Source organism: Marinoscillum sp. MHG1-6 (genome assembly GCF_024714475.1).
In the GTDB taxonomy this organism is placed as follows: domain Bacteria; phylum Bacteroidota; class Bacteroidia; order Cytophagales; family Cyclobacteriaceae; genus JAMZMI01.
In genome coordinates, this window is record NZ_JAMZMI010000005.1 from 57672 (window position 1) to 173014 (window position 115343).

At 41.8% G+C, this 115343-nt stretch carries 88 protein-coding genes (2 of these 88 cut by a window edge); 33 read left to right on the forward strand and 55 right to left on the reverse strand.

Features of this window, described 5'->3' with window-relative positions; translation table 11 throughout:
* The 3 genes in view from NXR94_RS12490 to prpB are tightly spaced (each overlapping or abutting the next) and all read right to left on the reverse strand, a layout consistent with a single transcriptional unit that may run on beyond the window.
* Window positions 1-1400, reverse strand: the 5' portion of a protein-coding gene (locus NXR94_RS12490; RefSeq protein ID WP_258104982.1) for a bifunctional 2-methylcitrate dehydratase/aconitate hydratase. 37 nt of this gene lie to the left of the window's left edge; 1400 of the gene's 1437 nt are visible here — the first part of the coding sequence; it begins with the start codon at window positions 1398-1400; its stop codon lies beyond the left edge, outside the window.
* Window positions 1397-2539 (reverse strand): citrate/2-methylcitrate synthase, encoded by a 1143-nt coding sequence (locus NXR94_RS12495; RefSeq protein WP_258104983.1) that lies wholly within the window; start codon window positions 2537-2539, stop codon window positions 1397-1399. Before NXR94_RS12495 ends, NXR94_RS12490 begins: the two co-directional genes overlap by 4 nt.
* Window positions 2536-3441: a methylisocitrate lyase gene (prpB, locus tag NXR94_RS12500; protein WP_258104984.1), complete on the reverse strand. Its 906-nt coding sequence runs from the start codon at window positions 3439-3441 to the stop codon at window positions 2536-2538. Before prpB ends, NXR94_RS12495 begins: the two co-directional genes overlap by 4 nt.
* A gap of 294 nt (window positions 3442-3735) precedes the next feature.
* On the opposite strand from prpB, the gene NXR94_RS12505 reads away from it, so the two are divergent.
* Window positions 3736-5406 (forward strand): AMP-binding protein, encoded by a 1671-nt coding sequence (locus NXR94_RS12505; RefSeq protein WP_258104985.1) that lies wholly within the window; start codon window positions 3736-3738, stop codon window positions 5404-5406.
* A 252-nt stretch (window positions 5407-5658) separates the two neighbouring features.
* On the opposite strand, the gene NXR94_RS12510 is transcribed toward NXR94_RS12505, so the two are convergent.
* From NXR94_RS12510 to NXR94_RS12525, 4 genes are all read right to left on the reverse strand, one after another.
* On the reverse strand, window positions 5659-6624 hold the full coding sequence (locus NXR94_RS12510; RefSeq protein ID WP_258104986.1) for a hypothetical protein: 966 nt from the start codon (window positions 6622-6624) through the stop codon (window positions 5659-5661).
* Between the two features lie 1123 nt (window positions 6625-7747).
* Complete coding sequence (locus tag NXR94_RS12515; RefSeq protein ID WP_258104987.1) at window positions 7748-8830, reverse strand: serine protease; 1083 nt, start codon at window positions 8828-8830, stop codon at window positions 7748-7750.
* A gap of 551 nt (window positions 8831-9381) precedes the next feature.
* Window positions 9382-10194: a hypothetical protein gene (locus NXR94_RS12520; RefSeq protein WP_258104988.1), complete on the reverse strand. Its 813-nt coding sequence runs from the start codon at window positions 10192-10194 to the stop codon at window positions 9382-9384.
* Window positions 10195-10403: 209 nt separating this feature from the next.
* The gene (locus NXR94_RS12525) at window positions 10404-11309 is read right to left on the reverse strand and encodes a DUF2807 domain-containing protein (RefSeq protein ID WP_258104989.1); all 906 of its coding nucleotides are present in this window, start codon (window positions 11307-11309) and stop codon (window positions 10404-10406) included.
* Between the two features lie 252 nt (window positions 11310-11561).
* Here NXR94_RS12525 and NXR94_RS12530 point away from each other — a divergent pair, with 252 nt between their 5' ends.
* On the forward strand, window positions 11562-12224 hold the full coding sequence (locus NXR94_RS12530; protein WP_258104990.1) for an HAD family phosphatase: 663 nt from the start codon (window positions 11562-11564) through the stop codon (window positions 12222-12224).
* Window positions 12225-12261: 37 nt separating this feature from the next.
* Here NXR94_RS12530 and NXR94_RS12535 read toward each other — a convergent pair whose 3' ends face one another.
* Complete coding sequence (locus NXR94_RS12535; protein WP_258104991.1) at window positions 12262-14580, reverse strand: acyl-CoA dehydrogenase; 2319 nt, start codon at window positions 14578-14580, stop codon at window positions 12262-12264.
* A gap of 103 nt (window positions 14581-14683) precedes the next feature.
* Window positions 14684-15769, reverse strand: coding sequence for a hypothetical protein (locus tag NXR94_RS12540; protein ID WP_258104992.1), 1086 nt, complete (start codon window positions 15767-15769; stop codon window positions 14684-14686).
* A 431-nt stretch (window positions 15770-16200) separates the two neighbouring features.
* Here NXR94_RS12540 and NXR94_RS12545 point away from each other — a divergent pair, with 431 nt between their 5' ends.
* Window positions 16201-18540 carry a caspase family protein gene (locus NXR94_RS12545; RefSeq protein WP_258104993.1) on the forward strand — a complete coding sequence of 780 codons (2340 nt, stop codon included), beginning with the start codon at window positions 16201-16203 and terminating at the stop codon, window positions 18538-18540.
* A gap of 25 nt (window positions 18541-18565) precedes the next feature.
* On the opposite strand, the gene pflA is transcribed toward NXR94_RS12545, so the two are convergent.
* Together pflA and pflB are read right to left on the reverse strand one after the other, a co-directional pair.
* Complete coding sequence (pflA, locus tag NXR94_RS12550) at window positions 18566-19324, reverse strand: pyruvate formate-lyase-activating protein (protein ID WP_258104994.1); 759 nt, start codon at window positions 19322-19324, stop codon at window positions 18566-18568.
* 92 nt (window positions 19325-19416) lie between these two features.
* Window positions 19417-21657 carry a formate C-acetyltransferase gene (pflB, locus tag NXR94_RS12555; RefSeq protein ID WP_258104995.1) on the reverse strand — a complete coding sequence of 747 codons (2241 nt, stop codon included), beginning with the start codon at window positions 21655-21657 and terminating at the stop codon, window positions 19417-19419.
* Window positions 21658-21876: 219 nt separating this feature from the next.
* Here pflB and NXR94_RS12560 point away from each other — a divergent pair, with 219 nt between their 5' ends.
* Window positions 21877-23154 (forward strand): OFA family MFS transporter, encoded by a 1278-nt coding sequence (locus NXR94_RS12560; RefSeq protein ID WP_258104996.1) that lies wholly within the window; start codon window positions 21877-21879, stop codon window positions 23152-23154.
* Between the two features lie 455 nt (window positions 23155-23609).
* Here NXR94_RS12560 and NXR94_RS12565 read toward each other — a convergent pair whose 3' ends face one another.
* From NXR94_RS12565 to NXR94_RS12620, 12 genes are all read right to left on the reverse strand, one after another.
* Window positions 23610-24026, reverse strand: coding sequence for a SiaC family regulatory phosphoprotein (locus tag NXR94_RS12565; protein ID WP_258104997.1), 417 nt, complete (start codon window positions 24024-24026; stop codon window positions 23610-23612).
* A 63-nt stretch (window positions 24027-24089) separates the two neighbouring features.
* Window positions 24090-24542 carry a hypothetical protein gene (locus NXR94_RS12570; protein ID WP_258104998.1) on the reverse strand — a complete coding sequence of 151 codons (453 nt, stop codon included), beginning with the start codon at window positions 24540-24542 and terminating at the stop codon, window positions 24090-24092.
* 808 nt (window positions 24543-25350) lie between these two features.
* Window positions 25351-25992 carry a response regulator transcription factor gene (locus tag NXR94_RS12575; protein ID WP_258104999.1) on the reverse strand — a complete coding sequence of 214 codons (642 nt, stop codon included), beginning with the start codon at window positions 25990-25992 and terminating at the stop codon, window positions 25351-25353.
* A 141-nt stretch (window positions 25993-26133) separates the two neighbouring features.
* A complete protein-coding gene (locus NXR94_RS12580) occupies window positions 26134-26562 on the reverse strand; it encodes a response regulator (protein WP_258105000.1) in 429 nt (142 codons plus the stop codon).
* Between the two features lie 236 nt (window positions 26563-26798).
* The gene (locus NXR94_RS12585; protein ID WP_258105001.1) at window positions 26799-27239 is read right to left on the reverse strand and encodes a response regulator; all 441 of its coding nucleotides are present in this window, start codon (window positions 27237-27239) and stop codon (window positions 26799-26801) included.
* A 51-nt stretch (window positions 27240-27290) separates the two neighbouring features.
* Window positions 27291-30707 (reverse strand): PAS domain S-box protein, encoded by a 3417-nt coding sequence (locus NXR94_RS12590; RefSeq protein ID WP_258105002.1) that lies wholly within the window; start codon window positions 30705-30707, stop codon window positions 27291-27293.
* Window positions 30707-31345 (reverse strand): response regulator transcription factor, encoded by a 639-nt coding sequence (locus NXR94_RS12595; RefSeq protein WP_258105003.1) that lies wholly within the window; start codon window positions 31343-31345, stop codon window positions 30707-30709. The genes NXR94_RS12590 and NXR94_RS12595 overlap by 1 nt, the downstream gene beginning before the upstream one ends.
* On the reverse strand, window positions 31338-33065 hold the full coding sequence (locus NXR94_RS12600; protein WP_258105004.1) for a response regulator: 1728 nt from the start codon (window positions 33063-33065) through the stop codon (window positions 31338-31340). The genes NXR94_RS12595 and NXR94_RS12600 overlap by 8 nt, the downstream gene beginning before the upstream one ends.
* Before the next feature lie 466 nt (window positions 33066-33531).
* Complete coding sequence (locus NXR94_RS12605; protein ID WP_258105005.1) at window positions 33532-34956, reverse strand: glycosyltransferase; 1425 nt, start codon at window positions 34954-34956, stop codon at window positions 33532-33534.
* Window positions 34957-34966: 10 nt separating this feature from the next.
* Entirely contained in the window at window positions 34967-35683 is a 717-nt protein-coding gene (locus NXR94_RS12610) for a hypothetical protein (RefSeq protein ID WP_258105006.1), read from the reverse strand.
* On the reverse strand, window positions 35680-36051 hold the full coding sequence (locus NXR94_RS12615) for a response regulator transcription factor (protein WP_258105007.1): 372 nt from the start codon (window positions 36049-36051) through the stop codon (window positions 35680-35682). The genes NXR94_RS12610 and NXR94_RS12615 overlap by 4 nt, the downstream gene beginning before the upstream one ends.
* A complete protein-coding gene (locus NXR94_RS12620) occupies window positions 36048-36866 on the reverse strand; it encodes a YaiO family outer membrane beta-barrel protein (protein WP_258105008.1) in 819 nt (272 codons plus the stop codon). The genes NXR94_RS12615 and NXR94_RS12620 overlap by 4 nt, the downstream gene beginning before the upstream one ends.
* 253 nt (window positions 36867-37119) lie before the next feature.
* On the opposite strand from NXR94_RS12620, the gene NXR94_RS12625 reads away from it, so the two are divergent.
* The 3 genes from NXR94_RS12625 (at window position 37120) to NXR94_RS12635 (ending at window position 41955) form a co-directional block, all read left to right on the forward strand.
* Window positions 37120-38925, forward strand: coding sequence for an acyl-CoA dehydrogenase family protein (locus NXR94_RS12625; RefSeq protein ID WP_258105009.1), 1806 nt, complete (start codon window positions 37120-37122; stop codon window positions 38923-38925).
* Between the two features lie 129 nt (window positions 38926-39054).
* Entirely contained in the window at window positions 39055-40485 is a 1431-nt protein-coding gene (locus NXR94_RS12630) for a TonB-dependent receptor (protein WP_258105010.1), read from the forward strand.
* An 81-nt stretch (window positions 40486-40566) separates the two neighbouring features.
* Window positions 40567-41955 (forward strand): sodium-dependent transporter, encoded by a 1389-nt coding sequence (locus NXR94_RS12635; RefSeq protein ID WP_258105011.1) that lies wholly within the window; start codon window positions 40567-40569, stop codon window positions 41953-41955.
* On the opposite strand, the gene NXR94_RS12640 is transcribed toward NXR94_RS12635, so the two are convergent.
* Complete coding sequence (locus NXR94_RS12640; RefSeq protein WP_258105012.1) at window positions 41956-42753, reverse strand: hypothetical protein; 798 nt, start codon at window positions 42751-42753, stop codon at window positions 41956-41958. It abuts the gene before it with no gap.
* Window positions 42754-42963: 210 nt separating this feature from the next.
* On the opposite strand from NXR94_RS12640, the gene NXR94_RS12645 reads away from it, so the two are divergent.
* The 3 genes from NXR94_RS12645 to NXR94_RS12655 are packed head-to-tail and all read left to right on the forward strand — an operon-like array spanning window position 42964 to window position 45153.
* Window positions 42964-43176 carry a hypothetical protein gene (locus tag NXR94_RS12645; RefSeq protein WP_258105013.1) on the forward strand — a complete coding sequence of 71 codons (213 nt, stop codon included), beginning with the start codon at window positions 42964-42966 and terminating at the stop codon, window positions 43174-43176.
* 17 nt (window positions 43177-43193) lie between these two features.
* Window positions 43194-43739 (forward strand): DUF4136 domain-containing protein, encoded by a 546-nt coding sequence (locus tag NXR94_RS12650; protein WP_258105014.1) that lies wholly within the window; start codon window positions 43194-43196, stop codon window positions 43737-43739.
* Entirely contained in the window at window positions 43732-45153 is a 1422-nt protein-coding gene (locus tag NXR94_RS12655; RefSeq protein ID WP_258105015.1) for a Na+/H+ antiporter NhaC family protein, read from the forward strand. Before NXR94_RS12650 ends, NXR94_RS12655 begins: the two co-directional genes overlap by 8 nt.
* On the opposite strand, the gene lysA is transcribed toward NXR94_RS12655, so the two are convergent.
* From lysA to NXR94_RS12670, 3 genes are all read right to left on the reverse strand, one after another.
* The gene (gene lysA / locus NXR94_RS12660; RefSeq protein ID WP_258105016.1) at window positions 45142-46293 is read right to left on the reverse strand and encodes a diaminopimelate decarboxylase; all 1152 of its coding nucleotides are present in this window, start codon (window positions 46291-46293) and stop codon (window positions 45142-45144) included. The two genes, NXR94_RS12655 and lysA, sit on opposite strands and share 12 nt — an antisense overlap.
* A 6-nt stretch (window positions 46294-46299) precedes the next feature.
* Window positions 46300-46902, reverse strand: a complete 603-nt coding sequence (locus NXR94_RS12665; RefSeq protein WP_258105017.1) for a lipopolysaccharide assembly protein LapB — start codon at window positions 46900-46902, stop codon at window positions 46300-46302.
* Between the two features lie 86 nt (window positions 46903-46988).
* Window positions 46989-47801 carry a 2,3,4,5-tetrahydropyridine-2,6-dicarboxylate N-succinyltransferase gene (locus tag NXR94_RS12670; protein WP_258105018.1) on the reverse strand — a complete coding sequence of 271 codons (813 nt, stop codon included), beginning with the start codon at window positions 47799-47801 and terminating at the stop codon, window positions 46989-46991.
* Between the two features lie 31 nt (window positions 47802-47832).
* Between NXR94_RS12670 and NXR94_RS12675 the strand changes: the two genes are divergently transcribed.
* From NXR94_RS12675 to NXR94_RS12695, 5 genes are all read left to right on the forward strand, one after another.
* The gene (locus tag NXR94_RS12675) at window positions 47833-48948 is read left to right on the forward strand and encodes a hypothetical protein (protein WP_258105019.1); all 1116 of its coding nucleotides are present in this window, start codon (window positions 47833-47835) and stop codon (window positions 48946-48948) included.
* A gap of 93 nt (window positions 48949-49041) precedes the next feature.
* Window positions 49042-49704, forward strand: coding sequence for a metal-dependent transcriptional regulator (locus tag NXR94_RS12680; RefSeq protein WP_258105020.1), 663 nt, complete (start codon window positions 49042-49044; stop codon window positions 49702-49704).
* Entirely contained in the window at window positions 49701-50714 is a 1014-nt protein-coding gene (locus NXR94_RS12685) for a metal-dependent transcriptional regulator (protein ID WP_258105021.1), read from the forward strand. The genes NXR94_RS12680 and NXR94_RS12685 overlap by 4 nt, the downstream gene beginning before the upstream one ends.
* The gene (locus NXR94_RS12690; protein WP_258105022.1) at window positions 50711-51487 is read left to right on the forward strand and encodes a FeoB small GTPase domain-containing protein; all 777 of its coding nucleotides are present in this window, start codon (window positions 50711-50713) and stop codon (window positions 51485-51487) included. Before NXR94_RS12685 ends, NXR94_RS12690 begins: the two co-directional genes overlap by 4 nt.
* Before the next feature lie 4 nt (window positions 51488-51491).
* Entirely contained in the window at window positions 51492-52919 is a 1428-nt protein-coding gene (locus tag NXR94_RS12695) for a nucleoside recognition domain-containing protein (protein ID WP_258105023.1), read from the forward strand.
* A gap of 21 nt (window positions 52920-52940) precedes the next feature.
* Here NXR94_RS12695 and NXR94_RS12700 read toward each other — a convergent pair whose 3' ends face one another.
* Window positions 52941-53381, reverse strand: a complete 441-nt coding sequence (locus NXR94_RS12700) for an outer membrane insertion C- signal (RefSeq protein WP_258105024.1) — start codon at window positions 53379-53381, stop codon at window positions 52941-52943.
* A 138-nt stretch (window positions 53382-53519) separates the two neighbouring features.
* Between NXR94_RS12700 and mnmE the strand changes: the two genes are divergently transcribed.
* Window positions 53520-54878, forward strand: a complete 1359-nt coding sequence (gene mnmE / locus NXR94_RS12705; protein WP_258105025.1) for a tRNA uridine-5-carboxymethylaminomethyl(34) synthesis GTPase MnmE — start codon at window positions 53520-53522, stop codon at window positions 54876-54878.
* A gap of 776 nt (window positions 54879-55654) precedes the next feature.
* Here mnmE and NXR94_RS12710 read toward each other — a convergent pair.
* The gene (locus tag NXR94_RS12710; protein ID WP_258105026.1) at window positions 55655-56422 is read right to left on the reverse strand and encodes a hypothetical protein; all 768 of its coding nucleotides are present in this window, start codon (window positions 56420-56422) and stop codon (window positions 55655-55657) included.
* An 82-nt stretch (window positions 56423-56504) separates the two neighbouring features.
* Here NXR94_RS12710 and NXR94_RS12715 point away from each other — a divergent pair, with 82 nt between their 5' ends.
* Entirely contained in the window at window positions 56505-57329 is an 825-nt protein-coding gene (locus NXR94_RS12715) for an SOS response-associated peptidase (RefSeq protein WP_258105027.1), read from the forward strand.
* Between the two features lie 83 nt (window positions 57330-57412).
* Here NXR94_RS12715 and NXR94_RS12720 read toward each other — a convergent pair whose 3' ends face one another.
* The 8 genes from NXR94_RS12720 to NXR94_RS12755 form a co-directional block, all read right to left on the reverse strand.
* The gene (locus tag NXR94_RS12720; RefSeq protein ID WP_308706270.1) at window positions 57413-57799 is read right to left on the reverse strand and encodes a hypothetical protein; all 387 of its coding nucleotides are present in this window, start codon (window positions 57797-57799) and stop codon (window positions 57413-57415) included.
* A gap of 482 nt (window positions 57800-58281) precedes the next feature.
* Window positions 58282-58587: a hypothetical protein gene (locus NXR94_RS12725; protein ID WP_258105028.1), complete on the reverse strand. Its 306-nt coding sequence runs from the start codon at window positions 58585-58587 to the stop codon at window positions 58282-58284.
* An 82-nt stretch (window positions 58588-58669) separates the two neighbouring features.
* Window positions 58670-59614, reverse strand: coding sequence for an RHS repeat-associated core domain-containing protein (locus tag NXR94_RS12730; protein ID WP_258105029.1), 945 nt, complete (start codon window positions 59612-59614; stop codon window positions 58670-58672).
* Between the two features lie 231 nt (window positions 59615-59845).
* A complete protein-coding gene (locus NXR94_RS12735) occupies window positions 59846-60919 on the reverse strand; it encodes a hypothetical protein (protein ID WP_258105030.1) in 1074 nt (357 codons plus the stop codon).
* Between the two features lie 7 nt (window positions 60920-60926).
* Window positions 60927-62312, reverse strand: coding sequence for an RHS repeat domain-containing protein (locus NXR94_RS12740; protein WP_258105031.1), 1386 nt, complete (start codon window positions 62310-62312; stop codon window positions 60927-60929).
* Between the two features lie 609 nt (window positions 62313-62921).
* The gene (locus NXR94_RS12745) at window positions 62922-63542 is read right to left on the reverse strand and encodes a hypothetical protein (protein ID WP_258105032.1); all 621 of its coding nucleotides are present in this window, start codon (window positions 63540-63542) and stop codon (window positions 62922-62924) included.
* On the reverse strand, window positions 63532-73008 hold the full coding sequence (locus NXR94_RS12750) for a SpvB/TcaC N-terminal domain-containing protein (RefSeq protein WP_258105033.1): 9477 nt from the start codon (window positions 73006-73008) through the stop codon (window positions 63532-63534). Before NXR94_RS12750 ends, NXR94_RS12745 begins: the two co-directional genes overlap by 11 nt.
* Before the next feature lie 29 nt (window positions 73009-73037).
* Window positions 73038-74960: a T9SS type A sorting domain-containing protein gene (locus NXR94_RS12755; RefSeq protein ID WP_258105034.1), complete on the reverse strand. Its 1923-nt coding sequence runs from the start codon at window positions 74958-74960 to the stop codon at window positions 73038-73040.
* A 487-nt stretch (window positions 74961-75447) separates the two neighbouring features.
* Between NXR94_RS12755 and NXR94_RS12760 the strand changes: the two genes are divergently transcribed.
* Entirely contained in the window at window positions 75448-75750 is a 303-nt protein-coding gene (locus tag NXR94_RS12760; protein WP_258105035.1) for a GIY-YIG nuclease family protein, read from the forward strand.
* 396 nt (window positions 75751-76146) lie between these two features.
* Here NXR94_RS12760 and manA read toward each other — a convergent pair whose 3' ends face one another.
* The 3 genes from manA to NXR94_RS12775 all read right to left on the reverse strand — a co-directional run bounded on the left by manA (window position 76147) and on the right by NXR94_RS12775 (window position 80419).
* Entirely contained in the window at window positions 76147-77343 is a 1197-nt protein-coding gene (gene manA / locus NXR94_RS12765; RefSeq protein WP_258105036.1) for a mannose-6-phosphate isomerase, class I, read from the reverse strand.
* Window positions 77344-77561: 218 nt separating this feature from the next.
* Window positions 77562-78503 carry a GNAT family N-acetyltransferase gene (locus NXR94_RS12770; RefSeq protein WP_258105037.1) on the reverse strand — a complete coding sequence of 314 codons (942 nt, stop codon included), beginning with the start codon at window positions 78501-78503 and terminating at the stop codon, window positions 77562-77564.
* A 47-nt stretch (window positions 78504-78550) separates the two neighbouring features.
* A complete protein-coding gene (locus NXR94_RS12775) occupies window positions 78551-80419 on the reverse strand; it encodes a DUF4153 domain-containing protein (protein WP_258105038.1) in 1869 nt (622 codons plus the stop codon).
* Window positions 80420-80519: 100 nt separating this feature from the next.
* Between NXR94_RS12775 and NXR94_RS12780 the strand changes: the two genes are divergently transcribed.
* Window positions 80520-80822: a DUF3817 domain-containing protein gene (locus tag NXR94_RS12780; protein WP_258105039.1), complete on the forward strand. Its 303-nt coding sequence runs from the start codon at window positions 80520-80522 to the stop codon at window positions 80820-80822.
* 128 nt (window positions 80823-80950) lie between these two features.
* On the opposite strand, the gene NXR94_RS12785 is transcribed toward NXR94_RS12780, so the two are convergent.
* Window positions 80951-82003, reverse strand: a complete 1053-nt coding sequence (locus NXR94_RS12785; protein ID WP_258105040.1) for an LLM class flavin-dependent oxidoreductase — start codon at window positions 82001-82003, stop codon at window positions 80951-80953.
* A 337-nt stretch (window positions 82004-82340) separates the two neighbouring features.
* On the opposite strand from NXR94_RS12785, the gene NXR94_RS12790 reads away from it, so the two are divergent.
* The 3 genes from NXR94_RS12790 to NXR94_RS12800 are packed head-to-tail and all read left to right on the forward strand — an operon-like array spanning window position 82341 to window position 86210.
* On the forward strand, window positions 82341-83690 hold the full coding sequence (locus tag NXR94_RS12790; RefSeq protein ID WP_258105041.1) for a DUF1080 domain-containing protein: 1350 nt from the start codon (window positions 82341-82343) through the stop codon (window positions 83688-83690).
* A complete protein-coding gene (locus NXR94_RS12795) occupies window positions 83690-85012 on the forward strand; it encodes a Gfo/Idh/MocA family protein (protein WP_258105042.1) in 1323 nt (440 codons plus the stop codon). The genes NXR94_RS12790 and NXR94_RS12795 overlap by 1 nt, the downstream gene beginning before the upstream one ends.
* 4 nt (window positions 85013-85016) lie before the next feature.
* Window positions 85017-86210 carry a Gfo/Idh/MocA family protein gene (locus NXR94_RS12800; RefSeq protein ID WP_258105044.1) on the forward strand — a complete coding sequence of 398 codons (1194 nt, stop codon included), beginning with the start codon at window positions 85017-85019 and terminating at the stop codon, window positions 86208-86210.
* Window positions 86211-86300: 90 nt separating this feature from the next.
* Here NXR94_RS12800 and NXR94_RS12805 read toward each other — a convergent pair whose 3' ends face one another.
* Entirely contained in the window at window positions 86301-86696 is a 396-nt protein-coding gene (locus tag NXR94_RS12805) for an SRPBCC domain-containing protein (RefSeq protein WP_258105046.1), read from the reverse strand.
* Between the two features lie 250 nt (window positions 86697-86946).
* Here NXR94_RS12805 and NXR94_RS12810 point away from each other — a divergent pair, with 250 nt between their 5' ends.
* Both NXR94_RS12810 and NXR94_RS12815 read left to right on the forward strand, forming a co-directional pair.
* Window positions 86947-87345, forward strand: a complete 399-nt coding sequence (locus tag NXR94_RS12810) for a hypothetical protein (RefSeq protein WP_258105047.1) — start codon at window positions 86947-86949, stop codon at window positions 87343-87345.
* A gap of 288 nt (window positions 87346-87633) precedes the next feature.
* A complete protein-coding gene (locus tag NXR94_RS12815; RefSeq protein WP_258105049.1) occupies window positions 87634-88041 on the forward strand; it encodes a hypothetical protein in 408 nt (135 codons plus the stop codon).
* 49 nt (window positions 88042-88090) lie between these two features.
* Here NXR94_RS12815 and msrA read toward each other — a convergent pair whose 3' ends face one another.
* Both msrA and NXR94_RS12825 read right to left on the reverse strand, forming a co-directional pair.
* Window positions 88091-88618 (reverse strand): peptide-methionine (S)-S-oxide reductase MsrA, encoded by a 528-nt coding sequence (gene msrA / locus NXR94_RS12820; protein ID WP_258105050.1) that lies wholly within the window; start codon window positions 88616-88618, stop codon window positions 88091-88093.
* A gap of 55 nt (window positions 88619-88673) precedes the next feature.
* Window positions 88674-90227, reverse strand: a complete 1554-nt coding sequence (locus NXR94_RS12825; protein WP_258105051.1) for a PhoX family phosphatase — start codon at window positions 90225-90227, stop codon at window positions 88674-88676.
* Window positions 90228-90271: 44 nt separating this feature from the next.
* On the opposite strand from NXR94_RS12825, the gene NXR94_RS12830 reads away from it, so the two are divergent.
* Complete coding sequence (locus NXR94_RS12830) at window positions 90272-91546, forward strand: cation:proton antiporter (RefSeq protein WP_258105052.1); 1275 nt, start codon at window positions 90272-90274, stop codon at window positions 91544-91546.
* Here NXR94_RS12830 and NXR94_RS12835 read toward each other — a convergent pair.
* Window positions 91541-93088, reverse strand: coding sequence for a hypothetical protein (locus NXR94_RS12835; RefSeq protein WP_258105053.1), 1548 nt, complete (start codon window positions 93086-93088; stop codon window positions 91541-91543). The genes NXR94_RS12830 and NXR94_RS12835 overlap by 6 nt on opposite strands.
* A 193-nt stretch (window positions 93089-93281) precedes the next feature.
* On the opposite strand from NXR94_RS12835, the gene NXR94_RS12840 reads away from it, so the two are divergent.
* Entirely contained in the window at window positions 93282-93737 is a 456-nt protein-coding gene (locus tag NXR94_RS12840) for an SRPBCC domain-containing protein (protein ID WP_258105054.1), read from the forward strand.
* Between the two features lie 2 nt (window positions 93738-93739).
* Here the strand turns inward: NXR94_RS12840 and NXR94_RS12845 are convergent, their stop codons facing one another.
* Entirely contained in the window at window positions 93740-94438 is a 699-nt protein-coding gene (locus NXR94_RS12845; protein WP_258105055.1) for a tetratricopeptide repeat protein, read from the reverse strand.
* A 40-nt stretch (window positions 94439-94478) separates the two neighbouring features.
* Window positions 94479-95912 carry a CCA tRNA nucleotidyltransferase gene (locus NXR94_RS12850; RefSeq protein WP_258105056.1) on the reverse strand — a complete coding sequence of 478 codons (1434 nt, stop codon included), beginning with the start codon at window positions 95910-95912 and terminating at the stop codon, window positions 94479-94481.
* A gap of 142 nt (window positions 95913-96054) precedes the next feature.
* Between NXR94_RS12850 and ligA the strand changes: the two genes are divergently transcribed.
* Genes ligA through dapA form a run of 3 tightly spaced genes read left to right on the forward strand, consistent with a single transcriptional unit; the run spans window position 96055 to window position 99481 of the window.
* On the forward strand, window positions 96055-98100 hold the full coding sequence (gene ligA, locus NXR94_RS12855) for an NAD-dependent DNA ligase LigA (protein WP_258105057.1): 2046 nt from the start codon (window positions 96055-96057) through the stop codon (window positions 98098-98100).
* Window positions 98101-98103: 3 nt separating this feature from the next.
* A complete protein-coding gene (locus NXR94_RS12860) occupies window positions 98104-98616 on the forward strand; it encodes a DUF6913 domain-containing protein (protein WP_258105058.1) in 513 nt (170 codons plus the stop codon).
* Entirely contained in the window at window positions 98609-99481 is an 873-nt protein-coding gene (gene dapA / locus NXR94_RS12865; protein WP_258105059.1) for a 4-hydroxy-tetrahydrodipicolinate synthase, read from the forward strand. The genes NXR94_RS12860 and dapA overlap by 8 nt, the downstream gene beginning before the upstream one ends.
* A gap of 448 nt (window positions 99482-99929) precedes the next feature.
* Here the strand turns inward: dapA and NXR94_RS12870 are convergent, their stop codons facing one another.
* A complete protein-coding gene (locus NXR94_RS12870; RefSeq protein ID WP_258105060.1) occupies window positions 99930-100106 on the reverse strand; it encodes a histone H1 in 177 nt (58 codons plus the stop codon).
* A gap of 86 nt (window positions 100107-100192) precedes the next feature.
* The gene (locus NXR94_RS12875; RefSeq protein ID WP_258105061.1) at window positions 100193-101449 is read right to left on the reverse strand and encodes a pyridoxal phosphate-dependent aminotransferase family protein; all 1257 of its coding nucleotides are present in this window, start codon (window positions 101447-101449) and stop codon (window positions 100193-100195) included.
* A 238-nt stretch (window positions 101450-101687) separates the two neighbouring features.
* Between NXR94_RS12875 and NXR94_RS12880 the strand changes: the two genes are divergently transcribed.
* Complete coding sequence (locus NXR94_RS12880; RefSeq protein WP_258105062.1) at window positions 101688-102275, forward strand: nucleoside triphosphate pyrophosphatase; 588 nt, start codon at window positions 101688-101690, stop codon at window positions 102273-102275.
* Here NXR94_RS12880 and thyA read toward each other — a convergent pair whose 3' ends face one another.
* A complete protein-coding gene (gene thyA / locus NXR94_RS12885; RefSeq protein ID WP_258105063.1) occupies window positions 102276-103181 on the reverse strand; it encodes a thymidylate synthase in 906 nt (301 codons plus the stop codon).
* 155 nt (window positions 103182-103336) lie between these two features.
* On the opposite strand from thyA, the gene NXR94_RS12890 reads away from it, so the two are divergent.
* From NXR94_RS12890 to leuS, 3 genes are all read left to right on the forward strand, one after another.
* Window positions 103337-105472: an RND family transporter gene (locus NXR94_RS12890; protein ID WP_258105064.1), complete on the forward strand. Its 2136-nt coding sequence runs from the start codon at window positions 103337-103339 to the stop codon at window positions 105470-105472.
* 11 nt (window positions 105473-105483) lie between these two features.
* On the forward strand, window positions 105484-105945 hold the full coding sequence (locus NXR94_RS12895; protein ID WP_258105065.1) for a peroxiredoxin: 462 nt from the start codon (window positions 105484-105486) through the stop codon (window positions 105943-105945).
* A gap of 130 nt (window positions 105946-106075) precedes the next feature.
* Window positions 106076-108847: a leucine--tRNA ligase gene (gene leuS, locus NXR94_RS12900; RefSeq protein ID WP_258105066.1), complete on the forward strand. Its 2772-nt coding sequence runs from the start codon at window positions 106076-106078 to the stop codon at window positions 108845-108847.
* Between the two features lie 983 nt (window positions 108848-109830).
* Here leuS and NXR94_RS12905 read toward each other — a convergent pair.
* The 5 genes from NXR94_RS12905 to NXR94_RS12925 all read right to left on the reverse strand — a co-directional run.
* Window positions 109831-110244 (reverse strand): YeeE/YedE family protein, encoded by a 414-nt coding sequence (locus NXR94_RS12905; RefSeq protein WP_258105067.1) that lies wholly within the window; start codon window positions 110242-110244, stop codon window positions 109831-109833.
* A 10-nt stretch (window positions 110245-110254) separates the two neighbouring features.
* A complete protein-coding gene (locus tag NXR94_RS12910) occupies window positions 110255-110830 on the reverse strand; it encodes a YeeE/YedE family protein (RefSeq protein ID WP_258105068.1) in 576 nt (191 codons plus the stop codon).
* 97 nt (window positions 110831-110927) lie between these two features.
* Window positions 110928-112340 (reverse strand): rhodanese-like domain-containing protein, encoded by a 1413-nt coding sequence (locus NXR94_RS12915; RefSeq protein ID WP_258105069.1) that lies wholly within the window; start codon window positions 112338-112340, stop codon window positions 110928-110930.
* A gap of 62 nt (window positions 112341-112402) precedes the next feature.
* A complete protein-coding gene (locus tag NXR94_RS12920) occupies window positions 112403-114130 on the reverse strand; it encodes a SulP family inorganic anion transporter (protein ID WP_258105070.1) in 1728 nt (575 codons plus the stop codon).
* 710 nt (window positions 114131-114840) lie between these two features.
* A protein-coding gene (locus NXR94_RS12925; RefSeq protein WP_258105071.1) for a Crp/Fnr family transcriptional regulator crosses the window boundary here: on the reverse strand, window positions 114841-115343 show its 3' portion. 127 nt of this gene lie beyond the right edge of the window; only the last 503 of its 630 coding nucleotides appear in the window; its start codon lies off the right edge, out of view — the gene reads right to left on this strand; its stop codon occupies window positions 114841-114843.

Sequence of the window (115343 nt, forward strand, 5' to 3'; positions counted from 1 at the left end):
AAATCCAAAACATTCTTCTTATAAAGCCTTTCAGTATCCATACATAAGGAAAGAATACTATCCGCCTGTTTCTGATCAAATTGAGTTTCAAGATTACGTTTAAACTTCTCAACGAGTACAGGAATTCCCTCTGTCCTTCTTCTCCTGTGACCAATGGGATACTCTACCTCAATCACTTCTGAGGTGCTGCCATCTTCGAATTCCAATTGCAATGCATTGGCAATGGAACGTTTATCCGGATCATGATATTCTTTACTAAAACGTTCATTTTCAGTTATGATCATCTTCTCGCGCAGTTGATCTATTTCAGGGTGAGACTCCGCATAGCTATCCTCATAGTGTTCCGCGATTAATCTACCTTCCAATAAACCAATTGCAACCATGTATTGCAGACAATGATCTCTATCTGCCGGGTTATTTAATGGACCTTTCTTGTCAATGATCCGAATAGCTGATTCGTGAGTTTGAATATGAACATATTTCAACGAACCCAGCTTTTCCTTAAATTCACCATGCAGCCGGATAGCTGCTTCTACCGCAGTCTGTGCATGAAATTCCGCAGGGAAACTGATTTTGAAAAGTATATTCTCCATCACGTAATGGGTATAAGAGCGCTGAAACCTGAATGGCTCTCCTTTGAACTGCACATCGTAAAAGCCCCATTTCGGTGCAGATAACACCGTAGGATAGCCCATCTCCCCTTTCAAAGTAATCAAGGCCAACTTAACAGCTCTGCTCGTAGCATCTCCCGCCGCCCAGGATTTACGTGTACCTGTGTTCGGTTCATGTCGGTAAGTCCTGAGGCTATGCCCATCAACAAAGGCCTGAGAAAGTACCCGCAATATATCAAACTGCCCCCCACCCAATAAATGCGTACCTACAGCGGCCGAGGCTACCTTCACCAATATAACATGATCCAGGCCTACCTTGTTAAAACTGTTCTCCAGCGCCAGTACACCCTGAATTTCATGAGCTTTGACCATGGCCTTTAATACGTCCTCCATGGTCAGCATGGCTTCATTCTTCTGTTTGGCCTGTAAATTTTGGTATTCAGCACAGGCCAGGATTGCACCCAGATTATCAGATGGATGTCCCCATTCTGCTGCGAGCCAGGTGTCATTGTAATCCAGCCATCGGATCATGGTCCCTATATTAAAAGCCGCCTGTACGGGGTCCAGCCGATAATCTGTTCCGGGAACATGTACCCCACCTTTCAGTACAGCCCCCGGGACAATAGGACCTAATAGCTTGGTGCAGGCAGGAAAATTTAAAGCCAGAATCCCACACCCTAAGGTATCCATAAGACAATACCTGGCAATATCCATGGCTTCCTCACTGGGCATGGAATCATTTAACACATATTCAGCTATTTCCTCAAGTTCCTGATCAGGTTTATTCACTTTCTACTTTTTAGGGGGTTAACAGTTCTTTTCGCAGGACCGATATAATTAGCTTCAGGCCTTATGATGCGGTTGTCTTCGTGTTGTTCGATGATATGAGCGGTCCATCCGGTAATTCGTGCAACCACAAATATCGGTGTGTATAATTCGATTGGAATGTCAAGTAGATAATAAGCAGTGGCTGCAGGGAAATCCAGGTTTGGGAAGATGCCTTTTTCCTCCACCATAATCTTTTCAAGGACCGCAGAGATATCATGCCATTTAGTTAAGCCTTTCTTTTCAGCCAATTCTTTACCCATTTCAGTCATGATCCCAACACGGGAATCTCCCTTTCTATAAATACGATGACCAAACCCCATCACTTTCGCTTTGTTGGCTATTTTATCCCTTAGAAAGGCTTCAGCCTTATCGACAGACCCAATTTCCAACAACATGTGCATGACCTGCTCATTGGCTCCGCCATGCAAAGGACCCTTAAGGGCACCAATAGCCGCAGAGATCGCTGAATAATAGTCGGATAAGGTAGAAGCGACGACCCTTGAGGTAAACGTGGAAGCATTAAAACTGTGCTCCGCATAAAGAATCAATGAAGCCTCCAACAACTTAATTTCCAATTCATTTTCAGCTTCCTTCCCTCTCATCATATAAAGGAAATTCTCTGAAAAGGATTTTGAGTGGTCCGGCAATACCAAAGGCATATCGTGAGTGATACGATAACTGTTGGCTACAAGCGTGGGTAACTTGGGGATCAGCCACAATGCCTTTCTTAGATTAATGGCCAAACTGTTTTCTCCCACTTTGTTGTGATCGTCGGCAATACCCAGGTAATCTACGCCCAGTTTAAGGTAATCCATCGGATGACCATATTTAGGCGTTCTTTGCAATATTTCTACAAGTTCTGTGGGTAAGTTTCGGTTATGAGCCTCAACCTGCTGGTAATCTTTGAGTTGCATCCAGTTTGGTAGCTCTCCATGCAACATCAGATAGGTTACTTCCTCAAAAGAGCAATTAGCACACAGATCATTAATATCATATCCGAAATAATGAAGGCGCTTCTCTTCCACCTCTACATGTGAAACATGGGTATCGTCGGCGATGATGCCGTCTAACCCTTTTTTGGCTTTAAATTTCTCACTCATGGGTCGTCATCTTTGGGTTCTGCTGTTTTGGGTCGAAAATGGGCGACTTTCTCATCCAGTCGGGCATAATCATCATAACGTAATAGCTCATAGAGCTCATCCCGGGTTTGCATCCGGTCCAGAAGGGACTTCTGTGTACCTTCCGTTTTGAGGGCTTGATAAAGGCTTTCGGTGCCCTTCATAGCCACTCTCAGCGCGGTGACAGGGAAAATCACCATTTTATAGCCCATATCCATCAATTCGGTAGCGCTGAAATGGGGTGACTTTCCAAACTCAGTCATGTTTGCGAGCAATGGCACCTTCACCTCTCTGGAGAAGGTTTCAAATTCTTCTTTGGTCTTGAGTGCCTCAGGGAAAATCGCATCGGCTCCTGCCTCGATATAGGCATGCGCCCGTCCAATAGCTGCTGACAATCCTTCTACCCCCCGCGCATCCGTTCGGGCGATCAAAAGAAAATTCTCATCCTTGCGGGTCATAGTGGCGATTTTGATTTTCTCATTCATCGCCTCGATAGTTATCAATTCCTTGCCTTCTAAATGTCCGCAGCGCTTTGGTAACACCTGGTCTTCGATATGCACTCCGGCCAAACCCAACTGTTCCATCTCCCGCATCATACGAGCCACATTGACCGGCTCACCAAAACCGGTATCCATATCTGCAATGCAAGGGATACTAACTGCTTCAACAATGTACTTGATGAAAAAAGAAAACTCATTCATAGTCAACAAGCCAATATCCGGAAGACCTGCCCCTGCACTTAGTGCCGCGCCCGAAATGTAGCAACCATCGAAGCCCTGCTTTTGTATCTGTAAGGCAGTGAGTGCGTTAAAGGCACCGGGAAGAACGATGCCATCGGTCTCTAGTTTCTGTCTAAATGTTTTTCTTAAGTTATTGATGGACATAGGGTTGTTTATGTTTTCTTAATTTAAGGTATTTAATTGATAGTTAATAGCTGATCTTGGTCAGCGGTTGTAGGTAATGAACAGTAGACCGTTAACAGTTGACGGTAGGCTGTGGTCAGTTATCAGTGTTCAGTCAATAGTTTATAGTTTTCAGACGGCTAGCACCAGGAGGCAATCCTGAGAGGATCTTTGGGGTTGGTTGGCATCTTATGTGAGATGATTTATCCGGCTCATGATCAGGGATTTGTGACAAATATTCTATATATTTTATATTATTTCCTATTCACCCAAGACATGTCCCAGGGAACGCTACTTGAACACTTTTTTCATTGGGAAAAGCATCACCCCGACCAGGTATTTTTGCGTCAACCCATACAAGGACAATGGCATGAATATACCTGGCGACAGGTTGGTCAATTGGCGCGCGATACGCTTGCATCCTTTCAATCGTTAGGGCTAGAGCGAGGAGATCGTATTGCGATATTATCAGCCAACTGTGCTCAATGGTTTATTTGCGATCTGGCCATTTTAATGGGCGGGTTCATTTCCGTTCCTCTCTATGCCAACGTCAATGCATCGACAATGGTGAAAATTCTCGATCATTCTGAATCAAAAGCGATCTTAATTGGGAAGCTGCTGGATAAGGACTGGTCAGCAGTCAAGCAACATATTCCTAAGAATATCCACACGCTCGAGATGGATGGGTACCCTCGCAATACAGTCAGGCCCTGGAACGAATGGGTTACCACTTCCGGTGAGCCTGAGATGACTGATGTTCATGCTGAGGATGTATGTACAATTATTTACACTTCAGGAACCACAGGAGATCCCAAGGGGGTCGTTCATACTCATCAATCGATCCTCAATGCCATCAAAACTGCCGCGGTAGATGTGAAGCTTGATCGGCCAGGGAACCGGTTTGTCTCTTATTTGCCACTAAGTCATGCAGCGGAGCGTGGGTTGACCGAAGGCGGAAGTATTTATTCCGGTGGTGTGGTATCTTTTATTGAATCGCAGGTTTCCTTTATGAGTAACCTTCAGGACATTCAGCCGACTCATTTTTTTGGTGTTCCTCGCATCTGGGAAAAAATCCAGTCACAAATTCTGATAAAGATGCCGCAAAAGAAACTGGACCGACTGCTTCGTATACCTTTGGTTTCAACAATTGTAAAGTCTCGGATATTACGTGCCCTGGGGCTTAAAAAAGCAGAGGTGATTATATCAGGAGCTGCTCCCCTGTCTGCTGAATTGATCAGGTGGTACCGAAGTATAGGGTTGGTGATTCGAGAGGCGTATGGAATGAGTGAAAATTTCAACGTCTTATCGATGAATCCTTCCAATGATATTCGCCCGGGCACTGTTGGGAAGTTATTCCCTGGTCAGGACATTGTCATTGATCCCGAAACGCATGAGATCCTTCAAAAGTGCAGCTGGTCGATGAAGGAGTATTACAAGGAACCTAAACTGACCGCCGAAGTATTCAAGGATGGCTATTTGCATACTGGAGATATGGGTAGTCTCACTGACGATCAGTTTCTCACCATCACGGGGAGAGTCAAAGATATCTTCAAGACTTCCAAGGGTGAGTACATCACTCCTTCTCCTATCGAATTAGCCTTTCAAAGTCTGGCTTTTGTAGATCAGACCTGTGTGGTGGGTTCTTTGTATTCACAGCCGTTTGTGCTGGTTGGATTGTCAGAAACCGGGAAAAGCATGGATAAAGAAATGGTAAAGAAAGAGCTTACCAATCAGCTGAAATCACTCAACCAACAGTATATGGGCTACCAGCGACTGAAGTTAGTTGTGGTGGTAGAAGATGAGTGGACTTCGGATAATGGACTGCTAACACCATCGCTGAAAATGAAGCGCAACGAAATTTCTAAAAAATACGAAGAAGCTTTGGCGCCTATCTACGATCAGAGCGTACCCGTAGCCTGGGAAAGTGAGATCGAGGTGCTGGTATGATCCGAATGTGGGGGAAAGCTTACAGTTATCAGTTGACAGTGGATAGTGAACAGTTGACCGTGAACATCATTCATGAACGTCATTGTGAAGGCTGTCTGAAAGAAGCCTGAAGCATTCTATTCAAAGTGCAAGATGCTCGTAATGACAGGAGGTGATCGGCTAGAAATCAGTCAGTCCTTAGTCCTCAGTTAGCATCGATTAGCAGTTCATAGTTTCCGATGAAACACTATTCCAACATATGAATTGAAGATTCTAACTGCCAACCTGCAAAGTATCCCCCTGATAAATTTGCTCGTAAAGGTTCACAACAGATGAGCTGCTTACTGAATTCGCCATGTCTATTTCAATTAATATTTTTTCCAACCGACTGAACTCAGGATTGCCATCATAGATAAGGCTATTTAATGTGTCACCATCTATGATAATATTTTGCCATATTTTAATGTTGTAGAATGTATGATCACTAAAATTTAATGTAGGCGAGCCAGCCATATTTCGATGAGTAAACTGATGATAAAAAGTTGTATCATTTTTTATCCTTATGGGTTCATACCACCATTCTGCTTCTAAATCAATGAATACATTGGGATTCGAATTGATTAGGTTTATTTCTGCACCATTTTGCCAACGATAAAGCTCAATTTCGCTGGGGACATTGCTTTTTTGAAAAAAGACTTGCTCGAAGTAGACATCATAATCATAGTATCGCTCAGTGTTCATACTATCCGGATTAACATACAGGTCAATACTGGAATTATAAGTTGCCCAAAAAGATTCTTCCCCATAGACTAATCTATTAGTTATGAATCCATGACCTGAAATCTGTTGCTCTCCATTATAAATCCAGGTACGTATTCCATAATTAGACTCACCTGTTCCAATCTGTTTTACCATTAGGTAGTAAGAATTGGTATCTGTCAGGGCTAACAACAAAGAATCAGGAGTACCATACCACACTCCGCTTGCAATCTGATCATAATAGCCAGCTGGGTTAAACTGAAATAACCATGCCAGTGTATAGTAGTCTTCTGATATAGCTGATATGCGGGCTCCATGGACTGAAACGATTGGGGCTTGTTCTCGATATAATTTAATCGCCACTTGGCTTGTACTTTCTTCGATCTCTGTTTTAGGGGTTACTTCGTCATTCTCGCAGGCTAACAATCCGAGCAAGAAGATCATTAGAAAGAATGCGGTTTTAAGGCTTAAGGTTTTCATAGCGTTAAATGTTTTGATGAAATAAAATTATTTAACAGGTCAGATGAACACCTAAATAAATAATGTTTAAAAAAATCGAATATCGCCTTCTGAGGTTCAGTATTTTCACCAATTGCAAACCCTTAACGATTTTAAATTGTCGTTTTGTGAAATATGCAAATAGATAAACTGATGTATTAAAAAATGCAATTTGGGATTATGCGTATTCCAGATTTAGGTCGTTATTGAAAAGCGTTTGTGTAGGCATTTTTAGTCGCTTCAAATTGCAGGTTCTTAAATGTGATTGTCATGAGAAGATAACATGAAAGAGGCCTGAGGTATCTCTTTCATTTGTAGGATTACTTCGCTGCACGTAATGACGAGAGGTGATCGATTAACAGTCTACGGTCATCAGTTTTCAGTATAAGCATTACACATAAACGTCATTGTGAGCGGAATGGAATGTAGCGCGACAATCTCATTGTTGGATAGCAGTGTACAGTGTTCAGTCGTCGGCTATCAGTAATCTGTTAAATGCCCAAGGCTAATAGCCAATGCTAATTGTAGGATTACTTCGCTGCGCGTAATGACGAGAGGTTATCGGTTAACAGTCTACGGTCATCAGTTTACAGTATAAACATTACTCATAAATGTTACTCTGAATCCTGAGTTCACGATGGATGAAGAGTCTCATTTTCAGTCCGCAGCTATCAGCCTTCAGTTAACCGTTCATAGTTTGATGTCAGGTAGTACCGGATCAATTCGAAAACCTGTGGGGTGTCTTGAAAAAATACAATAAGCCCTTTTTACCACCGAGAACACAAAGGACACAGAGGAACTAATCTTATTGTAAATCTCTAATTCTCCTTTATTTGGACAAAATGCCATTTTTTATTCAAATAATGAAGGCTTTAAATCACCAAAAGACTTTTGACAACTCTGTCTCTGCTTTCTCAGTGATCTCCGGGAGGAGATATGGAGGAAATTCTCACCTCACAATGTGGCTATATGAAAAGAACAATCGACCCACAGAAATATTGCTTGATCCGTAGTACCCCAAAAAACAAATGCTAATAGCGTTCTCTGGACAAAAAAAAAGGCTGATCACATACGACCAGCCTTTTTAAGTGGGTTGAATGAAACTTTAAATCCCCAGCTCGGTTAAGATTGCCGGATTTGAGCTTCCAAATTCATTTCTAAGATCTGCTACGATTTTGTCAATGCGGATTCCTTCATTAGCTGATTCTGCCGGATGCCTTGCATGATGCAATGCCATCAAATCCCATTTGTTGTCAAATACAGGAGATCCGGATGAACCGTAGTCGGTATCAGAGAAGTAATGAATGACGTTGGTGTGCACATCATTCAACTTATTCTGTTGTACAACTACCTCTTTTCTTCTACCCTGCGGATGTTGTATGATGTTCAGCCTCAAACCCACGGGATAGGTAACCTTGTCTCTTAGAGGAACGAAACCATACTTACTTCCTGGAGTGTATCCGAAAATACTGATGATTCTTTGTGGGTCCAGTGCAGTAATGGGTTTTTTCCTAGCGATCACGTCATTCAGGAATTTTAATTCTTCAATTTGATCCTGCTCTGCATACCTCTCCGAATGACCATTTTCAGTACTTACAAGAGTTCGTGAAGGTGTTGCAACGGCTCTTAGGAAATATGGCTTTCTTTTCAATCTGACAATGGTATAATCCAATGTGGCATTCGTATGGAAAAATGAATCTTCATTGGTTTCAAAGAACTCAGAAGGAATGTCAGGCTCTGAATTGTAATTGTCCTGATACATGAACTGCATATTAACCTTATCACAGAAATCCTTATTTGCAATCACATGATTATTGGTCATAAAGAGAGAATTCGATATAAGAAAGCCTGTTCCCCATCCGTTTCCGGCAGGCAACCCGTTGTGGCCTTCCTTTAGTGTGACCATAGCAACAGCCTTCTGAACCTGAGCTCCTTCTGTCAGAAAATGTGCAGGCAACAAATTGAATTCATCCCAGACCGCCTCGAGATTCTCGTTATACTCTTGAACATCAACACAACCATCTTCATGTTTTTTACACTTTTTACCCATCACTTTATCGTCCCAGCCAATACCGTGTGGTAATTTATCCTGAACAAGTTCGCCCAGTGCCGTTTTTACATCTCCCAGATTAAATTCCTCCAGAATCCCTTTAAGCTGCTTTGTTTGCGCTTCTACCAGTGTGCTCATAATAGTAAAATTTATTTGTTGGAAATCATTTCCAGTAGATCCTGAGCCAAATGACGGTTGTGGGTTCGTTCATGATGGAAACGAACTCGCACATAAGTTTTTGTATTGAAATTCAGAATAATTTACATTATATGCAATACCACATTTTGTGTATTTTTCATACAACGATGTGATTATCAAAGGATTATATTGAATGAATAGGTATTGCTGTCCAATTCGTTAGTTGCAAAATGCAAATCGGGGTGAGGTTTAATCTGGAATTGGGTCGTTGGAAAAATGTGTTTGCTACAGCAAGGTTTGTCCTTTCGATCTGCTGGTTATCAAGAGCATTTAATAGGGAAATGGGACCTCCCTGTCAGGCTCAGCTTATGCATTATCTGCCAAAAATCTGCCCTTCGACAACCCATAACTATCGAGACATAGCGACATTTTTATCTTGAATAATTACTTCCATTTCTTTCTCCACTTCAGCCTGCACAAAGTGAATAGTAACAAAAAAGGCTGGTCATTCATGACCAGCCGCTGATATCTACAAAGTTATTTGAATTGCCTCAATCCTCATCATCATCCAATTCATGATCACCATCTTCGTCTTTCCCACAATCACCGGATGATTCAAAATTGGATACAATGGCACTTATCAATGCAGTGTTTTGATCCTTAGATATACGAACAACCCCGTCTGTATCAAACTCTGCAAGAGAAAAGTCAATACCTGCAAGCAGGCTGTCCAGATTGAACTCAACCAAAATAGAGCTAAGCGAATTAGGAGTCACTTCAAATCCATCCTCATTTTCAATCTCAAATTCTAATTCCTGTTCGAATACCAATTCAAAAGGGATTGAATCCGTATCAACAATCACTGCCCCCCTTACGACGACACTCGCAGAATCTCCAATGATCGGTATCAGTTCAGCCTCAAACTCTTTATAAGTTCCAGCCACCACTTCAACCGTTGGAAGTTCCGGGGTACTTTCCCCTGTGATGAGATTTAACACAAATGGACCTTCCCATTCGAATTCATCTTCTTCCTCACTATCGGAACCTTCATTATCAGTTTCTTGCTCAGTGTCACTCTCTTCACCTTCACTCTCTTCTATTTCCTCAGCCTCGTATTCCTCCAGGCTTTCGAGTTCTATCTCATCAATTCCCAAATACGCTTCGGTGATAATTATACTGGTTGCAGCTATCCTCACAGATGATTGGGAGTCTATGCCACCGCTTGAAATAGCTTTAACAGATAAATTAACGGATCCTGTTTCAGGGTTTTTAGATAGATCCTGTTCCTGGCAGGAAATCATCATGAGCATTGCGAAGCCCATTAATAGACATGAAACTAGTGATTTTACATTCTTCTTATTCATGACGAATAACTGTTTTAAAGTTAATGTTTACAATAGAAGACGGTAAAAAACGAAGGATAAATATAACTTATTTAATATATTATATAATTAATTACAGAAACTTAATCCTGAGAACATTTCAGATTTTTATGCATGAAAGCAGCTCATTTCTAAAAAACCAGATCTGAATATCCAGACCCGGCCTTATTTCCATAGCAGCTATATCGTCGTTAATTCCATGCTGTTAATTGTGCATCTCCTAATGTGCTGAAATCAGCCGTATTTAAGCTTTCGAGATCATTATAGTAGAGTACAGATGTCCCCTCTCCATTGCCATTGATAGATTTGGTGGCGTATACACTGGCTTGAGAGGACCCTTCCAGGTTTATATTGACAACCTCAGAAAGTGCCTTGCTTGCATCAATCCGCGTCCGACCCTGAGTCATAAAATCACATTGCTGCATCTTAAAGGATGAATGGGTCACATCGCCGTAGACAATCCAAAACTCTCCATTCTGATCGGCCCCCACACTATCACCCACAAGCATAAATGCATCATCAACGATGAGGGTCGAGTCATTTAGGGCCACTCCCCGCTCAATTTCATAGGACTGCACACCATTAATGTGATTTTGGAAAGTCGCAAGGATAATACTCGAGTTATCCTCAGCCTTGCACACAAGGTGGTCTACCTTCAAGTTGAACAAGCTCAGTTGACTTTTTTCTTCGGCCACTATCTTTAACTCTGACTGATTAAAAAGTCCATTGAATATGGATTGTTGATTACGTTTCAATCGAACTTCATTGATATTGGCCGAAGTGATCTTCACAACCACACTGTCAGCTAGCTGTATATGATTATCAGAAGAGATCCTAAGTATGCCATCAATGCTGTTGATAGTAATGTGATCCCTTTGCTCATGAGAGGAATAGATTTTCACATAGTGCGTGGCTGATACTCTTATGTTTTTTTGAGTATTGGCCTTAACAAACTCCACTTTGAAATTACCCGCTACATGTACATCTGTAAATGGTTCGACAGACATCTCCATCGGTTTGGATGCTTCCTCTTTCTCCTGGCAAGCCGTAAAAGCAAGTGCTGCAAATGCCACCGCCAGCCGAATCAATTTTTTCATAATAATCATTTCTAATAGTCCTGTTTAATTCAAATTATCATAACACAGCCTTCCCTCTGGAAAGGATCATAGTTCCGAACTTGCCACGAACAGTGCCAGACTGGAAAATAAATTGTAACTGAAAGATTATCAACTACTTAAGATTTTATCTAATGCAGAAAAAATACTCACTCTGATAAAACAATTGTCAAATTGGAGAAACGGCGCGCATTTGAAACAGATGAATTCCTATCTTCGCAAACAAAAAAGCTTATGCTCAAGGCTGCAATATTTGACATGGATGGTGTCATCATAGACAGTGAACCTTTACACTACAAAGCCTATCACCAAATGTTCGATGAAGTGGGAATCTCCGTGAGTGCGGAGTTGTATGACTCACTAACCGGAAAGTCTACCATCAATGTCTGTAAACAGCTAAAGGATCATTACAACCTATCACAGTCACCTGAAGAACTAGCGGCCATCAAGCGTCGACATTACGACGTGATCTTTGAGAATGACAAGACTTTTGATTTGATCAAAGGTGTGCGTCAACTCATCGAAAATTACCATGAAAGTGGCCTGACGCTCGTATTGGGCTCATCAGCAACCATGCCGAGCATAGAGCGAATCTTCAAGCGTTTTGAGCTTAACCCCTATTTCAAGGCCAAGCTGAGTGGTGCCGAACTTAAAGCCTCCAAACCTCACCCGGAAATTTTTATTAAGGCTGCTGAGGCTACCGGATACCTTCCTGAAGAATGCATCGTGATCGAAGATGCTACCAATGGCATTCAGGCAGCAAAAGATGCCGGAATATTTTGTGTAGGATTCGACAGCATCCACTCCAAAAATCAGGATTACAGCAAAGCCGACATGGTGATCAGTAACTTTGAAGAAATTCACTTTGACAAGATCAAAGCGATTTTTGAAGGTTAAAACAAAGTGTTTTTAGGGCACTCACGGCAATAACCTACTATGTTGTTTGTTGTACCACTATTGGTGCTGCCAAACATTTTTCGGGAATTCTAAAGGCATTGACCAATGGCACTGCCTCCTGTCGTATCTCCTGACAGAGCTCATTGACCACTCTTCTGATGGCTCGGCTCTTCACTCCTTCTATGTATCCTTGCTCCAGGTACCAGCCCTTATGTTTTTCAATCTGACTTAGACCATATAACTGACATAGTCTGGTCAGCACTACACGACAATTTTCATCCTCAGTTCGCTCTATCTGATCAATGAACTGCTCCAATACCACACGCTCCACAAAGGCGAATCCGATGCCAAGCATGTGATACTGTGTCTCATTAAAGGCATCAAAAGAGTCCATCCCCCCATCCAGATAATGTTTGAATCTTCTGGCAGCGGAGGCGACAATGCTCTTTTCCCGGTATTTGAAAGCATCCATCAAAAACTCAAAGTCTTTGAGGTGTTCAGGGTCTGTATTTCGAACGATGATTGGGTTCTTTTCACTAAAGCTCGTTTTTGCCTGTTCGGCGACATAACTCAGCATCCCAAAAAAGTTGATATCGGCAAATTCCTTTTTAAACTCTGATAGCCGGCTTTTGGCTACGAGCTGCATAAGAACAGTATTATCGCCTTCAAAGGTGGTATAGATGTCTGTATCGTTTTTCAGCCTGTCGATACGGTTTTCAGAAAGGTAGCCCTTCCCTCCCAAGGCTTCGCGGCATTCCTGGAGGGTTGTGGTGGTGTTCCAGGTACAAAAGGCTTTCAACCCGGCGGCCAGCGCCTCGATCTCCTGCATGTCTTCTTCCGTACGATTTAGATAGCGCTCTGTCAGGTATTGCAGGGCGAAGTGATTCGCATAAGCATTAGCCAGCAAAGGCATTAAACGGCGCTGATGGGTCTTGTAGTTCAGTATGGGAATTTCCACTCCATTTTCTGGCCCAAATTGCCTTCGCTGATCTCCATATTTAATGGCGATGGTCAATCCGGATTTTGAAGCACTAAGGCCTGATCTTGGTATCCCAATTCGGCCTCCTACAAGTGTTCCTAGCATGGTAAAGAACCGACGATTGTCACTGGTGATTGGACTTTGAAATTGCCCATTATCATCAACAAAAGCGTAGCGATCCAGCATTTCATCCTTACCTATTTCGACATGATCAAACCAAATGCGGCCATTATCAACCCCATTTAATCCCATTTTACGTCCACAATCCTTGATTTTCACTCCAGACCATAAGTGTCCATTTTCATCCCTTAGTGGCACAATAAAGGCATTTACACCGTAGTCCACCTCATCAATTATCAACTTGGCAAAAACCGTGGCCATCCGTCCATGCAGGGCAGCATTTCCGATATATTCTTTTCCGGCACCTTCATGGGGGGTATTGATCACGAATACTTGCCTGGAGTGGTCGTAGGTAGCAGTGGTTTCTACTCCTTTCACATTAGATCCGTGTCCGGTTTCAGTCATCGCAAAGCAACCCGGAAGCTCCAATGTGCCAATAGACTTCAAATATTTCTTATGATGCTTTTCTGTTCCCAATAAATACACGCTCATGCCCCACAATCCAAACTGTACTCCAAACTTGATGACCGCACTCAGATCGTGGTAAGACAAGCCTTCCATGATCGCAAAGTATTGTCGCATATCTCCTTTGCCACCATAGGTTTTCGGGTAGGCTATAGCCCCAAATCCCTGTTCCGCGTGGTATTGGCACCATTTGAGCACCTGTTCACGGTATTCTTTTAAGTTATCCGTTTCCAGGAAGTTAAAAGCTTCATCCGCAAGCAGTGTGCGCACTTTGGTTAAAATATCCTTATTCTGACCATCAAGCAGGTCAGCCATTACTTCCACATTGAAAGTGTTTTTGGTAGGCTGGTTTTCGGTAGAGGTTTTCCTCGTGGCTGACCTTAGATGAAAGGCTGACTCAGAAGATATGATACCCATTGCTTCTACCAGGTCCTTCAGTGGTTCCCTGGTTTTTTCCAGCACCTCTTCACTTTGGTTTTGTGCATGAATTTGTGCGAGCTTAATGCCAATATCCACCAGGCTTTCTTTCATCTGATCAGTCATTGCCTCGGCGGAATGTTTAATCTCCTTCAACCAGCCTTTAAGTTGGTTTGGGGAGGGAGGATTTTGAGGGTCGAGGTTGGACAGGAGAAATTGTCGTTCCTCATCAGTAAGCCAATCCTGACTATCGACGAGCATTCGGATCTTTAGTATTTCAGATGGTGTGAGAATAGCATCCGCCCAAACCATGTAAAAAACCGGCACGAACGCATACAACGCGGGATTGTCCTGAAAATATTTTGACTGGATCATTATGGGGTGTTTCGCTTAATAACTCATTTTGACAGCTGATGGTTAGTAAGCTAATGAGAATTTGTCAGGACTATATCAAATATGCTGATCAGGAATTCATATGCTAGTCCAGCAACCTATTGCCAAAAAGGAAGTTTTGTAAATGAATACCCACCCCAAATATTTGTGCAGGCATTAGGTACCTTATATTCATATAGTCACGCCCGTGGTGATAAAAGGCCATGATTCCCCAGGGAACCCGATAGGGATGCCAAATGAGTTTATGTGTACCACTTAAAACAGGTATATCAGCCACAGTGTTAACAAAGACATATTCTAGATTCGAGCTGACAGTAAAAAGGAGTGGTTTTTTAAATCCTTTTGCCATAATTGAAATTGGAAACCTGAAGCCCATTCCAGTTCGCCAATGTCCATAATTACCATCATTGGGTAAATAATCAAATACATCTCCCAGCCCACCCGGGGCCCTCCCGTCGGCCTGAAAAAACAAATAGGCTGCAGCATAGCGGGTACTTTCAATGATCTTTTTGTCTCGCTTGGATAAAGTCTGAGAAACACTATCATATCTGGTAGTGATAATAGTGGCACCAAATAGTGTATATCTCAAATAGTTAGTACTAAAATCGGCATTGGCATAGTTATATCTATTGAGTGAGTCAATGTAGTTTTTCTCAGCCTGACCATTGCTATAATGCATGATGTCTAAGCGATGACCAAGAACAAATGTTTCTCCTTCTGCTCGTGCTCCCGTCTTTCCATAATCAATACGCAGCCCAATCTTATTGCTGGGAGGAATAGATGGTGATGTCAGCCCGGGTTCGCTGGTCAGTCGTAAATTAACACTTCCTGCTATGGCAATTTTGAAATGATTTTTGGCAACCCTCTCCTTATTGTACATCCCAGTACTGCAAATATCAAACACCCCACTAATCTTTGCTTCAATGATAGATTTTCTGCCCTCTCCGGGTAACCATTGAAAATTATTGTATTTGTAATCGAAGAATGGCGGAAAGAGGATATAGCTATGCTCATCGATCAGACTCGTGGTCCACTTGTAATGCGAGTAGGTGATTTCGGGGTCGGGTTTAGTCTTGGCATTATAGGAAGATTCAATTACCTCCTGACCATTTACAATTAAGAAAGACGCGGAGAACGTCAAAGTGATTAGGTAATGTTGGAAAGTTTTCATGACTGAGGTGTTTTCTAATGAATTTCCTCAAACAATCCGAATAAATCAATACCCCCTTTATGGTAATTTTCAAATAACGTTATAACTATTTAAAGAATAAATTGGAATAGTTAAAAATTTGAAGCACTTCGTTATTCACAAAATAACACTTCCCGAGTCGGAAAGATCCTTGCAAGGAGACAAATGTATTACCAACTATTTAGGAGTGATACCACATTATCCCCCCTTTACATCCGAAAGTAAGAATGAAAAAATAGTATTAATCAGGCAAAAACATGGACAATGCCCAAGCGCGGCTCACCGAATGTGTTTGTTTTCCTATCAGGCCATACCATTATCCAACACAAAACCGACTGACATCTAGCCCGAATCACATTGATTTTATCTAAAAACCTGCTAACTTATATAGACTAACATAACCAACCTTAACCATGAAGCATGTCCTCACCCTCCTTGCTATTCATGCGGCCTTGGTAGGGTTTTCACAAACCCTTAAAAAGACACTTCCTGAAACACAGTATGCTTTTTTTAGCCAGTATGGTAATTTGGCACTTGTGACCGATGAAAAACTCATTGCCTATGACGGAGAATACAATGAGATATTTAATAAAACACATCCGTCGAATACCTACAAAGTCTTGAACGCCTATTTTAAGCCTGAAGAAGACAGAATCTATATTCTCTACAAAATAAAAGTACTGGAAAGCTCAGCAGAAGCCGCTGTAACCTATAGCTTCACGGATAACCGAATAAGCAATACTGACTTGAAGAACTTCTCTAGTTCTCAAAAAATGGCGTATAGTCCTGATTTTCAGTTTAAGTTCAACATCGATCAGAAAGAAACTAACATAAAGTTCAGTTCTACTGATAAAGTTTTGGCCTCTGTTTCGGTTGATGGTATTATCAGGTGGATTGATGTGAATCCATTCATAGAGCATTCGGTTCTGGCAGCCAAAAAAGATGAGATACGCTTGATTAATACCGTAAGTGGCAGGTATTTACCTATTAGGGACATTAAACGGTTCGACGATGAAGCACCGGTTTATCATTCCATTTCCGCTTCAAAAGCTTTTTATCTCGATGAGGCTACAATCCTTTTACTTTCTCACGGTGAAATTATCACTTATAATCCGCAGGATTTATCAGATCATTTTCTGGAAATAGATGACGTCATGGATTTCAAGATGAGCCCTGGAAGAAATTATATATGTGTGATAAAGGATGACCGAACAGAGATTTATAATATCAGCCGAAGCATCAAAAAGGATAACCAGCAAGTCTCAGTTGAAATGATAGCCGAAGATCTGATCAATAATCTCGCTCAGAAAGAGACTGAGGTTTATCAAAAAAATAAAAATCAGATTGATCTGGAATTAAATATCAAGTCAGACCTCTTTAGGCAAAAAGGTGAATTTGAACGATCCGATGACTACGAGAAAAGGCTCAATGAAGGTAAGAACTACTTTAAGGGCATAATTGAATACTATTCGAAAAAAGAACTCGCCTATCAGCAGCTTGATGAGAAGATTGCTGAGCTTACTGACAGACATAATCACATGATGGCTTCCATGAGGGAACGGGTGATCGATAGCATTGAAACAGAGCATGACAAAAGAAAGATGCTAGTCATGAAGGAAAAAATCATAAAATCTTATCAGGAATTTGTTGGTAGCATTTCTTCAATCGGGACCTATGATGCAGATAAGGAAATATACCCTGTTACAGTTGACGCCAACAAGGTCCAGCTAAAAATTCCCTTGTCAGTGGCGAGAAGTTTTAAAGATGACTTTGCTTCCTATGTAGCCGTGGGAGCCAAACAATTGGGTCAGGACGGAGAACAAGAAGTCTTGCTTGGATATAAGGTGATTTCTCCAAAGGCAGAAGTCTTTGAGTCGAAAAATTACAAATCCCCATTGCTGTTGCCCGAATCTCAGGTAGATCCTTTGCTTAAAAAGACGATTTCAGGATTAGAAAACCAAAATAACCTTGCTGTGGAGTCTACTCGCTCCATGGTCAACAGCCAGATTAGTAATGCAGTAATGGGCCGTATTAGTTCATCGAAATTTCATGCCCTTATTATTGGCGTTAATGATTACTATTCGGAAACGGTGGTTGACCTCGAACAACCCATTAATGATGGAAGGATGCTCGCCAGGGTATTGATGGATAAGTATAGTTTTTCCTCATCCAACATCACCTATCTCGACAACCCTACCAGAACAGATATCATTGAGGCATTCGACTCCTTATCATCCAAATTAGGCGAGACTGACAATTTGCTCATATTTTATGCAGGCCATGGAGTCTGGGATGAAAACTTAAAGCAGGGCTATTGGCTACCCAGTGATGCCAAATCCAATTCAAAAGCGGCATGGTTATCTAACAGCACCATACGTGATTACATTACTGGCATTAAGACTAAACATTCTTTATTGATCGCGGATGCATGTTTTAGTGGTGGAATATTTAAGACAAGAGAAGTGTTTTTGGATGATGCGATCGGGTTTGCAAACCTATATAAGCTGACCAGTCGAAAGGCTATGACCAGTGGTAACCTTACTCCTGTTCAGGATCAAAGTGTTTTCATAAAATACCTGATAAAAAAACTTCAGGAAAACGATGCCCCACTAATGAGTGCTCAACAACTCTTCATGGATTTAAAAATACCCGTTGCCAATAACAATGTTAGCGGTCAGGTTCCTCAATATGGAGACATCATGAATGCCGGAGATGAAGGAGGTGATTTTATATTTGTTCAATCAAACAAATGACCACCTAAGTGTCTGAATTACCTTCTCAATTCACCACCACCTCTTTGAAATAGCTTTCGAAAATATCCCTGGCCACTTCAATCTGCTCAGGACTGTTTTTAGGTGTGTCTTTGAGTTGGTAATCCAGTCCGAGTATTTCCCATTTATGTACCCCAAGGGTATGATAGGGTTGAATTTCGAGCTTTTCTATTTGCTGATAATCACAGAAGTGTTGCCCTAAATGATGAAGGTCCGCGGGAGCATCGGTCAATCCCGGAACCAGCACATATCTTAGCCAGAAAGGACGATGATGGTCCTCCAGGTATTTGGCAAAGGCAAGAGTCTTTTCGTTAGGACGACCTGTGATATACTGATGCTGAGCAGAGTCAATGTGTTTTACATCCAACAAAACCAAGTCAACATACTGCAGCATCTCCTCTACATAATGATTGAAGACATTGCCATTGGTATCTAAGCAGATATGAAACCCCTCTTCTTTTAACCTTTTCATCAGAGGTATCAACCTCTTCGCCTGAAGACAAGGTTCACCACCAGAGAAGGTGATGCCTCCACCGTTAGTAAAGTAGGACTTCATATGGGTGGCTTCCTCAAAAAGATTATCGATGGGGTAAGTCTTCCCCTGATCACATTTCATGGTATCAGGATTGCCACAGTAGAGACAGCTAAACGTACAACCCTGTAAGAAAACCACCATGCGGATACCTGGTCCGTCATAGATCCCAAAGGACTCAATAGAGTGAATATTGAGAGTGTCAATTCCGTGTATTATTTGTGTAGAAGTCATCTGTCTCAATTTTTAATAGTAATCCTGAAAAGTAGGCTGAAGAGCTATTGCTCTCCAGCCATCCCCTATGATTGCTACTGATATTAACTGTTTTAAACCTGATCAAAGAAGCTTCTGGAAATTACCTCCAGTTGCTGATCCCTGGTTAATCTGACAAAGTTTACGGCATAGCCAGATACTCTGATGGTTAGCTGCGGATACTTTTCCGGATGTTCCATCGCCTCGAAAAGTAATTCCCTGTCGAGCACATTGACATTCAGGTGATGCGCTCCCCGGCTGAAGTATCCATCCATGATCGCTGTCAGGTTGTTCACCCTTGTTTTCTCATCATTACCAAGTGTCTTAGGTATCATGGTAAGTGTGTTGGAGATTCCATCCTGCGCGTCCTCATAGTTCAGCTTGGCGACAGAGTTCAAAGAGGCGATTGCACCGTGTGTATCACGTCCGTGCATTGGGTTGGCCCCTGGTGCAAAGGCTACCCCCTTCTCCCTTCCATCGGGAGTCGCTCCGGTTTTCTTACCGTAAGACACATTACTGGTGATCGTCAGGATAGACATGGTCGGCTCTGCATTTTTATAAGTTGGGTACTCGGCTAACTGTTGGTTGAATATGGAGGTAATATCCCGTGCGATAAAGTCTACCCGATTGTCATCATTACCATAGCAAGGAAACTCCCCTTCTATTTTGAAATCTACGGCCAGACCATCCTCATTCCTGATTGGAGTCACTTTGGCATGTTTGATGGCTGATAGTGAATCTGCCACAATTGAAAGCCCTGCGATACCATACGCAACATTGACCCGTGGATCCGTATCAATGAAAGCCATTTGTGCCCTTTCATAATAGTATCGATCGTGCATGTAATGAATGATATTCATAGCATCCACATACACCCGAGCAACCTCCTTCATGGCGTATTTGAAATTAATCATCACATCTTCGAAGTCGAGCACCCCATCATCCAAAGCTGGCAGGTTTTCTACTACTATGGTACCGGTGTTTTCACATTTACCTCCATTGATGGCGAGAAGAAGAGCTTTTGCCAGATTACATCTTGCTCCGAAGAACTGGATATGTTTCCCGATCTCCTGGTAAGACACGCAACAAGCAATCCCGTAATCATCCGCACAGCGAGTGGCTCTCATCAAATCATCATTTTCATATTGGATTGATGAAGTGTCGACAGATACCTTTGCACAGAATTTTTTAAATCCTTCAGGCAATTTTGGAGACCATAACACGGTCAGGTTAGGCTCAGGAGATGGTCCCAGGTTATAAAGGGTTTGAAGGAACCTAAAAGATGTTTTAGTTACCTTATGTTGTCCCTCCAGTGTCATCCCCCCTATTGCTTCTGTTACCCAGGTAGGATCCCCTGCGAAGATCTCGTTGTAAGCTTCCATTCTTAAATGACGTACCATTCGGAGTTTCATCACCAGTTGATCGATAAGCTCTTGAGCTTCAGATTCTGTAATTATTCCTGCTTTCAGGTCGCGTTCAATATAGATATCGAGGAAAGAGGATACGTTACCCAGTGACATGGCAGCACCATCCTGCTCTTTAACGGCAGCCAGGTACGCCATATAGACCCATTGTACAGCCTCCTGCGCATTTTTTGCAGGACGTTTAAGGTCGAGGCCATAGGTTTCGCCTAGTGCGATGATCTCTTTCAAGGCGATAATTTGGTCATTCACTTCTTCCCTCAATCTGATCTTATAATCATCATAGGGACCGTTAATTCCTGCAAGGTCAATTATCTTTTGCTCGATTAAGCGATCCACTCCATAGAGGGCCAATCTTCGGTAGTCACCGATGATACGACCCCTGGCATAATTATCAGGTAGTCCGGTCAAAAACCCGAGAGACCTGAATTTTCTGATCTCATCATTGTATGCGGCAAAAACACCATCGTTGTGAGATTTCACATAATTGAAAACCTCTTTCACTTTAGGATCCAAAGCGACGCCATGTTCGTTACAGGCTTTTTCTACCACTCTCGGGCCTCCAAAAGGCTTGATAGCTCGTTTCAACAGTTGGTCTGTTTGTAGACCCACAATTTTTTCATGCGGTTCTGATATGTATCCGGCAGCATGGGAGTTAATCCTGGAAATAGTTGAGGCATCAATAGCTCTTACCCCATCATTAGCCAACTCTTCCTTTACAGCTGTCTTACAAATGTCAAATAGAAGATCGGTGTCTTCGGTTGGTGGGCAAAGAAAATCAGCATCCCCGTCATAAGGAGTGATGTTTTTCATTACAAAATCTCTAACGTCTATGGTTTCATTCCAGTTACCGGCGACGAAAGGCTCTACGTCATTTTCAATATCAGTAATCATGTGTCCTTTTGTTTTGATTTGCGATTGCAATCTCGTCTACAATAAATAGCGTGTTCAGGACGGTTATCATGATTCGGCATGATAGATGTCATTCCCTGTTGAACGTTTTGATATGTGCTTTGACCCCTAAAATATAAGGACAGTACTGATGTCTTAAATCGGCTGATTTCAAACATTGGTCGGAACTTATTTATGAACCAAACCTCAAATCATACAGACATGAAAAAACTCAAGAATCGCTGGCTAATAGCTGCATCTGCAGTCGGTATCCACCTGTCAATCGGAGCGGTCTATGCTTATAGTGTGTTGAAAAAGCCTCTATTGGCTGAGCTAGGCTGGGAGTTCAAAGAAACTGCATGGGCCTTTAGTATCGCTATATTGTTTCTGGGACTTTCAGCTGCATTTCTTGGTCGCAAGGTAGAAAAGATGGGGCCAAGAAAAAGTGGTATGCTCTCTGCTTCATTTTATGGTACCGGACTGATTCTATCTGGTCTTGCTGTCATGTTAGGTAGTGTCAATCTGTTCTACCTGGGTTATGGTGTAATTGGTGGGATTGGACTTGGTGTAGGCTATATCTGCCCGGTTTCCACATTGGTCAAATGGTTTCCAGACAGAAGAGGACTCGCAACCGGCCTGGCAATCATGGGCTTTGGCTTTGGTGCGTTGTTAGCCAGTAGCATTATTCAGTTTCTCATAGGAGCAGTAGGTATCTCATCGATGTTCTTCATTCTGGGCTCAACCTATTTTGTTCTCATGATGAGCTCAGCTCAGTATTTGGCACCACCACCGGAAGATTGGACTCCTGCCGGATTTGAAGCTAACGCCGAAAGAAAAACTAAGAAGCAAATTAAAGCTGATCTCGCACAACTGACTTCTATCGAAGCACTTAAGACTCCCCGCTTCTACTTTCTTTGGACCATGCTATTTTTCAATATCACTTGTGGCATCGCGGTAATCTCAGTGGCCTCTCCGCTTTCCCAGGAGATTGCAGGCCTTACGCCTGTGGCTGCTGCTGCAATGGTTGGTGCAATGGGACTCTTTAATGGTTTAGGTAGAATTGGTTGGGCAAGTTTTTCAGATATAATTGGTCGCCCGATGACCTATACTGCTTTCTTCCTGATACAAATCATAGCCTTCTTCCTTTTACCCCAAACGACCAATGCCTTTGCTTTCCAGGCGATTGTATTTCTGATACTGACCTGTTATGGTGGCGGATTTGCTTCGATTCCGGCCTATATCGGTGATGTATTTGGAACGAAAAATTTATCCGCAATACATGGTAATATCCTGACTGCCTGGGCTGCTGCCGGGTTGGTGGGACCTCAACTCGCTGCCTATGTGAGAGAGGCAACCGGTAGCTATGCCGGCACCCTGTACATCTTCGCCGGGTTATTCGTGGTGGCACTTGTTGTTTCTATTGTGATTCAATTCAATATCAAAGCCATACGAAAGCAAAAAGAAGAGATTGTGATCGCTCCCCAGATGGTTGTGAGCTAGCCCTTAAGATTCATTTTTTGGTTGATAGTTTGCCCGTGTTCTGTTGAGAGCATGGGCATTTTTGTGGTTCAAGATCGTTATCAGTAAACGGTTATCAGTAAGCAGTTTACGGACTTCAGTTATAGCTACCCACAGAAAGTAAATGCTGAAAGCAATTGGGGTAAGTTGGCAGACATTACCATTTAGTTAACAGTCCAGTTTTTACACCGAATCCCTGAACACGACAAACCCCCTGACGAGTAAGGGGGCTTTGATAGTGTGAATATGCTTTCGATCACTTGTAGCAATATGATCGTAGCAACTAATTCAGGTCGGTAGTATTAAGGCAAATAAAGGGCGACAGGGGTCTGCATTTCTCGTCGGGAATGAGTTAAACTATCGAAAAATGGCAATGATTAGGTCCGTGAAGTGTAATTGACAGGCTATCTAAAAAGCAACAGAAGTCATTTCCACTACTATTTTACTGTGATTCTGAAATCAAGATCAAAGACACCTTTTAAATCCAGGCCTACGTCCATCAGGTCCTCATCTCCTTCATCTGTGACCCAGTAGATTGTAACATTTTTACCTTGATGAGCATGTTTTTGTAAGACATTCATAAGATTGAATAGCAGTTTCGTAGTTGAAGCATTAATCACTGAATAGTAGAAGTAGCATCTTAGATCCTGGTGATTTTCAAGGTGCAATTTCGCATTTTCGATCATGTCAGTATAGACATTTAGTAAATCTAACGCGGTGGAGCTTCCTTTCGCGACAATCATATTATTAGCCTCCAGATATTTGATTGATAGCTTTTCCTGAACTGGAAAATCGTAATCATTATAGGTTCTTTCAGAAGAGATTAGTTCGGTATTGAGAGCTGCTTGAATCATAACATTAATTTTTTATAATCTATTTGAAATTTGAAATGCTATAGGACTGGTTAGTGACCCTGATCAGTTATTAAGGTTAAATCTTATCCCTGCCTGTGAGGTGATTCTGAATGATTTCAATCCAAAACCGGCTTGTACCTCAATCGCATTGAATAATTTGTAACCTGCAATCATGGATGGCGTGATGGAGAAGTATTCACCGTTTACAGCGCCCATTCTAACATTCGCTTTAACATTGAATTTCTCTTTTGAAAGAACAGGAGCTGCCATAATCACTCCATAAAATTCTTTTTCGTAAAATCTTGGCTTTGCCTCGTTAGAACTCCAAAAAGCATCATTCTCTTTTTGGTAAAATCCACCTAATTCAAAATTGTTTTTGAATTCATAACCTCCCTGTAAGCCTAGTTTCGGGCTGATATGAGTACGCTCGATATAGGACTTAACAAAAGGCTGCTGAGCATTGGCCTGTGAAAGGGTGATGATAACTAGTAGTGCGATAGTGAAGAAGTATTTCATATTTTGCAGTGTTTTATGTTTCAATTACAATGCAAAATTGGGACTGAGGGCAATCCTGTGTAAGCGTATAATTCGGATTTGAAATTTTGGTTGTAATACTTAGCGTAATACGAAAATCACGTAGTGGATCCCATGAAATCAGCTTAGAGCGACTTTTAACTTTATTATTTGTGATTTGAGGTCGGTTTTCCCTTTATTCCGATTCGGGATCAAGCAATAAATTTGTAGGGCAATTGTATTTTACCGGAAAACGATCGTTAAATACCAGATAATGCAGTATTCCAATTAAAGGATATACCTCATTTTCTTTTGCATGCCCCGGGCCGCGCGGGCAAAAGAAAACGACCGCGACGGCGGACCGTGCAAAAGAAAAAGGCACCAACCTAGCCGGTCGCACGCCAAAAACGATTTGGAACATTTCAATTTGACTTAGGTGTTTATAAATTCAGGTCAAAATCGTTCTCACTGGCCTTGGATGAATCCACCCGCCTAAACACATTGAGATAGGTATTAATCGATTATTCTTAAATTAATTCTCCCAATAAACTCCACAGATTTGCTGTATGATAGCCGATTCGCCCCTACTTACCTTGATCATGAAATGAGATCAACGGATTTGTAACAAGTAAGAACGGGCTTATACACATGGAAGCCCAAGTGTTCATGAAAGAAAAGCAGGCACCTAACACATACTAACGTTTTGATTTTAAATAGGGTCTACTCTATCATCCAGGTTAAGGATGGAAGTTTAGCAATTGTTGGTCAAGCCAACTGGTAAAGATGGATACTGAATACAAGAATGGATGTTTTACACCAGGTTGTGCTCTACGGCATAGAGGGTTAAACCAGGAATGCTGTTGCACCGAGCCTTTTTAAGCAGTTTACTAATCAGCATTTCTACAACTCTCAGAGAGGTATTTATCGAATTTGCAATTTCATTTACTTGCTTTTGCTGAATCAACATGTGTAGCACCCTATGCTCAATTGGTGAAATGTTACCGCCTGAACCTCCTCCCGACTTCTTTGATTCCTTTTCTTTAAGGATGTCATCTACCTGAATCTTGATTTCATCGGAAAAGTATCTTTTTGAATTCATCAGATAATCAAGGGCGGTAAGTAGCTCGTTTCGCTTCACGTTTTTGGAGACATAACCTCTCGCTCCGGCACGAATCATTTGATGAACAGATTTCTTGTCATCACTCATGGACAAGACCAAAACTGGTAGATTAGGAAAATTCAATTGAACATTCTCCATTAATTCCACTCCATCCATTACTGGCATCTTGATATCTGTTATCACCAGATCAAATTTGGCACTATGTAGGGCTTTTAATGCATCTCTACCATTGGCCGCCTCAGCTACAATCTGATAATCATTATGATCCACTAAATAGTTTTTGATGGCGTCTCTAATCATTTCATGATCATCTACAAGGAGTATTCTTTTCATTTTCCAGTTGTTTAATATGAATACAAAACTCTGGAAAAGCCCAACCCGATATAAGCGTGAAACAAGTATATTGACATTTACGAAAATCCCCTAGCCTTACCCGTGATTCACGTAGCGTATGGAGATAAAAAGTCGGAAACACTAGAAATGAGCCACATTCAAATCCGTCCAGTAATAACGTACCCGTTCAATAAATAACTGAAATTGGTCAAATCTGACTGGTTTTAACAAGTAGCTATTAACATAATTGTCATAGGCCGTAGTTACATCTTTCTCATGATTTGACGTAGTCAGCATTACCACCGGGATTCCTCTGAGATGCGAATTTTTGATACGCTTCAACACTTCCAAACCATTCAATTTTGGAATGTTTACATCCAATAATATAAGCCTGAGATTTTTAATGATTTCCGGGTCCGGTTGCTCAAGAAGAAAATTGATGGCTTCATCTCCATCCTTCGTCCAATAAACTTGGCCATTGAATTTATCTTTACGAAGGGCCATCATGGTCAACTCGGCATCCTCCTCCCGATCCTCAACCAGTAGAATGTTAATCTTGTCCTTATTCATAATTCAGCAATTTTTGGTTGGACTTAAAATCCAGATCATCGATCAGGAAAAAGTCTATAAACGGATAGACCGAATACCATTATTCCATATAGCTGAATCAAATTTGCTGGTTGATAAGAGATCTTTGGTTGAGAGACATTAAATGTCTTAGAGGTCTTAATAAGTAAATATATTAATTAATTAAAAAATTTCAATCTTCCTTCAAGTGATAATTGTCATAATTTTTAGCTTAACCATTATCCCTCAACCCCAAAATTGCGTTCCATCCAATACTCTCCTAAAGCCTTTACCGTTTGTGAAAATTTTTCCGAATCTACTGGTTTCACTATGTATGAATTTGCATGATTTTCTATTGCCCTGATGCGATCCACTTCTTCACGTGAAGTTGTTAACATAATAACTGGTATAGACAAATAGCGTTTGTCAGATTTAATGATCTTCAAGGTTTCAATACCATCCAGCTTAGGCATTTTAAGGTCCATAAGAATCATTTTTGGTTTTATCGGTGATCGTTCCTTATAGACTCCTTCACATTTAAGGTACTCCAAGGCCTCCTCGCCGTTTTTAACCCAATGAAGCATAGCTACAAAACCTGCTTCTTCTAACGCAAAATGTGTGAGATGTGCATCTTCCATTCTATCCTCGGCAAGGAGTATTTTAGCTTCTAGATTGTCCATGTTTTAAAGCGTTAAGCATTTTGATTGTGAATAGGCATGATTTTTCTACTTCTATGATTTTTTCCGTGGAAGTCTAAATGTAAATGTGGTGCCTTTATCCACCTCACTCTTAAAAGTAATATCCCCCTCATGTTTGTCCAGGATTTTCTTCACGATAGCTAAACCAACGCCCGTTCCTTTGAACTCATCATGATGTAGCCTCTGAAATACCCCAAAAAGCTTTTTTGAGTAGCTCATATCAAATCCGACACCTTTATCAGCTATCGCATACTCCGTAAAGTCCTCTTCGCTCCTCGACCAAATATGAATATCAATTTCATTTTTATTGGAAGAGTATTTAAAGGCATTTGAGATCAAATTAGCCCAAACCTGCCGTAATATTTTAGGGTCAGCATAAGCTTCAACCAATGGCTCAATTTGAATGTTAAAATGATGATCCGGATAATTTTTAGCCTCCTCTTCCACAAGTTCACGAACGGTATGATCTACATCTACTATTCGCCTGTTTAATCCTAATCTTGAGACTCTTGAAAAATCAAGTATATCATTGATCAATTCATCCATTTTCAAGGCATTTTTATTTATAAAATCAAGCCAGGTTTTGCCTGTTTCATCCAACACCTCCTGATATTGTTTGTTCAAGAGTTTCGAAAATCCTTCTAATGCACGTAGTGGAGCACGTAAGTCATGAGAAACTGAATAACTAAAGCTTTCCAGTTCCTCATTGGCCTGCTCCAATTGTGTTTGACTCTTAATTAATGCCTGCTGTTTTACTGATAGTTCATCCACCACCGTTTTCAGCTTCTTCGTTTGGATTTTTAGCTTCGCTTGTTGCTCTTTCTGAGTCGAAATATTAGTGGAAATGCCACACATGGCATAAACAACACCTTCGCCGTCGTAAAGGGGAAATTTTGAAGTGACGAAGTCAATTTTTTCTTTACCCTGTCCCACCGATTCTTCATATGTAATCAATTCCTCCCTCTCAGTAACCTTTACATCCACTTTCCTGAATTCATCGGCCACCTTTTTGGGAAACAGATCATAATCCGTCTTACCGATGATGGATTGCGTTTTTTCATCCAAACCAATCACTTTATACAAATATTCATTGGCGAGTAAAAATCGACCTTCCAGATCCTTGATAAAAATCATGGCATTCACATTATCGATCACAGAATCCAGAAAGACCTTTTGATCAGATAGTTCATCACTTATTTTTTGAATTTCTTCGGTTCGTTCTTTTACCCTTTTCTCCAGATTAGCATTTAGCTTCTTGATTTTCTTCTCAACCCGTACCTTATCTGTGATATCACGCCCCTCCGGCAACAGGTATATAACCCCTCCGTCTTCATCATATATTGGGGTAATTGAAAAGTCAACAGTTACTGATTTTTTATTTTTTCCAATCAATCCAAGCTCATAACGGATAAACACACCCTGAGCAGCCGCAATGATTGATTCTTTAATTCTGTTTTTTATCGATTCACTTTCCAGAAAAACCGGAAGCTCCCAAAACTTTGTTGCAATTATATCCTCCAAACTCAGGCCTAGAAATTCCAACGCAGTTTTATTCATGTCAATGACATTTCCTTCCGTGGAAAGAAATCCCATAAAATTGAAGGTGTTATTAAAAATAGCACTCAGCTTTCCTTCACTTCTTTTTAATTTTTCCTCATACGCAATATCCTGAGTGATATCTCTCGCTGCACCAAAAACAACTCCTCTTTCTCGATCAAGTGCTGCTGACCATTCAAGCCATCGGTCCCCCTGCAAACCGGATTTATACCTATTGATAAAGGAAATGGTTGGTTTTCCTTCCAATAACTTCTCAAATTCCTTTCCGGATCGTTCTATATCCTCCTCATGAAGAAAATCAAGGAACGGCCTACCCACAACTTCGGGAAATTGCAGTCCAAGCATCTTACAAAACGCAGGATTTAGAGTGTCAAAACATCCATCCTGATTAATAATGCACAGGTAATCACCTGACATATTGAAAAACCGCTCAAATATTTGAATTTTATCTTCAGCGCTCTTGAAGTCCGTATAGTCTTCAATGAATGCAAGCAATCCGCTAAGTTTTCCTGCTCCATCAGAAATGGGCACGGTCGCTGTTCTGGAGTTTATTAATTTTCCGCTTTTTGACTTGAAATCAATTTCCAGGTTCTGAGCTCCCTCTCCTTCCTTACTAAACACACCATTTTGCCCTATTGAGTAATCACCTGCCAATAAAAATTCAGGACTCCTTCCCTTAAATTCCTCTGAGTTATAACCAAAAACGACGGAAGCTCTATCATTTACCCATTGTATTCTACGATCCTTATTGAGATATAAAACCGCATCAGGATTGGAGTTGATCAAAAGGCTTAAAAATCTGTTAGATTCAAGCAATTCCTCGCGAATCTTCTTGAAGCCCTGGAATCTTACTCCAAAGTAGGATAAAATCACTAATATGATAAGGATGAAGACCAACACCTGGATGATCATATCCCTCCAAACTTCCCTTGCAACCAGAGACAATATCGAGTTATCAATGTGAGAAACGAGTAAATACTCAGGAGAATTAACAGTTTGAAAGTTACTCAGGTGTGTATATTTTGAAAAGTACTGGTCAATAAGAGGTGCTCTTTCATAAATAAACAAACCATTATCAGAATAGAATGCTCCCTCCTTGCTTTGCTTCATCCTCTCCCATTCTTCTGGATAAACGGAACCGAAAGTTGAATTGCTTCTACCTTTAACCATAAATCCAAACAATTGATCCTCAGATGTTCCGGCGAGCCAGTAACCTTTTGCATTAATAAACTGAATTGAATTGTTTTCCATGATATCCCCAACGGCATCCTTATAGTCATTAGGGTGTAAAAGGTCACTTACCAGATAATTAATGATCAAGATCCCGGATTTATTCCCATCATTGTCAACAATCGGAGTTGCTGCTCTCACTACTGGATTAAATGGTCTTTCAAGAGTGTCTCCCTCCATGTTAAGGTCTATGGGAGATAGATATAATTGATTGCGATCCAGATTGATCACCCGACTGAAATAATAGCGATCGCTCTTATCCTGAAGATCCTTTTCATCCACACTTATGGGACTACCTTTATTATAATTAACCCGAACAAGTTCTTTACCCATCGAGTCGATAAACCTGATTTGGTCATATCGATTGGTGATGGTGAGAAGAGCGGTGAAGTCTTCAATCAAATCTTTTTTTTCAAACCGATCATACCGGAGGTTTTTAACATTTTGTTGATTGGAGAGATATAGCAAGTCAGAATACATGTTTTGGAGACTCGTCTCCATTTCCAATCTGATAGATTCTATCTTGTTCCTTTCGTTAATGATTAGCTTCTCCTCTGACTCCTCCTTAGCCCTAACAAAGCTGTGCCTTAAAATGAGTAACCCATTCGCAAGAACAAAAGCCAAAATTGCATAGATGTAATACTGCTTCTTAGGGTACCTCATCAAATAATACCTTTTTCGACAGCGAAAAGTACCAAACCAGCCACATTTTTACAGCCTGTTTTTTCTAACAAATTCCGTTTATGAGTCTCAACTGTACGAATACTTATGAAAAGTTGGTCTGCGATTTCCTGATTGGATAATTCCTGAGCGATCAAAACCAAAACTTCCTTTTCCCGATCGCTAAGTTCTTGCTCATAAGTCAGTCGCTCCTTTGATTTTCTCTTTGACATGCTTTGAATCAAGGCCGAATAAATCTCCTGAGCATAGTAATTCTCGCCATTGATGATTGTTCTCATGGCTTCCATCAACTCCTTTTTTGTGGCGTTTTTTAAAATGTAGCCATTCACCCCCTGTTCAATCATCTTTTTAATCTGGTGCAAATCATTAAACATGGTCAGCACCATCACCTTTTGATTTGGGTACAGTGTCTGAATATTCCCCATCATTTCAATCCCATCCATTTCGGGCATGTTAATGTCGGTAAGTATGAGATCATAAGAATTCCCTTTGAGCAATTCCAGAGCTTCCAGGCCACTTTCTGCCTCGTCCTTGATCATATACTCACTTTCATCATCAAGGTAATTTTTAATAGCATCACGAATCATTTCATGATCTTCAACCAGCAAAATTTTATTCATGTTTACGAGGAATAGGTAATTGTACACTTACGATAGTTCCATGCTGGTTAGATTTTATTTCAAAGATGCCGTTGCAATTTCTCGCCCGGTCTCTCATATTTCGTACTCCATTACCCAATTTTACATGGTCTACATCGAAGCCTTTTCCATTATCCGTAAATAATAACTTCATCAACCGGTCTTCTTCAAATATGCGAATGGATATTTTGGTCGCCCCACTATACTTCATACTATTGTTGATCGCCTCTTGAAGAATGCGATAAATCTGCCCAGAGATAAAGGGAGAAATCCATTCATCATCCAGTTCAAGATCCAAATCAATAATCTCACTATTGGGGGTATTTTCAATTAAAAATTCCAGAGCATCTAAAAATGAATTACCCTCAAGATTAGAGGTGGTTAGTATTCTTGAAAGGCTTCTAATATCGCTTACCGCCTCGTCTACTAACTTCTTGACCTTAGCTAATGGTACGTTGTTAGAATCCAAAAACATGCTAGATGCACTGAGTTTCTGACCTACGTTATCATGAAGTTCCTTGGAAATCTTTTCGCGCTCCTGTTCTTGTATATTGAGCAGTGCGTGACTGGATTCTCGCTCTTCGGTAATGTCCTGAAGTGTTCCATACACAAATTTATGATCTCCCCTTTTGACTGGTTTTAAGACTATTCGTCCATATCTAAAATCATCCTGACTAGTGGGGATATAACGCAGGTCCATCTCAAATTCGATCATATCATTAATCGCTTTGTCAAACCTCGAGGCAAAAACAGATCGGTCATCTGAAAAAATGGAATTGACAAGCTTCTTAAATGAAATGATATTCTGATCAGCCCTTAGGTTTAATAGCTTCATAAGATTGGCAGAAACCATCAGGATATCATTGTCTTCGTCAAACTCAAAACTTCCGGTATAAGTCTGGGCCTCTGCTTGTTGGAGGATCAAACGATCTTTTAAAGTCTTTTCCTCCAGGAGTTTTCTCCGGGTAATATTCCGAACTACCGTGACCGTTCCTTCCAGTTCATCATCAATTATTAAGGGAGATTTAATGATTTCAAAAATGGTTCGCTGTCCCAAAGAGTCGAAATGATCATACTCAAAATTTATTGGAAGCCTGTTTTGTAGAACGTATTCAAAAGCATCAGCAATTTCTTGTCCGGGCAAAAAATGAAAAGCCTGTTTACCGAGTACATTATTCATTGCTGTATCGTAATAACGACAAAAAGAATTGTTCACCTGGGTGATAATTCCGCTGGTATCGGTCAACATGACCAAATCTGTTAACGAATTAAAAAGTGTATTGAAGAGCTGGTTTCGCCTTAAGAGCGCCACCTCAGATTCCTTTTGGCTTTTGATCAGGTTAAACTCATTATAAGCTCTATCCACAGCGAGTGGTAGTTTCTCAATATTATCCTTGAGAACGAAGTCGGTTGCACCTTTCTTTATGAGCTCAACGGCCTTCTCTTCGCCCAGCGTGGAAGTAAAAAAAATAATCGGGAGATCTGCAGTTCTCTGACGCACAAAATTCAGCACATCTACTCCATTAAATCCTTTTAGGTTGTAATCGGTTATAATGATATCTACAGGCTTCTTTAGATGACTTTCAACATCCTCCATGGTCTTCGCATATCGAATTTCAAACTTCTTATCTATTTCAATAAATGATTTGAATAATTCAACATCTGAAGGATCATCCTCAACATAGAGAATATCAACTTTCATTGGAGGGTATCAATTGGTTCTTTTGCTTAAACATCTCAATCATCTGGTTTAAAAGCTAAACCAGTTGTTTGATAGATTGTTTTAAGGTATCAAAAAATAATATTAATTATTCGAATTAGCCTATTTATTTCTGATGACGGTCACCTGTCAGTATTTATCAGCAATCGGTCATCAGTTACCAGTTCACAGTAAACATTCTCCCTCAATGTCATTGCGAAACGTCATTGCAAAGGCTGTCTGAAAGAAGCCTGAAACAATCTTCCATGTAAGATTACTTCGCTACGCTCGTAATGACGGAAGGTTGGCAGTGTTCAGGCGTTATTTAACATTGTACAGCTAATGTCCAACGCCAAGAGCCAACTGCTACAGCAAACGCTAACAGCCAAAGGACAATACCTAAAGCCAAACAGTCAAAGGCTACCGCCAAAAGCCAGGCGCCAAAGGCTAATGCAAACGCCAAAAACCCCTACATCGATGAGCTGGTAAAACCCTTTCTCACCTGCTCTCCCCAGGTTTTCTTCTTTCGAACAAACTTATCATAGTTACCCATCACGGCTGCCCATACTGTAATCGGGTGATAAAAGATCGGTTCTAATAAGGCCGCCAGTAATAATTTCAGAAGCGCCCACCCCCCGCTATATTCACGATAGGTCATCTCCTCAATCAACAAACTCAGCCATGAAATGAACACCGCAAAAGTGTATACCAGCACTAAGAGAATAGTAAAATGCTGCCAGTTGATCCAGCCAAGGCAGGCCAGCACTGCAAAATAGATCAACCCGAAAAACTCAATTAATGGAGCCAGCCACTCATACAACAGCCAAAAAGGATAGCTAAGCATCCCCATCAATCCATATTTGCGCTTAAACATTACTTCCTTGTGAGCCCTCAAGGTCTCAATGGTGCCACGAGTCCAGCGATTGCGCTGCTTTTGGAACACAGAGAGAGTGTCCGGTGCCTCCGTCCAGCACAGTGGATCCGGCACATAAGCAACCTTATAGCTAATACCCTGGTCTGCGACATATTTCCTCATCCGCACCACCAGTTCCATATCCTCACCCACTGTACGGGTATCATACCCTCCAACCTCTAGCACCAATTTACGATCAAAGAGCCCAAAAGCCCCGGAAATAATCAAAAGACCATTCAATTGCCCCCACGCCATTCGACCTAAGAGGAAAGCCCGGATATACTCGAGGGTCTGAAAAGTAGGTAGCCATTTCCTGGCCAACCGCACCTCCATCAATCGTCCATCCCTGATCACACAATCATTAGCTATACGCACCACCCCACCAACGGCCACGACCTTTCGGCGTGTTTCTTCCAGATAAGGTTTGACCATCCGCAGCAACGCATCATCCTCAATCACACAATCTACATCGATGCAGGCAACAAGCTCAGAGGAGGCATAGCTGATTCCTGCATTCAGCGCATCAGACTTACCACCATTCTCCTTATCTATGACTTTAAGCTTTTTAAAGGCCGGATTGGTGGACTCATAGACTCCACGTACTTGTTTGTGAGGTATTTCGTCTAAAACAATATTCTGCACCGGAACCAGGCTGTAAGCCTCAATCATCCGCTGCAAGGTATTGTCCTTACTTCCATCGTTAACAATAACGATCTCGTAGTTATTATAATGAAGAGACAGTAGCGAACGAATATTATCTACAATCGAAAGGGACTCATTGTAAGCCGGGGCAATGATCGAAATGCTCGGCGCCAATGGTGATCTCAGGATATTATCAAAATAGGTATTGTTGTAATGCTTAATATAGTTTCTGATAGACCTAAGGGAGACATAGGCAAGCACCAGGTAAGCACTCATGATCGTCATCGCATAGATGAAGATGCCATAGTTGAAAAAATTGGTGACGTAATGATATACCATACTCAACGAATTAAGAAGCGACTGAAAATTTTTCCAAATGCTGCGTCAACCTCAGCATGGCCGGATTGTCTGAATTTTTCAGTTTCTCCAGTTCTTCCTTTTTAAGCTTAAAAGCGCTTCGGTGTAGAATGGACAGGATTGAAATAAACGTCCATCGTGACATTAGTCCCATCCTGGCCTCCATTTCCATAAGCCCCCTCACCTCACCTATCTCTACAATCGCAATCTTGGCCTCCTTTCTAACGTGAAAGTTTTCATGCTCCAAAAGTGGCAGAATGGCCTTAACATCATTGGATCCCCCTACAATAGACAATTCAATGATTCCCTCCACGATTTCATGCCATTGGCGTGACTTGAGCTTGCGCTGAGATATTTCCCGAAGGTTAAAAAGGTCATATAACGCCTTGCTGCGAGCTTCATAAACGCCGCTGAATGAATAGCACATCACTACCAGGTTATCCAGAAGTATTTCAACCTGCCAGGTTCGTCTTACGAGCTTTTTAATCTTGGCAGCGTAATGTTGTTCTCTTTCAGGATAGTTCAAGGCTCCTGATAGCAGAGACAATAAGGTAGACCTGAACTTGCGTTCTCTTTTGTGGGTAAGAATGTAATAACTTCGGTAAATCATGATTGCTATAAACACTGTAGAAAACAGCAATACATTAAATGCAATTACCCAAAAGAGCCATCGATCTTGCGGTGCTACCCAGTTCAGCCAGTCATTCATTTCTTCACGCCCATTTTGTTAAGCACATTCTTGGCCCTTGCCACTACCTCATTAGGGCTAAAGGGCTTATCAATAAAGTCAGAGGCACCGAGGCGGAAGGCCTCCAGAATTTTTTCCTCCAGATCTGCTTCACTGATTACAATCATCGGGATATCACGACTTACGGCTGTTTCCAGTATTTCATATCCATTGCGGAATGGCAATAACTCTTCCGCTATAATCAGATCACCTCCTTTTTCAATCGCATCCAGAAGTTCAAGACCATTAGTAAGCACAACCACCCGAAAGCCTTCAATTTTCAACCGATCCGTAAGTACCTTTCTCAAGAGCTCGTTCGGCTCAGCCAGCAGTATTGTTTGTTTGCTCATGGCTCCTTTCTTTTTAAAGTAAAAAATAACCTTAATGTATGTTGAATGCGCTCATTGGAAACAAAATCATACCTTGTCCATTCATATGAAGCATTCCATCTCAACCTGTTTTTATAATCTGAATGATATGTGACTCCGAGTGTGAGCTGACTTGGGTTTCCTTTTACCGACCCGGAATTATCAAGTAGGACAATCACAGAAGGATCATAACCATAAGAGGCATTGAGACCTGCATATTCAATATCCGACAAGTAATAACGATGACTCAAAATGACTGCATAGTTGGCAAACTGGTTAGTCTCAAAACCGTAAGCTCCTACTCCTCGCAGGGAAGTCAACCAGCTTCCATAATATTTGGATAGGCTTGCGGTCAGCAGCCCAACACTACCCGTTTGATCAAATCTCATCCATCTGACTCCAATAGCGTGTTCCCATGTACCAAAAGGATTATTATACTCCACTCCCAACTTTCCCTGAGGAAATATACGATCAGGGGAAAAAGCACCATCCAGGTATAGATAATCTTCATTTTTAAATTCGATGTAAATATCCTGTTCCAGCATCCACCCAAACTGATCAAATCGGTTACTTAAGGTCAATCGAGGTAAGAGCGTCCATGCCTGACCTTTGAATTTCATCTCAAGAATGCCACTTTGCCAGTCTGAAAGCGTTTGATCGAACAAGTCAAGGCGATACCCCAGTTTGGTGTACTCATAAGCAAACAACTCTCTATCCGTCTTTTGAGCGTTTACCGACACCAAAGACAAAAAAAGCATGGAAAACATCCCGATTTTGAGACCATCCAATAAAATCATGGTACTACGTTGTCAAGTACTCGAATGGACTTTGTTTGATTTATCATAGGTTGATCATATAGGTGATTGCTATAGCAAGACGATAAACTCAAAATAATTTAAAAGGTTTCGTCCATTATTTGCAAATTCAAACCACACGAAGATTTAAACGTTAATACTTTCAAACAAACTGTTATGCATGCATAACATATTTGCTCATTCTGTTTGAAAAAGTATGCATGCATACTATATTAGAGGATAAATAGATGGAATTATGGAAGCTATAGCAAAAGAAGCATCAATTAAGGGCGGCGAATTCATCGTCAGAGAGACTGAAGCAGAGGAAATCTTCATTCCGGAAGAATTTTCCGAAGAGCAAAAAATGATGGCTGCTGCCACTCAGGACTTTATTAATCAGGAAATTAATCCCAATATCAGCCGGATGGATAATTTGGAGGAAGGCTTTATGTCCTCGCTGATGGAAAAAGCCGGACAATTAGGCTTACTGGGAGTTACCGTTCCCGAAGAATATGGAGGGCTCGGTATGAGTTTTAACACCGGAATGCTCATCGCGGACATCGTAGCCGCAGCAGGTTCTTTTTCTACAGCTTATGGAGCACATACGGGCATCGGCACCCTTCCGATCTTATACTACGGCACTGAAGAACAAAGACAAAAATACCTTCCACTACTAGCTTCCGGTGAGTGGAAAGCCTGTTATTGTCTCACAGAGCCAGATGCAGGCTCCGATGCTAACAGCGGAAAAACAAAAGCCAAACTGACTGAGGATGGTAAACATTATCTTATCAATGGCCAGAAAATGTGGATCAGCAATGCAGGATTCGCTGATCTCTTTATTGTTTTTGCCAAAATAGATGATGACAAAAACCTCACAGCCTTCCTGATAGAAAAGTCCTTCGGTGGTATCACTATGAATGAGGAGGAAAAGAAACTGGGAATCAAGGGTTCCTCCACAAGACAGGTATTTTTCAATGATTGCAAAGTTCCGGTAGAAAATATGCTTTCAGAAAGGGAAAACGGATTCAAAATAGCTGTCAATGTTCTTAATGTCGGTCGTATCAAACTAGGATGTGGTGTAATCAATGGATGTAAATATGTGACTACTCTGGCAACCAATTATGCCAATGAGCGCAAACAGTTTGGTGTTTCTATATCTAGTTTCGGAGCAATCCAGACCAAATTGGCTAATATGGCCGCGAAAACCTATGCAGTGGAATCAGCCTCCTATCGTGCAGGTCAGGATATCGAAGACCTTATCTCCTCCCTGAAAGAAGAAGGTTTAGAACCTGCACAAGCCAAACTCAAGGCAATGGAGCAATTCGCTATTGAATGCGCCATTATTAAGATATTGGGATCCGAAGTATTGAATTACATCGCAGATGAAGGCGTACAGGTGTACGGTGGAATGGGCTTCTCAGAAGAGGCTCCGATGGCACGCGCCTATCGTGATGCACGAATTACCAGAATCTATGAAGGTACGAATGAAATTAACCGAATGCTATTGGTGGGCATGATCCTTAAAAAGGCACTCAAAGGTGAAATCGACCTTCTGGGCCCCGCGATGGCCGTCGGAAAAGAATTGACCTCTGTTCCGTCTTTCGAACAACCCGACCTGAGCCAGCCGATGGCACAAGAAAAGGATACCCTCCGAAAATTAAAGAAATCTGCTTTGATGGTAGCAGGAAAGGCAGCAGAAACCTTCGGACCTAAACTTAATGACGAGCAAGAGATACTAATGCATATTGCAGATATGCTCATTGAGATCTATGCTGCCGAATGTGTGATTCTAAGAACAGAAAAACTAATGAGTCGATACAGTGAAGAGGAAGCCAAACTTTATAAAGATATGACCACTTTATACCTGTTCGATGCTGTTCAAAAAATAAAAAACCATGGTGATGAGGCTGTAGCCTGTTTCGCCACTGGTGACGAATTGAAGGTACTATTGATGGGAATGAAACGATTTACCAAAACGGAACCTGTCAACACCAAAGAATTGAGACGGTCGATTGCTGGTAAAATGATCAGCGTCAACAAGTTCCCTTACACTTTATATTGAGGTTAGGTAGTTAAAGTCCACGCGACAAAGAGTCCTGCAAATGCAGGACTTTTTGCATTTCCCCTGTTGCACCTTTCTTTAGAGTCCAATATGCCATAATTTTATCCAAAACTATCATAAAGGGTCTCAATGGAATTCAAAAAACTTACCACCAAGGAAAAGGCGCTGTCGCTCAACCTGGACGATAAGGTCTATGGTACGATCGCCGAAATCGGTGGCGGACAGGAAGTGGCAGATTGGTTTTTCAAGGCCGGAGCGGCTTCTGGTACCATCGCCAAAACGATGTCTGCCTATGACATGACATTTAGTGATGCTATCTACGGCAAAAGTGCGCGATACGTTTGCGAGGAGAAGCTCATGAAAATGCTCAACCGGGAGTATTCCCTACTGTCGCAGCGCTTGACCAATCGTGCAAAACGATCTCATTTTTTCGCTTTTTCCAATACTGTTGAGACCATCAACTTTCGTAGAACCAACGAAGGACATGGCTGGATAGGCTGTCGATTCCAAAAGCACCCAAATTCTGAACCTAACGACTGTATCATACACGTGGCGCTCAAGGATAATGATCCGTTATGGCAGCAGCAGGTACTCGGGATGGTGGGTGTCAACCTCATCCACGCATGCTTTACTTATGCTGAACCTGAGGATATTATCAATGCTCTGACCGATAATATTCACCCAAGCCGGATCGAAATTGATATGTTCCGGATCGAGGGACCGGATTTCCATCATGTAGATAACCGCCTGATGGCATTGAAACTGGTGAAGAACGGACTCACTCACGCCACGATGTTCGACAGAAATGGTGTGGTTTTGCAGCCTTCAGAGCGATTATACAAAAAGAATATCCTGGTATTAAGAGGTCGTTTTCGTCCGGTTACTCACGTGAACGTGGACATGATGCTGGCAGGTATGCGGGCCTTCCGAAAGGAACCGGACGTGGAAATTGACAATATCGTTCCTCTGGTGGAGCTGACACTCAATGACCTTACGCTAGGGGGTGAAGTAGATGAAACAGACTTTCTCGACCGAGTAGATCTCCTGTGCTCCCTGGGACAAAATGTAATGATCTCGAATTATCAGGAGCATTATAAAATCGCCTCCTACCTTTCGAAATTTACCCGACAGAAAAAAATCGGCATTGTCCTGGGACTCAATAACCTTGTTCGCATTTTTGATGAGAAGTATTACAACAATCTCAACGGAGGTATCCTGGAGTCGTTTGGAAGGCTATTTGGAAGCAATGTGAAGCTCTATGTATACCCAACTCAGCCCGAAGGAACCGATAAACTATTGTACATTGAGGATTTTGAGCCTGAGGATCACCTTAAGCATCTGTATGCATACCTGAAAGACAATGACAAAATTGGTAATGTCAGTGGAGCAAAAGCGGAAAACCTGCACATCATCTCTGACAATGTGCTCAAAATGATTGAGGACGGAGGAGAGGGCTGGGAGAAATTCGTTCCCAACCGTGTTGCCGATGCCATCAAAGCGAATCACCTGTTTAATTACCCATATGACGTGCCATTGGATGAGGATGAAGACCTTCACTAAGGACAGCTTCTACCATCTTATCAAATAGGCGGGTTTGCGATCACTGTGTTTTGCTATATTTGGCGCTGACATTAACAATCTATGGCTACAAGAGGATCATTTTCTAATCGACTGGGTTTTGTTTTAGCAGCGGCGGGATCAGCTGTTGGGTTGGGTAACATCTGGAAATTTCCATTTGAAGTTGCCCTCGGAGGTGGAGCAGCCTTCGTGTTGATGTATCTCTTGTTTTGCTTTTTGCTTTGCTTCCCGGTAATGGTGACTGAAGTCACCATCGGACGAAAAACTCAAAAAAACCCGGTAGGCGCTTTTACAGCCCTGGGATTCAAAAACTGGAGGTTTATTGGGGTTCTCGGATTGGTAGCCGGAGTAGTCATCCTGTCTTTTTATAATGTCATCGCCGGATGGGCGTTTGGTTACTTCGTTGAAATGGCCAGCGGGAATTTCGCAGTAAGTCAGAACTTTGGCGCCTTTACCAGCGATTGGGTGAAAGTTGGCCTTTATGCCATCGTATTCATGTTTTTCACTGCCTTTTTTGTTTCAAAAGGTGTTTCCGGCGGTATTGAAAGGTTGGCCAAAATATTAATGCCTTCCCTGATCGTAATGATTTTGATCCTGGTAGGCTACTCCTTTACGCTACCTAATGCTATGGAAGGCGTGAAATTCTACCTTATTCCTGATGTCTCAGCTATTAACATTGGCACCATCGGCGGCGCTTTGAGACAGGCCTTCTTCTCTCTTTCACTCGGAATGGGCGCCTTAATTACCTATGGAAGTTACCTCTCAAAAAATGATAATATCGTTTCATCCTCTGCCTTCATCACATTAGCTGATGTAGGGATAGCATTTATTGCCGGTTTGATGATATTTCCGCTTGTAGCATACAATAACGGAGGAGATATGAGCATGGTACAATCCGATCAGGCAGGTCCAGGACTTATATTCATTACTCTTCCCGGGGTCTTTGAGACATTGGGACCTGGTTTAGGGGCCTTTATCGGTGCATTCTTCTTCCTGCTGTTATCTTTTGCAGCGCTCACCTCCACGGTATCACTACTAGAAGTACCGGTTTCTTATGCTGTAGACGAACTGAGGATGAGAAGAAAACCTGCGGTGATTGTCGTTGCGATAATCATCTTCGTTGTGGGTATACCATCTTTGCTGGCTAATGGGGCCTCTGATTTCTTCGGAACCGCATTCAAACTTCCGAGATCAAGTGATTTCCTTTCACTGGTTGCCGGACTAGCAGACATCATGCTACTGTTTGGAGGATTTCTGATTGTCTCTTTTGCGGCCTTTATTTGGAAAAAACACAACCTGCATGAAGAAATTGCCAGTGGATATGAAGGTTATGAAAACACATTTGTGAAAAAAGGGATCAGTTTCCTCATCACCTTCCTATGCCCATTTATTTTGGCTATCCTTTTTGTGCTGGTTCTCTTGGATAACTTCTTTGGTATCGCCCTGATATGATCAACGAGGGCTCTCTTTGACAAACATTCCCGGATCATCGCCATCAAAATAGATAACATAATCACCATCTGGTAAGACGCTCACGTCAACGAAATCTGAGGTGCCATCCAGCACCTTTGTGCTACCGGCATCATAGATCTCATAAAAAGCTGAACGCGAAAAATGGATTTCCTTACCCGTTTTCTTGGGTTCAAACGTGACTGGATCTGGATAAAAATGCATATCTATCTCCTGTGAATAAAGGTATTCACCATTCGGGAAGACATATTTAATTCTAAACTTATTTGATCCCTGTTCGAGACTTGGAATGTGCTTGTAGTTGCCTCCGGCATAATGTCCTTCTGCCACAACCTCTTGCTGAGCTTGCCAAAGGCCAGTTTCGATCTTCTCAACTACATATACCCCACCTTTCTTTTCTCCAACCGTCTCCCAGGTGATCAGGGTATCCGTGGCAGTAACCTTTTTAAATGAAAAAAGACTATGATAAAAGATGGCATCCGGGTTAATTACGATTGGTTCGCAGCTGTCACTGTGAATTATTTTGAGCGTTACGGGAGCATAAAGATCAATACCTGCAAAATCTACTTTAATGGCGCTTACCCTTGCAGGAAATCTGATTGGTCTATTATTGACTTCAATGCCCTCTACACAAAAGGTTCTTGACACCGGATCGTAGGCATTTTTTATAAAAAGCGGTCTCCCTTTGTACACCCCCACGAGATGAGTATCTGACACCGCTATTTCACCATGATCCAGTGATCCAAGGAAAAAAATGTATAAGGCGAAAAACAACGACACTCAACTCTACCGTTTGGTTTATTCAAGATAAAGAAAAACTGAATTCTCGCAAAAGCTAATCGTCAATTGAGAACCTCTATGAACAATAATATTAACACTTTAATTCACGTTAATATTCTACGATGAAGATATGGAATTGACAATATTTCAATACCAGGTTACTTTGGCCTCATTTTTGGTATAAATCAAATATCGCCAATACGAGAAATTATGAATGGAACATTAATTTGGTACAACCCGGATTTAGGCATCTATGAAAAAGGCTCATTGAAACAATATGACAGGGCCTTACTCTCGAGCACAAACAAAGACCGTTTCGACATCCTCTATGAATTCTCAGAGCCCTCAATGAAACTTACCGATAAGGTACTTAATTCATTAAATGCAGCACGCAGCATGTTCTTGGATACTTCAGCTGCTTGATAGTATCTTAGCCACGTATGAATAAGTGGCTTACCATTTCACTTCTTTTAATCGGCTGTGCTTCTCAAAAAGTAGTCTCCTTTGTAAATGAAGGGGTACCTTTCGCCAATTATCACACCTTCGCTGTGGTAAATTACAAATTAGGCAACACCCCTCCTTCCGAGCAATCTGCAAGTATTTATGAGGCTATTGAAGAAAAGATTGTAGCGGAAATGAACTTCCGAAAATACTTACAGGAAAACAAGCAACCTGATATTCTTGCTCGTTACGAGATCATTTCAAACCAAAAAACCGATGTAAGCATATCTAATCCATATCCATATGGATATATCATGCCCATTATTACCTCCAGGAGCTTTTTGGAATCCACGCTTCTGATAGAACTCAATGATTTTAAAACAAAGAAATTGATCTGGCAGGCCAGTATTGATCTCAACCAATATGGGCGAGACCAGAATATTCAAAAGGTCATCGATCAGTCGGTATCCAAACTTTTTGAAAACTACCTTTACACCGCAGGTAGTGCATCTCCCAATCCAAGCTTAACAAATACGAATGACTGAATTCGGAATACTCTCCATCTTTCCACCCATTATAGCCATCATTCTTGCCATCCAAACCAAACAGGTAATTCCGGCCATTCTTACCGGGTTGTTTTTGGGTTATTTAATCATTTTCGGATGGAACCCGATATCCGGAGCACTGGGAACCATTGATGGGTTAGTAGACGTCTTTAAAAGTGCCGGAAATACACGTACAATCCTGTTTACGCTACTCATAGGGGCACTAATCCAGTTAATTAAAACTTCAAACGGAGTTCATGGTTTTGTAAATTTATTACAAAATAAAATTGAAAGATCTTCAAGACCCAAGCCGAAATTACAATTGTATTCAGCACTCACCGGCTTTCTTATATTTATTGAGTCGAACATCTCGATTTTGACGGTAGGGACATTGTTTGGCCCGCTGTTTAAAAAATTTGGGATATCAAAAGTGAGACTGGCTTATATCGCAGATAGTAGTAGTGCCCCTTCCTGTATTCTGTTTCCGGCTAATGCCTGGGGAGCTTACATCATAGGTCTGCTGGCGCTTTACGACCACCTTCCTCCATTTAAGACTTTGATCTATTCCATCCCTTTTAACTTCTACCCGATCCTGACTTTATTGATGGTTGCTTTCGTCTCGTCAACCAATAAGACCATTGGACCAATGAAAAAATTTGAAGTTATAGCCAGCTATGAGACAACAGAAGCAAAATCACAAATACCCGTAACAACCGGCAAAGCGTCTAATATGCTTATCCCCTTACTGATCATGATCTTTTCTATGCCCCTATTTATGATCTACACAGGGTATTCACCAGATGTAACCGGTTCAACCATAGAACGCCTCTGGGCCTACATTGGAGAAGCATCTGGATCATCTTCTGTTCTCTATGCTGTTTCTCTTGCTGTAATTGTAGCTGGTATCATGTATGCTTTCCAAAAACTATTAAACCTAAAGGGGTTTATCGAAGAGAGTTTTAAAGGCATGAATGAAATGCTTTCCATGGCCATCCTGATGGTACTGGCTTTTGCCCTGGGTAACCTGTGTAAGGAACTGGAAACTGGTCAATACGTAGCAGAAGTTACCCAGGCCTGGCTTACACCTCAATTAGCTCCTGCCGTAATCTTTGCGACAAGTTGCTTCATCGCTTTCTCCACCGGTACCTCATGGGGCACATTCGCCATTATGATTTCGATAGGAATTCCATTGGCGCAAAACCTCGACCTCAACATCTATCTTGCCCTGGCGGCTGTTCTTGGCGGTGGTGTATTCGGAGATCACTGCTCACCTATCTCTGACACTACCCTGATCGCCTCAATGGCAACAGAAACAGATCATATTGATCACGTAAAAACGCAGTTACCCTATGCCCTGATCACAGGAGGGGCTTCCTTCGTGTTATACCTGATATTCGGGTTTTTACTCGCCTAGATCAGTAGAGTAGTAAGCCTTGGCAAACTGACGACCATTGTAATTATTCCGCATGGTTTCGCCATAAGCCCCGGTCGATCTTATGACGATCAGGTCGCCTCTGCTGGTTTTAGGAAGAGAGACCTTTCTACCGAACCAGTCGGAAGATTCACAGATCGGACCTACTACGTCGTAAATGTCTTCTGATTGCTCACTACTAATATTGATAAGTTTATGCTTTGCCTGATATAGTGCAGGTCGCATGAGCTCGGTCATACCCGCGTCAACAATCACAAACTTAGTATGTCCACCCTCCTTTACATAAAGCACTTTTGTAATCAGGGAACCACACTGACCAACGACAGATCTGCCCAACTCAAAATGCACCTGTTGTCCCGGAAGCACTTTCAAATGATCATTAAACACTTTGAAGTAGGATTGAAAATCCGGAATGCTATTTTTATCAGGACATTCGTAATCAATTCCAAAACCACCTCCAACATTCAGGTGTGGAAGACTAAACCCTCTGGAAAGCAACTCCTCCTGAAGGAAATTGACACGTTCAGTTAAATTCTTGAATCGGTCAATATCAGTGATTTGAGAACCGATATGATAATGTAGTCCAATGAAATCCACGTTAGCACACCCTTTGATGGTGTCCAATGATTCCAACAATTCATCGGTTGAAATCCCGAATTTATTCTCTTTTGACCCTGTAGTAATGTAATGATGTGTACCTGCTTCGATCTCCGGGTTGATCCTCATAGACACATGAGCTGTTTTAGCCAGTTTTGCAGCTATCTCATCAATTACCAGAAGCTCAGGGATTGACTCCACATTGAAGGCAAAAATACCTGCTTCAAGAGCGTATTCGATCTCCTTATCCGTTTTCCCTACTCCGGCAAGAACAATATCTTCTGGAGAAAAGCCATTTTCTAAGGCCAACTTCACCTCATTTCCACTCACACAGTCCACACCCATGCCTGCCTCCTTAATCAACTTAAGTATCGGCTCATTCACATTAGCCTTAATGGCATAGTGGACATGATAGCCATAAGCATTGGCCGCTTTTATGGCTTGCAATGTCTCCTCAAGCAGAGACATGTCATAATAATAGAATGGTGTCTCCAGTTTGGAGAATTGAGGAATCAGATTTTTCACCGGATATTAATTGCAGTATTTGTTTTTGATTGCTTCAGCCTCTTTAACATTGAGTGCCTGGGCCTTACGAATGTCTTCACATGCAGAAGCCTTCTTACCCTGATGCAGCTTTAATGCTCCTCTGTAAAGGTATGCTTCACCAAAATCAGAGTTGATCTTTAACGCAAGGGAATACGACTCCATCGCTCCGTCTACATAGCCTAGCTGATGCTTCGCTCTGGCTGCAAGGAAATGTGCCTGAGAGTTATTCTCATTAATATCAACGGCCTGCTCTGCCCATAAAACAGCTTTATTGTACAGAGATTTACTATAAAAGAGTTTAGCAAGACTCAATCTTGCATTGACATTCTTTTCATCCATCTGGATCACCGCCATGAAATCCTTCTCAGCAAGATCCGACATTTTTAACTCCTGATAAGCCCTTCCTCGGTTGTACAGCGTTTTTACGTCAGCCGCATTGGACTCCAAATACTGGCTATAGGCTTCAATTGCCGCCTTGTAGTTTCCTTTGGCAAAAAGGTCATCCCCCTTGTTAGTATCACCTCCACCACACGCTACACCTGCTACCATAACCCCTACTAGCAGTAAAATTTGAATAGATTTTAACATAGTTAATTGACCTTCTTATAAAATAAGGATGCAAATATAAATGCCAGAGCACTCTAAGGGGGTGCATCGCTCCGGATTTAACATTATTAAACAGAAACGTTGTTCTCTCTTAATGCATCATTAAGAGATGTCTTTTTATCGGTACTGGCCTTTCTTTGGCCAATAATTAACGCACATGGCACCTGATACTCCCCTGCAGGAAATTTTTTAGGGATCGTCCCCGGAATAACCACAGAACGCTCAGGGACATAACCTTTGTACTCTACAGGTTCCGGTCCGGTTACATCGATGATTTTAGAACTTGCGGTCAATACCACATTCGCACCAAGTACCGCTTCCTTACCTACTCGTACACCTTCAACCACCACACAACGCGATCCAACAAAAACATTATCCTCAATAATCACTGGTGCAGCCTGAATGGGCTCTAAAACACCACCAATACCCACTCCACCACTCAGGTGAACATTTTTCCCAATCTGCGCACAGCTACCCACAGTAGCCCAGGTATCCACCATGGTCCCTTCATCCACATAGGCACCAATATTTACATACGAAGGCATTAATACTGTACCTTTTGAAATGTATGCGCCATATCTCGCGATAGCATGAGGCACAACCCTTACACCTAATTGATCATAATTAGACTTCAACTTCATCTTGTCATGAAACTGAAAAGGACCTACCTCTATAAGTTGCATTTTCATCAATGGGAAATAGAGAATAACGGCTTTTTTCATCCATTCATTCACAACCCATCCATCTTCAGTTGGAGATGCAATACGTCTTTTACCTATATCCAGATCATCAATCAAGGTCTTGATTGCCACGGAAACTTCCTTTTCGTTAATGAGGGATCTATCTTCCCAGGCAGACTCAATAAGTTTTTGTAAATCCATATAGGTTTGTGTTTTCTGTCTATTTAATAGAGTGAAGGTAAAAAAAATATTTATTGCCAGTGTGCTTAAGCCCGTCGACGACGTCAGGCACTACCATAAGCTTGCTTGCTCCTTAGCGAAGGCAAAGAAATACCAAATATTCATTTTGGGAAAAGGAACACAGAAAAAATCCCCCGACAAAAGCATCACCTTCTATCCTACCGGAAACTTTAGCAGAAAAAGCATCCGCAGGCTATTGGTTCAAATTCATTTCTTATACAGGCTTATTCGCCTGCAGCCAACACTACTTATCATCTGTACTCCAGAGCTTCTACCTATCGCAGCAATCATGAAAGCATTCCTCGGGTTTCCCATCATCTATGATGTTCAGGAGAATTACGGTCGTAACATTAACCATCAGAAAGAATACACCTCTTTCAGTAAGTTTCTGCTCCGGCCACTAGCAGGCCTCCTAGAAAAACTTAGCACCAGTACAGTTGATCATTTCCTATTGGCGGAGCAAGCCTATCAGAAGGAATTAAAATTAGAACCTGATGAAACGACAATATTGGAGAACAAGTCGCTGCCTCCAATTCATGTTCCGACCTTTAAAGAATGGTCTAAATCTAAACCTCTGAAAATGCTGTTTAGTGGTTCGATCTCGGAATACTCAGGGGTATTAAATGCTATCGAATTATTCGATGCCATCAGCCAAATTCATAAGAAATCCGAGCTGCTCATTATCGGATCCTACCAGGATAGGAATTTGGCGAATCAACTTTTTGATTATGCCAATGGTTGTAAAGACATCACACTAAACATTCAGCATCATTCGGTTGACCATCAGTATATTTTGCAAGCCATTGAAGCATCAGATTTAGGAATCATCGGGTACCAGCCCAATGAAGTTAATGCATCCAGAATTCCCACCAAGCTGTTTGAATATTCAGGACATGGCTTACCATACTTACTTCATGATCACCCGTATTGGGTAAATCGAGCCAACGTTTTAGGTGGAGCCATTGTGGTAAATTTTGAAAACTTTGACCCGGCTGACCTGTTGGAAAGACTTGAAAATCTTCAATCATGGGAATTAAGCAGGAGCCATTGGACGCAGGAAGAGATCATTTTTAAGTCCTTAACTGAAAAACTAATCAATGCATATTAACTCATTGAAAAATAGCTATTTATATATCTCAAAAAATCACTCATTAAAAATATTTTTAGGTGAGACTAAAATTATATTTAGCTTTGAAGTGTTATGGAACTGAGTTTAGCGGAAGAAAATTACCTGAAATCTATCTATCACCTATCGGAAAATGGAGACACCGAAGTTTCGACTAATGCCATAGCCGAAGATCTTCAAACCAAGCCAGCCTCTGTAAGTGATATGATGCGCAAACTTTCAGATAAAGGTGTGATTGAATATCAGAAATATAAGGGAGTACATATTTCCGACAAGGGAAAGAAGATCGCTCTGAATGTGATTCGGAAGCATCGACTTTGGGAAGTTTTTCTATTGGAAAAGCTTGGGTTTCGATGGGACGAGGTTCATGATATTGCTGAGCAGTTGGAGCATATCAAGTCCCCCCTTCTCATTAAAAAGCTAGATGCCTTTTTGGGCTACCCGTCTGTCGATCCGCATGGTGATCCGATCCCAACTGAAAATGGAGAAATCAATATTCAGCCTCAGAAATCCTTAATGGAACTTAACGAAGGAGAGCTCGGTCAGGTAATCAATGTACCCGACAGCAATCCTGCACTTCTCCGTCACCTGGATCAAATCAAAATGAAACTTGGTTCGCTCGTCAAAGTCATAGAAAAGGTTGAGTTTGATGGATCTGTTTTGATCAGCATCGATAATCAATCTCCTATTTACTTGTCGGGCGCCATATCAGAAAACATTATGTTGAAATTGAAATGATTCCAAATCCGACCATAGCATTACTCATTTTCTCCATTCTGGTTCTGCTGATTTACCTCGGAATCAAAACGCGAGTTTGGAACAGGCGGACAAAGGCTCAGCGCTTAAAGGCTCAGGTAGAGGACGTGCTTAAGCAACTTTATCATGTCCAACACAGCAACAAAAAAGCAACCCTCAATGCCATGGCAGGAGCGCTTAAAATGTCTGACTCCAAATTAGTTTATCTGCTGGAACATATGGCAGGTCTGAATTTAATTCGGTTGAAAGGACAGCACATCTATCTTACCGAATCTGGTACGGATTACGCACTAAAGATCATTCGTGTCCACCGACTCTGGGAAAAATACCTTTCTGAAGAGACTGGTATAGATAAGTCCGAATGGCACCAACGTGCAGAAATGATGGAGCATAACCTAACAGCTGATCAGGCAGATGAGCTGTATCGATCTTTGGGAAGTCCCAGGTTTGACCCTCATGGCGACCCAATTCCGATGAAATCCGGGGAAATAATAGAGTCTTCCGCTACGCCTCTATCAGGAATACATCCGGGAAAATATGTCAGGATTACCCATATAGAGGACGAACCTGAAGTCATTTACAAGCAGATCATCAATGAAAAGCTTCACATTGACCAGCAATTAAAAGTGCTCTCATGTGATGATAATAAGACGAGATTTCTTTCGGAGGGCATCGAATATGAACTTTCTACTATCGTAGCTAGTAATATAAGCGTCAAGGAGCTCAATGATGAAGAAAGTTTTGAAGCTCAGGCTGTTCGGCTCAGCACTTTAAAAGAAGGAGAAAAAGCTAAAGTAGTGGGCATTTCAAAAGAATGCCGGGGAGCAAATAGAAGAAGGCTTCTGGACCTTGGTTTCATTAAAGGAACAACCATTGAAACAGGATTAGATGGTCCGATGGAAGAACCTAAAGCATATAGGATAAAAAACACCCTGATCGCTTTACGAAATGATCAGGCAGACTTAATACTTATAGAAAAAATTGCATCATGAAAGAAGTGAAGGAAACACCAATGGAGGCGTGCGAATCATGTGCATTCTATAACGCCGCACAGCTAAAGAAGCTGGGAGTGAATGTTGAGAACGCTGACTTTGTAGTCGCCCTTGCGGGCAATCCAAATACAGGAAAAAGTACGGTATTTAACGCACTCACAGGATTAAGACAACACACCGGAAACTGGGCCGGAAAAACGGTCACCAGAGCCGAAGGCGGCTTCTCTTACAATGAAAAGCGCTATAAACTTATAGACCTTCCGGGAACCTATTCCCTCCTCTCTACTTCTGAAGACGAGGAAGTTGCTCGAAATTTCATTCTATTCGGAAGACCGGACGTAACTGTGATTGTTGCAGATGCCTCACGACTTGAGCGAAACCTCAATCTGGTGCTACAGGTACTGGAGATCACTGATAAGGCTGTACTTTGTCTCAACCTGATGGATGAAGCCAAACGACACGGGATCAGCATTGATGATCGGACCCTAGCTAAAGATCTTGGAATTCCTGTGGTAGTAACCAGCGCAAGAAGTGGCGAAGGAATCCCTGAACTTATTAAGGTCATTGCTCAGGTTGCATCCGGTGAGATAGTCTGTAAACCGCATAAGATAAAGAATCTCAACTCCAAGGTGAGTGAAGCGGTAGAGGAACTCAGCAGTAAGTTATTGAAAGCATATCCAGGATTACCCAACAGCAGATGGGTGGCAATGAGGCTGCTGGATGGTGACCAAAGGATATTGAGTGCATTGAAGGAAGGAGAACTTGTCGCATAATATTATGAGTGACCAAAACAACCAAATAGACGATATCATCTCATTTGCCTCTTCCCTACGATGGAAAGTGGGTGATGATTTTCACGATAAGCTTACTGAAGCCATTTATTCAGATGCTGCGGTCATTACCAGTCGTGTAGAGACCAAAGGTGATGACGAAAAAAGCTACCATTTTGATCGGCTGCTGGACCGTATACTAACCAGTAGAAGATTCGGCTTTCTGATTATGGCATTGATTCTATCAGTGATCTTGTGGCTGACGATACAAGGTGCTAATTACCCCTCCAGTATGCTCAACACGCTACTATTGGAGCTCATCTACCCTACTCTTAAATCTGTTTCGGCAAGTATTGGTCTCCCGTGGTGGTTGGACGGGTTCTTGTTTGATGGTGTATACATGGCTGTTGCATGGGTAATTGCAGTGATGCTTCCACCGATGGCTATATTCTTCCCATTATTTACCTTATTGGAAGATTTCGGGTACCTCCCAAGAGTGGCTTTTAACCTGGATGGCCTATTCAAAAAAAGTGGTGCACATGGCAAACAGGCATTAACCATGAGTATGGGCTGGGGTTGCAATGCTGCAGGTGTTGTAGCTACCCGAATTATAGATAGTCCAAGGGAACGGTTGATTGCCATCATTACCAACAATTTTTCCCTGTGCAATGGTCGTTGGCCTACACAGATCCTTATCGCCACGATCTTCATCGGCGCCCTGGTACCATCCGGACTTTCAGGGACTATTTCCACCCTGGCAGTCATAGCCATAGCTTTTTTGGGGATTGTCTTTATGTTTTTGACCTCCTGGCTCCTTTCCAGGACCATGCTTAAGGGTGAGGTTTCGACATTTACCCTGGAGCTACCGCCCTACAGGCCACCACGTTTCTGGAAAACCATATACACTTCGCTCATTGACCGAACAATTATTGTGCTTTGGAGAGCCATCATCTTTGCTGCTCCCGCCGGAGCGGTTATCTGGCTAATCTCCAATATTGATATAGGAAGCACTTCAGTTGCTTCTCATGCGATCGAATTTCTAGACCCTTTTGGTATTCTAATTGGCCTTAATGGAGTGATTCTTCTGGCTTATGTCGTGGCAATTCCCGCCAATGAAATTGTCATACCGACAGTTTTAATGTTGACTGTGGCTCACTTTAATATCACCGGGTTTGGTGCGGGTGATGGGGTAATGTTTGAGTTGGATTCGGTCTCAGAAACTGAGAATATTCTGAAAACAGGAGGATGGACGCTCCTAACGGGGATCAACCTGATGCTTTTTAGTTTACTGCATAACCCTTGCAGCACAACGATCTTCACGATTTACAAGGAAACTAAAAGCTGGAAATGGACTTCTGTGGCAACGATTCTACCAGTAGTCTTTGGAGTGGTGGTGTGCTTCCTAATAGCACAATGCTGGCGTCTACTTTTTTAAGTAAACGCCAGTATTATATTGTTAATTACCGAAAACGTACCTTATGTTCAAACCAAAAAATCCGGCATGAAAGTCTGTGTTCTCTATAAGATAGAATGTAGGTCTCCAATCAGCACTTAATGAAACTGGAGCATTCGGAATCTTAAATGCCAAACCAATTTCACCTGCAACACCAAGTAAAACTACATTACCCAAATACAAAGAAGGCCCTACTCCCAAGTACCAATTCAAAGGAGCATCACCCAGCGGTCTGTAAATAAAATCATAAAGGGCGTCTATCCCTACGCCATTATTTCCGAAAGAAACGTCAGCATGTATCATGCTAAATTGACCGGCAGAAAACACGGCATCAAGAGCAACATCTCCTCCGGTTACATCTCCAAACCTGATACCAAGTTCCTGAGCTTGAGACAACTGCGTAAGTCCTAACACGAAGACAGATAAAATCAATAGCTTTTTCATAGTTGATTATGGTTAAGTAACATCTGTAAAACAAGGACAAATTGATCAATAATCCTTAAAAAGCCTATTGATTCTTTAAAAAAGCATTTGAGAAGACATCCGAACGATTTTCAAATTCTTTCCTTCTAATTTTGCCACATGAAGTTTGAAACTATCGTTGCATTAGCTACTCCAGCCGGAATCGGGGCTATCGGTGTTATCCGCGTATCCGGACCTGAAACCTTCACCATTGTCAATCGGGTATTTAAAGGAAAGGATATTAGCAAAGCAGCCTCTCATACCATACATTTCGGAACGATCCGCAACGGCGATCATATCATCGACGAGGTGCTTGTCTCACTATTTAGGGCTCCAAATTCTTTTACCAGGGAAGACGTCATTGAAATCAGTTGCCACGGCAGTAATTACATCATTCAGCAGCTCATCAATCTATTATTGAAAGAGGGTTGTCAGCTGGCTAAGCCGGGAGAATTTACCCAAAGAGCCTTTGTCAACGGACGATTTGACCTGGCACAGGCAGAGGCCGTGGCTGATCTCATTGCCGCAGAAAATGAATCTATGCATGACGCCGCCATGAGTCAAATGCGGGGGGGCTTTTCATTGGAGATTAAGCAGCTTAGGGAGAAGCTGGTACATTTCGCCAGTATGATTGAATTGGAACTCGACTTTTCCGAAGAGGACGTGGAATTCGCCAGCAGGGATGATCTGAAATCACTTATCTACGAACTCAAAAAAGTTATTTTCAAACTCACTGAAAGTTTTGCGCTTGGTAATGCCATCAAAAACGGAATTCCCACAGTTATTGCCGGAAAGCCCAATGCAGGCAAGTCTACCCTACTCAATGCCTTGCTTAATGAAGAAAAGGCTATCGTTTCAGATATTCCGGGGACCACACGTGATGTCATCGAGGATGTCATCAATGTAGATGGCATCGCCTTTCGCTTTGTAGACACCGCAGGTATCAGGACCACAGAGGATCATGTAGAGGCTATCGGGGTGGAACGAACACATGCACGAATGAAAGACGCCTCGGTCATCTTATATATGATCGATTTGAAAAGTGATAACCTTCATGACCTTGATACACAGTTGGAGTACCTGGAGGAACTGGGTGTCCCCTATCTCCTAATCGGGAATAAAATGGACCAGGCGCAACCTGAGCTGAAAACCAAATTAGAAGAGCACAAAGGCCTATTGATCTCCGCGAGCCAAAAGGAGAATCTCGAAAACCTGAAGGAGGCTTTGAAAACACTTGTCTCTTTAGACAGTTTCAAAACGGGTAATACGGTCGTCACCAACCTGCGTCACTATGAAAGTCTCAGACAGACTGATTTAGCACTTGATGATGTTCTGACTGGTATTGATAACCAGGTAACCAATGATTTTGTAGCGATGGATATCAGAAATGCACTACATCATCTCGGACTCATAACCGGTGAGATCACAACGGATGACCTGCTCGAAAACATATTTTCTAAGTTTTGTATCGGCAAATGACGCTTATCTTTTTCACGGAAGTAACTTCCTCGATAATGGGTATTTAATACATTGTTGAAAGATTTGACTTCACCAGGAATTATACCAAATGGTAAGATGTCGTGTCTGGAGACACTCATTTTCATCAGAAACTTTCAAGTCCACCTGCGGAAGACTTAAAAGAACGGGGGAAGCTAAGTTCATATCTTCAATTACAAACGTCATTTCTGTTCTACATTTTTTCTTTATAGGGAACATTCCCCTTTTCATAGATACTATAACTCCCGCTATCCGCTGTATCTTTTGCTGCTTTCCTTAAACCCCAAAGCAAAAGGATGCCACTACTATCGGGCCTATAAAACAACTTTTGGATTTTCATTTGACAATTCCCATTCTATTCTCAGCACGGAAGTAACTTACCCGATCGGCACATTAACCCAATTCCCTTCCGTGTCCGGAGACACTCATTTTCATTTTAACTTCCAAGTGTCCTGCGGAATACTTAGAAGAATAAGGGGCAAACCAAATAACCTAAACAACACGGTGAAAAGATCAATACCCCAATCAAATCTGGTGAAATTGAAGCTTACACTATAAATAATTCGAGAATGTACAAATATGCTTTAAAGTCGAAATCTGAGTAGCTTAATATTTATTCAGAAAGAAACTTAAATGTGTGGCTTGATTGAGCATATTTAAACTTTAGCTGCCCTTTAAGGGACTGAGTGTAGTTAACAAATTAACCTGTCAAGTTGATCCTTAATTAAACACACTCTATGCACCAACACCCTCAATTACTACTGACTCAATATCCCATCCGAAAAAATATCGTATGAAGGAAAATAATTATCCTTCCTCTCCTCTACCAATGCCTCGACAATATTATTGATGGCATGAATATTCCAGAACTGCTTTCCGAATACCTTCAACCCTCTCCTGGTCCCGGAAGAAATGGCTTCCGCAGAGATGTGATATTTCTCACATTGCTTAACCAATTGGAGTTGTTCACGACCACTCAATGACTTCTTGTCCCCATGACCACTTTGCTTTTCCATATCCACTTTCAGGGCCTCCAGTAAATCCAGAATTTTACTCCAACCCTGGTAACATTGCCATTTCTGTATCGGCGTAATATCCTTGGTGTTTCTACTGAATGGATTGTAGGTGATCGAATCAATGTTATCCGTTATCAAGTCAAGGTTCTTGGTAAGTCTGTACCCATTCTTAGAGTGAGAGTAGACAAGAGCCATATTTGCCTTCTTGTTGATAGCGACGAATTGGACACTTCCTGAAGCCCGAATAAACTTAAACTCAAATTCGGTTTCCAGCTGATTAATCTTGTACTTTTCCATTCGTCTCACCCAGGCATAACAGCCAGTTAATACCTTCAGCACATCCTCAGCTTTCCGTTGATCTCCTGATGAACCACCCCCCTTCCTATCTAAAGTCAGACTGACACCAAAGCCCTTACCCTTCCGGACAACCAGACAGTACTGAAAATCCCGGAAGTTAATCCGGTATTCCTTCGCATAATCTGACTCTTCACAGGTGATTATTGGATACATTAGCTAATTATATTAGTATTAATAATACAAAACTAAAATTATTAGCTTTTGATTTCATCGGTTAAGTGAATATTTTTATTACATGTGTGGCAGATACGGACAAACGATCCATAGTATAGAAAGCTGGTTAGATTACCGGGATATGGTACTAGAGGATGATGTTGAGTTTGAAGACAACTACAATGTCTCTCATAGCAATACAACGTTTATCCTTGGATATGATGAACTGGGTAAGATCAGGCAACTCAATGCCTCGTTTGGATATCGCCCCTATTACGGTTTTGAGCAGGATCCCAAAACAAAAGAACTTATCATTGACCCCGAGTCAGGATATCCGAAGTTCAATTATAAAAAAGCCAGAGCCAGCATCAATGCGCGAGCCGAGGGTAAATCCGGACGTGACAAGATCAATGAAGAAGATGACCCGGACTATGAAGGGCCATTTAACATTTTCAGAAACAGTGGCTTCAAATCAGATGCATTAAAACACCGGTGTTTGATACCCGTAGACTACTTCATTGAAGGCCCTGAAAAGGAAAGGTTAGACAAGCCATTCCTGATCGAGCGGCAGGATAAAAGACCATTTAGCCTGGGTGGTTTTTACTCTGACATTCTTGGCCAGAGATACATGGCTATTATCACTACTCCAGCAGCTAAACTACTTTATGAAGCAGTTGAACACCACAGGAGTCCATTGGTCATACCTGAAGAACTGGAAGGCTCCTGGCTAAACCCTGAAGCCTCTACCGATGAATTAGAATCAATGCTCAAACGATTTGATTCGGCGGAGTATCTAGCAATACCATTAGGGAAAGAAATCAAGGCTCCTAACAACACCAAAAAGCCAAACAATCATGCCCAATTGATCACACCCGCAGGAGAACCTATTCTTGGACACACCATTTAGCTTATGGAACCAGTTGTTTTAAGTCTTCCGCAGGGAGACTTAAAACTGCTCAATGATAACTAGTGTCTCCGACACGGTCAATATTATGCTATTAAACTAATGGAAAGTAAACCGACCTGACCAGCATAATCCCTTGCACTTGAATACAAATAGGCTTCTGGTTCTTCGACAAGTCTTGATTCTACAGGATTACGATGAATGTAATCTAATTTCTGTGTCATGAACTTGTTCGATAATAATTGTTCAGCATGGTTGTCCTGACGCCAAAACTGATAGTTGGAATTATTACTATTCTTCTTGCCAGCAGAATTAAATAGCCACAACATCCAGTTGCGCCTGCTCTCGTTTCGGTTTTCTTCAATAGATCTGATGATTTTTGAAGAAGTAAATTTCTTAAAATCCCGAACAATATCTGACAATTGTTCGACATGTTCTTTTCTTGATATGATTAGATGAATGTGGTTTGACATAATGACCCAGGCATGTATAACAAGTCCCTTTTTTTTGCTGACAATGCTTTAAACTATCAACGACCATTTGTCGATAATTATCCCGAGTAAATACGTCTATCCATTCCACTACTGTAAATGTTACAAAATAGTATCCTAACGGATCGTTAAATTTATAGGCTGACATACAGCGAAGATATGTAGTATTTCTATTGCCGTGTCAGAGACACTCGTTTTCATCAGAAACTTTCAAGTCCACCTGCGGAAGACTTAAAAGAACGGGGGTAACCATCCATTACAAGCCACACATAAAGAAAGTTACGGTTTAGAGCATTACCAACCTTGCTCCTTTCCGTGTCCGGAGACACTCGTAATCATTCAAGCTTCCAAGTGTCCTGAAGAACACTTCGAAGAACAGGTATACTCAACAAAAAGGTCCAAGCGAGACGCATTGAACCAGTTTTTGTTTTTTATAACCTTAGACCAGTGGGGGTGATTTCCTACTACTTGTTATTTATTGAATAACTGAAATCAGTCGTAACATCATCAACCTTCAAAATCTCTGATATTTTAAATAGATAAGCATCGTCGCATCCATATCCGTCAATTTTCTTTGGTTTTTTTGAAAAATAGCCCTGTACACTTATCTCTATTCTCTTTTTGGTTTCTGAAGGAAAAAACAATTGATAGTTGTCTTCTGTCTTTAGTGGTTCATCAAAAACAGGCAGTACTATTATTTCAATTGAATCATATGAAAGCACTGAATAATGAATATTAACTTCTTCACATTCTTGTAGTTTGTTATACATACTGATTTCCGACAAATTCGTCTCATACTCTTCTTGAATACAAGCGGTGGTCAACAAGCCGCATAAAAAGCAGCTATATATATTAATCTGCAATAAATCCTTTATAGAAAGGATAACTTTTGTCTGACGCATTCTTATTGATCGATCTGATATTTTTGATACTATAAATCTCACTGTCCTTTTGAAAATTCCGTAGGTCCGATGTTCCATAATATTTCTCAGCAATTCCTCTTAATCTATTAATCCTGCTCTCTGTTAAGTATTTTCCATCATTAAGATTATTTGTAGTAAATAATGTATTTACTTCACCCAAAAATGTTTGAAGTTCCGATGAAATATCTGCAGATCCATCCAAGTTCGAACCAAATATTAATCCTAGTTCATTTGAAAAAAGGTCTTCAGGCGAGAAGGCACTAGTTCTTCCCGCAGGTCTTGGATCTTCTGATTGGTTGAATTCTTCGTTCACATAAGCCATACGAACTGCAAAATCAGGATAATCTTGTGCCAGATTAGCCATCTTAAAAAAATGAGCTACATCTAATGGCAAACCTGCGTTAACATATTTTCCGAATGATTTATTATAGCTAAAACCTTCATTTCCTCCAACGCTGTTAACAATTTGATTCGTGGCTCTAAAGTCAGTATCGAATATTCTTATCAAAGCGTGGTTTTTATTTTCATAAGTGCCGTGTCGACCATATCGTTTTCGATGAGACAAATCTGAAGCTGCCCCTTGCCATTGCTGGAATATCACCATGAAAGAAGAAATTCCGGTTGTTTTATCTCCTGAAACATATTCTCCATTTGGATCAATGTAATTCACCGGATTATTTAAGGTATAATTGTACGGTGACCATGCTTGATATGTCTCAGCTTTGGGATCCACACTCAACCATACACTCGTTTTCGCCTCATAATACCTGGCCCCATAATAGTACAATCCCGTTTCCTCATCCAGCCCCCCCCCTGCATCCTGGCTCCTCCCTAAATATGTCCACCGGACATTTTCTTGACGGTCGACCCTCATTGAACTTATACGGCATGCCATTCTTATTACTATGCTCTTCTACGAACGTTTGCCTCATTTACTTTTAATTTTATCGGTATTCGGCGAATGCTTTGCATTTCACCAAAAGCAAAGTACTCTAGGTGTTGATACACTTCTCCTGTGATATAGCTCGTAGAACCAAGATGATCGGGGGCTAGGTATACTCAACAAAAAGGTCCAAGCTACAAGCTTGAACCAGTTTTTGTTTTATTATTTCTGACTCCTTGGACCAGTGGGGAGGGCATTGCCAAAATACAGACTATCAAGCAATGATGAATTACCTATAAATGAAATATCATCCCTTATTCTTGGACTGTTTGTTAATGGAATAATAGTTTCCCCTTTCACGAGTGCAATATTTGAAAATGTGTTTTTTTTGTTAAGATCAGCCAAGTAATATTTCCCTCGGAAAAAGTAATATATTGACCCTAATTTATCTAAGGGATTAATAGAAAAATCTATTTTATAATAATTCTCTGACGAATTATCTTTTAGAGAGCTTTTCCATATAGAAAGTATTGGTTCGTCATACAATGAACTGTAAAAAAAATCTGGATCTTGATAATCTGTGCCCTTCACAATTAAAATCGAGTCAATTAATCTACTATCCCTACCATCAAAGTCATAAAATATGGCCTTTTCGGACTTATAATTAACCACCACACCATTATTTAAAAAATTATAATGATAAACAGAGTCATATGATATACTGTATAGCCTTTTTTTGTTCTTGAGATCACAAAAAATCAAATCCTTTCTTGGGTAATTGTACTCAACAAAAGCCATAATGGAATCATTGAATTTAGAAACTCTAGAATCCATTAATTCACTTGTAGAATCCTTCAATGCAAATAATACATCCTGTTTTGCGGATTTTATTTCAAAATCATTCAAATCCACTTTGTATAGGTCTGAGGGCGCACCTAAGTGCAGACTTTTTGCTAATTCTCCACGCTTAGAAGTGAAATAAATACAATTTTTTAATAGACATAAAGTAGGGCTCTCATCATAATATCTATCATAATTTAGGCGAACCTTCTTTTTGGTTATCAAATCCAACATTACGATATCAGAAAATGGGGGTTCAAGTAATGTGTTTTTGCCTACAGATTCTGTGAATAACAATTTCGGATTATCATTTACAAAATAATTCTTATCTAAGTTTTCTAATTTATAGCGAATTACTTGCCTATATACCTCATGATAAAACGTAATTCCCAATACTATAACGGATAAGAAAAATATGGCGATTAATCTGTTTTTTTCGAAATGATACCAATTCATGCTTTGCTTATTCCAAGTTGTCAATCTGCTTTCTTAATCCATCTTTAATTTTCTGAAAATCATTAGAAACCTCGCTCTCAATAGCACTTTTAAGTTCCTTTTCTGAAAATTTATCCCCTTTAAAACTTTTTATCACATCATCTTTAATGCTTTGATAATAATTACTATTTACATCAATTGTAACACCAGTTGATGTCATATTCACGCCATCCTTATTCTTAGCAAATTCATGCCCTGCAAATGCCTCCAGCGCCAATTCCCCACTGGCAGGGTCTTCTTTTAGTAATGTTGCTAAAGTGAATAAGTTTTCTCTAAGATGATTGGAAACATTCAATACCTGCTTTCCAAGCTTAGGAACATCTTTTGCAGACTTTAATACCCCTATTCCGAATAAAGAAAGACCTGCGCTTATAAGGTCACCCGCCCCCCCAAATTCTACTGATGGATCCTGAGTACTAACAATACCTTTTATCCCTAATGAGGTTAATGTACCAATATAAGGAGCAGAGCTTGTTAAAGAAACCGCATTTGAAAACTGGGGAGTATAGATATTAATTCTTAAAACAGTTTTTAATTTTTTTGAATTTCTTCCCACAGAGACATGCTTCACAAAAAACCTACCATTGGGATCAACGTGATTGGATGGATTATTCCCAACAAAAACAAAGGATGATAAATTAGGGTATTTTTCTGTATCGGGATCCACACTCAGCCAAACACTCGTCTTTGCCTCATAATACCTGGCTCCATAGTAGTACAACCCCGTCTCTTCATCCAACTCTTTACCATTGAACAGGTATGGCATGCCATTCTTGTTACTATGCTCTTCTACAAAGGTCTCACCAAAAGCAAAGTATTCCAAATGCTGGTATACCTCTCCGGTGATATCAGTAATATAGCTCGTAGATCCAAGATGATCAGGGTGATAGTAATACTGTAAGTTTTCAGCTTCATTGCCGGAATCTTTTACTTGTCCCGGAGGCACCTTACCACTCTTACCTGCCGTAAACACCATACCATCATCCCCTACCCATTTAAGGTTCTTAACTATGGCCTGCTCCAGTTCTTTCCTTTTCGTATAATAGTCAATGGCATCTACACCCGCTTTGCCCTGGGATACTTTATCCTGTCCGCCGCCAAGCTTTGATACGATGCGTTGTCCCTCTATATAGTAGTGTTTGGTATATCCCCCGGACTGAAGCACCATATAAGGATTTACATAAACAGTGTAGTTACCCACACTTCCCGAAGCTGACTCCTTTTCTCCATTGATAAATACTGCCTGACCTATACTTTTCGCCTTGATCACCCTTTCACCGGAAGCATCATAGATATAATGATTGACATTGCCATCATCATATATGGCCCGTATCCTGTTTTCTTCGTCCCACATGATCCGGCGCTCCTGACCAGACTAGGCGTCCCCCTCAGGTCATGTGTCCAGCCACTCTGATTACCGCTTTTTTCATATCAACTTATAAAAGCTTGCAACCTCAGAGTTCCTTAGCAGGCAACTCTGTGTAGAAATGAAACCTTGCTCCTTTCCGTGTCCGGAGACACTCGTAATCATTCAAGCTTCGAAGTGTCCTGAAGAACACTTCGAAGAACAGGGTCGGGGGCTAGGTATACTCTACAAAAAGGTCCAAGCGAGACGCATTGAACCAGTTTTTGTTTTTTATAACCTTAGACCAGTGGGGGCATTTCGTTTCTTCCAAACCACCATGCAAAACATGGAGGGAACGGAGGGCTTTCTTTCTCTCCTCCGATCCCAGCTACAAGCTGGCACTAGCTGAGGCTACAAAAATTTCCTTGCTAAATTTCTCTTTGTTCTGTAGTGCAAAAATGAAGATTTAATAATTCGCTTACCGTCATATCTATAAATATTCTCTTTCCCATTGATGTAAAAAATCAAGCTATATTTACCAATACTTCCAGAAACCTCTCTTTCATTATTTTTCGTATACAAAGAAAGTTTCGTTTCAGAGGCAACGCGGAAACATAACTACAACTTATTGGCAATATCTTTTAAAACAAGGTCTTTATCATCGAGATACATTAAAAGCTCTTTTTCGTAAATTGTCCAATTATCTTCTCTAAAAGATAATGGAAGGTATACCTTCCCAGTATAATTTATCATTTTCCCACTTTCTTCAGAGAGATTACAGGAACAAAAAGTGGCCTCAACCAGGGTGTAATAAACATTAACCTTATCCTTCCTCCCTGTAAACCATTTTCGTTTTAAACTCTGAATCAAGGTTTTATTCTTGGAACAATACCTTTTCATCTCATCAATTTGGTGCAAATAATCCTCAGAAAAATTCCAATCCGTAGAGGTAGTCGAAACAAAAATATCAATTGGATTTCCATCAGTACATCTTTCCAAGTTATCCTTAGAGAAAATCTCAAAATAAAAAGGATAGATTCCTCCACCAGCTTGAAATACAGAGTCTGACGTTATAGGCATAATCCAATAAAATTCCTCTGGTGGATGATTGTCATCCCGATTATCTATATTGTACGTCAGCAAAATAGCTTTAGTAGATAGTTGTTGAGCTATTATCTTATTACTGACAATAATGGTAATAAAAAAAAGCACCCCATATAAATTAATTTTATCTCTCATAGCTATCCTGTATTATCATATCTACTTCTCTTTGGGTAACACTGCTCGGGGAAGTACTCATCAAGCCACTACTGCTGTGTTCAGCATTTTTTCCAGATCTGGTCATTAATGTATGTCCAACTTCATGGGCAGTTGCCCCTCCAGGGGCATCATCTTTTAACGAAATAGTTCTGTTTGCTGTTGTTAAACCTTCATTATATGCTCCTGGTGATCCTGTAGTAATAATTGCAGACGGAACAATTTTGTTATTCCCAGCAACATCTTGCTCACTAGAAATTAAACCATTTTGATCTGCAAGAATAATATTCTGCCTTGTTGTCCCCCCATCAGTGTTATTGGTCTCAACACCAGTTACATTAAATTGAAATCGGACAGCTTCTCCTGCAGAGTTTGTAGTTTGACCATCTGAGCCATTAAAATATGCATTTAATTCATCACGAACAGCGTTTACTTTAGCGACATTGTTGGCTGCAATACGAGCATTCTGCCTATTTATCCTTGCAATTTTATTTGGACTTGCTCCAGCAGGTATTGCTTTAGGGGCCTGAGTAAGAACTATTACATTTTTTTCAATAACATGCCTTTGAGTTCCGTCATTTAAAACTTCCATATAATGTAGCCCTTGCAATCCCCACAAATCTATATTGGTGGTTGGATTATTACTAGCATAATTATATGGTGAAAGGTGAGGATACTTATCTGTCAAAGGATCTACTCCGTAAAAAATTCCCACTCTTGGGTCATAATACCTGGCCCCGTAGTAGTATAAGCCCGTTTCCTCATCCAGTTCCTTACCATTGAACTTATACGGCATGCCATTCTTATTACTATGCTCTTCTACAAAGGTCTCACCAAAAGCAAAGTACTCTAGGTGTTGATACACTTCTCCTGTGATATCAGTAATATAGCTCGTAGATCCAAGATGATCAGGGTGATAGTAATACTGTAAGTTTTCAGCTTCATTGCCGGAATCTTTTACTTGTCCCGGAGGCACCTTACCACTCTTACCAGCGGTAAATACCACACCATCGTCTCCGACCCATTTAAGGTTCTTCACAATGGCCTGCTCCACTTCTTTCCTTTTCGTATAATAGTCAATGGCATCTACACCCGCTTTGCCCTGGGATACTTTATCCTGTCCTCCGCCAAGCTTTGAGACGATGCGTTGTCCTTCTATATAGTAATGCTTCGTATATCCACCTGACTGTAGCACCATATAAGGATTTACATATACGGTGTAGTTGCCCACACTACCGGATGCCGACTCCTTTTGTCCGTTGATAAATACTGCCTGACCTATACTTTTCGCCTTGATCACCCTTTCACCGGAAGCATCATAGATATAATGATTGACATTGCCATCATCATATATGGCACGTATCCTGTTTTCTTCGTCCCACATGATCCGGCGCTCCTGACCACTGAGGTTATCTGTCCAGCCCGTCTGGTTACCATTTTTGTCATAGCTATAGCTGTGTTCACCTATTTGGGTAGGGGCATGGGGCTGCTCCTGTCCATAGGTATAGGTCATGTCATAGGTGGTCTTGCTCTGCGAGTTCCAATCTCCTTTTGAGTTATTACCGGTTTTGTCATGGGACTGAACTTTGTGGATGATCCCCCCTACTGTGTTGTAGGCCATCTGTAGGCTGTAACGGTGCTCTTCGTTGGCGCCGGTATAGTGGCCCGTAGCACCTGTCAGCCTGTATAGGTCATCATATTCGTAATGATATTCACTAGCACCGCCCATCAAGCTGGACTCGGGAACAGGGGCGTTGTTTTTCAGGCTCAGGATATTATTGACCTTATCATAGGTGTAGCTGTTGTCCATAAACAGCCTGCTGGTAGCCGTGCTGGCAGTCATCTTTTGCAGTCTCCTTCTGTCCGCCTCGTAACTATAGGTCATCTTACTTCCGTTTCCATAGGCCAGGAACACCCTTTGTTCAAATTTATCATATCCCAATTGCTTTACATAATTGTATACACGCCCTTTTTTAACGCCGGCCATGGATTTTAAGAGTCCTCCCACATTGTACTTGTAGTTCACCACCTCCCCGTCAGGGTAGGCCATAGATGTCAGCCTGTTCCACGTGTCGTAGGTCCACTCGGTAGTAAAGGTCTGCTCGTCGAATTTAGGGATGACCACTGTGCGAATGTTTTTCACCACTTCCCCCAGCGGTCCATAGAAAAACTCCTGAGCCCCGGTCGCATCTTCCTGTAGTACGATACGCCCTGCCCGGTTAAATTCCGCACCAGTTTCTCCATAGGTATAGTGCACGTCGTTCTCGGCGTTATCAGGGTAAAGGATATCGGTCAGTCTTTCAAAATCATACTTATACTTAATTGGCCCGCCCTTCTCAGCAAGGTTGGCGGTCATCAGGGCGGTAAGGTTCCCGGCCAGGTCATAACTGTAGGTAGTCATGCCGGCATCCGGGTGATCACTCCTTACCCGTCGTCCGAACAAGTCGTAGGTGGAAAGGGTACTGTGCCCCTGGTCATCGGTGGCCGCCACTTGCTCGTTGATGGCATTGTAGGCAAAGCTCGTCCACACGGGTCCATCCGTAGTCACATTCTTCACCGCCGTCACTCGTCCCCTTACATCGGTAAACTGTTCGGTAACAATACCATTAGCATCGGTGGTACGGGTTAAGAATTGTTTGTTTCCGTCCCGGTCGCTGTCAAAGCCATACTCAGTAGTCGTCTCAGCTCCGTCCGGCAGCACTACGGCAATGGCCCGGTTCAGCACGTCATAGGCCGTGGTGGTAGGTGCTACTCCATCGGTGGTACTATTAAACGTCCCCTGTGTACCGGTAGGCTCTGAAACCGGGTAGTAGGCCTTGATACTACGGCCGAATGCATCAAACAATACTCGCCCGGATACAATCATCATTTCCTCGTCGGGTTGTCCGTCTCCTTTATAGATCGCTCCATCCTTCTTGGTCTGAAGCACGCGTCCCAGACCATCTACAAAAGTGGCCGTCTCCATCTCATTCTGAGGGTTGGATGGGTCATAATGTTGGGTGAGTGCCCAGGGCACTTCATCCTCGGGATGGTAGTCAAACTTGAGGGTATAGCCTGACCCGTTGGCCCGCTCATACGGACCGGTGATTTTATTGACACGGCCTTTATCATCCAGCTCATAGGTGATCTCCTGACCGTTTAAGTCCACCGTTTTCAATACTTGCCCAAAGCGGAAGTCATAGGAAGCTGTGGAATGGTAACCATAGCTGTTGCTCACCTCAGTCGTATACGTATGAAGTACTTCATCATAAGCGTATTCAACGCTCATCCGCTGTCCTTCACTATTTTCCGGTCTGGTGATTTTGGTCAGGTTACCATATTCATCATATTCCAGGTCATAAAAGGCCTCCGTTTCTTCATTCAGGAACTGGCGTATCTGGGTCACATTGCCATTGGTTTCATTGATACTGGCCTCCCGTTTTCTGTAGAGCGTACCGGAGGCACCACGTACTTCTATGGATTTGGGCGAGGCCATGATATAATTGGCTTCGACTTTATGATAATCAATGGTGGCAACCAGGTCATCGGTATTACCATTATCGCCGAAATCCCTGAATTTGATCACATTCCCCAGCGCATCATACTCATAGCTGGTACGGGTGGATTTCCCTGCCGAGGTTTCACCTTCATAGAATCGTTGTTCTGCTTCCTTCAGCGCTGGAAATACATTCCCATCATCGGTATCCAGGTCTTTTTCCAGTATCTCCTGTCCGGTATTGATGTCCTTGAATTGATAGTGGTTTTCTTTTTCTACATATTTCTTACCTCCACCATCGGTCATGACCTCAGACAGCAACAACCCTTTAGCATAATAGTTGCGATTGGCAAAAGTCTGCTCAACACGTGTATATACACTACCCTCGTCATCAAGCGTTTTACTTATTACCTTTTCAAATCCATAAAAGTCCCTTTCCCGTCGGTCATGAAACCCTTTTTCATAGGCATAGGCTGTGCGCAGGGTATCCACCCCATCACCTGCAAAGCCATCAAATACCTTCACTTCGCTCAGCGTCCAGACCGTTCCCGGGTGATCGTAGGTATTACCCACTGCCTTATAATCGACTGTAAATGATGCCCCAAGTGGACGGTTGACCTTTTTGAGCATATTGGTACGGGCGATGGTGGAATGTTTCACTTTCAACTGCCCATCATTGATCGATTCCACAAAATCCGGATATCCATCGCCATTGATATCACGCAGTCCATTTTGCTCTCGTGAAACACTTGAACCTCCATAAAAGCTCGGATTTACTACCAACTTCATTGGAGGAGCGAAGTTTAATGGAAATCCAACTGTAAATGCTCCGTTAGCCGAAAAACCAGCTGATCTACTTTCACCCACATCAGAAAGCTCGGTCCATTCAATCGGATCAGAAAAAGACCCGCCTTGATTAATCCGAACGAAGACCTCATTCTTAGAATCAGTTCTTATTTCATACAAAGCATCAGCCAAGCCATCCCCGTTTACGTCCTGAAGGCTAAAGTCTGAATGGTTTTCAGACCGTGAAAGACTGAGACCAGCAGAAATACTATTTTTTCTTTTCGTAACCCCTAAGCCCCCACCGTAACTTCTACTACTACCTGATTGAATTTTATATATATCCCATTCTTCAAATGGCCCAAAACCATAACCAAGATTAAGTGCAACTGAAACCTTATCACCTTGTTCTGCTCTTTTTAGTCGATCCGGGAGTCCATCGCCATTAATATCCAAAAAAGTATGTCTGGTTTTAGAAGTACCAAAACCATAATTACCACTTATTCCCATAGAAACTGAAGCACTCCCTGTCTCAGCATTGGTATTGCTTTTATTGGTCATGGATGATTTGGTCTTGGTTTCAGGGGATGAGCCTGAGAGACTAGCTCCGACCGTATTTGCAAAATTCTCGTGAGTAAAATCGTTGAACCCATGGTCCCTCACCTCAGAAGTAAGTCCTCCCAGAGCGTTTGTATACTGGATTTTATTTGGGGATACAACATCAGGATACCGATCACCATTCATATCTCTAAAATCAAGCACAACTTTGCTTGGCCCAAAACTTGCACTACCGCTCACTCCACCACCGAAACCACTTTCCAATTGTCCACTTATTCCCGCTGAAAAGGAAAAATTATTGGTGATCGATATCTTATTAATCGCGCGAGAACCGCCTCCTACGCTCTCCAACGGCGGAATATCATCTACTCCATACCTGGAGCTTTGTATAATGCGTCCATCCAGCCTGGTAAAGTTGTCATAACCCTGCCAACCCTTCCCAGCACCATGTGGTATCATCACGATAAACACCTCATTGGAAAAGCTAAATCCTGTATTACCCAATTGCTCAGCATCTTTATCCTTAAAATCATCCTCTGCAAGTCCTTTAAGCTCATTGCTGATTTTTAGTTTATTCTGATCAATTGGCAAATTCCCGTTCTCCCCATTTCCATTATATGAAAATTGGCCCCAGCCTCGAAAAAGATGACCAAACGTTTTATTTCCCTTGTTATAATAATACCCAAAATCAGTATCTACCAATGTATCATCAACAATCACATCTACTTTTAGCTGATTAAGGAGTCCATACATCAATGAATCTTTGGCTGAAAATTCAAAGTAAAAAGCCTCACCCTTCCTAATTTTTCCGGAAAACGAACGCACCTCTATTAATGTATCCCCAGCTGTAATATTGAGCGTATCCTTGAAAATCAAAGAATCCGCCGTCTTTATGGTAAAAGTCAATTGGTCAGTAACATCTTTCAATGGAAACTGTACCAGGGACAAATAAGGGCTCACACTAATAGTTGCCGAATCCATTTTCCCGATTAAAGGATGAGCAGGCAATTGTACACCGGAATACATATAAAAATCCGGAACTGGTATGAAAGTGATTAATGGAACCAGAGTATCTGCTTCAGGATCCTCGTAAACCTGAATATTTTCATCCTCTACATTGGAGTAATAAATAAACGGGTCAAAGCCTATTTCTGACCAATCAATGTTACTGTCAGTGAAAAACTGTATTTTCAAAACATCACTGGAATCAACAAGGATATTCTTATTAATGAGCATGTTGACTGTCGAATCCGGACTAAATTCACCCCTCCATATTTCCTCAATTGACCCTGATTCAGAATTAAGAGTAATTAAAGCCTTTATATGATCAGCCGTCTTTGGTTTGATAAAGGAACTTTCAAATACAACTTCGCCATTGTATGGCATGCCAATTTCCTGCTGCGCGGCCAATACAAAATCCTCATCACTGTTAAAACGCCCTCTTGGCTTACCATAAATATTTAACACATCAGGTTCATTGTTGAGGTACTGAATTGTTGGAGCCCATAACACCTGATCATTGAAACCATTCTCGACAGACTGAACCCGGAAAAATATTTTGGTGCCTTTTTCTACACTGACTCTGGTTTCAAATGGCTTTTGAGTATAATCGCCCGCCAAAATACGCTGACTCCATTTTTCCTCATCGCCAACCTGAACTTTCACATTTACACCATCAAGATTTTCCCCGTCAGGTTCAGTTGGTTCGATAAGCTGGACAGGAGCATCTATATGAATGTACCCTGCATAAGGTGCAATCCACATTCTCACCACATCATGCAATGGGTTTTGTTTAATCAGATCGATACGCTCCTGTGGGTCTGTTTCGACTAACCCATCCGCAACAAACTCGCCCTCATTAATTAAATTTGGGGTTCCATCGCTTGATTTACTATATGTAATTTTACCTGTTTCGGTATCCAAATGATTAAACCAAACTTGCCCATTATGAACAATATCAGGTAAGCCATCTCCATTCACCTCCGACATATAAGTAGTCGTCTTGGATTTTGTCCGACTATACCCTGCCGAAACAAAAGCACCAAATAACGCTTCAATTCCCCCGTTAATCGTTGAACTTTCTTCCAGAAAGAAGCTCTTTTTATTAAATTCAATTGGTAATGGCACTGTACCAAATTTTGGATCACCGTTCTCCTTGCACAAATTCGGTCGATAATAGAATTTATTATCTTCATCAAGAAATATTTTATCCGGAAGTCCATCACCGTTAACGTCCATCATGGATATGATTCCATAACTTTTGCTCCCTCCATATCCGAGGTTGGCAACTACGGACTTACTCTTATCCCATAATTTCAAATTAAAGCCAACCCCAACTGCGGTTCCAAGCCCATAATTAGTTGAACGAGTACCGCTTAAAACAGTGGCTTTTCCCTTAAAATCCTCTTTTCTAGCATCAAAAACACCTTTCAAATCATCAGCATCAATCATCCAGTCAGTAAATTCCTGATCAAAGGGTTTGTAATCACCAAATGCATCCACATCATCGTAATATTCCATTTCATGGGTGGTAAAAAGCTCCCCGGCGGCATCGTATTCATTGATGTGCGATAACAAAGTCTTAAAAAAAGCTCCTTCTGTATACTCAAGGCCATAGCTGCGAATCGCCTTCTCCGACCCATTTTGTATCAGAACCACTTCAATATTTTCCAGAAGTCCGGCGTTCACCCTTTTAAATCCTAGTCTGCCATCAATGGAAATATCTGTTCTTCGATCGGTCTGACGGTTGAGTCGTACCTCATAACTCCCCTCCGTAGTTCCATGCCCCGTATAGGTAATGCGCTCACAATAGATCTCATAGCCAGGTACACCTTTCGTACAGTCGGCAAGGCCACAGTCCTGTACTTTGGCGTAATGGTACCGGATGTAGTTATCGTTTAGATCACGAACTTCCCTCAAACACCACTGGGCAATGTCACCACCTCCGTTCGCCTCATCCGTGCGCAACACACTCGATTCATCAAATACCCCGTTTGAATTTCCTCCATAGAAATAGCGTGTCCCGCTTTTATCAACAACTTCCCACCAGTACTTCTTCATATCGCCACCATCTGCATGTCGAATAATCTTCTGGAAGCCGCCTTCTACACGCGGATGAAATTGTTTGTCACTATTGTCCCTTGGTCTCAATTCTCCCCGGTGAGCAACCGGTGTTAATTGTCCGCCATTGAGCAGGTAGGTTTCGGTCTCCAAATCGGGGTCATACCTGGGCACTCCCCAACGGGTATCTATATTGATAGAGGGTACTGACAGTGACCAGCCCAAACCAAGCCAGCCGCTACCTCCACCGTTACTATAACTTAATGCCAGTTGAGGCTGCATGCCGGCACGCCCGGCAGGGATATTCAACGGGTAACTCATATTCGCATTTCCCATATTGTTGGCCGATGGGGGTTGCATCAGGTTGATGCCGGCTGTTGGGTTCGCGGCCTTGATGCCTTTCATTGAGGTGCTATTGTAGGCGGCCACCTCCGGGGATTCGGGTACTTTAATGATCCCGTTGATCATATCAGTAAAGTGGGTGGTCAGGGACCGAAGCACGGCCGATTCGGTCAAAACTGAATCAACAGGCAATGCCACCCAGTGATGAGTGTTTTCATCAAAGTAGTAGGTACGTATATCTTTCTCTGTATAGCCCTCCGGGATTTTGACCGGATCATAAGCCATTTCCACTCCTACATAATCCAGAAACTGCGTGCCGTGAGGTAAGAACCGGTAACCGGACACTTCTCCGGTAACGTTAATCATTCCAGGATCCAAAGGCGCCAGGTCCACCGCTCTCAGCGGTGCTATCTTTAATCGTGTTGCTTTGTCCAGTGCCTGATCAGTCAGATCCAGTTGAGCACCTATAATTCCAAACGTACCTGACTCGTGTGCCTCAAAATGTTTGGCAGAGGCCCGGTAAGTCTTGTCCATGGTTTCAAAAAAATCAGGAGAACCTCCTTTATCCTTTTCCAGTTCATGACAAAACATTTCTCCATCCGGGAAAACGGCTTCCATTCGGACGGACTTCTGAGCACCTTCCATCTGACTTGTCACATATTCAAAATAGCCATCTATCACTTCGATATTCTTACTTCCAACCCGAACAATGGTCTCATCAGCTCCCTGCCCTTTCACAAAACCACTCAAGTACAATCCTTTATCAGTATAGTACTCGGTAACCAACACCAATTCGCGTTCATTATCAGATTCTTCTAACCGGATACTTACATTTCTTACGCGGTAATGCAGGGATTTTGACACTGTACCAAAGCGGATCACATTATCCCCCTGACGCAGGTCTTTCAAATCCAGTCTTTCGGACAGCTTACGCCAGCCAGTGCCTACCTTACCCGCATACCCACCGCGAGCATATTGATCATTGACACTTTTGGTTACTGCTCCAGGTTCGGTCACACCATTGACCTCATAGACCAGGTAAGCTTTTTCGTTGCCACATACTTCCTCATCCAACCGGACATGGAAGATGTTATCAACAGGATTATCAAAAGGCATTTCTTCCGTGGTGCCAATAAGTCCTTCGGGGCCTTCGGCACATGCAGGGTCAACAGTCAAAAATATTACAAGTAACTGAACAAAAAGGAGGTAAACAGGTTGCAATGATTTCATAGCAGATTAGGATGGTATTAAAGCTGGTTTTATTGTTTGATGACTTTATAAGTATAAGCACCTTGCGGGGTTTCAAGGCGGATCATATACATTCCGTTACCGGGCAGATAGCCATCGAGGTGATATTCTTTTCCGCCCTGCCTTTCAGACAGTTTTATCATATTCCCTGACATATCATACAAGCCCATTTTCATGTGGCCCGGATCTGTCAACGATACATTTACACTGTAATAACCACTTGAAGAAATGGAAGGAAATACAGCGGTCCTTTCTGAAAGGGCTCCCTCTATCGTCAGGTCTCCGGTAAACTCACAACCGGACTCATTGGTAACATGCAGGGTATAGATACCTGATTCATTGGCAACAGCGTTGGCACCGTTTGATTTATATCCGTAATTGCCGGTCCACCAATATTGATAGCCCGGCACCCATTCTACATAATCAAAGGCATTTAAGCTGATGGTCTCATCTTCGCTGATGGTTTTATTTTCACCCATATTGAATTCGATCTCATCCAATACATTAATGGTAAAATCCCGGTTATATACCAATCCTCTCCGATCAGAAACAATGAGTTCATATTCCCCGGGAAGAAGTCCCTTATAGGTTATGGCTTCCTTACCATCAAAGGCATCTTCAATAAACCCACTTTTGCTTTGTATACGATAACGAAATGGACCCTCTCCTTCGGCTACCCGAAATACCACTTCTCCATTTTTAGATCCGTAACATTCCGGCATAACAACCTGCTCGACCAGAGCCAGTAAGGGAATTTTCTGAACCAGGGCAAAGGAGCCATCTCCTGTAGCACCATCCCAATTAATGTCTGAGTAACGCACAATTCCTGAAGGGCTCACAGAGTCGGCTTTGATGTATTGAAAACTATCAGGATTAGTTTCAGGTCCATTCTGATTTACTGCCAGCCAGTAGTCGTCCGGAGATCCCGGTATTTGGTTGAAGTCAAATTGAAGTGTGGATCCGATATTCTGAATCACCGGGCCTGTTGCCTTAACCACCCATTTTCTACTCAAAAATATCAACCCTGTCTGTTTCTCCGGCTCATCAAGCTCCAGCCCCTTCCCGTTGTTGCCTGCCACGATAAAATTATTCTCTGGTAAATGGGCCTGGTGTTCCAGGTCTACTGACAATTCAAAAAACCGGGAAGTATCTGAATGGGAATAAGTTCTGGGTTGATCCAAACCGAATTGGCTATCTTTTCCTACCCCGATGATTTGGTTATTGTAGGTCGGATCGTTCCTCAGGTTCCACAATAATTGTTCGGAAGAACTAACATAATTGCCCCTGGTTTTTGACACTCCGTATTTAAGTGCCAAATAGGTCTCAACCTGTACGCGCTCCAGGAAGCTAAGGGCCCGGTCAAAAAGTATGAATTCTGCTAAAAGCCCATTAAAACCTGAATATTCTGAACTGGTGTCCGCAGCTCCAAAAACCAGGGAAGCAGCTGTACTTAGTTCCTCAGCTTTCTCCCATCTTTGGAAAAGCGTATTACTGACCGGTATCTCCTTCAATATGTCATAGTCGTCGTAAATACTATCCGGTCCAAGGGATTTTGAGGTAGTTTGAAAAATGTTCCTTGAAATTGTGTTTTTCGTTGACCATATCACGGATTCCTGATCTGATTCCCTTTGGAAAATAGTAAAGACCGTGAGTTCTGAAGTACTATCAAGATTATAAGGTATTTCCACACCCAGGTTATTGTTAAAGACGAGGGCCTGATGATAATTGATGGTATCCAGTAGTAGTCCTTCACCACCTGAAATCGTCCCATTGAGTGAAGAGGAATTACTTTCCCAGAAAGTGTTTGATTTTGATAGGTCGTCGGCCTTAAGCCATATTTTAGGCAGCTGATCTAGTTCCTGTGCGGACAGGACAAAACATAGATTTAGCAAGAGCACCCCGGTGAGGGATCCCTTCACTAATTTATTATCCATAGCAGTTTGGTTAGGTTCTGAGTAACTTAATACGTCATGAGTAAATATATGTAACCCCGCTATTTAAAAAAATAATTCGATAACGAATTTTATAATAAATTCCATTATACGTTAAGAAAACCCTAACAAATTCACCGAAAGCTTATAGAATTAATGCTACATAGCTACTTTTTACTGTTGTTGCCAGAATACACTTGAAACAGATGAGGGAATCCTCATAAGAACGTCATTGCGAACGAAGTGAAGCAATCTCTCGCAAGAAAAGGATGGCTTCAATCGGGTATAAAAGCTCCCTCAAAATGATAATTTTAGTTCAAGACGTCATTGCGAGCGAAGTGAAGCAATCTCTCGCAAGAAAAGGATGGCTTTAATCATGTATAAAAACGCTCCTCAAAATGATAATTTTAGTTCAAGACGTCATTGCGAACGAAGTGAAGCAATCTCTCGCGAAGAATGACAATTAATAATATTCCGTTATATTTAAATAATGCATGTTCGTGGTGGCTTCGTCTACATTCTTACCAATTACAATCACACCACTTTATACACCGGAGTGACATCGGATCTACTTTCCAGGATTGAGGAGCATCGGTCTCACAAATTCCCTAAAAGTTTTACGGCCAAATATAAAGTCACCAAACTGGTTTATTTCGAGACCTTCCATTCCATTGAAGAGGCAATCATCAGAGAAAAACAAATCAAAGCTGGCTCAAGAAAAAAGAAACAGGACCTGATTTGTTCCACCAATTGGGATTGGATTGACTTGTATGATCAGGTTAAACGGTGGTGAGTGGAGCATCATTTTATCATTCTACCCAAAACCGTCCTTTCACGTGTCCGGAGACACTCGTAATCATTCAAGCTTCCAAGTGTCCTGAAGAACACTTCGAAGAACAGGGATTGCTTCATGAACTTCATTCCATTTCGTTCCTTTGCAATGACGGTTCAATATCCGGCCATAGCCAGTATCTCATTAAATTCCCTACGATCACATGATATGATCCCTATTTTTCTTTCACAATACCGACATTGCCAAAAGCTATAACTGAATGATGGCTATAAATCATTATACTATTTCTCACTGATGATACCCGAGCGGGCCAAAGGAGTCACAAGTGGACACTTGCGTCAGATGCTTTTTTATATAGTGAAAGTCTTTAATCCAAATGTCGTTTTCGGAAGTAAATCAAACCGGACATTTAGCCTTATAAATCTGAGCTCTCAAATTGGTGCTGATATGGTAACTGCTTCCGGAAGTGATCACAAATACTTCTCCCTTCTTCAGCTCTATGCTCTCATCTTCTGAAGAAACCTTAACTTCTCCTTCCAGTACAATCATGATCTCTAATGTCAAAGACATAGCCCTGTAGCTGGAGGTAAAGTCGAGGTCAATTTTACTTAATTCGAAATCCGGTGCAGGACTCTTATAAATTCGCTCTACTTCATCGGTCTGAATTTCTCCTTCAAGGATGTTTGGTATTGTTTCTTTGAAGGACACATGCTTGAGCAATTCTGCTACATCCACATGCTTAGGTGTGAGCCCTCCTCTGAGTACATTATCAGAATTGGCCATCAACTCCATGTTGTGTCCTTCCATGTAAGCATGTGGTACGCCTGCATCCTGAAAAACTGCTTCACCTTCATTGACCTTCACGATGTTGAAGAAAAAGATCGAATAGATTCCTTTATCTATATCCCCAACGGGACAAAACGACAAGTAGGCCTTTGAAGCCCAATATTCAGGACTGGATTTATCCAATGACTCAGACTCATATAGTGGTAAAATCCGATCGATCAGGGGTTGGAGCGTGGCATTGGTTTGCGCTGCTGGCTCCTCCATTATGGTTTGATACAAACCACGATAAGACTCCTCTTCGAAAACAGTCAACAAGTGGTTGAGCTCGGGAGTGGATCGAAGCACTTTCTTCAAGTCTTCTTTGGGTAGGAAGCCGTGCAACAACCAGAACTCACTCAAAGCTACCATGATCTCAGGCTTATGATTATCGTCCTTATAATTACGATGAGGGGCAGACAATGGAATTCCAGCTTCATTCTCCCTGGCAAATCCTTTCTCCGCTTCTGCCTTGGAAGGATGCACCTGAATGGATAGCATATCATAGACATCCAAAACTTTGAACAAAAACGGCAATCTGCCAAACTGATCATAAACCTGCTCTCCAAGTACCTGCCTGGGGTTTTTACTGATGAACTCGTTCAATGGCTCACCACTCTCCTCAATGATGGCCGGTGCCTTATCATGAGCACCCATCCAATATTCAGCACATTTTTCGTCTACCACAAACTGTCCAATCAATCTGGGAATGTATTCTGAACCGCCCCAGGCATAGTTTTGAACAACACCCTTGATTTTAAATAAAGCCATATGTCTAAAAAATCTAATTCAAATTAGCCTAAAAAAGGCTGAGCCACCAAAAACTGGAACAACACCTGTCAATCCCTTATCCTCATTCACAAATTGGTCCCGAAAATAATCCATCCCATTACTACTGCAAAATAGGTTTAAAGCATGAGTAGAAATGGCGCCAGCCAATCAGTCAATAGTTTTTATGCATATTATGAAGGTCATAATAGCACGAAGAGCTAAATATCCAGGCTGTAGAAGTCCTGTACTACCCCATAAGCTCCAAACCCCTCCTTAAACTGAATGAGCCCATCATTTAATTTTTTACCCTCATTTTCCGTTGAGATACCAAAGTTGAAATACCTCACTTCATTTTGATTTTTATACATATCGACCACGTAAGAAATAAGCCCCTCGGCTGCCCTAACGGCTTTACCTTCATCCGTCGAGGCAAGGTACTGGACATGAATGATGGATGGATTGATAAAGAGTAAAGCACCTGCAATCATTTCATCACCATCGAAACAAACATATAGCTTAATGTTATTCGGAAACCGGGAAGTAAGTAATTTCAACTCTTCTGCAGAGTGTACAGGGTTTACACCATGCTTTAGAAGTCCTTTTGCCACGATCGAAACAAAGGAATCGTAGTCGGAACTCTCGCATATTTTCAAGTTTTGGTTCTGGAATGTATCTAGATCCCGCTTTTTATTCCTTCTAAACCCATTTGTATGCTTCAGGTCAATACAGGAACTGATATCTCTACGTGAAACTTGTGCCCCTTTTAAATGCAAGGCATAAATATCTTCCTGACTCGGCTGTGTATGAAAAATATATGGAATTGCTTTATAGATTATTTTTTTTATACCGGTAGCCTTCAGATAAGCGATCAGAGCGTCGGTGATCTCAAGAATCATTCTTGCAGTTGTTTTTTCGGGGTACAACAAACCTCCAAACGTTAGTCCGCTATGACTAACGAGTGTATCACTCAATTCATTCGCAGGCAGAAGTGCTTTAATTTCACCTTTTGATTTGAAAATAAGGGAATGATCGGTAAAACGGTCACTGTGGTAGTCCATGAAATTCCTGTAGAAAATAAAGTGGGTGTTTTTACACTTTTCAACAGTTTTATTCCAATCCTCCTTCAACTGAGGGTTATACCTGACTACCTCGAAACTCATTTTTAATGGAAAAATTAAATCATGACATCCAGAAGAGAATAAGGAAATTATTCCTTTAATGTAAACAACAACTGACCATTGCAATAAACGATACCTTCTTCATTGGCAGAGATGCTTTCAATCATCAGCCTGCCTTTAAAAGCTTGATTTTCCTCCGAAACAATTATTTCTTCCTTAACAGATCTATTATTGAGGTCTTTATACCTCTCTTCCTGCGCTTTGAGTCCTTCATAAACACGATTCAAATCAAACGCCAGCATCGAATCTCCTTTGACTGACCTTAGTATCAAAGCCTTACGGTCAAAAGACAAAACTGCCACCGTGCTATCTGCCACTCGTAAAGTATCAGTGTGTGTCTCTCGTGAATGTATTGAAAAACTAAACTTGTAGACATAATCAAAGCCGGAGACATCAAGCAGCATCTTGTTATCGATGTAAGAATAGTAAGTTGGAAACTCTGTATAAACCTCTTCCGAATATTTGTATCCGTCCTGTAAACCCATCAATCGCATGGCAACTACACCCTCTGAATACCCCAGTTGATTTGCAATCTCTCTTGGACTCTGATCAAACCAGTCTTCAATGGCATTTACCCCGTGATAATCCTCCAGATAATACAGAATAGAAACCACTTCATTATGAAGGCTATCACTTAAGATGCCTTCATTCAGTTCCGGTTTGTCAAAAGTCAGCACAACAGTATCCGTTCGATCCCAAATAGGCTCATTTTTGATTTTTCCGTCCAGAATTCCAGCTTCGGTCAATACTTTTTCCAACCTATTCACCTGACTTCTTTCGCTCACACTAAACAACCCCCATGGCCCGAAGGAACAAAGCAGGATTATGGAGAAGAGAGAAATCGGGATCACCCGAATATCCTTCCCTCCTACAATCATGTATATAGATATCCCCGAAAGCCACACAGCAAGGAATATGGTGATGTATCTATTGATGGTCACGCCGTAATCCAAAACCCTGATGCCAATTGCCAGGTACAGCATCACAACCATAGGAATTAATACCCAATAATAGCCCCTTTTCAAAAACCGAATCGGGCTTCCGCTCTCCCGAATGGAATATGGATAAGCCAACAACATGGCCAAAATTCCCAGTACCGCCACTGCAATAATCATATAGGTGATGATCCCTGAGGGCCAGCTCCAAAGCGCTATAATTTTAATAGAATAGCTGTAAAGTATCAGAAAGTAAAGCCCTAAAAGAGGGATCAGAACGTAAAGAATAAATGTCCTCAATCCCTTGGGGTATACCTCATCTCCATCCAAAACATCATACTCATCAGGTACACCTGCCGCAAAGAACCAGGTATTGAATACACCAGCTATGAAAATGAAAATCTCAAAATACAGTTCATCCTGAACATCAACCTTAAAGAGTTCATCTAAAGCAAACAAGGCTAAAATCAAACCCACATAAATAAAATGAGAATAGAGCACCGCCAGCAAAAACCGGAGAAAAAGCACCTTATTAAACTGCCAGAAGCCATTGAGCGTACCACGGCTCAGGAAGGGTGCAAATGATACCAATAAATGTGCAGCAATGGAAAGGATGGTATACCGAATATAAGGTATGCTCTTGTTGAGTGTCTCCTCCGATCCCGGAAGGTAATAATATACTCCTATAAGCAGGAGTACCGCTACCCCAGAAACGATATTTCTAAAATTGCTGCTACGATCTGTTGCTTTTACATAGATGTCGACTGATAAAAATAAAGGAACCCCCAGGTAGCCACATAACAACAGGTTAATGTATGGAAAAGCATTATCAAGACTCGTTTCATGCTCTACCAGGAAGATGGCAAAATAGACCGCCATGCAAGCTGAAAAAATAACCAGTGGATGCTTTTTCAGTGCGTCTATGCCCTGTTCCACCAGATATTGAATTGAAGGAAGTTTCATATGCAGATTGTTAGCCGATTTCAAGATAACGCTATTTGACGAAATGAGATAGCCCTACTTCCAGTCCTACCATTTAGCTTTGCGACTTCAAAGTAAAAGGATGAAACAACTCAAAAGCACCATCGGCAGGTTAAGGCTATTGGCCATACTGGAAGGAATTAGCTTTCTGTTATTTGGCATAACCATGCCGCTTAAATATGCATTCGGGATTACTGAACCCAACTTCATAGTCGGCATGGCTCATGGCTGGCTCTTTATTCTTTATGTGATCTTTTGTTTCGAAAGCATCTTTAAATACGGTTGGTCATTTAAAGTTGGCACCATTTCACTAGTGGCATCTCTAATCCCATTTGGGACGTTTGTAGCTGATAGCAAAATCTTTAAACTCCAAAATGAAAATTGAACAGATTTAGAATTTTGTAGATCAAGGATTTTCAAAAATCACTTACGATCGAACTCATCGCGTTACTTTCAGAAAGTCTTTTCAATTATTGCCTAATAATTTAAACCCCTAAGGTATACGAAGGCTATTTAATTCATTATCGGACTACTTTCACCCACAGCCTTTCTAACAGCCGGTGCCACAACCGTACCAAGCAGTTCAATAGCCCTCATAAGCTTATCATGGGGCATCGTTCCAACACTTAAGTGCATTAGATATCTTGTTAGCCCCATCATCTCTTGCTGCGCCAGTATTTTATCAATCACCATTTGAGGGTCACCAAGTACCAGGGAACCCTCCGGTGAACGCATCCATTTATACTGGGCTTTGCTCATAGCCGGCCATCCACGTTCCTTACCCAACTGAGTCATGACCTGAGCATACGGCCCATAAAACACATCAGCCGCTTCCTGCTCCGTATCCGCGATAAAACCATGGCTATGCACAGCAATCTGCATTTGACTCAAATCATGCCCCGACTCTTCATAAGTTCTTTTATACAAATCTGTCAGCTGAACGAACCGCTCGGGCTGTCCCCCTATGATGGCCAGCGCTAATGGAAGCCCCTTAGAAGCCGCTCGTACCACTGATTGCGGCGTACCTCCGACGGCAATCCAGATCGGCAATTCATCCTGATAAGGTCTTGGGTAAACACCACGATCCTCGATTGCCGCACGATGTCTCCCCTCCCAGGTGACCTTTTCACTTTTGTTCAGCGCAATAAGGAGTTCAAGTTTCTCCGCAAACAATGAATCATATTCTTTGAGATTGTTACCGAATAATGGAAATGACTCAATAAACGACCCCCTACCGGCCATGATCTCCGCTCGCCCCTTGGAAAGCAGGTCTACATGAGAAAATTGCTGAAAGACCCGAACAGGATCATCGGAGCTGAGCACGGTTACCGCACTCGACAGTTTAATCTTTTTGGTTTTGACTGCTGCCGCCGCAAGAACCGTGGCTGGAGAAGAAACCACAAAATCTGGCCGATGATGTTCACCTATGGCATACACATCAAGTCCAACCTGATCCGCCAATTCAATTTCCTCCATGAGGTTTTTCATTCGCTCATAAGGACTAAGAACCTTACCGCTTTCAGGGTCGGCCGTGTTTTCTACGAAGGTGCTAATTCCTATTTCCATGGCATAACTAATTCTGATTTAAGAAATCATTCAATATTCATTTATTGACGTATAACCATTACTTGTTATAAATGGGTTATTATCCAAGAATCAAGCTGTGTAAATAGCAAATTAATACATGGTCATAAGCGTTTCTCACACCAGGCGTTCAATGCAAATTTTACCAATTAAGAACGTTTGCAGGTTACATTATTTATATTTTAAATGGTTTTTTTTGTGTTTTTAATAATTAGACCTGCCGATAATTAATATGTTTTAAAAATTTTAATTCTCATTTTATTAACAAAAATCATATTTTATAAATTGGCTTTTGAAGCAAACTAAATATAACCAAACTATGAGAATAATCTTCGCGTTATGTCTTCTAACATCAACGCAAATTTATGCCCAAAGCTGGCAACCCCTGTTCAATGGTAAAAGCCTTAGTAACTGGAAACAACATGGGGGAAAAGCTACTTACAAAGTTGAAGATGAAACTATTGTAAGCACCGCTATTCCAAACTCTCCCAACTCCTTTCTTTATACTAAAAGCTCTTACGGTGATTTTATTCTGGAACTCGAAGTTATGGTGGACAACCGCTTGAATTCGGGTATTCAATTCAGAAGTCAAATTAATGGCGCAGGTACGTTAGTAGGTTACCAATGTGACATTGATCCATCCGATAGAAAGTTCACGGGCGGAATCTTTGATGAACAAAATAGAGGTTGGCTTTATCCGTTAAGTCGAAACCCGAAAGCACAATCAGCTTTCAGAAAAGGTGAATGGAATAGCATACGTATAGAATGTTATGGCAATAGCATTCAAACTTATGTGAATGGAATGATGTGTAGCCGGCTGATTGATGACATGGCTTCTGATGGTATTATTGCCCTTCAAGTTCATTCCATTCCCGAAAAAGATAATGGCCTTCAGGTCAGATGGAGAGATATCAAAATTCTTACTGAAGATGTAGCGGAATATCTGTCAACTCCGGATCCGACTGTATCAGAATTGTCCTACTTAAAAAATCAACTTACCGATTGGGAAACAAATCATGGATGGAGATTACTCTGGGATGGACAATCAACTGATGGTTGGCGCGGTGCCAAGCTAGATGAATTTCCAAATAAAGGCTGGAAAATGGAAAATGGTGAACTAACTGTCCTGGCCTCTGATGGTGGTGAATCAACAGGAGGTGGCGATATCGTTACCACCAGAAACTACAGCAACTTTGAATTAGAACTGGAGTTCAAAATAACCGAAGGTGCCAACAGTGGCATCAAGTATTTTGTAGATCCATCACTGAATAAGGGATCAGGGTCTGCCATTGGTTGTGAATTTCAGGTTCTGGATGATGTAAATCACCCAGATGCAAAAAAAGGAGTTGAGGGTAATAGAACGGTAGGATCCCTATATGATTTGATTACTGCGAAAAACCTTAGCGTTGAAGGAAGATCCAAACAATTCAAAGGAATTGACAAATGGAATAAAGCATACATCATTGCAAAAGATGGTCATGTTGAACATTGGCTTAACAATGAGAAAGTTGTTGAATATGAGCGATTCTCACAGATGTTCGAAGCCCTTGTAAACTATAGCAAATATGCTGGTTGGGAAAATTTTGGAAGATGGCCAGAAGGATGCATCCTTTTGCAGGACCATGGCAATGAAGTTAGTTATCGTAGTATCAAAATCAGAGAACTCTAATGGAAAATAGAAGATCATTCATCAAAAAATCAGTACTCGGCGCTGCGGGTGCCTCCATGGCATTTTCGGCCTCAAGTTATGCGAGAATCATAGGCGCTAACGACCGCGTTCACATTGCCGTAGCCGGACTAAACGGAAGAGGAAAGGCCCTTGGTCTTTCAGCCTTAAAAACACCGGGTGCCTCAGTCCGCTACCTTTGCGATGTAGACAACCGACAGTTTTCTACTTTTAAGGATATGTTGGTAAAAGCTGGTCACGATGATAAGCTCAAGGAGGTAGAGGATTACAGAAAGCTCGTCGAGAAAAAGGACCTTGATGCAGTGGCCATAGCCACTCCGGAACACTGGCATGCTCCAATGGCCATAATGGCAATGCAAGCAGGAAAACATGTTTATGTTGAAAAACCTTGTGCTCACAACCCTTTCGAATGCGAACTTTTGGTTGAAGCTCAAAAGACCTATGGTAAAACGGTGCAAATGGGAAATCAACAGCGAAGTGCTCCTAGCTCCATTCAAACTATAAAAGACATCAATAACGGAATTATAGGCAACCCATATTATGGTAAAGCCTGGTATAGCAATTCCAGAGGCTCAATCGGAAGAGCCCAAAAAACCGCAGTGCCGGATTGGCTAAACTGGGAATTGTGGCAAGGACCAGCCCCAAGAAAAGACTTTGAAAACATTTGGGTTCATTATAACTGGCATTGGAACCGAAACTGGGGAACAGGAGAAATACATAACAATGGTACCCACGAATTAGATATCTGTAGATGGGCTCTTGGCGTTGACTACCCAAACCGCGTCACTTCTTCTGGAGGACGTTTTCACTTTGAGGATGATTGGCAATTCTATGATACGCAATTAGCCAATTTTGAATTTGATGGCAACAAGATGATCTCCTGGGAAGGGAAAAGCTGTAACCCTTCTACCTTTTTCGGAGAGGGCCGTGGAGCTGCAATTTATGGTACTGAAGGCTATGCCATATTAACCAGGAATGGTACCAGAACCTACAATAAGTCCGGAGAACTAATCAAAGAGCTCAAAGAAGATGAACAAAGCGCAACGCTTAACACGGTAGGAATTGGTGCACTTGACTTGAAACACATGACTAATTTCATCAAAGGCATACAATCTGTAGAAACCTTAAATGCTCCTATCGATGATGCGAGCATAAGCACCATGCTATGCCATTTGGGAAACATCTCACAGGATGTTCAAAGATCTCTAAACATTGATCCGACAAATGGTCGTATTCTCAAAGATGAGGAAGCAATGAAATTTTGGAAGCGGGAATATGAGCCCGGTTGGGAATTGAAAGTGTGATATTATGGATAGACGTTCCTTCTTAATTAAAAGCGGCTTAGCTTCAGGGGGATTGGCACTTGGATCTACATTTCTTAGTGCCAACTCCATCAGCAAACGCAAATTATGTGTTGGAGTTATTGGAACCGGTGATAGAGGACAAGGCCTCCTGGGTTTGATTTCTCAAATAGATCAAATGGAAGCCATCGGGTGCTGCGATGTGATACCATTCAGATTAGAAAAGGGGTTAAGTCTGGCATCACCCAAAGCCAAAGGCTATAAAGACTACCGGAAACTTTTAGAAGACAAATCCATTGATTGCGTCATTATTTGCACTCCGTTCTCTTTGCATGGACAAATGGCCATAGATGCTCTTAATGCAGGTAAGCATGTCTATTGTGAGAAGACGATGGCCATGGGTATTGATAGTATCCAAAAGACGATTGCAGTTGCTCAGGAAAACCCTGGATTGATTTTTCAAACCGGTCATCAATACCATACCTCTGAACTTTATCGAAAGGTTAGGGAAATCATTCAATCAGGATACATTGGCGATGTTACTGCCTACCACTGTCAGTGGAATAGAAATGGAAATTGGCGTCGTGAAGTGCCTGACCCAAAATGGGAACGCATTATCAACTGGAGAATGTACAAGGAGTATTCCGGTGGTTTGATCGCAGAATTAATGTCGCATCAAATAGATTTCATAAACTGGACCTCCGAATCTACTCCGGCCAAGTTTGCAGGATTTGGTGGTGTTGACCATTGGAAAGACGGACGTGAAACCTTTGATAACGTCCATCTTCAAATAGCCTATGAAAATGGGTTAGATGCGACATTTTCATGCACCACTACCAATGGGTTTGAGGATTATCAAATAAAGGTTCTGGGTAGCCAAGCGACCATTGTTATTGATTACAATGATGCCATGATTTATCCTGAACGAACCAGTCCTTCTGAACTTGGAATGGTAGACGGGGTCTCAGGAGCCACCCTACAGTCATGGCAAAAAGGCCAAGGTGTACCCATTCCAGCCAAAGGAATGGACCCTACCAAGCAGTCATTAATTGAATTCCGAAATTGTGTTTTTGAGGGTAGACAACCAGAATCAGGGGTTGAAACCGGAGGAATGGTAGCGAAATGCGTACATATTGCTTTGGATGCAGTTAGAAACAGTCAGGTTAAATTATGGAGTGATTATCCAAAATTGACTTGTTGAGGCTATTCGAAAAGAGCATAGCGAGAACTTATCAGATAAACAAGGCCATGTTGACATGACATGGCCTTTTTCATTGTGGTAAACCCCTATTTACTCCTCATAAAAATCCAGAAGTCCCTGAATGAACATTTCGTGCCAGCCTCCTACAATATCTTCAAAATCATTTTCCGGAATATTAGTATGATTAACCTCTAATGAGGTTCCTTTTTTATGTGGATGAAATTTCAGGGTCACAATGGATTCATCATGCGCTCCAAAATACCATTGTTCAACCAATTTTTTACCTGGATCGAAATCAACCAGCTCACCCACAATGCTTTCATCCCACATCGAAAATTCAGCTCCCTTTTTTAATTCAAACACTGCAGGGGATCCGGTCCACAGCTCAATAGTCGGCTTGAAAGTCAAAGCGGCGAAAACCTCTTCAGGCGCTGCGGGTATGGTAAAGTACTTTTTAAAATCTGGCATATCGCAAAAATATTCCATCACCCCTATTTAGTAATTATTAATAATTGTCGACAACAACTATTTGAGTAAAATACTTTCAAATCGATGCAACCTTTTTGAGAACTGTGCTTCCAAAAAAACGCACATAAAAGTGTTCGGAAGTGTACATAAACGAACACATTTTTCCTTCAAAATAAACTCAACTAGTTGATTATCAATACATTAAATCTTTTGGCACAATCTTTCAAGACTACTATTCAAATTCACACAAACTCTAAATGCACAAGTCATGAAATCGCTGAATAAATTTTTCATTCTGGCCTTAGCCCTGACGCTCTCCTTCGCATCCTTCTCTTCTGATTTGGATGATCCAAATAGTCAATCTGTAAAACAAGCTAAAGAAGCCGTTAAGCTTGCGGAACCGGATGATTATATCACTTTAGCTCAAAGTGCCGAGATATGTTTTTTACTCAAAGAGAATACCGAACAGGCATTATCCTGGATTGATCAATCATTGAATATAAAAGAGACCCCTTACAACCTTGAGATTAAGGCAGACTTTCTTGCTTCCATTGGTGATAAAAGCCTCGCTACAAATTATTACCTGAAAGCGGTGCTGGCTGCTGACGAATCGTCTTTGGATACCCATAACTCCCGAATACAGGACAAGCTATTGAGCTTAAGATGATCTCTTCTTTTAATTTCGTCTATCATGAGGTGACCCTTCCGGGTCACCTTTTTTATTGCTTTTGAAGCTCTGAATTAAATTATCCTAAAAACCCCCAGATTTTGTAACCTTTCAGATCTTTCCAAATCCTAAAAAGTGTACGATTTAACGCACGGTGTCGTACACTCACGCAAGTTGGCTGCCAAAAGCATCAACATAAACACCTGATTTCATGCAACTTATGGTTTATGGCACAGTCTTTCATAATGAAAAGACAAATTTTCACACTAAACTCATAAACTATAAATCATGAACACGCTGAAAAAACTCTCAATGCTAGCCTTAGGGCTGACCCTGTTCTCGTTTGCCTCTCTGGCTAATGGGTATGACTTCGATGACCCGAATAGCAAAATCGTTCAAAAAGCAATTGATGCTGTAGCCAATGCTGAGGATAACGACTGGGAAACCCTGGCCCAAAGCGCTGAAATCTGTTTTATGAAAAAGGAAAACATGGAAGAGGCTGTAACATGGATAGAGCATTCTATCAAAATCAAGGAAACCCCTTACAATATGGAGGTTTATGGAGACTACCTCGCATCTGTAGGCAAAAACAAAGAAGCCAGACGTCACTATTACAATGCCATTGTTTTAATCAAACAAAAGGAACCAACTTCGGAAAACACCAGACTACAACAAAAAATCTGGGACCTTCGGTAAGCATTGTTCTAAGTCAGATCCTAAAAAGGCGACCTATTGGGTCGCCTTTTTATTTCAGCCTATCTGCAAATATTTTTTTGAATTTCTCCACCTTCGGTGCCACTACAAACTGACAATAGGGCTGTGAACCATTTGACTCAAAGTATTCCTGATGATAGTCCTCAGCCGGCCAGAACTTTTCAAAGGCTGTGATCTCAGTGACAATGGAGTCCGGCCAGATTCCGGCAGCATCAAGCTCATTTTTTATATCTTCGGCGATAGCCTTCTGGTCTTCATTATGATAGAAAACCACTGATCGGTATTGCGTTCCCACATCATTTCCCTGTCTGTTTAATGTAGTAGGATCATGCGTTTTCCAGAAAACCTGTAATACTTCAGTCAAACTAATAACCTCTGGATTGAATGTTACCTGCACCACCTCTGCATGTCCGGTAGTTCCGCTACAAACTTCCCGATAAAAAGGCTCCTTGGTTTTACCTCCTGAATATCCTGAAACTGCAGATTCTACACCGCGCAATCTTTGGAAAACTGCCTGTGTACACCAAAAACAACCGGAACCTAAGGTGATTTTCTCCATAATCAATCATTCATTTCGTGGTGTAACACTATAACCACGTGAATAGTTTATTCCCTTAAAGATCCTGAATAGCTTCCAGAAAGCCACCGGTGATGGCCACAACTGATGGCCTTGGCATTTCTGCTCCACCCTTTGGCCAATTACTCGTGTAGTTATCCTGAGAAGATCGCTCCCCGGGATGCTGTACGCTCAGGAACAAAGTTTCCCAGTCATCTGAAAAACATGGACCGGTAAGCTCTGCTTCCTTAGGAGCACTGGCAACCTGAATGATCTTACCTGCCTGCTCACCATTCCTGATCAATACATACAAGCCATTATTTCCAAAGGACTCAAACATTCCCTTTCCTAAATTGGCTCCCTTGATATCAGAAGTAAACCACAGATTACCCACTTTATCAAAAATAAGGTTGTCAGGACAGGCAAACCCCGTTTCTTCGCCACCTGTCAATAAAGTGTCATAGCTGAAAGTAAGTGACTCGTAATTAGTGTCAGTCTCGCTCAGTTTCACGATGGAGCCAAAATGATTATCCTTTTTAACATTGTCCGTGAGAGAAATAATCACATCTCCTGTCAACGGGTCAATTTCAATGTCTTCCGGGCGATCCAGCTGACTGCCTCCAATCGCAATAGCTGCATCTCTACACCGAATTAACATTTCTGTCTCCGACTTAAACAAATGCGATAGCGAACCATAATCCAGATGTATCCATTCTCCTTTTTCTGTATTCGCTACGTATAGCTTTCCCGGGTAGATCTGCCCTGGCTCCTCCGAGATATACTTATACAGACAACCTCCTTCAATGTCATCTCCTGTGTATATAACCACTCTACCATCTTCCAGGGCCTGAACAGTGGCGCATTCATGCGCAAACCGACCTAGTCCCACATGCTTTTGAGCCTCACCGGTAATCGGATTCACCTCTACTACCCATCCATAATGTTCTGTTGGGTTTCCTTTAAAGCTTTCCCATCCCAGATAGCTCTTGCGGAACTTGGCATTGGCATAATCCCTTTCCCCGTAGAAATTATTATAATTTTCTTCGCAGGTTAGAATCGTTCCCCAGGGAGTCACACCACCCGAGCAATTAGCAAGTGTGCCTATAGCCTGGTCCTTCCTCGCTACTTTTTCATGCCACTTAAATGGAATAGGGGTATGAGCGGTGATTCGCTTATTTAACTCATCTCCGATAACAGGCTTCCATCCTCCAAAAAGGGATTTCTTTAGTTTAATAATGGACCCCCCAACCTCATACATCTCCTTATCAATCTGATTACTATTGCGCACGTTAACCTTGTCCTCCGGGTTAAAACCACTGATCAAGCGTGGATTGATCTGCTCATGATTGACCCAAAGTATCGCCTCCCGGCCTGACTGGGGCAAAAACGCGATGTAATCATTATCATAACCAAAAGTATCCTCAGAAGAAATAGGATCACCCCAACTAAGCAAGACCTCATATTCCAAACCATCAGTGAGCAGTAGCTCATCCTTCAGACTTGCATTCATTCCATCTCCCACTTTTGAGCGACATCCCTGCAAGCCCACCTGAAGCATTGGAAAAATAATTGCACCCTTTCCTAAAAATTCTACAAAGTTTCTTCGTTTCATTCTTAATGAAATAATTTAACAGATAAGGACGCTAAGCTAACGTTATGGAATATTATATAATAATTGCTGCCTCTATTATTATCATCTTATCCTATTTATTCAATTGGATATCTAAGGAAACCAATTTCCCATCGGTGCTACTATTGATCGCTTTGGGCATCGGGATGCAACAATTGATCTCAATGACATCGATCAGTTATGATCGAATTATGAAAACTTTTTCTGAAATACGAGTGCTGGAGTTGCTCGGAACTTTGGGACTGATCATGATCGTGCTTGAAGCCGCTCTGGATCTTAAAATCGAGCGCAAAAAACTACCTTTAATCTTAAAATCCCTACTTATTGCCTTTCTGGGTTTGATTTCCTGCACATTTATCACCGGTTACCTGATCATGGTCGCTACCGATAAAATGAGCTACACTGAAGCCCTGATCTATGCCACACCGCTCTCTATACTCAGTAGTGCGATAGTTATCCCAAGTGTTGCAAACCTGCCTGAGTCTCAAAAGGAATTTCACGTGTATGAAAGTACCTTCTCAGATATCCTGGGAATCATGCTATTCTATTTTTTGATCAATCTGGCAAGTAGCACAAACCATGCGCTCGCCGTGGGTGATTTCACTGTGGGACTAATCATCACCATATTCGTTTCGGGCTCCCTTTCATTCTTGTTGCTGTACGTATTTCAAAAGCTAGAGGCGAAGGTTAAAATCTTCCTGATGATCTCTGTCCTTATTTTGCTTTTCGGTTTAGGAAAGTTGCTTCATCTCTCATCCCTGATCATTATTTTGATATTCGGCATTATCCTCAGCAATCATCGAGTCTTCTTTGTAGGAAAGTTGCACAACCTCATTGACCGTGAAACCACCGATAAAATTTATGATTCGTTTCACATGATCACTATGGAGTCGGCTTTTGTGATAAGGACCTTCTTCTTTGTAATATTCGGTTTTACCGTCGCACTGGCATCGATCATCAATTTTAAAGTGGCTGTGATTAGTGCTGCTATTTTGATCTCAATCTACCTCATCAGGTTGCTTATCCTGAAAATTGTGATGCATCGGGATATCAAGCTAGCGACATTCATTGCACCTCGAGGACTGATAACATTGCTGCTTTATTACAGCATACCCCTTGAATTTAAATCTATACATTTCAATGAGGGGGTCTTGCTTTTTATCATCATCATATCAAGTCTGGTAATGACCTATGGACTGATCAAAATGAAGCACACTGATGAAGCTGACATGATTGAAGAATCGGCGATTGAAAATGATCAAACGGAATCTGAGCAATCATCGGATGATCCCTTGTTATAGATTTTGACTCCAGGCGTTGAACATTGCCGTCTGGGCTGAATCCGGATTGGAGACAACATTTAATGATTCAATCCCTACTTTTTGTAGCACCTCAAAGACTGGTAGGTCCTGGTTTCCTGTGATATATGAATCCATAAAACCCTGCAATTCCGGATAGGAAAGGTCTACCAATACCTCGATGAGACCATCATCGGAAAATGGAGTTCCTGGTGCGTATCTCGCATTCAATTCCTGAATCAGCTCTCTCAAACCAAAAGTACCATCAGACCATTCCAACAACTGAATATCCATTAACAACGCCGCCAAACTTCCTTTATAATAAACACTCGCAAAGTAGGATAAGCCTTCCTTGGTAAAAGAGACCGCACTGGCCTCCGTCAGGCTTACATCCGGATTACCGTATTTATAGTTGGTATACTTTAACCTGATCTCATCAAGCAATTCATCAATCGTGAGTGTACCACCACGATATAATAGCATGTCGGAAGCCCATTCCGTTACACCCTCATAAAGCCAAAGGTGTTTGGATGCTGTTGGACCACTATAGTCAAACTCATCAATCATCTCACTCCGAACACGCAAAGGCGTAACTGTGTGGAAAAACTCATGAGCCGCGATTCCCCGAATTGATTTTCTGTAACCGTCGGTTAGTTCATTGTCCATCATTACGTAGACCGAACTATTACTATGCTCAAGCGCACCGGCATGTAAAAAATCGAATACAAACAGGAAGTCGTAACTTAAAACCGGGGATTCTTCCAGAAACTCAAGAGCGTCCTCCACCACGGCCAAAATATCAGATTGGATTTTGCTCGCTTCATTCAAACCAGAATTAGAATAGCAGTACAAACCCACCTTCAGGTTATCTACCGTCATGCTAACTGAGCTCAAATTCCCTAATAGCATTGGAGAATCAACCATCTCGTGATAGTTTGGTGCCATATACAATCCACTATCATTCGGTGCGAGATCACTTGCCACTTTCCAACCAGATGGGTAATCCAGCTTCACACTGTAATTCCAGTCCTCCATACCTAGAGGATAACCAAGAACTCCGAACAAATTTAAAAGAGCATATTCCGAATTTATCGAGGTTCCTCCCATGGGATAGATTCTTCCTCCTTCCAGGTCATTTTCCCATGTTTCTGCTATCCGGTACTGAATGTAATAAGCTCGTTCTTTGTCAGCAATCCTCCACTGGTTCGCAGAAATCTGTTCGACTCCAATCTTCTTCGACTTTTTATCAAAAACCTCAATACTGGTCACATACCTTCCATAATTAGCCATACGATACGTGCCTGGTACGGCTGCGGGAAATTGAAAAATGTCGGAGGACAGTTCAGACCCCTCGAAATAGACCTTGACTTCGAACTGATCTATGGCATCACGACTATCTTCAATCGAAACCTGATAGTAGATTGAACTCGTCAGATCTATTGAACCGGGAATCGGTTCAATTTCAAAATCATCGCTACAACTGTATAGAACAAGGACAAAAGAAAAAGCGACGAGAGAGGACCTTATGTGTTTAATTAAGAACATTAACAATTATCTACTTTACCTGGAACAACGGCCCATTAGGTCTTAGTTCTTACGGATAATCACATTATTAAGCTAACCAAAAATATAATATTATCAATCTTGAACTTTGAGGTTTTTCAACAATTACCTACCTTCCCTACACCAACTATTCCATTTCAATTATTATTCTGTAAAGACCGCCTTTAGTCATTGTATGCAAAAGTTAGAGACACTCGCTGCAGAGGGAAAAATCAATCAGAACGCAAGTATTCGGGATAAGCAAGCCGTTATCATTAATGCACCGGTTGAAAAAGTATGGTCCTTAATGGTAGACGCTAAAAACTGGAGCAAATGGAACAATGAGATCCATGATGTAAAGATTGACGAGGTTAAGGAAGGTGAAACTTTTACCTGGAGCCTGAAAGGATCAAAGAAAAAGACCAAAATCGCCAGGGTGATAAAGCACGAATTGATCGCGTGGGTCTCAACATTTCGGGGGATCAAAGTAGCCAGGGTATGGAAGCTGGATGAAACCGATGGCAATCAAACCATTGTCACCTGCGAAGAATCAATGCAAGGTCTCTTAACCATCATTTTTGGTCATCAGAACCTTCACGAAAGCATGCTCCACTGGCTGGAGGCGCTTAAGAAAGAAGCAGAAAAAAGCTAGACTTATTTATCTAGCTCTGCCAATTCATCTTTTAACACCTGGAAATCAGGAGTTAGCTCAAGTGCTTTTTTATAGTATTCTTTCGCTTTATCGACATTGCCCTGATCCTGCTGGATCATACCTTTCAAACGATAAGCACATGTAGTTAAAGGAACTTCCTGTTGCTCTTTTTGGGTCTTTGGAAATATCAACATTACCTCAGCAGCTTTAGGGTTTTCGATGATTACGTCCACATTAACATTACTCTCGTCATATCGCTTAGCGTTCTTTTGCAAAAAGGCCAATTTGTAAAGCGTCCCTAAATCGTTGTTGTGCAGGTACAATTTCTCATAGTAGTAAATGGCCTTAGGCAATACACTTAATCGCTCAAAACTTAATGCAGCGATTTCCACCGCAAATTTGTCCTTAGGATCAATCTCCACCACATCCTGAGCAATCAAAGCCGCAGAAGCCATTTGATTGTAATCATAATACCATAATGCTAATGAATCCAGTAAACTGGTATTTCCGGGGCTATACGAGATCAAATTATAAAGCGCCATTCGCGCCATGGCCGGATCATTATAATCCTTGGCCATTTGATACATGTAAGCCAGTCTACTAAATTCAAACGGAACCGAATCCTGTTCTTGCATGGCCTCCTGTGCTCTCAGACCGAAAGCCAGCAGTACAACCACAATAAATGCATAATATTTTTTCATACTTGTTTATTATTCAAATCTAAGGCTGCAAAAATAGAAATTACTTTGATATCGCGGTCAAACCTTTGGATAGACCCAACGAAAGCATCAATGAACGGGCCTCTTCATAGTTGTTGTGAATTGTGCCTTCTAGTACGGCCTCCTTAATGGCATTCTTAATCTCACCTACTACAGGTGATGGAGAGATCCCAAATGTCTCGATAATCTCCTCCCCGCTGATTGGTGGCTGGAAATTTCGAACATGGTCGCGCTCCTCCACTTCTTTGATCTTCGCTTCCACCTTAATGAAGTTAGCCAGGTACCTTCTCACTTTGTTAGGGTTCTTGGATGTGATGTCAGCCTTGCAAAGCTTCATTAAATCATTGATATCATCACCTGCCTCATAAAGCAACCTCCTTATCGCCGAATCAGTCACTTCTTCATTGACCAAAGCAATTGGTCTTAAGTGAAGTCTTACGAGTTTTTGAACATATTTCATCTTCTCGTTCAGAGGAAGCTTGAGCTTGCCAAATATCTTAGGAACCCACCGGGCCCCAAGGTCTTCATGACCATGAAAGGTCCAGCCAGTTCCTTCAGAAAACCTTTGGGTTGCCGGCTTTGCGATATCATGCAAAATGGCTGACCACCTTAACCATAGATCATCAGTTACCTCACTGATGTTATCCAGTACCTCGAGCGTATGATAAAAATTGTCTTTGTGGGACATCCCCTTGATCACTTTTACCCCATGCAGTTTTTGCATCTCAGGGAAAATCATTTTCAATATCCCGGAAGTAAAAAGCAATTTGAACCCATAGGAAGGTTTTTTGGACAAGATGATTTTGTTTAACTCATCAGAGATACGTTCCTGTGAGATAATCTCCAGTCGTTCCTTATTATCCTCAATAGCCTGCCAGGTCTCAGGCTCAATATCGAACCCCAGTTGCGATGCAAAGCGTATCGCTCTCATGATCCTTAATGGATCGTCTGAAAAGGTAATTCCAGGCTCCAGGGGGGTCTTGATAAGTTTTTCCTCCAGATGCTCAATTCCACCAAACGGATCGATCAACTCTCCAAAATTCTCTGCATTCAAACTAATAGCCAGCGCATTGATCGTAAAATCCCGACGATTCTGGTCATCTTCAAGTGTCCCATCCTCTACTATCGGCTTCCTGCTGTCAGCACGATAAGATTCCTTGCGTGCCCCCACAAACTCCAGTTCCCAATCCCCATATTTGATCGCGGCCGTTCCAAAACGCTTATAAACTGCCAGGCTGGCTCCTTTTCCAATCTTATCACTCACTGCTTTCGCCAGACCAATCCCACTTCCAACGCAGACTACATCAATATCCTTACTTTCTCGCTCCAGCAAAAGGTCTCTCACAAACCCGCCAACTACGTAGGTATCCACCCCTATTTCTTTTGCTACCTCCGAGACCAACACTAAAGAAGGAATGCTTCGTACCCTTTCACCAAATTCGATATCTGTAATCATTAAGGCAAAATTAAAAAGTACAGGGCAATATTGCCCCTTTAATCACACCTATCACTAAACGACTATTTACCCGCTCACTTTTCATTTCCTTAGTCACCTTTAAAAACCAGATCATATTAGATTTGCTGAACTTAATCCCGAAATGAATCAGACCGAATCAAAAGAACGTATCGATCAGCTCACTGATCAACTGAATCACTACAACTACCTCTATTATCAGGAGAGCAAGTCTGAAGTTTCGGATCAGGAATTTGATTACCTTCTCAAGGAACTAGAGGAACTGGAAACTCAACACCCCGACTTGAAAAGAGAAGACTCTCCTACTCAACGAGTTGGCGGTTATATCACCAAAAGTTTTAATACGGTACGGCACAAGTATCCGATGTTGTCTTTAGGCAACACTTACTCACGAGAGGAGCTGATAGATTTTGATAAACGAGTGGCCAAGGGGCTTAACGACGATTCATATGAATATTTCTGTGAACTCAAATTCGACGGGGTTGCCATCAGCCTGACCTATGAAAACGGGATTTTGAAGCGAGCGGTCACACGTGGGGATGGACAAAAAGGAGACGATGTCACTCAAAACGTAAAGACGATCAGAAGTATCCCTCTTAAGGTAAGTGGTGATTTTCCCGATGTTTTTGAAGTCCGGGGTGAAGTCTTTATGCCCAATGATGTCTTTCATCAATTAAACCAGGAAAGACAAGAAGCTGGCGAAACGCTACTGGCTAACCCAAGAAATACCGCATCAGGAACCCTTAAAATGCAGGATTCATCGGTGGTAGCCAAAAGAAAACTTGATTGCTATCTCTACTCCCTGATGGGAGAAAATCTTGATATTGAAAACCACTCTGAAGCCATTTCAAAACTTGAGACGCTTCGTTTCAATGTCTCCCCCACCTACAAAAAATGTAGCACCATTGAAGATGTATTTGACTACATCGATGAGTGGGAACAGAAAAGAAAGACCTTACCATTGGAAACAGATGGTATCGTGATAAAGGTAAATAACACAGCACAGCAACAGGAATTAGGTTTCACCGCCAAAATCCCTCGTTGGGCAATAGCCTATAAATACAAGGCCGAAGGTGCACAAACGGTACTCAAAGACATTACCTACCAGGTAGGTCGAACAGGCGCTATTACACCGGTGGCTGAGCTTGAACCAGTACTACTAGCAGGAACCACTGTTAAAAGAGCTTCTCTTCACAATGCCAATGAAATTGAAAGATTGGATATCCGAATTGGCGATTATGTAGCTGTGGAGAAAGGCGGTGAGATCATTCCTAAAATTACCGCAGTAGTAAAAGAGTTACGTAAGGATGAGGCTCCCCAAACCGAATACATCAGTGAATGTCCCGAGTGTGGAACGGAACTCATCCGTAAAGAGGGTGAAGCCAATCATTACTGTCCAAATGAAACCTCCTGCCCTCCCCAGGTCAGAGGTCGCGTAGAGCATTTCATTTCGAGAGATGCCATGGACATTAATCACCTGGGCCCAAACACGATTAAAGGGTTATTCGATAAGGGACTGATCAATGACCTGGCGGACCTGTACACACTGACCTATGAGCAGGTATGTGATCTGAAATTTGAGATCATGGATCCGGCAACCGGAGAAACCAAAACACGTTCGCTCAAAGAAAAAAGCGCTACTAATCTCATAGAGTCCCTTCAGGCTTCCAAATCGATGCCATTCCAGAATGTTTTGTTTGGATTAGGTATTCGATATGTAGGAAAAACAGTGGCAGAAAAACTGGCCATGCACTTTGGCAGCATTGATGCGATCCTCTCAGCTTCGTTTGAAGATATTGTGGCTGTTCATGAGATAGGCGAACGGATTGCAAGTAGTGTGATAGATTTTTTCGGAAAGGATGCCAACATATCGATTATTGATCGTTTGAAAGAAGCCGGTCTTCAGATGGAAGCGGAACAGCCAGCGGCACCAATTGCGGACAAGCTCAAAGGAAAGACCTTCGTGGTTTCTGGTGTATTCACCCTGTTTGATCGTGACGAACTCAAGAATTTGATCAAGCAAAATGGTGGCAAGGTCGGCAGCAGTATTTCAGGCAATACTGATTACTTGGTGGCTGGTGACAAAATGGGGCCTTCCAAGCTGGAAAAAGCACAAAAACTGGGCACCAACATCATTACTGAACAAGATTTTAAAACAATGATTAGCTAACCTATGCTAAAGCAGTATGTAATAAACTATAAGACACAGCGGCAGGAAAAACGTCGTGATCATAGCAATCATACCAGCTTTGCAAAAGCTAAAAAGATTGGATTACTATTTACCGAACTACCGCAAACGGATATTGAAAATATCCAGAAAATCATCAGTGATTTAAATGCTGAAGGTAAAGAAATCAGTACTTTAGCGTTTTGTAAGAGCAAGGAAAAAAGTTCTCAGGAATTTCCGCTTTTTGACACCAAAGACATCAGTGCTTTTGGCCAGATCCAATCGGAAGAATTAACATCTTTCATCGATGATGATTTTGATTTTTTGATTTGTCTTGACAATAAAAAAAATTATCTGGTTCAGTATGTGATGGCACATACGAAAGCCAAATGCCGAGTTGGTTTTTATAAAGCTGACCATTTTCACCAATTCGAAATGATCATTCAGGGAAATGATGAGGGGAAAGCTGGTAGTGAGGATATCCTGAGATATTTAAAAATGATCCGAAGTAATGATTAATGAGAGATTAACGGGTACGGGAGTTGCACTGGTGACCCCTTTCAATGAAAAGCTTGAAGTTGATTATGCAGCCCTGAAAAAGTTGCTTGAGCACATAAGTAATGGAGAGGCGGAATACCTGGTTATACTGGGAACAACAGGAGAATCAGCGACCATCGCACCGGAGGAAAGGTTTAAGATTATTGAGTTCGTTGTCGAAAACAACCCAAAGCAGCTTCCTTTGGTATTGGGGTATGGAAGTAATAATACCACTACCATAAAAAGCGCACTTCAGCAGTTTAAGGACTACCCTTTTGATGCATTGTTAAGTGTTAGCCCGTATTACAACAGACCTTCCCAAAAAGGCATTATAAGACATTATCAGGAAATAGCGGATGTAAGTCCATTCCCGGTAATATTGTACAATGTGCCACCAAGAACAGGGTCTAACCTGGAAGCGGCTACCACAATAGAACTCGCTAAACATCCTCGAATCATTGGCACCAAAGAGGCTGCCGGTGATTTGGTGCAATGCTCTGAAATCATTGCCAATACCGATGATGATTTCCTAATGATCTCCGGTGAGGATGCATTAACGCTACCAATGATCTCATTGGGTGGAAATGGCGCAATATCAGTTATTGCAAACCTTCAGCCATTTGAATTCAGTGAAATGGTGAGGTTGGCACTAAAGGGAGACTATAAAGGAGCCAGCAAACTCCACTTTGCTTTATTAGAAGGATATGAACTGGTTTCAGCAGAAGGAAACCCGGTTTCTTTGAAAACTGGCTTGGAAGCCGCAAACATTATGAACAGGCGCGTACGTATGCCGCTTTTTGAAGGTTCGGATGACTTGAAGAACAGGTTTATTGACTACTTGAAATAAAATAGATCAGTCCAGAAAGTTGTGGATGCCATTGGTATAACAACATTCTAAACTAAAGGGATATTACTAATCGAGAGAGAACCGGTTTGCGGGGGGATTATCCAAGGCCAGTGTAAACTATTTTGATGTTAGAGCATTATTCAACAGATGTTTAAGCGATGTTGTCAAAATAGTTTTTGGCCTGCGACCGGCTAGGTTGGTCTCCTTTTCCTTTGCCCGATCCGCGGCTGCGGTCATTTTCTTTTAGATACCCGCTCCGGGAGCAAAAGAAAATGAGGTTAATCATTTGATTGAAATGGGGTCTAGCCTTGATGCGCCAACATTTCACAAGACATATGTCAATCTCTAAGAGATTTGTTGCTTGATCCAAAGACAGTTAAAAAATATAAGACAAAAAAAAGACAGCTTTTAAAAGCTGTCTTTTTTTATTCATCAACAAGGAAGCAAATTATCCTTGGTTTTTAATCTCTTGAACTTCAACTCTGATCTCTTGAGATAGATTTTTTAGCTCTTGCATTCCCTTTCTTACTCTTGTTCCTGCAGCAGCGTTTCCTTTGTCATAGAACTTGCTGAAATCACCCTCTAGAGATGTTAATAACTCTTGAAGTTGCTCGAATCTTTTCATATTGATGATCTTTAAGGTTACTGATAATTATTCGTTGAGCAATTTATACAAAATGTTCAAAAATCAAGCTTTAATGTAGAAAAAAGCTATATCTGAGTTAAAGATGCTCCTTCTACCCCTGCTCTTTGATACACACCGTCATCGAGTTTGCTCTTAACTACCTCGAATGCGGTTAATGTTTCTTTCACATCATCTAACGAATGAGATGCTGTCGGTATTATTCTTAAGATGATAGTTCCTTTAGGAACAACAGGATAAACCACTACCGAACAGAAAATACTATGCTCCAAACGAAGATCCTTCACAAGATTCACAGCCTCCATCACTTCACCATTCATTACAACCGGTGTTACAGGTGATTGTGTAGTTCCAATATTATAACCGTTGTCTCTGTATCCGTTTTGAATAGCATTTACAATGGTCCAAAGCTTATCCTTATGCTCTGTACTGTTTCTGATCAACTCCAATCGCTTCAATAAACCTTTAACCAGAGCCAGAGGAAGGGATTTAGCAAAGATCTGAGACCTTACATTGTACTTAATAACATCTATGATCTTGGCATCACCCGCGATAAACGCACCGATACTAGCCATTGATTTCGCAAAAGTTGAGAAGTAGATATCAATCTCATCCTGTACACCATAATGCTCTCCAACACCAGCGCCAGTAGCACCCATCGTTCCAAAACCATGAGCATCATCTACCATCAGACGGAATTCATATTTCTTCTTCAGTTCGACGATATCTTTCAGATTACCAAGGTTACCGGACATTCCGAAAACTCCTTCAGTGATTACAAGGATACCCCCGCCAGACTCTTTCGTCAACCTTTCAGCTCTTTGAAGTTGCTTTTCAAGGTTGTCCATATCATTATGGGTATATACAAATCTTTTACCCATATGTAATCTTACACCGTCAATAATACATGCGTGAGATTCCGCATCGTATACGATTACGTCTTTACGGTCAACTAACGCGTCAATTACTGACAATACACCCTGATAACCAAAGTTCAGCAACATACCTGCCTGCTTACCTACAAACTCAGCAAGCTCGCTCTCCAACTGCTCATGAAACTTGGTGTTACCAGTCATCATTCTTGCTCCCATCGGGTAACCGAGGCCATGCTCAGCAGCTGCATCTGCATCAGCCTTTCGCACTTCCGGGTGATTAGCTAAACCAAGGTAGTTGTTCAAACTCCACGTTAATACTGTTCTTCCCTTGAATTGCATCCTTGGAGCAATTTCTCCTTCCAACTTAGGGAACATGTAGAAATTGTCATCAAAATAGGAATGCTGACCAAGTGGTCCCCTATCCTGAAGTAATTTTTCGAATAAATCCATTTACGAATTGTTAAATAACCGTGTAAAAAACGAGCTACAAATCTAACATTAAATTAAATATCCCATTGAAAAGATGGATCAATTTCAAGGAATACAATCTTATTTTCACAATGAATTAAGCAACCTTCTAATTTGCGATACTTTTGTGGTCCGGGCTGGCCTGCCAATATTGTGGGCAATGCCTGAGCAAAAGTTGAAATGATTATTAAGGTAATATTATCCTATAAAACAGGTATCGATGAATTCTATGCACCATCTTATTCTCGCTTCTAATAGCCCCAGAAGAAAGGAACTGCTTCAAAAGGCCGGTTACCAGTTTCAGGTGGTTACTTATGATCTTGAAGAACATTTTGATGACCGAATGCCTGCCCACCAGGTTGCAGAGTTTTTAGCCATAGAGAAAAATGCTTTCTACCGAAAAAAACTCGAAAACCAGGTCGTGATTACTGCTGATACGACCGTGGTGATGGGTGATACTGTTTTTAACAAACCCAAGGATATGCTCGAAGCCCTGGAAATGCTGAGGTCATTTTCAGGTAAGACTCACCAGGTGATCACCGGGATATGCGTTTCAAGCCTGAAAAAAGTAAAATCGCTTTCAGTCATAACTGAGGTGACTTTTTCTGATATGTCTAAGTCAGAAATGGAACACTATATCTGCGAATATCAACCCATGGACAAAGCGGGCTCCTATGGTATTCAGGAATGGATTGGATTAACCAAAATTGACAAAATCAACGGTTCATATACCAATGTTGTCGGACTCCCAATGAAAGAGCTCTACGATCTTCTTAAGTACGATTTTGGAATAAGTCCATTGGACTAATTATACAGCGACCTCTGCCTTAATCGGAGGATATGGATCATAATTCTCAAGCGTGAAGTCTTCAAACTTGAATGAGAAGATATCCTTCACTTCAGGGTTTATATTCATAGATGGCAATGGACGTGGCTCACGCGTCAATTGCAACTCTGCCTGCTCAAAATGATTAGAATACAAATGCGCATCACCCAAAGTGTGGACAAAATCACCATATCCGAGACCGCATACTTGTGCAATCATCATGGTGAGCAAGGCGTACGAAGCGATGTTAAAAGGAACTCCTAAAAACACATCAGCACTTCGCTGATAAAGTTGGCAGGACAGCTTGCCATCTGCCACATAAAATTGGAACAAGCTATGGCAAGGCGGAAGCCCTGACTTGGCCATGACCGGTACATCTTTCGGATTCCATGCAGAAACCAGCAGTCTTCTGGAGTCCGGTTTTGACTTGATGTCCTCGATTAACTGAGTGATTTGATCCACGCCCTCAAAATCTCTCCATTGCTTTCCGTAAACAGGCCCTAATTCTCCCCATTTCGCAGCGAAAGCCTCATCTTCTTTGATCTTCTCTTTAAAGGAGGTTAACTCCGCCTTCCACTCCTCCGAATATTTAGGCAGCTTATCCACCAGTCCACTTTCATTCAGGTAGTTTTGAAAAGGCCATTCATTCCATATATTCACTCCATTCTGAACAAGGTACCTAATATTGGTATCACCCTGCAAAAACCAAAGAAGTTCATGAATAATAGACTTTAGATGCGTTTTTTTAGTTGTGACCAATGGAAAACCTTCCGATAGATCGAACCTCATTTGATAGCCAAAAACGCTCTTGGTTCCGGTTCCGGTACGATCACTTTTCACCGTTCCTTCATCCAGTATATGTTGCATCAAATCGAGGTATTGCTTCATCTTCGTCTTTTCTAATATTAGTATTGCTAAATTAACCAAAAGACGAAATTCTGAAGGGACCTATTCACAAGTATTGCCAAAAACTCTCTTCTATCCGGTTCAGAAGGGTGCTGATTATCTGCTGGTTGTCGATAACGGCTATTTGCACCTTTCAGATGAGGTGCCTCAAACCTGATTTTGAATTTGAGAAGCTATTTCCTTCCAAAGACCCAGATATTACCTTCTATGAATCTCATCTGGAAAGCTTTGGCTACGACAATGATTTTTTATCCATCGTCTTTGAGCACGCTCCCCTCTTTGATCAGGACTTCCTAAACCAGGTTAATCATGCAACAGAGGTCATTAAATCGATTGATGGAGTTCAGAAACTACATTCCCCTCTTAATTTGATGGAGCCCATTTCCGGACCGATGGGGATCCTTTATATCCCTTTGATCCACCTTGACCAACGGGAAAAACTTGCTGCAGACAGCGCACGAATTTTTTCACACCCGTTTTACACCTCTCTGTTTGGAAAGGACCAAAACTCCCTGATAATCAATGTTACCCATGATCACTTCACGACACCGGAACATGGAGATGCGTTTATCAGCTCAATTGAAAAAATAATTACAGAGCATCAGCTTAAAGCGCGATTGGTGGGCAAACTCACTGCACAAAAGGCTTTTATTGACCTTATCGGAAAAGATTTCGGGTTATTTATTGTCACGGGATTAATACTCAGCCTGATACTACTGAGGATCATTCTCAAATCCTGGAAGTCCACCTTGATCCCTTACGTCATAAGCCTTACAGCCCTGATCTGGTTGATGGGGTTAATGGGCTTTTTAGGCATTCAACTGACCATATTAAGTTCGTTGATCCCTCCTATAATTCTCTTTGCCTCAACCGCCGATGCCATACATCTCATCAACGCATTTAACAGGCAAAAAGGCACCTCATCTGAACGCATAGACGGGGCGCTTAGTCAGGTTTTCTTGCCTACCCTACTAACATCGCTTACTACTGCCATCGGTTTCTTCAGCTTATATACCATTGGAACGGTACCCGTTCAGGAAATGGGGATTTTTGCTGGAATCGGTGTGTTGATGGCCTTTTTCATCACATTGCTGGTGGGCCCGATCATGTTATTCTCGCAAGAATCAGCAGAGACCAAAACAGCCGATTATAAACTGTATGTGATATGGTTGCTCAGAAACCAAAAGACGGTGGTAGTTCTTACCTTGTTCCTATTGGCCATCGGCCTGTTCGGAATTAAGTATTTAAAAACCGATGCGTATCTGTTAGAAGACCTTCCGGACGCCAATCAGGTAAAGCATGATTTTCAGTTTTTGGAGGATCAATATCATGGCTACAAACCCTTTGAATTAGCCTATTGGCCGTCTGACAGTAACAGCACCATTTGGGATTATCAGGTAGTTTATGAAGTGTCCAAAATCCACAATTACCTTGACAGCAACTACAATATCGGCCGGATGTGGTCTCCGATCATGCTGACAAAACTTGCCAATGAAATGGTCAATGGCAGTCAGGCCTCGCAATTTCAAATTCCCACTGACAAAGAGTACGAAAATGTCAGCAAAGCCATGCGTTATCTTCTTGTCCGCGATAGTAGCGTCCATCAAACTACCACCAAAAACTTCCAATACGCTCGAATCGTGGGGTTTATTCCAGAGTGGGGAAGCCATCAGACCAACCTCAAGAATCAGGAGCTGGAGCACTTCCTCGCTAACAATATTGATGCAGATAAAATCCAATATCGGATAACCGGCACGACCTACCTCATTGATAAGAGTCATCACCTGCTGTCCCACAACCTGATCATGGGACTTCTGATCGCCATTGGTATTGTATCGACAATACTGGGAATATACTTTAAGTCATTTAAGCTTTTGATCATCAGCCTTATACCTAACCTAATACCTCTGGCATTAATTGCCGGAATCATAGGCTGGTTTGGCATTGACCTTAAACTCACCACCTCAATCATTTTTGCAGCTTCATTCGGAATAGCCGTGGACGACACCATTCACTTCATGGCGGTTTATCGTGCGCAAACCCATCAAAGCCGGGTACATCGACTGATCCAAACTTTTAACCACGCAGGAAATGCCATTATGATTACTTCAGTGATTCTGCTCGGTGGTTTTTCAATCTTTCTATTTTCCTCTTTTGGGGCAACCTATTACCTGGGATTGTTTTTATTTCTTTCTTTAACCTTTGCAGTGATTATTGACATGACCTTTTTACCGATTATCATGCACCACGCTAACAATTCACGAAACCCATAGTTAAGTTACCCATGAGCAAAACCCTAAATATCGGCGATCCTATTCCCCAGTTAACACTCAAAGATCAGGATGGAAAAGAAGTCAATCTTTCTGAATTAAGAGGCCATCCGGTAGTTATCTATTTTTATCCAAAAGATGACACACCTGGTTGTACCACAGAGGCTTGCAGTTTCAGGGATCAGTATGAAGACTTCGAAAATGCGGGTGCTGAGGTCATCGGAATTAGTGCTGACAGCGTCTCCTCACACAAGCGTTTTGCAACAAAATATCGTCTCAACTTTAGATTGCTCAGTGATAAGGGCCGAAAAGCGGAGAAGGCCTTTGGTGTAGAACGTAATCTTTTGGGCCTCATAGGTGGACGCGTAACATTCGTCTTTGATGCGAAGGGGCACTTAATCAAAGAGTTTAACTCTGCCAGAAACTTCCTTGCACATATTACGGAATCTCTTGATGCGTTAAATGCTATAAGATAACTTCAGGCATTTCAGTCTGACCACTTTTATCTTTTAACTAATCACTTTCATCAGAAAAGGTCAGCCGAAGTTCATCTAAATAGGGTCCATCTTTTACCTTTGCCACTCTTTTAAAAAACACCAGACCAAAATGGCAGAATATAACCCGTCGGCTATTGAACCTAAATGGCAGGTAAGCTGGACTAAAAACCAGACTTACAAAGTACAAATAGACAATAGCAAGCCCAAATACTATGTGTTGGACATGTTCCCCTATCCTTCAGGTGCCGGCCTTCATGTAGGGCATCCACTTGGGTATATCGCGACGGATATTATTTCCAGATATAAAAGACTAAAGGGCTTTAATGTACTCCATCCTATGGGTTTTGATGCCTTCGGTCTTCCGGCAGAACAGTATGCGATCCAAACCGGACAACATCCGGCTAAGACTACGGATGAAAATATTGCGAGATACAAGGAGCAGTTAACGCAGCTTGGCTTTTGCTACGACTGGTCTCGCGAGTTCAGAACGAGCGAACCCTCCTACTATAAATGGACACAGTGGATCTTCAAACAAATCTTCAATAGCTGGTACAATAAGGATGCAGATAAAGCAGAACCTATTGATACCTTGATAGCAAAATTTGAGGCTTCCGGAAATGAGCAGGTGAATGCAGCCTGTGATGAGGAAACTCCAACATTTACGGTAGCGCAATGGAAGGCCTATTCGGACGATGAGAAACAACAAATGTTGCTCAAATACCGACTAACCTATATTGCTAATACCACTGTCAACTGGTGTCCGGCTTTGGGTACGGTTCTTTCTAATGATGAAGTAAAAGATGGCTTTTCTGAGCGTGGTGGTCACCCGGTGATCAAAAAGACCATGCCTCAGTGGAATATGAGGATAACGGCCTATGCGGACCGCTTATTAGAAGGTCTGGATAAAATTGATTGGCCGGATCCTATCAAAGAAATGCAGCGCAACTGGATTGGAAAATCCTATGGTGCAGAGGTAGATTTTCAGGTTGAAAATTCTGAGAGCCTGATCAAGGTGTTCACCACTCGTATCGATACTATTTACGGAGTGACCTGTATGGTCATTGCTCCTGAGCATGAACTGGTTCCTGAGCTAACCACAGCTGATAAGAAGGAAGAAGTAGATAGTTACGTTGAAGCTGCAAAAAACCGATCGGAAAGAGATCGTATGAGTGACGTAAAAACTGTATCCGGGGTATTTACCGGAAGCTACGTCGTCAATCCATTCAACGAAGATAAAGTACCCATATATATTGCTGATTATGTATTGGCGGGATATGGCACAGGTGCTGTGATGGCGGTCCCAAGTGGTGACCAGAGGGACTTTGACTTTGCCACCCATTTCGGTTTGGAAAAGCCTGTTATCCTTGATGCACAAAAGGTGACGGAAACAGAGGCAGATCCTACCAAGGAAGGAAGGTTTATAAACTCAGGGATATTGAATGGCCTGACATTCGATGAAGCCACTCAAAGAGCGATCGAATTTGTTGAGGAAAAAGGCATTGGTAAAGCCAAGGTTAACTACAAAATAAGAGATGCCGTCTATGGCCGTCAAAGATATTGGGGTGAGCCTTTTCCGGTTTATTACAAAAATGGTGTTCCTCACCTGTTAGAAGAAGATGAGTTACCATTAGAGTTGCCGTCCATTGACAAGTTTCTGCCAACAGAAGATGGTGAACCACCTCTTGGAAGAGCAGAAAACTGGAAAACAAAAGATGGTGAGGCTTATGAGCTGACCACCATGCCAGGCTGGGCCGGATCGAGCTGGTATTTCTTCCGATACATGGATCCACAGAATGACAAAGAATTCTGCGGTAAAGAAGCGCTGGAATACTGGCAGGATGTAGACTTCTACATGGGAGGTTCCGAGCATGCTACCGGTCACCTACTCTACTCCCGTTTCTGGACCAAATTCCTGTATGACATGGGCTACATCAAAGTAGATGAGTATGCAAAGAAGTTGGTGAACCAGGGAATGATTCAGGGAAGATCTAACCTTGCTTTTAGGGTTAAAAATGAGAACAAGTATGTGTCATTTGGCTTAAGAAAGGACTTTGACTGCTATCCTGTTCATGTGGATGTAAACATTGTCAAAGAAGATGTGCTGGATATCGAGGCTTTCAAAAAATTCAGACCTGATGCTGCGGATGCTACTTTCGAGCTTGAAGGTGATAAATTTATTTGTGGCTGGGAGGTTGAAAAAATGTCCAAGTCCAAATACAACGTGGTGAACCCTGATGACCTGGTGGAAAAATACGGGGCCGACACGCTTCGCATGTACGAAATGTTCCTGGGTCCTGTTGAACAGAGCAAACCATGGAATACGAACGGTATCGAAGGGGTATTCAAGTTTCTTAGAAAATTCTGGGGCCTTTTCCATGACAATGGAGGGAACTTCTCCATCACCAATGATGCTCCGTCAGCAGAAGAGCTGAAGGTGCTTCACGGGACGATCAAGAAGATCGAAGAGGATGTTGAGCGACTGTCTCTGAACACTTCCGTAAGTAACTTCATGATTGCCACCAATGAGCTAGCTTCTCTTAAATGCAAGAAAAAGGAAGTGCTTGAACCATTTGTGATCCTCCTGGCCCCTTATGCACCTCATATTTCGGAGGAACTTTGGAGCCTGCTTGGACATGAGGGAACGGTATTCGATGCAGCATTTCCAAAATTCGATGAAAAATACCTCAAAGAGGAGAGCAAGGAGTATCCCATCATGATAAATGGAAAAATGAGGGCTAAAATCTCTTTTAGTGTGGACGCTCCGAAGGATGAAATGGAAAAAACAGTACTGGATAATGATGTAGTTCAAAAATGGCTGGAAGGAAAACCACCTAAAAAGGTCATTATTGTTCCCAATAAGATCGTAAACATCGTGGCATAAATACCCATTTTTAGGTATTTCACAGGTGAAAAAGGATGAGTACTTTTACTATGGTTAGTTAACAAACAGGTCCTTAATTCACCGTCACGTCCAAAAGAAAAACCCCGGCTGCCGCAACAGCCGGGGTTTTGTATTTTTTGTCGTTGCAGGTTTTATCACCAGCGACCTAAATCGTTCTAACAGACAATTGATGGATCAGCCCGAAAATCTGAGGAACATCCCTTTTCCCACATCATCTCGCAAGGTTGAACATCCCTTCCATTTGCCTTGCTGCAAACGCAAGCCAAAAATCAAGGCTGTGAAGTAATTCCGGAAATTCAAATTCAACATGTAATGAATCCAAAACTCATCCCGACGTTATCGGGACTCAAACAACGGATTCAAAAATGTGCATCCAAATATTTGAATTTCTGATCGGAATTCCTTCAATGCCGAAGATCTCCATGGCAGGTGGGATAAAAAGTCATAACATGATTTCTATTAGCGCTCTAGTAAGTCATGGCATGAACAGCCTAACTTTTAGTGGGAATATATGAGGGCAATCGTATTCAATGAAGAGATATAAACAAATCTACATTTCTGCAATTGGTTTTCACTGATGAATACAATCTCCCCACAACTTTATTGCTTGATTCAATAAGATTTTACTGGTGCTATCAACAGCAACGGAAATTATCTTAGAAGATGATCACTCCTGTAATGGCAGAAAGAATCAAAATAGCCTGCCAATAAAGTTGCGTCTTGCGGGTGGGTCATCCAAGGACAGCGTGAACGATTTTGACTTTGCAAAGCTCACATTTAGCAATTTAAATGACACAGTCAAAATAGTTTTTGGCGTTGGTGCCCTTTTCTTTTGCTTCGTTTTCTTTTGGGCAAGCAAAAGAAAATGAAGAATATTCTGCCATTTTGCAACCACTCGTTCAGGACATTTGCATTCTTTGTACGCGATTAACCCAATCTCCCCTTAGACATTTTGGAAATCCTTAATGCGGCAGTTTATCCTTTAACAAACCGTAGGTATAAGTACCTGCCACTGCCGCCAGAATGGTGACAGCTATCACTCCAACACCATTTCCCAGGAGAATAAACAATGGTCCAGGACAAGCTCCGGTTAATGCCCATCCGGCTCCGAATATAGTACCACCAATAATGTATCTGGCAAAGCCCATTTCCTTGGGTTCGATGACAATAGGTTGACCATCGAGGCCTTTCATTTTCGTTTTCTTGATGACCTGAATGATGAGAACACCCAAAATAACAGCAGACCCAATCACTCCATACATGTGAAAAGATTGAAACCTAAACATCTCATAAATACGGTACCAGGAGATGATTTCTGCTTTCGTTAAGGTGATCCCGAAAATGATTCCTATAAATAGATATCTAAAAAATTTCATTGTTAATACTTTAAAGAGTCAATAAATACGGCAGTACCAGGTAGGTGACAAAGAGTCCTCCGATGAAGAACCCTACTACCGCAATTAAGGATGGCAGCTGAAGATCACTCAAACCACTAATTGCATGGCCCGAGGTACATCCACCGGCATATCTTGTCCCAAAGCCTACTAAGAAGCCTCCAATGACCAGCATGATAAATCCCTTCACTGTCAGAAGCATTTCCCAGTTAAATATCTCATCCGGCACCATTGACCCTTTAGGAGCACCTAAACCCAAAGCCATTAAGTCATTTTTGGTGGCCTCTGAAATCTGTACCGGATCCTCGGAGGTTAGGTACATCGAGGTTATTGCCCCTCCTATCATCATTCCCAAAGCAAACACCAGGTTCCACCGTTGGGATTTCCAGTCAAAATCGAAAAATTCACAGGATTTCCCAGCCCCAAGCACAGAACAGATGGTCCGCAAATTAGAAGAAATGCCGAATCGTTTGCCCAGGAAGAATAGGACGAACATGATCACCGAAATAATCGGTCCGGCGACGTACCAAGGCCATGGTTGACTAATAAAATCAATTAAATCTTTCATCTTAATCTATAGTGTTTAAAAAAATAAAGGATCACTCCAGTGAGTTACCGAAGTGATCCTGAGGGTAGTAGTAGAACCTCACTTGTTACTGTTATTTTTATTTCGCCACTGTAGTAGGACAAACATATTCTGTTGTGGGAACGTTCGTTTTGGAAATGGCATTAAAGCCTCCGGCAATATCTACCAGGTGTTCAAAACCTCTGGACTTCAAAATAGACGAAGCAATCATCGAGCGATAGCCTCCGGCACAATGAATGTGATAGGTTTTGTTTTTGTCCAGTTCATGCATGTTTGAATTGAGGTAATCCAATGGAAGGTTAAAGGCTTCTTTCACGTGTTCGGCAGTAAATTCCCCTGGTTTTCTAACATCTAAGATATTGAGCTCATGGCTGTTTAAACTATTTTCCAGCTCCTCAGCCGGAATCGACTTAATGGATTCTGTCTCTTTACCGCCAGCCTTCCAGGCACTTAATCCTCCCTTAAGATAACCTAATGTATTATCATAACCAACTCTTGAAAGTCGGGTCACGACTTCTTCTTCTCTGCCCTCATCACTGATGAAAACAATAGCCTGCTGCAGATCAGGAATCAACGCCCCAACCCAGGGAGCAAAACCTCCATCAATGCCAATAAATATCGAGTTAGGCACATGTTCCTCCGCAAAGGCAGCAGCTGATCGGGTATCCAGCACCAACGCTCCTTCATGGTTGGCAATCGACTCAAAAGTATCCGGATCCAAAGGCACCTGACCTTTTTCCAATACCTTATCCAGACCTATAGCCTCACTTTTATTCATTGCCACATTCTGGGCAAAATATTGCGGTGGAGGCAGCAAACCATCCAGCACAGCCTCAATAAACTGAGGTTTAGTGAGTTTCGCATTCAAAGCGTAATTCGTTTCCTTCTGATGTCCCAGGGTATCAGATGTTTCTTTGCTCATGTTCTTTCCACAGGCTGATCCCGCGCCATGAGCCGGATATACAACAACATCATCCGGTAAAGTCATGATCTTACTTCGAAGAGAATCGTATAACATTCCTGCCAGGCCTTCCTGAGTCAAATTTCCCTTTTGAGCCAGATCCGGTCTACCGACATCTCCGATAAAGAGTGTGTCTCCACTAAAAATGGCAGCCTCTTTTCCGTTTTCATCAATCAACAAATACGTTGCGCTTTCCAGGGTATGACCCGGTGTATGAAGTACTTTAATTTTTATATCTCCGAGAGGAAACTCCTCCCCGTCCTTGGACTCATAAAAATCAAAATCAGCGTTTGCCCCGGGACCATAGATAATCTTCGCCCCGGTCTTCTGGCTTAGATCAACGTGGCCAGAGACGAAATCCGCATGGAAATGTGTTTCAAAAACATATTTAATATTGGCTCCTTCTCTTTGAGCTTTTTCAATATAAGGTGCAGATTCTCTCAAAGGGTCAATAATAGCTGCCTCACCAGCACTTTCTATGTAATAAGCACCCTGAGCAAGACAGCCTGTATATATCTGTTCTACTTTCATAATCTTAATTTTTCACAAAACTATGCTCCTTATGAGGCCGACTCTGTAACAATTGTTACGGTTCAAAGATTCGACTGGATCGCATACTCTTTATATCGATTATCCCCTTCTCCTATGAGGCCGTTCACCGCTTCGCTCAAGTCTAAGAAGATATTTTCTTTTCCTATTACATCCATGAGACCATTTACATGAATGGCATCCCGTACCGGCCCGATCAAATCACACCAAACCATCCTTATTCCCCTCTCTTTTAAAGCCTCTACCATTTCATGCACCCCTCGAACCGCGGTGGCATCCATATGGCTAATGGGGCCTGCGTCAATAATCACGGCATGAACTTCCCCGGTGGATTTTTGAATTTCATTTTCAACAAAATCCTTGAAATACTGAATATTCACAAACTCCAGCGGTGCATCTACCCTTAGAATGATGAGGTCGTCCCAAACGTCCAGATTCCTGAAGCGACGAACATTTCGAAACTCATGATGCCCATGTACACGTCCTAAGCGTGCAACATGAGGGTACGCTGCCCGATACAGCAACACCAGTATGGATACAGCAATGCCTCCTGCTATACCCATCACCATTCCGGTGAATAGCGTAAGCAAAAAGGTAAATCCCAAAATCGAAAATTCTATTTTATCTGTTTTGAACAGCGTGAGTATATACGTCACATTCACAAGACCAATTACTCCTACGATAATAATGGCCGCGAGTATAGTATTGGGAAGATGGTAAAATACAGGCGTTAGAAACAGCAGTACCAATGCCACCAGACCAGCACTCACCACAAGCGCCAAAGGAGTTTTCGCACCTGACTGATCATTGACTGCCGAACGAGAAAAACCTCCTGCAACCGGGAAAGACTGAAAGAATGCGCCCACAAAATTGGCCAAGCCGAGAGCTGCCAACTCACGATTGGCAGACACTTTATAGCTCCTTTTATTACTTTCTAATGCCTTGGCTATACTAAACGATTCCATGTAGCCTATGATCGCCATGGTCAATGCCAATGGCACGAGCTGCCCCACTCTACCCAGATCCCAATTCGGCAACAAAAAATCTGGAAGCCCGGAGGGAATTTCACGAACGGTACTCAGGCCGGCTTCGTCAAGCTTGAAAAAATAAACAACGCCTATTCCCAAAGCAACAGCGATCAACGCCCCTGGAATCCTCTTATCCTTCTTCCCAAGAAATTTTATCAAGCCAATTGCAACAAGTCCTAAAATGAGCGCATGGAACTCTATTTCCACTACATTATTCGCGACTTCCACAACTAACCGGTAGATATCCGACTCCTTAATGAAGTCTAAACCCAACAAATGCGGCAATTGATTAAACCCAATAATCACTGCGGCAGCAGCTGTAAAGCCTGTAATGACAGGCTTGGATAACAAATTCGTCAGGAACCCCATTCGTAAAAGCCCTAATAGTACCTGTATTGCGCCTACCATCAAAGCCAGCAGCACCACATAACTAAGATATTCTTCTGTGCCCTGATCGGCCATTACCGACACCCCGGCAGCCACAAGAAGGGAGTCCATGGCCACAGGACCTACAGAAAGTTGTCTGGACGTTCCGAACAAAGCATAAATGAGTTGCGGGATAATGGCTGCATAGAGCCCATAAACCGGAGGCAAGCCTGCCAGCATCGCATAGGCCATACCTTGAGGGATCAACATAATACCAATCGTAATACCAGCGGTGAGGTCACCTGCTAACCACGATTGTTTGTAGCCTGATAGCCATTTGAGAAATGGAAAAACCTGAGAAGAGGAAAACTTACCCATAATGATCCCACGAAAGTATTAAGATAACGATTTCGCGATTGTAACATTGGTTACATATAGGTTTTCAGTTGGCAATCGTCAGTTATCAGTCAACAATTAATAGTCTTCAGCAGCAGTAAACATTCTCCCGAGACGTCACTCTGAATCCGAAGTATACGAAGGATGAAGAGTCTTATAGTTGTTGGACAGTGACCAATTTGCAGTAATCAGTCGTCAGGGGTCAGTCCATAGTTTTTAGTTGGACATTAAACCCAGAAAGTCAATCCTGAAAGGATCTTCGGGATTGGATAGCAGTCTTTAGTTAGTGGTAGAGGCCAAAAACCTAAAGCCAAACACCAAAAGCTAACAGTTATCAGTTAGAAGTAACACCCCTCCGAGACGTCACTCTGAATCCTGAGTATGCGGAGAATGAAGAGTCTCATGGTTGGTTGGTACTTGCCAAATTGATCCATTTGTGATCCGGAATAAAGCATAAGACTCTTCGCAGCACCTGTTTGCCAACAGGCTCTCTCTGAGTGACGTTTAACGATGAAGAGTCTACCAGTTGGCTAACAGTTTTTAGGAGTCTGTTATCAGCTAACGGCCAAAAGCCAAGAGCCAAAAACCCAAAGCCAAACACCAAAAGCCAAACACCAAAAGCTAAACAGTTATCAGTTGACAGTTCATTGCTAATGGCCAAAAGCAAACGGCTAAAAGCCAAAGGCTAACACCTACAATATCTCAATCCTGTTTCGATATTGCTCGATCTTCTCCTCTCTTTCGAGCTTCTTTAAAAGACGCGAGATAACGACTCTTGAGGTGCCTAAATCACCCGCAATCTGCTCATGGGTTTTATGAATGACAAACGACCCAATGGCCTGCTTCTTATCAAGCAGGTACTTATACAGGCGTTCGTCCATCTTCATGAAAACCACCGACTCGATAGTATTGAGCAGTTCATCAAACCGGGTCTGATAGGAGGCAAAAACAAACTTTCTGAATGAGGAGTATTTCTTTACCCAGCTATCCATGTAAGACATGGGAATCATCCAAAGCATCGAATCTTCTTCGGCGATAACATGAAAAGCACTTTTTCTTCCTTCAAGGCAGCAGGTAATGGACATCGCACAGGTCTCCCCGCCTTCCAGGTAATAAAGAAATACTTCATTTCCCTGATCATCTCTCCTCATCACTTTCAGTAAGCCATTAATTACTATTGGAATTTCCTCACCCT

Excerpts from the sequence above, each read along its gene's own strand:
- NXR94_RS12495 (WP_258104983.1), bottom strand. The coding sequence starts at position 2,539 with ATGAGTGAGAAATTTAAAGCCAAAAAAGGGTTAGACGGCATCATCGCC.
- prpB (WP_258104984.1), bottom strand. The coding sequence starts at position 3,441 with ATGTCCATCAATAACTTAAGAAAAACATTTAGACAGAAACTAGAGACC.
- NXR94_RS12505 (WP_258104985.1), top strand. The coding sequence starts at position 3,736 with ATGTCCCAGGGAACGCTACTTGAACACTTTTTTCATTGGGAAAAGCAT.
- NXR94_RS12510 (WP_258104986.1), bottom strand. The coding sequence starts at position 6,624 with ATGAAAACCTTAAGCCTTAAAACCGCATTCTTTCTAATGATCTTCTTG.
- NXR94_RS12515 (WP_258104987.1), bottom strand. The coding sequence starts at position 8,830 with ATGAGCACACTGGTAGAAGCGCAAACAAAGCAGCTTAAAGGGATTCTG.
- NXR94_RS12520 (WP_258104988.1), bottom strand. The coding sequence starts at position 10,194 with ATGAATAAGAAGAATGTAAAATCACTAGTTTCATGTCTATTAATGGGC.
- NXR94_RS12525 (WP_258104989.1), bottom strand. The coding sequence starts at position 11,309 with ATGAAAAAATTGATTCGGCTGGCGGTGGCATTTGCAGCACTTGCTTTT.
- NXR94_RS12530 (WP_258104990.1), top strand. The coding sequence starts at position 11,562 with ATGCTCAAGGCTGCAATATTTGACATGGATGGTGTCATCATAGACAGT.
- NXR94_RS12535 (WP_258104991.1), bottom strand. The coding sequence starts at position 14,580 with ATGATCCAGTCAAAATATTTTCAGGACAATCCCGCGTTGTATGCGTTC.
- NXR94_RS12540 (WP_258104992.1), bottom strand. The coding sequence starts at position 15,769 with ATGAAAACTTTCCAACATTACCTAATCACTTTGACGTTCTCCGCGTCT.
- NXR94_RS12545 (WP_258104993.1), top strand. The coding sequence starts at position 16,201 with ATGAAGCATGTCCTCACCCTCCTTGCTATTCATGCGGCCTTGGTAGGG.
- pflA (WP_258104994.1), bottom strand. The coding sequence starts at position 19,324 with ATGACTTCTACACAAATAATACACGGAATTGACACTCTCAATATTCAC.
- pflB (WP_258104995.1), bottom strand. The coding sequence starts at position 21,657 with ATGATTACTGATATTGAAAATGACGTAGAGCCTTTCGTCGCCGGTAAC.
- NXR94_RS12560 (WP_258104996.1), top strand. The coding sequence starts at position 21,877 with ATGAAAAAACTCAAGAATCGCTGGCTAATAGCTGCATCTGCAGTCGGT.
- NXR94_RS12565 (WP_258104997.1), bottom strand. The coding sequence starts at position 24,026 with ATGATTCAAGCAGCTCTCAATACCGAACTAATCTCTTCTGAAAGAACC.
- NXR94_RS12570 (WP_258104998.1), bottom strand. The coding sequence starts at position 24,542 with ATGAAATACTTCTTCACTATCGCACTACTAGTTATCATCACCCTTTCA.
- NXR94_RS12575 (WP_258104999.1), bottom strand. The coding sequence starts at position 25,992 with ATGAAAAGAATACTCCTTGTAGATGATCATGAAATGATTAGAGACGCC.
- NXR94_RS12580 (WP_258105000.1), bottom strand. The coding sequence starts at position 26,562 with ATGAATAAGGACAAGATTAACATTCTACTGGTTGAGGATCGGGAGGAG.
- NXR94_RS12585 (WP_258105001.1), bottom strand. The coding sequence starts at position 27,239 with ATGGACAATCTAGAAGCTAAAATACTCCTTGCCGAGGATAGAATGGAA.
- NXR94_RS12590 (WP_258105002.1), bottom strand. The coding sequence starts at position 30,707 with ATGAGGTACCCTAAGAAGCAGTATTACATCTATGCAATTTTGGCTTTT.
- NXR94_RS12595 (WP_258105003.1), bottom strand. The coding sequence starts at position 31,345 with ATGAATAAAATTTTGCTGGTTGAAGATCATGAAATGATTCGTGATGCT.
- NXR94_RS12600 (WP_258105004.1), bottom strand. The coding sequence starts at position 33,065 with ATGAAAGTTGATATTCTCTATGTTGAGGATGATCCTTCAGATGTTGAA.
- NXR94_RS12605 (WP_258105005.1), bottom strand. The coding sequence starts at position 34,956 with ATGGTATATCATTACGTCACCAATTTTTTCAACTATGGCATCTTCATC.
- NXR94_RS12610 (WP_258105006.1), bottom strand. The coding sequence starts at position 35,683 with ATGAATGACTGGCTGAACTGGGTAGCACCGCAAGATCGATGGCTCTTT.
- NXR94_RS12615 (WP_258105007.1), bottom strand. The coding sequence starts at position 36,051 with ATGAGCAAACAAACAATACTGCTGGCTGAGCCGAACGAGCTCTTGAGA.
- NXR94_RS12620 (WP_258105008.1), bottom strand. The coding sequence starts at position 36,866 with ATGATTTTATTGGATGGTCTCAAAATCGGGATGTTTTCCATGCTTTTT.
- NXR94_RS12625 (WP_258105009.1), top strand. The coding sequence starts at position 37,120 with ATGGAAGCTATAGCAAAAGAAGCATCAATTAAGGGCGGCGAATTCATC.
- NXR94_RS12630 (WP_258105010.1), top strand. The coding sequence starts at position 39,055 with ATGGAATTCAAAAAACTTACCACCAAGGAAAAGGCGCTGTCGCTCAAC.
- NXR94_RS12635 (WP_258105011.1), top strand. The coding sequence starts at position 40,567 with ATGGCTACAAGAGGATCATTTTCTAATCGACTGGGTTTTGTTTTAGCA.
- NXR94_RS12645 (WP_258105013.1), top strand. The coding sequence starts at position 42,964 with ATGAATGGAACATTAATTTGGTACAACCCGGATTTAGGCATCTATGAA.
- NXR94_RS12650 (WP_258105014.1), top strand. The coding sequence starts at position 43,194 with ATGAATAAGTGGCTTACCATTTCACTTCTTTTAATCGGCTGTGCTTCT.
- NXR94_RS12655 (WP_258105015.1), top strand. The coding sequence starts at position 43,732 with ATGACTGAATTCGGAATACTCTCCATCTTTCCACCCATTATAGCCATC.
- NXR94_RS12665 (WP_258105017.1), bottom strand. The coding sequence starts at position 46,902 with ATGTTAAAATCTATTCAAATTTTACTGCTAGTAGGGGTTATGGTAGCA.
- NXR94_RS12670 (WP_258105018.1), bottom strand. The coding sequence starts at position 47,801 with ATGGATTTACAAAAACTTATTGAGTCTGCCTGGGAAGATAGATCCCTC.
- NXR94_RS12680 (WP_258105020.1), top strand. The coding sequence starts at position 49,042 with ATGGAACTGAGTTTAGCGGAAGAAAATTACCTGAAATCTATCTATCAC.
- NXR94_RS12685 (WP_258105021.1), top strand. The coding sequence starts at position 49,701 with ATGATTCCAAATCCGACCATAGCATTACTCATTTTCTCCATTCTGGTT.
- NXR94_RS12690 (WP_258105022.1), top strand. The coding sequence starts at position 50,711 with ATGAAAGAAGTGAAGGAAACACCAATGGAGGCGTGCGAATCATGTGCA.
- NXR94_RS12695 (WP_258105023.1), top strand. The coding sequence starts at position 51,492 with ATGAGTGACCAAAACAACCAAATAGACGATATCATCTCATTTGCCTCT.
- NXR94_RS12700 (WP_258105024.1), bottom strand. The coding sequence starts at position 53,381 with ATGAAAAAGCTATTGATTTTATCTGTCTTCGTGTTAGGACTTACGCAG.
- mnmE (WP_258105025.1), top strand. The coding sequence starts at position 53,520 with ATGAAGTTTGAAACTATCGTTGCATTAGCTACTCCAGCCGGAATCGGG.
- NXR94_RS12710 (WP_258105026.1), bottom strand. The coding sequence starts at position 56,422 with ATGTATCCAATAATCACCTGTGAAGAGTCAGATTATGCGAAGGAATAC.
- NXR94_RS12715 (WP_258105027.1), top strand. The coding sequence starts at position 56,505 with ATGTGTGGCAGATACGGACAAACGATCCATAGTATAGAAAGCTGGTTA.
- NXR94_RS12720 (WP_308706270.1), bottom strand. The coding sequence starts at position 57,799 with ATGTCAAACCACATTCATCTAATCATATCAAGAAAAGAACATGTCGAA.
- NXR94_RS12725 (WP_258105028.1), bottom strand. The coding sequence starts at position 58,587 with ATGTATAACAAACTACAAGAATGTGAAGAAGTTAATATTCATTATTCA.
- NXR94_RS12730 (WP_258105029.1), bottom strand. The coding sequence starts at position 59,614 with ATGAGGGTCGACCGTCAAGAAAATGTCCGGTGGACATATTTAGGGAGG.
- NXR94_RS12735 (WP_258105030.1), bottom strand. The coding sequence starts at position 60,919 with ATGAATTGGTATCATTTCGAAAAAAACAGATTAATCGCCATATTTTTC.
- NXR94_RS12740 (WP_258105031.1), bottom strand. The coding sequence starts at position 62,312 with ATGTGGGACGAAGAAAACAGGATACGGGCCATATATGATGATGGCAAT.
- NXR94_RS12745 (WP_258105032.1), bottom strand. The coding sequence starts at position 63,542 with ATGAGAGATAAAATTAATTTATATGGGGTGCTTTTTTTTATTACCATT.
- NXR94_RS12750 (WP_258105033.1), bottom strand. The coding sequence starts at position 73,008 with ATGAAATCATTGCAACCTGTTTACCTCCTTTTTGTTCAGTTACTTGTA.
- NXR94_RS12755 (WP_258105034.1), bottom strand. The coding sequence starts at position 74,960 with ATGGATAATAAATTAGTGAAGGGATCCCTCACCGGGGTGCTCTTGCTA.
- NXR94_RS12760 (WP_258105035.1), top strand. The coding sequence starts at position 75,448 with ATGCATGTTCGTGGTGGCTTCGTCTACATTCTTACCAATTACAATCAC.
- manA (WP_258105036.1), bottom strand. The coding sequence starts at position 77,343 with ATGGCTTTATTTAAAATCAAGGGTGTTGTTCAAAACTATGCCTGGGGC.
- NXR94_RS12770 (WP_258105037.1), bottom strand. The coding sequence starts at position 78,503 with ATGAGTTTCGAGGTAGTCAGGTATAACCCTCAGTTGAAGGAGGATTGG.
- NXR94_RS12775 (WP_258105038.1), bottom strand. The coding sequence starts at position 80,419 with ATGAAACTTCCTTCAATTCAATATCTGGTGGAACAGGGCATAGACGCA.
- NXR94_RS12780 (WP_258105039.1), top strand. The coding sequence starts at position 80,520 with ATGAAACAACTCAAAAGCACCATCGGCAGGTTAAGGCTATTGGCCATA.
- NXR94_RS12785 (WP_258105040.1), bottom strand. The coding sequence starts at position 82,003 with ATGGAAATAGGAATTAGCACCTTCGTAGAAAACACGGCCGACCCTGAA.
- NXR94_RS12790 (WP_258105041.1), top strand. The coding sequence starts at position 82,341 with ATGAGAATAATCTTCGCGTTATGTCTTCTAACATCAACGCAAATTTAT.
- NXR94_RS12795 (WP_258105042.1), top strand. The coding sequence starts at position 83,690 with ATGGAAAATAGAAGATCATTCATCAAAAAATCAGTACTCGGCGCTGCG.
- NXR94_RS12800 (WP_258105044.1), top strand. The coding sequence starts at position 85,017 with ATGGATAGACGTTCCTTCTTAATTAAAAGCGGCTTAGCTTCAGGGGGA.
- NXR94_RS12805 (WP_258105046.1), bottom strand. The coding sequence starts at position 86,696 with ATGGAATATTTTTGCGATATGCCAGATTTTAAAAAGTACTTTACCATA.
- NXR94_RS12810 (WP_258105047.1), top strand. The coding sequence starts at position 86,947 with ATGAAATCGCTGAATAAATTTTTCATTCTGGCCTTAGCCCTGACGCTC.
- NXR94_RS12815 (WP_258105049.1), top strand. The coding sequence starts at position 87,634 with ATGAACACGCTGAAAAAACTCTCAATGCTAGCCTTAGGGCTGACCCTG.
- msrA (WP_258105050.1), bottom strand. The coding sequence starts at position 88,618 with ATGGAGAAAATCACCTTAGGTTCCGGTTGTTTTTGGTGTACACAGGCA.
- NXR94_RS12825 (WP_258105051.1), bottom strand. The coding sequence starts at position 90,227 with ATGAAACGAAGAAACTTTGTAGAATTTTTAGGAAAGGGTGCAATTATT.
- NXR94_RS12830 (WP_258105052.1), top strand. The coding sequence starts at position 90,272 with ATGGAATATTATATAATAATTGCTGCCTCTATTATTATCATCTTATCC.
- NXR94_RS12835 (WP_258105053.1), bottom strand. The coding sequence starts at position 93,088 with ATGTTCTTAATTAAACACATAAGGTCCTCTCTCGTCGCTTTTTCTTTT.
- NXR94_RS12840 (WP_258105054.1), top strand. The coding sequence starts at position 93,282 with ATGCAAAAGTTAGAGACACTCGCTGCAGAGGGAAAAATCAATCAGAAC.
- NXR94_RS12845 (WP_258105055.1), bottom strand. The coding sequence starts at position 94,438 with ATGAAAAAATATTATGCATTTATTGTGGTTGTACTGCTGGCTTTCGGT.
- NXR94_RS12850 (WP_258105056.1), bottom strand. The coding sequence starts at position 95,912 with ATGATTACAGATATCGAATTTGGTGAAAGGGTACGAAGCATTCCTTCT.
- ligA (WP_258105057.1), top strand. The coding sequence starts at position 96,055 with ATGAATCAGACCGAATCAAAAGAACGTATCGATCAGCTCACTGATCAA.
- NXR94_RS12860 (WP_258105058.1), top strand. The coding sequence starts at position 98,104 with ATGCTAAAGCAGTATGTAATAAACTATAAGACACAGCGGCAGGAAAAA.
- dapA (WP_258105059.1), top strand. The coding sequence starts at position 98,609 with ATGATTAATGAGAGATTAACGGGTACGGGAGTTGCACTGGTGACCCCT.
- NXR94_RS12870 (WP_258105060.1), bottom strand. The coding sequence starts at position 100,106 with ATGAAAAGATTCGAGCAACTTCAAGAGTTATTAACATCTCTAGAGGGT.
- NXR94_RS12875 (WP_258105061.1), bottom strand. The coding sequence starts at position 101,449 with ATGGATTTATTCGAAAAATTACTTCAGGATAGGGGACCACTTGGTCAG.
- NXR94_RS12880 (WP_258105062.1), top strand. The coding sequence starts at position 101,688 with ATGAATTCTATGCACCATCTTATTCTCGCTTCTAATAGCCCCAGAAGA.
- thyA (WP_258105063.1), bottom strand. The coding sequence starts at position 103,181 with ATGAAGCAATACCTCGATTTGATGCAACATATACTGGATGAAGGAACG.
- NXR94_RS12890 (WP_258105064.1), top strand. The coding sequence starts at position 103,337 with ATGAGGTGCCTCAAACCTGATTTTGAATTTGAGAAGCTATTTCCTTCC.
- NXR94_RS12895 (WP_258105065.1), top strand. The coding sequence starts at position 105,484 with ATGAGCAAAACCCTAAATATCGGCGATCCTATTCCCCAGTTAACACTC.
- leuS (WP_258105066.1), top strand. The coding sequence starts at position 106,076 with ATGGCAGAATATAACCCGTCGGCTATTGAACCTAAATGGCAGGTAAGC.
- NXR94_RS12905 (WP_258105067.1), bottom strand. The coding sequence starts at position 110,244 with ATGAAATTTTTTAGATATCTATTTATAGGAATCATTTTCGGGATCACC.
- NXR94_RS12910 (WP_258105068.1), bottom strand. The coding sequence starts at position 110,830 with ATGAAAGATTTAATTGATTTTATTAGTCAACCATGGCCTTGGTACGTC.
- NXR94_RS12915 (WP_258105069.1), bottom strand. The coding sequence starts at position 112,340 with ATGAAAGTAGAACAGATATATACAGGCTGTCTTGCTCAGGGTGCTTAT.
- NXR94_RS12920 (WP_258105070.1), bottom strand. The coding sequence starts at position 114,130 with ATGGGTAAGTTTTCCTCTTCTCAGGTTTTTCCATTTCTCAAATGGCTA.